Source organism: Trujillonella endophytica, assembly GCF_900110555.1.
GTDB classification, from domain to species: Bacteria; Actinomycetota; Actinomycetes; order Mycobacteriales; family Geodermatophilaceae; genus Trujillonella; species Trujillonella endophytica.
Window position 1 is genome coordinate 171210 of the sequence record NZ_FOEE01000007.1, and the last position, 104439, is coordinate 275648.

General features: G+C 75.9%; 97 protein-coding genes, 1 pseudogene and 1 riboswitch. Of the genes and pseudogenes, 28 read left to right on the forward strand and 70 right to left on the reverse strand.

Annotated elements, in window-relative coordinates; translation table 11 throughout:
* Positions 1 to 304: 304 nt before the first annotated feature.
* The 13 genes from lgt to BMY88_RS12880 form a co-directional block, all read right to left on the reverse strand.
* Positions 305 to 1258 carry a prolipoprotein diacylglyceryl transferase gene (lgt, locus tag BMY88_RS12820; protein WP_091943727.1) on the reverse strand — a complete coding sequence of 318 codons (954 nt, stop codon included), beginning with the start codon at positions 1256 to 1258 and terminating at the stop codon, positions 305 to 307.
* Positions 1251 to 2090, reverse strand: a complete 840-nt coding sequence (gene trpA / locus BMY88_RS12825; protein ID WP_091943729.1) for a tryptophan synthase subunit alpha — start codon at positions 2088 to 2090, stop codon at positions 1251 to 1253. The genes lgt and trpA overlap by 8 nt, the downstream gene beginning before the upstream one ends.
* Positions 2087 to 3436 carry a tryptophan synthase subunit beta gene (trpB, locus tag BMY88_RS12830; RefSeq protein ID WP_091943731.1) on the reverse strand — a complete coding sequence of 450 codons (1350 nt, stop codon included), beginning with the start codon at positions 3434 to 3436 and terminating at the stop codon, positions 2087 to 2089. The genes trpA and trpB overlap by 4 nt, the downstream gene beginning before the upstream one ends.
* A gap of 53 nt (positions 3437 to 3489) precedes the next feature.
* Positions 3490 to 4299, reverse strand: a complete 810-nt coding sequence (gene trpC / locus BMY88_RS12835; RefSeq protein ID WP_170861090.1) for an indole-3-glycerol phosphate synthase TrpC — start codon at positions 4297 to 4299, stop codon at positions 3490 to 3492.
* A 114-nt stretch (positions 4300 to 4413) separates the two neighbouring features.
* Positions 4414 to 5130 carry a Trp biosynthesis-associated membrane protein gene (locus tag BMY88_RS12840; protein WP_244524653.1) on the reverse strand — a complete coding sequence of 239 codons (717 nt, stop codon included), beginning with the start codon at positions 5128 to 5130 and terminating at the stop codon, positions 4414 to 4416.
* Between the two features lie 32 nt (positions 5131 to 5162).
* On the reverse strand, positions 5163 to 6686 hold the full coding sequence (locus BMY88_RS12845) for an anthranilate synthase component I (RefSeq protein WP_091943734.1): 1524 nt from the start codon (positions 6684 to 6686) through the stop codon (positions 5163 to 5165).
* Positions 6683 to 7057 carry a phosphoribosyl-AMP cyclohydrolase gene (hisI, locus tag BMY88_RS12850; RefSeq protein ID WP_139220468.1) on the reverse strand — a complete coding sequence of 125 codons (375 nt, stop codon included), beginning with the start codon at positions 7055 to 7057 and terminating at the stop codon, positions 6683 to 6685. The genes BMY88_RS12845 and hisI overlap by 4 nt, the downstream gene beginning before the upstream one ends.
* Before the next feature lie 48 nt (positions 7058 to 7105).
* Complete coding sequence (locus BMY88_RS12855; RefSeq protein WP_091943736.1) at positions 7106 to 7861, reverse strand: hypothetical protein; 756 nt, start codon at positions 7859 to 7861, stop codon at positions 7106 to 7108.
* Between the two features lie 35 nt (positions 7862 to 7896).
* Positions 7897 to 9549, reverse strand: coding sequence for an FAD-binding dehydrogenase (locus tag BMY88_RS12860; protein WP_091943738.1), 1653 nt, complete (start codon positions 9547 to 9549; stop codon positions 7897 to 7899).
* A 10-nt stretch (positions 9550 to 9559) separates the two neighbouring features.
* Positions 9560 to 10123 (reverse strand): hypothetical protein, encoded by a 564-nt coding sequence (locus BMY88_RS12865; protein ID WP_091943739.1) that lies wholly within the window; start codon positions 10121 to 10123, stop codon positions 9560 to 9562.
* A gap of 54 nt (positions 10124 to 10177) precedes the next feature.
* Positions 10178 to 10636 carry a hypothetical protein gene (locus tag BMY88_RS12870; RefSeq protein ID WP_139220469.1) on the reverse strand — a complete coding sequence of 153 codons (459 nt, stop codon included), beginning with the start codon at positions 10634 to 10636 and terminating at the stop codon, positions 10178 to 10180.
* A 99-nt stretch (positions 10637 to 10735) separates the two neighbouring features.
* On the reverse strand, positions 10736 to 12562 hold the full coding sequence (locus BMY88_RS12875; protein ID WP_244524654.1) for an ABC transporter ATP-binding protein: 1827 nt from the start codon (positions 12560 to 12562) through the stop codon (positions 10736 to 10738).
* Positions 12559 to 14334: an ABC transporter ATP-binding protein gene (locus tag BMY88_RS12880; RefSeq protein ID WP_091943743.1), complete on the reverse strand. Its 1776-nt coding sequence runs from the start codon at positions 14332 to 14334 to the stop codon at positions 12559 to 12561. The genes BMY88_RS12875 and BMY88_RS12880 overlap by 4 nt, the downstream gene beginning before the upstream one ends.
* Before the next feature lie 110 nt (positions 14335 to 14444).
* On the opposite strand from BMY88_RS12880, the gene BMY88_RS12885 reads away from it, so the two are divergent.
* The gene (locus tag BMY88_RS12885; protein ID WP_091943745.1) at positions 14445 to 15050 is read left to right on the forward strand and encodes a TIGR03085 family metal-binding protein; all 606 of its coding nucleotides are present in this window, start codon (positions 14445 to 14447) and stop codon (positions 15048 to 15050) included.
* A 42-nt stretch (positions 15051 to 15092) separates the two neighbouring features.
* Here BMY88_RS12885 and BMY88_RS12890 read toward each other — a convergent pair whose 3' ends face one another.
* The 4 genes from BMY88_RS12890 to priA all read right to left on the reverse strand — a co-directional run bounded on the left by BMY88_RS12890 (position 15093) and on the right by priA (position 18044).
* Entirely contained in the window at positions 15093 to 16067 is a 975-nt protein-coding gene (locus BMY88_RS12890; RefSeq protein WP_170861091.1) for a methyltransferase, read from the reverse strand.
* A gap of 65 nt (positions 16068 to 16132) precedes the next feature.
* Complete coding sequence (gene hisF, locus BMY88_RS12895) at positions 16133 to 16927, reverse strand: imidazole glycerol phosphate synthase subunit HisF (protein WP_091943748.1); 795 nt, start codon at positions 16925 to 16927, stop codon at positions 16133 to 16135.
* Positions 16924 to 17316, reverse strand: a complete 393-nt coding sequence (locus tag BMY88_RS12900; protein WP_091943750.1) for a RidA family protein — start codon at positions 17314 to 17316, stop codon at positions 16924 to 16926. Before BMY88_RS12900 ends, hisF begins: the two co-directional genes overlap by 4 nt.
* Complete coding sequence (gene priA, locus BMY88_RS12905; RefSeq protein WP_091943754.1) at positions 17313 to 18044, reverse strand: bifunctional 1-(5-phosphoribosyl)-5-((5-phosphoribosylamino)methylideneamino)imidazole-4-carboxamide isomerase/phosphoribosylanthranilate isomerase PriA; 732 nt, start codon at positions 18042 to 18044, stop codon at positions 17313 to 17315. Before priA ends, BMY88_RS12900 begins: the two co-directional genes overlap by 4 nt.
* 133 nt (positions 18045 to 18177) lie before the next feature.
* Here priA and BMY88_RS12910 point away from each other — a divergent pair, with 133 nt between their 5' ends.
* From BMY88_RS12910 to BMY88_RS12925, 4 genes are all read left to right on the forward strand, one after another.
* On the forward strand, positions 18178 to 18999 hold the full coding sequence (locus BMY88_RS12910) for a mycofactocin-coupled SDR family oxidoreductase (protein ID WP_091943756.1): 822 nt from the start codon (positions 18178 to 18180) through the stop codon (positions 18997 to 18999).
* 79 nt (positions 19000 to 19078) lie between these two features.
* The gene (locus BMY88_RS12915; RefSeq protein ID WP_091943759.1) at positions 19079 to 19678 is read left to right on the forward strand and encodes a nitroreductase family protein; all 600 of its coding nucleotides are present in this window, start codon (positions 19079 to 19081) and stop codon (positions 19676 to 19678) included.
* 56 nt (positions 19679 to 19734) lie between these two features.
* Entirely contained in the window at positions 19735 to 20943 is a 1209-nt protein-coding gene (locus BMY88_RS12920) for a phosphotransferase family protein (RefSeq protein ID WP_091943761.1), read from the forward strand.
* A 107-nt stretch (positions 20944 to 21050) separates the two neighbouring features.
* On the forward strand, positions 21051 to 21383 hold the full coding sequence (locus tag BMY88_RS12925) for a hypothetical protein (RefSeq protein ID WP_091943763.1): 333 nt from the start codon (positions 21051 to 21053) through the stop codon (positions 21381 to 21383).
* Between the two features lie 53 nt (positions 21384 to 21436).
* On the opposite strand, the gene BMY88_RS12930 is transcribed toward BMY88_RS12925, so the two are convergent.
* From BMY88_RS12930 to hisD, 8 genes are all read right to left on the reverse strand, one after another.
* Positions 21437 to 22096, reverse strand: coding sequence for a response regulator transcription factor (locus BMY88_RS12930; protein WP_091943765.1), 660 nt, complete (start codon positions 22094 to 22096; stop codon positions 21437 to 21439).
* The gene (locus tag BMY88_RS12935) at positions 22093 to 23628 is read right to left on the reverse strand and encodes a sensor histidine kinase (RefSeq protein ID WP_244524655.1); all 1536 of its coding nucleotides are present in this window, start codon (positions 23626 to 23628) and stop codon (positions 22093 to 22095) included. Before BMY88_RS12935 ends, BMY88_RS12930 begins: the two co-directional genes overlap by 4 nt.
* On the reverse strand, positions 23618 to 23935 hold the full coding sequence (locus tag BMY88_RS12940) for a hypothetical protein (RefSeq protein ID WP_091943769.1): 318 nt from the start codon (positions 23933 to 23935) through the stop codon (positions 23618 to 23620). Before BMY88_RS12940 ends, BMY88_RS12935 begins: the two co-directional genes overlap by 11 nt.
* A gap of 75 nt (positions 23936 to 24010) precedes the next feature.
* Positions 24011 to 24691 carry an imidazole glycerol phosphate synthase subunit HisH gene (gene hisH, locus BMY88_RS12945; protein ID WP_091943772.1) on the reverse strand — a complete coding sequence of 227 codons (681 nt, stop codon included), beginning with the start codon at positions 24689 to 24691 and terminating at the stop codon, positions 24011 to 24013.
* A gap of 70 nt (positions 24692 to 24761) precedes the next feature.
* Complete coding sequence (locus tag BMY88_RS23855) at positions 24762 to 24938, reverse strand: hypothetical protein (protein ID WP_170861092.1); 177 nt, start codon at positions 24936 to 24938, stop codon at positions 24762 to 24764.
* A gap of 6 nt (positions 24939 to 24944) precedes the next feature.
* Entirely contained in the window at positions 24945 to 25541 is a 597-nt protein-coding gene (gene hisB / locus BMY88_RS12950; protein WP_091943774.1) for an imidazoleglycerol-phosphate dehydratase HisB, read from the reverse strand.
* Between the two features lie 5 nt (positions 25542 to 25546).
* Positions 25547 to 26683, reverse strand: coding sequence for a histidinol-phosphate transaminase (locus BMY88_RS12955; RefSeq protein ID WP_244524656.1), 1137 nt, complete (start codon positions 26681 to 26683; stop codon positions 25547 to 25549).
* Positions 26680 to 27984, reverse strand: coding sequence for a histidinol dehydrogenase (gene hisD / locus BMY88_RS12960; RefSeq protein ID WP_091943777.1), 1305 nt, complete (start codon positions 27982 to 27984; stop codon positions 26680 to 26682). Before hisD ends, BMY88_RS12955 begins: the two co-directional genes overlap by 4 nt.
* A gap of 167 nt (positions 27985 to 28151) precedes the next feature.
* Here hisD and BMY88_RS12965 point away from each other — a divergent pair, with 167 nt between their 5' ends.
* Positions 28152 to 29000: an LON peptidase substrate-binding domain-containing protein gene (locus tag BMY88_RS12965; RefSeq protein ID WP_091943779.1), complete on the forward strand. Its 849-nt coding sequence runs from the start codon at positions 28152 to 28154 to the stop codon at positions 28998 to 29000.
* A gap of 231 nt (positions 29001 to 29231) precedes the next feature.
* Here the strand turns inward: BMY88_RS12965 and BMY88_RS12970 are convergent, their stop codons facing one another.
* The 6 genes from BMY88_RS12970 to lspA all read right to left on the reverse strand — a co-directional run bounded on the left by BMY88_RS12970 (position 29232) and on the right by lspA (position 36651).
* Positions 29232 to 29885: a DUF2567 domain-containing protein gene (locus BMY88_RS12970; protein WP_091943781.1), complete on the reverse strand. Its 654-nt coding sequence runs from the start codon at positions 29883 to 29885 to the stop codon at positions 29232 to 29234.
* Positions 29886 to 29979: 94 nt separating this feature from the next.
* Positions 29980 to 33540 (reverse strand): DNA polymerase III subunit alpha, encoded by a 3561-nt coding sequence (dnaE, locus tag BMY88_RS12975; protein ID WP_091943783.1) that lies wholly within the window; start codon positions 33538 to 33540, stop codon positions 29980 to 29982.
* A 204-nt stretch (positions 33541 to 33744) separates the two neighbouring features.
* Positions 33745 to 34254 carry a GNAT family N-acetyltransferase gene (locus BMY88_RS12980; RefSeq protein ID WP_091943785.1) on the reverse strand — a complete coding sequence of 170 codons (510 nt, stop codon included), beginning with the start codon at positions 34252 to 34254 and terminating at the stop codon, positions 33745 to 33747.
* Positions 34251 to 35027: a CPBP family glutamic-type intramembrane protease gene (locus BMY88_RS12985; RefSeq protein WP_091943787.1), complete on the reverse strand. Its 777-nt coding sequence runs from the start codon at positions 35025 to 35027 to the stop codon at positions 34251 to 34253. The genes BMY88_RS12980 and BMY88_RS12985 overlap by 4 nt, the downstream gene beginning before the upstream one ends.
* A gap of 7 nt (positions 35028 to 35034) precedes the next feature.
* Complete coding sequence (locus tag BMY88_RS12990) at positions 35035 to 35973, reverse strand: RluA family pseudouridine synthase (protein WP_091943991.1); 939 nt, start codon at positions 35971 to 35973, stop codon at positions 35035 to 35037.
* A 54-nt stretch (positions 35974 to 36027) separates the two neighbouring features.
* Positions 36028 to 36651 carry a signal peptidase II gene (gene lspA / locus BMY88_RS12995; RefSeq protein ID WP_244524657.1) on the reverse strand — a complete coding sequence of 208 codons (624 nt, stop codon included), beginning with the start codon at positions 36649 to 36651 and terminating at the stop codon, positions 36028 to 36030.
* Between the two features lie 228 nt (positions 36652 to 36879).
* Between lspA and mqo the strand changes: the two genes are divergently transcribed.
* Positions 36880 to 38373, forward strand: coding sequence for a malate dehydrogenase (quinone) (gene mqo / locus BMY88_RS13000; protein ID WP_244524658.1), 1494 nt, complete (start codon positions 36880 to 36882; stop codon positions 38371 to 38373).
* A 111-nt stretch (positions 38374 to 38484) separates the two neighbouring features.
* On the opposite strand, the gene BMY88_RS13005 is transcribed toward mqo, so the two are convergent.
* On the reverse strand, positions 38485 to 39372 hold the full coding sequence (locus tag BMY88_RS13005) for an endonuclease domain-containing protein (protein ID WP_091943792.1): 888 nt from the start codon (positions 39370 to 39372) through the stop codon (positions 38485 to 38487).
* Positions 39373 to 39588: 216 nt separating this feature from the next.
* Positions 39589 to 41100 (reverse strand): potassium/proton antiporter, encoded by a 1512-nt coding sequence (locus BMY88_RS13010; RefSeq protein WP_091943794.1) that lies wholly within the window; start codon positions 41098 to 41100, stop codon positions 39589 to 39591.
* Between the two features lie 101 nt (positions 41101 to 41201).
* Here BMY88_RS13010 and ileS point away from each other — a divergent pair, with 101 nt between their 5' ends.
* Positions 41202 to 44384, forward strand: a complete 3183-nt coding sequence (ileS, locus tag BMY88_RS13015) for an isoleucine--tRNA ligase (RefSeq protein WP_091943796.1) — start codon at positions 41202 to 41204, stop codon at positions 44382 to 44384.
* A 12-nt stretch (positions 44385 to 44396) separates the two neighbouring features.
* Here ileS and BMY88_RS13020 read toward each other — a convergent pair whose 3' ends face one another.
* The 18 genes from BMY88_RS13020 to mraZ form a co-directional block, all read right to left on the reverse strand.
* Positions 44397 to 45107, reverse strand: coding sequence for a hypothetical protein (locus BMY88_RS13020; protein ID WP_139220470.1), 711 nt, complete (start codon positions 45105 to 45107; stop codon positions 44397 to 44399).
* A gap of 118 nt (positions 45108 to 45225) precedes the next feature.
* Positions 45226 to 45954 carry a DivIVA-like cell division protein Wag31 gene (wag31, locus tag BMY88_RS13025; protein WP_091943801.1) on the reverse strand — a complete coding sequence of 243 codons (729 nt, stop codon included), beginning with the start codon at positions 45952 to 45954 and terminating at the stop codon, positions 45226 to 45228.
* A 111-nt stretch (positions 45955 to 46065) separates the two neighbouring features.
* On the reverse strand, positions 46066 to 46356 hold the full coding sequence (locus BMY88_RS13030) for a YggT family protein (RefSeq protein WP_091943803.1): 291 nt from the start codon (positions 46354 to 46356) through the stop codon (positions 46066 to 46068).
* Between the two features lie 66 nt (positions 46357 to 46422).
* Positions 46423 to 47118 (reverse strand): cell division protein SepF, encoded by a 696-nt coding sequence (locus tag BMY88_RS13035; protein ID WP_091943805.1) that lies wholly within the window; start codon positions 47116 to 47118, stop codon positions 46423 to 46425.
* A 13-nt stretch (positions 47119 to 47131) separates the two neighbouring features.
* Positions 47132 to 47890, reverse strand: a complete 759-nt coding sequence (locus BMY88_RS13040; protein ID WP_091943808.1) for a YggS family pyridoxal phosphate-dependent enzyme — start codon at positions 47888 to 47890, stop codon at positions 47132 to 47134.
* Between the two features lie 7 nt (positions 47891 to 47897).
* Positions 47898 to 48629, reverse strand: a complete 732-nt coding sequence (gene pgeF / locus BMY88_RS13045) for a peptidoglycan editing factor PgeF (protein ID WP_091943811.1) — start codon at positions 48627 to 48629, stop codon at positions 47898 to 47900.
* A gap of 23 nt (positions 48630 to 48652) precedes the next feature.
* Positions 48653 to 49930, reverse strand: a complete 1278-nt coding sequence (ftsZ, locus tag BMY88_RS13050) for a cell division protein FtsZ (RefSeq protein ID WP_091943812.1) — start codon at positions 49928 to 49930, stop codon at positions 48653 to 48655.
* A gap of 469 nt (positions 49931 to 50399) precedes the next feature.
* Positions 50400 to 51185 (reverse strand): cell division protein FtsQ/DivIB, encoded by a 786-nt coding sequence (locus BMY88_RS13055; RefSeq protein ID WP_244524659.1) that lies wholly within the window; start codon positions 51183 to 51185, stop codon positions 50400 to 50402.
* The gene (gene murC, locus BMY88_RS13060) at positions 51182 to 52645 is read right to left on the reverse strand and encodes a UDP-N-acetylmuramate--L-alanine ligase (RefSeq protein ID WP_091943814.1); all 1464 of its coding nucleotides are present in this window, start codon (positions 52643 to 52645) and stop codon (positions 51182 to 51184) included. Before murC ends, BMY88_RS13055 begins: the two co-directional genes overlap by 4 nt.
* Complete coding sequence (murG, locus tag BMY88_RS13065; RefSeq protein WP_091943816.1) at positions 52642 to 53802, reverse strand: undecaprenyldiphospho-muramoylpentapeptide beta-N-acetylglucosaminyltransferase; 1161 nt, start codon at positions 53800 to 53802, stop codon at positions 52642 to 52644. Before murG ends, murC begins: the two co-directional genes overlap by 4 nt.
* Positions 53799 to 55343 carry a putative lipid II flippase FtsW gene (gene ftsW / locus BMY88_RS13070; RefSeq protein WP_244524660.1) on the reverse strand — a complete coding sequence of 515 codons (1545 nt, stop codon included), beginning with the start codon at positions 55341 to 55343 and terminating at the stop codon, positions 53799 to 53801. The genes murG and ftsW overlap by 4 nt, the downstream gene beginning before the upstream one ends.
* A gap of 92 nt (positions 55344 to 55435) precedes the next feature.
* Positions 55436 to 56515: a phospho-N-acetylmuramoyl-pentapeptide-transferase gene (gene mraY, locus BMY88_RS13075; protein WP_091943818.1), complete on the reverse strand. Its 1080-nt coding sequence runs from the start codon at positions 56513 to 56515 to the stop codon at positions 55436 to 55438.
* Complete coding sequence (locus BMY88_RS13080; protein WP_091943820.1) at positions 56512 to 57909, reverse strand: UDP-N-acetylmuramoyl-tripeptide--D-alanyl-D-alanine ligase; 1398 nt, start codon at positions 57907 to 57909, stop codon at positions 56512 to 56514. Before BMY88_RS13080 ends, mraY begins: the two co-directional genes overlap by 4 nt.
* Positions 57906 to 59450 carry a UDP-N-acetylmuramoyl-L-alanyl-D-glutamate--2,6-diaminopimelate ligase gene (locus BMY88_RS13085; RefSeq protein ID WP_091943822.1) on the reverse strand — a complete coding sequence of 515 codons (1545 nt, stop codon included), beginning with the start codon at positions 59448 to 59450 and terminating at the stop codon, positions 57906 to 57908. Before BMY88_RS13085 ends, BMY88_RS13080 begins: the two co-directional genes overlap by 4 nt.
* A gap of 117 nt (positions 59451 to 59567) precedes the next feature.
* Positions 59568 to 61433, reverse strand: coding sequence for a peptidoglycan D,D-transpeptidase FtsI family protein (locus BMY88_RS13090; RefSeq protein WP_244524661.1), 1866 nt, complete (start codon positions 61431 to 61433; stop codon positions 59568 to 59570).
* A 2-nt stretch (positions 61434 to 61435) separates the two neighbouring features.
* Complete coding sequence (gene ftsL, locus BMY88_RS13095) at positions 61436 to 62179, reverse strand: cell division protein FtsL (RefSeq protein WP_091943824.1); 744 nt, start codon at positions 62177 to 62179, stop codon at positions 61436 to 61438.
* On the reverse strand, positions 62176 to 63138 hold the full coding sequence (gene rsmH / locus BMY88_RS13100; protein WP_091943826.1) for a 16S rRNA (cytosine(1402)-N(4))-methyltransferase RsmH: 963 nt from the start codon (positions 63136 to 63138) through the stop codon (positions 62176 to 62178). Before rsmH ends, ftsL begins: the two co-directional genes overlap by 4 nt.
* A gap of 369 nt (positions 63139 to 63507) precedes the next feature.
* Complete coding sequence (gene mraZ / locus BMY88_RS13105) at positions 63508 to 63942, reverse strand: division/cell wall cluster transcriptional repressor MraZ (RefSeq protein WP_091943828.1); 435 nt, start codon at positions 63940 to 63942, stop codon at positions 63508 to 63510.
* A 486-nt stretch (positions 63943 to 64428) separates the two neighbouring features.
* On the opposite strand from mraZ, the gene BMY88_RS13110 reads away from it, so the two are divergent.
* From BMY88_RS13110 to BMY88_RS13120, 3 genes are read left to right on the forward strand one after another with little or no spacing between them, the layout of a single operon-like run.
* Entirely contained in the window at positions 64429 to 65397 is a 969-nt protein-coding gene (locus BMY88_RS13110; protein WP_244524662.1) for an AAA family ATPase, read from the forward strand.
* 2 nt (positions 65398 to 65399) lie between these two features.
* Positions 65400 to 66737 (forward strand): DUF58 domain-containing protein, encoded by a 1338-nt coding sequence (locus BMY88_RS13115; protein WP_244524663.1) that lies wholly within the window; start codon positions 65400 to 65402, stop codon positions 66735 to 66737.
* On the forward strand, positions 66734 to 69157 hold the full coding sequence (locus BMY88_RS13120) for a transglutaminase TgpA family protein (protein ID WP_091944009.1): 2424 nt from the start codon (positions 66734 to 66736) through the stop codon (positions 69155 to 69157). The genes BMY88_RS13115 and BMY88_RS13120 overlap by 4 nt, the downstream gene beginning before the upstream one ends.
* Before the next feature lie 54 nt (positions 69158 to 69211).
* On the opposite strand, the gene BMY88_RS13125 is transcribed toward BMY88_RS13120, so the two are convergent.
* The gene (locus tag BMY88_RS13125; protein WP_091944012.1) at positions 69212 to 69613 is read right to left on the reverse strand and encodes a DUF3040 domain-containing protein; all 402 of its coding nucleotides are present in this window, start codon (positions 69611 to 69613) and stop codon (positions 69212 to 69214) included.
* A gap of 215 nt (positions 69614 to 69828) precedes the next feature.
* Positions 69829 to 71076, reverse strand: coding sequence for a DNA polymerase IV (dinB, locus tag BMY88_RS13130; RefSeq protein WP_244524664.1), 1248 nt, complete (start codon positions 71074 to 71076; stop codon positions 69829 to 69831).
* Positions 71077 to 71294: 218 nt separating this feature from the next.
* Between dinB and BMY88_RS13135 the strand changes: the two genes are divergently transcribed.
* The 3 genes from BMY88_RS13135 (at position 71295) to BMY88_RS13145 (ending at position 73958) form a co-directional block, all read left to right on the forward strand.
* Positions 71295 to 71624 carry a BatC protein gene (locus BMY88_RS13135; RefSeq protein ID WP_091943831.1) on the forward strand — a complete coding sequence of 110 codons (330 nt, stop codon included), beginning with the start codon at positions 71295 to 71297 and terminating at the stop codon, positions 71622 to 71624.
* A gap of 284 nt (positions 71625 to 71908) precedes the next feature.
* The gene (locus tag BMY88_RS13140; RefSeq protein WP_342008899.1) at positions 71909 to 72952 is read left to right on the forward strand and encodes a cupin domain-containing protein; all 1044 of its coding nucleotides are present in this window, start codon (positions 71909 to 71911) and stop codon (positions 72950 to 72952) included.
* Positions 72915 to 73958 carry a ferredoxin family protein gene (locus BMY88_RS13145; protein WP_091943836.1) on the forward strand — a complete coding sequence of 348 codons (1044 nt, stop codon included), beginning with the start codon at positions 72915 to 72917 and terminating at the stop codon, positions 73956 to 73958. The genes BMY88_RS13140 and BMY88_RS13145 overlap by 38 nt, the downstream gene beginning before the upstream one ends.
* Positions 73959 to 73977: 19 nt before the next feature.
* On the opposite strand, the gene BMY88_RS13150 is transcribed toward BMY88_RS13145, so the two are convergent.
* The 8 genes from BMY88_RS13150 to BMY88_RS13185 form a co-directional block, all read right to left on the reverse strand.
* Positions 73978 to 74442: a YdeI/OmpD-associated family protein gene (locus tag BMY88_RS13150; protein ID WP_091943837.1), complete on the reverse strand. Its 465-nt coding sequence runs from the start codon at positions 74440 to 74442 to the stop codon at positions 73978 to 73980.
* Positions 74439 to 75629, reverse strand: coding sequence for an alkaline phosphatase family protein (locus tag BMY88_RS13155; RefSeq protein WP_091943838.1), 1191 nt, complete (start codon positions 75627 to 75629; stop codon positions 74439 to 74441). The genes BMY88_RS13150 and BMY88_RS13155 overlap by 4 nt, the downstream gene beginning before the upstream one ends.
* On the reverse strand, positions 75626 to 76384 hold the full coding sequence (locus BMY88_RS13160; protein WP_091943840.1) for a class I SAM-dependent methyltransferase: 759 nt from the start codon (positions 76382 to 76384) through the stop codon (positions 75626 to 75628). Before BMY88_RS13160 ends, BMY88_RS13155 begins: the two co-directional genes overlap by 4 nt.
* A 56-nt stretch (positions 76385 to 76440) precedes the next feature.
* Positions 76441 to 76944 carry a VOC family protein gene (locus BMY88_RS13165; RefSeq protein WP_091943842.1) on the reverse strand — a complete coding sequence of 168 codons (504 nt, stop codon included), beginning with the start codon at positions 76942 to 76944 and terminating at the stop codon, positions 76441 to 76443.
* Positions 76945 to 77008: 64 nt separating this feature from the next.
* Complete coding sequence (locus tag BMY88_RS13170) at positions 77009 to 77626, reverse strand: GDSL-type esterase/lipase family protein (protein WP_091943843.1); 618 nt, start codon at positions 77624 to 77626, stop codon at positions 77009 to 77011.
* An 11-nt stretch (positions 77627 to 77637) separates the two neighbouring features.
* Entirely contained in the window at positions 77638 to 81432 is a 3795-nt protein-coding gene (locus BMY88_RS13175) for a DNA polymerase III subunit alpha (RefSeq protein ID WP_428978319.1), read from the reverse strand.
* A 44-nt stretch (positions 81433 to 81476) separates the two neighbouring features.
* The gene (locus BMY88_RS13180; protein WP_170861094.1) at positions 81477 to 81995 is read right to left on the reverse strand and encodes an SAV_6107 family HEPN domain-containing protein; all 519 of its coding nucleotides are present in this window, start codon (positions 81993 to 81995) and stop codon (positions 81477 to 81479) included.
* On the reverse strand, positions 81995 to 82315 hold the full coding sequence (locus tag BMY88_RS13185) for a DUF6504 family protein (protein ID WP_091943848.1): 321 nt from the start codon (positions 82313 to 82315) through the stop codon (positions 81995 to 81997). The genes BMY88_RS13180 and BMY88_RS13185 overlap by 1 nt, the downstream gene beginning before the upstream one ends.
* Before the next feature lie 241 nt (positions 82316 to 82556).
* Here BMY88_RS13185 and BMY88_RS13190 point away from each other — a divergent pair, with 241 nt between their 5' ends.
* Positions 82557 to 83195 (forward strand): maleylpyruvate isomerase family mycothiol-dependent enzyme, encoded by a 639-nt coding sequence (locus BMY88_RS13190; protein ID WP_170861095.1) that lies wholly within the window; start codon positions 82557 to 82559, stop codon positions 83193 to 83195.
* A gap of 12 nt (positions 83196 to 83207) precedes the next feature.
* Here the strand turns inward: BMY88_RS13190 and BMY88_RS13195 are convergent, their stop codons facing one another.
* A complete protein-coding gene (locus BMY88_RS13195; RefSeq protein ID WP_139220471.1) occupies positions 83208 to 84605 on the reverse strand; it encodes an HNH endonuclease signature motif containing protein in 1398 nt (465 codons plus the stop codon).
* Between the two features lie 230 nt (positions 84606 to 84835).
* On the opposite strand from BMY88_RS13195, the gene BMY88_RS13200 reads away from it, so the two are divergent.
* From BMY88_RS13200 to BMY88_RS13220, 5 genes are read left to right on the forward strand one after another with little or no spacing between them, the layout of a single operon-like run.
* A complete protein-coding gene (locus BMY88_RS13200) occupies positions 84836 to 85354 on the forward strand; it encodes a YbaK/EbsC family protein (RefSeq protein ID WP_091943856.1) in 519 nt (172 codons plus the stop codon).
* Positions 85351 to 85944, forward strand: coding sequence for a GNAT family N-acetyltransferase (locus BMY88_RS13205; protein WP_091943858.1), 594 nt, complete (start codon positions 85351 to 85353; stop codon positions 85942 to 85944). The genes BMY88_RS13200 and BMY88_RS13205 overlap by 4 nt, the downstream gene beginning before the upstream one ends.
* The gene (locus BMY88_RS13210) at positions 85941 to 87593 is read left to right on the forward strand and encodes a phytoene desaturase family protein (protein ID WP_211435625.1); all 1653 of its coding nucleotides are present in this window, start codon (positions 85941 to 85943) and stop codon (positions 87591 to 87593) included. The genes BMY88_RS13205 and BMY88_RS13210 overlap by 4 nt, the downstream gene beginning before the upstream one ends.
* An 11-nt stretch (positions 87594 to 87604) precedes the next feature.
* Positions 87605 to 88396, forward strand: coding sequence for a carotenoid biosynthesis protein (locus BMY88_RS13215; protein ID WP_244524666.1), 792 nt, complete (start codon positions 87605 to 87607; stop codon positions 88394 to 88396).
* The gene (locus tag BMY88_RS13220; RefSeq protein ID WP_091943863.1) at positions 88393 to 89496 is read left to right on the forward strand and encodes a glycosyltransferase family 2 protein; all 1104 of its coding nucleotides are present in this window, start codon (positions 88393 to 88395) and stop codon (positions 89494 to 89496) included. Before BMY88_RS13215 ends, BMY88_RS13220 begins: the two co-directional genes overlap by 4 nt.
* Here the strand turns inward: BMY88_RS13220 and BMY88_RS13225 are convergent.
* The gene (locus BMY88_RS13225; RefSeq protein ID WP_211435626.1) at positions 89471 to 89875 is read right to left on the reverse strand and encodes a VOC family protein; all 405 of its coding nucleotides are present in this window, start codon (positions 89873 to 89875) and stop codon (positions 89471 to 89473) included. The two genes, BMY88_RS13220 and BMY88_RS13225, sit on opposite strands and share 26 nt — an antisense overlap.
* Before the next feature lie 73 nt (positions 89876 to 89948).
* On the opposite strand from BMY88_RS13225, the gene BMY88_RS13230 reads away from it, so the two are divergent.
* Positions 89949 to 90605 carry a flavin reductase family protein gene (locus BMY88_RS13230; protein WP_244524667.1) on the forward strand — a complete coding sequence of 219 codons (657 nt, stop codon included), beginning with the start codon at positions 89949 to 89951 and terminating at the stop codon, positions 90603 to 90605.
* A gap of 101 nt (positions 90606 to 90706) precedes the next feature.
* On the opposite strand, the gene BMY88_RS13235 is transcribed toward BMY88_RS13230, so the two are convergent.
* The 3 genes from BMY88_RS13235 to BMY88_RS13245 form a co-directional block, all read right to left on the reverse strand.
* Positions 90707 to 91684: a carbohydrate kinase family protein gene (locus BMY88_RS13235; protein ID WP_091943868.1), complete on the reverse strand. Its 978-nt coding sequence runs from the start codon at positions 91682 to 91684 to the stop codon at positions 90707 to 90709.
* A 63-nt stretch (positions 91685 to 91747) separates the two neighbouring features.
* Complete coding sequence (locus BMY88_RS13240; protein ID WP_091943871.1) at positions 91748 to 92410, reverse strand: CDP-alcohol phosphatidyltransferase family protein; 663 nt, start codon at positions 92408 to 92410, stop codon at positions 91748 to 91750.
* 8 nt (positions 92411 to 92418) lie between these two features.
* Positions 92419 to 92886: a nuclear transport factor 2 family protein gene (locus BMY88_RS13245; protein ID WP_091943874.1), complete on the reverse strand. Its 468-nt coding sequence runs from the start codon at positions 92884 to 92886 to the stop codon at positions 92419 to 92421.
* A 62-nt stretch (positions 92887 to 92948) separates the two neighbouring features.
* On the opposite strand from BMY88_RS13245, the gene BMY88_RS13250 reads away from it, so the two are divergent.
* Positions 92949 to 93587: a hypothetical protein gene (locus BMY88_RS13250; RefSeq protein WP_091943877.1), complete on the forward strand. Its 639-nt coding sequence runs from the start codon at positions 92949 to 92951 to the stop codon at positions 93585 to 93587.
* On the opposite strand, the gene metF is transcribed toward BMY88_RS13250, so the two are convergent.
* On the reverse strand, positions 93580 to 94494 hold the full coding sequence (metF, locus tag BMY88_RS13255; protein ID WP_091943880.1) for a methylenetetrahydrofolate reductase [NAD(P)H]: 915 nt from the start codon (positions 94492 to 94494) through the stop codon (positions 93580 to 93582). The two genes, BMY88_RS13250 and metF, sit on opposite strands and share 8 nt — an antisense overlap.
* Before the next feature lie 109 nt (positions 94495 to 94603).
* Here metF and BMY88_RS13260 point away from each other — a divergent pair, with 109 nt between their 5' ends.
* The 3 genes from BMY88_RS13260 to BMY88_RS13270 are packed head-to-tail and all read left to right on the forward strand — an operon-like array spanning position 94604 to position 98275.
* Positions 94604 to 95815, forward strand: coding sequence for a polyprenyl synthetase family protein (locus tag BMY88_RS13260; RefSeq protein WP_091944022.1), 1212 nt, complete (start codon positions 94604 to 94606; stop codon positions 95813 to 95815).
* Positions 95816 to 95831: 16 nt separating this feature from the next.
* A complete protein-coding gene (crtI, locus tag BMY88_RS13265) occupies positions 95832 to 97325 on the forward strand; it encodes a phytoene desaturase family protein (RefSeq protein WP_091943883.1) in 1494 nt (497 codons plus the stop codon).
* On the forward strand, positions 97322 to 98275 hold the full coding sequence (locus tag BMY88_RS13270; protein WP_211435627.1) for a phytoene/squalene synthase family protein: 954 nt from the start codon (positions 97322 to 97324) through the stop codon (positions 98273 to 98275). The genes crtI and BMY88_RS13270 overlap by 4 nt, the downstream gene beginning before the upstream one ends.
* Here the strand turns inward: BMY88_RS13270 and BMY88_RS24440 are convergent.
* The 3 genes and pseudogenes from BMY88_RS24440 to BMY88_RS13285 all read right to left on the reverse strand — a co-directional run.
* Positions 98272 to 98517 (reverse strand): annotated as a pseudogene (locus BMY88_RS24440) (hypothetical protein); the annotation flags it as partial. The gene BMY88_RS13270 and the pseudogene BMY88_RS24440 sit on opposite strands and share 4 nt — an antisense overlap.
* 82 nt (positions 98518 to 98599) lie before the next feature.
* Positions 98600 to 98947, reverse strand: a complete 348-nt coding sequence (locus BMY88_RS13280; RefSeq protein WP_091943886.1) for a lycopene cyclase domain-containing protein — start codon at positions 98945 to 98947, stop codon at positions 98600 to 98602.
* A gap of 43 nt (positions 98948 to 98990) precedes the next feature.
* Positions 98991 to 99314: an Rv2175c family DNA-binding protein gene (locus BMY88_RS13285; RefSeq protein ID WP_091943888.1), complete on the reverse strand. Its 324-nt coding sequence runs from the start codon at positions 99312 to 99314 to the stop codon at positions 98991 to 98993.
* 114 nt (positions 99315 to 99428) lie between these two features.
* Positions 99429 to 99514: riboswitch (ZMP/ZTP riboswitch) on the forward strand.
* A 28-nt stretch (positions 99515 to 99542) separates the two neighbouring features.
* On the opposite strand from BMY88_RS13285, the gene BMY88_RS13290 reads away from it, so the two are divergent.
* The 3 genes from BMY88_RS13290 to BMY88_RS13300 all read left to right on the forward strand — a co-directional run bounded on the left by BMY88_RS13290 (position 99543) and on the right by BMY88_RS13300 (position 104121).
* Positions 99543 to 101030, forward strand: a complete 1488-nt coding sequence (locus tag BMY88_RS13290; protein WP_091943892.1) for a glycine hydroxymethyltransferase — start codon at positions 99543 to 99545, stop codon at positions 101028 to 101030.
* Positions 101031 to 101222: 192 nt separating this feature from the next.
* Positions 101223 to 103217 (forward strand): Stk1 family PASTA domain-containing Ser/Thr kinase, encoded by a 1995-nt coding sequence (pknB, locus tag BMY88_RS13295; RefSeq protein WP_091943895.1) that lies wholly within the window; start codon positions 101223 to 101225, stop codon positions 103215 to 103217.
* 1 nt (position 103218) lies between these two features.
* A complete protein-coding gene (locus BMY88_RS13300) occupies positions 103219 to 104121 on the forward strand; it encodes a deoxyribonuclease IV (protein WP_091943898.1) in 903 nt (300 codons plus the stop codon).
* Positions 104122 to 104439 lie beyond the last annotated feature (318 nt).

Sequence of the window (104439 nt, forward strand, 5' to 3'; positions counted from 1 at the left end):
CTCCCGTCGTCGGCTGGTCGCGCGCGCTCGCGGAGAGGCACGCAGCGGGGCTGGAGGCCCGGCCGGTGGTGGTCAGAGGGGGCGGTGTGCGTGTGCGCTGCGGTGGAGCCCGGCGGAGGGGACGTGCCCGGTCCGGTCAGGTCGCCAGTCCCACGGGTGGTGCCATGGGGCCGTCGTCCGCGGGGCGACGCTGGCCCGGTTCCGACACGTGCGGCCCACCGGGATCACCAGTGGGCCCGGAGGGAAGGGTACACAGCCGTAACAGGCTATTTCTCCGGGTTGACGGCCTGCCGAACACGTGCTGTCAGCGACGGTCGGACCCGCCGTGATCGTCGTCACCGGCGTCGTCGGCGGACGGCACATCGGCGCTGGTCGCGGGCACGGAGGCGGTTCCGGACGTCGCACCGGACGGGCCGGTGTCGGCATCGTCACCACGCCGGTCGAGGACCTCGCGGGGCCGCCCGCGCAGCGCCACCAGGTAGGCGACGGCGGCGAGCCCGACGACCAGGCAGGTGAACACGTTGAGCCGGACCCCGAAGAGCTCGTTGGCGGGGTCGGTGCGCAGCAGCTCGATCCACAGCCGCCCGGCGCAGTAGAGCGCGACGTACAGCGCGAACGCGCGCCCGTGGCCCAGCCGGAACCGGCGGTCGGCCCAGACGACGACCGCGGCGGCCGCCAGGTTCCACAGCAGCTCGTACAGGAACGTCGGGTGGAACGTCGCCACGTCCAGGTAGGCGTCCGGCCGGTTGACCGGGTCGATCTCCAGCCCCCACGGCAGGTCGGTCGGCCCGCCGAACAGCTCCTGGTTGAACCAGTTGCCCAGCCGGCCGACGGCCTGGGCCACCAGCAGCCCGGGGGCGATCGCGTCGGCGAAGACCGGCAGCGGGATGCCCATCCGGCGGCAGGCGATCCAGGCGCCGACCCCACCGAAGGCGATCGCGCCCCAGATGCCCAGGCCGCCCTCCCAGATGGCCAGGGCCTTCACCGGGTCGCCGCCCTCGCCGAAGTACGCCTGCGGGCTGGTGATCACGTGGTAGATGCGGCCGCCGACGATGCCGAACGGCACGGCCCACACGGCGATGTCGAGCACCTCGCCGGGCTTGCCGCCGCGGGCCACCCACCGCTTCTCGGTGAGCCAGCAGGCCAGCACGATGCCGGCGATGATGCTCAGCGCGTAGGCGCGGATCGGCAGCGGTCCGAGCTCCCACACCGCGTCGCCGGGGCTGGGGATGCTCGCCAGCGTCGTCGTCTCAGGCATGGCTCGGCCGCACCGCCGCCCGCTGCCGCACCCCGCGCGCCAGGTCCGCCGACAGGCGCCGGACACCGTCGGGGCCCTCGCCGTCCAGCAGGGTTCGGACGTAGGCCGAGCCGACGATGACGCCGTCGGCGAAGCCGGCCACCTGAGCCGCCTGGTTCCCGTCGGAGACGCCGAGGCCGACGCAGACCGGCAGGGCGGTGCCGACGTCGGCGATCGCCTCCCGGGTGCGGGCGACCAGCCGCTCGGCGGCGCCGCCGACGGTCGCCCGGGTGCCGGTCACGCCCATGGTGGAGGCGGCGTAGACGAATCCCCGGCAGGCCCGCACCGTCGACCGCAGCCGGGCGTCGGTGGACGACGGCGCGACGAGGAAGACCCGGTCCAGCCCGGCCGCCTCCGACGCCGCGAGCCACGCGCCGGCCTCGTCGGGGATCAGGTCGGGGGTGATCGCCCCCGCTCCCCCGGCGGCGGCCAGGTCGGCGGCGAACCGCTCGACGCCGTAGCGCTCGACCGGGTTCCAGTAGCTCATGACGACCGGCACGGCGCCGGCGGCGGCGACCGCCTCGACCGCCCGCAGCACGTCGCGCATGCCCACGCCGGCGCGGACGGCGACGTCCACCGCCTGCTGGATGACCGGGCCGTCCATGCCGGGGTCGCTGTAGGGGACGCCGATCTCGACGACGTCGGCCCCGCCGCCGTCCGCTCCGCCCTCGACGGCCGCCACCATCGCCGCGATCGACGCGTCGACGTCGGGGTAGCCGACGGGCAGGTAGGCGATGAGGGCCGCCCGCTCCTCGGCGCGCGCGGCGTCGATCCGCTGCTGCAGCAGGCTCACGCCTCCTCCCCCGCGTCCCGGCCGGCCACGGCCTCGTCGCCCGCGACCGCGCCCTCGGTGGGCTGCTGGTCGGTGTCCAGGCCCGGCCCGGGGTCGACCTCGGTGCGGTCGCCGAGGCCGAACCAGCGCGACGCCGTCTCGACGTCCTTGTCCCCGCGCCCCGACAGGTTCACCAGCAGCAGGGTGTCGGGCCCGAGCTCGCGGCCCAGCCGCATCGCTCCGGCCAGAGCGTGCGCGGACTCGATCGCCGGGATGATCCCCTCCGTCCGGCACAGCAGCGCGAACGCCTCCATGGCCTCGGCGTCGGTGACGGGGCGGTACTCGGCGCGGCCGATGTCGTGCAGGTGGGAGTGCTCCGGGCCGACGCCGGGGTAGTCGAGGCCGGCGCTGATCGAGTGCGACTCGATGGTCTGGCCGTTCTCGTCCTGCAGGAGGTAGGAGCGGGCGCCGTGCAGCACCCCGGGCGAGCCGCCGGTGATCGTGGCCGCGTGCCGGCCGGTCTCCACGCCGTCGCCGGCCGCCTCGAGGCCGACCAGCCGGACGCCCTCGTCGGGGACGAACGCGGTGAAGATCCCGATCGCGTTGGAGCCGCCGCCCACGCAGGCGAGGACCGCGTCCGGCAGCCGGCCCTCCCGGTCGAGCACCTGCTCGCGGGCCTCGTCCCCGATGACCCGCTGGAAGTCGCGGACCATCGCGGGGAACGGGTGCGGGCCGGCGACGGTGCCGAAGACGTAGTTGGTCGTCTCCACGTTGGTGACCCAGTCGCGGAACGCCTCGTTGATCGCGTCCTTGAGCGTCCGCGAGCCGGTGGTCACCGGGATGACCTCCGCGCCCAGCAGCCGCATGCGGGCGACGTTGAGCGCCTGCCGGCGGGTGTCCTCCTCGCCCATGTAGACGGTGCACGACAGGCCCATCAGCGCCGCCGCCGTCGCCGTCGCCACGCCGTGCTGGCCGGCGCCGGTCTCGGCGATCACGCGGGTCTTGCCGATCCGCTTGGTGAGCAGCGCCTGCCCCAGCACGTTGTTGATCTTGTGCGAGCCGGTGTGGTTGAGGTCTTCGCGCTTGAGCAGCACCCGGGCCCCGCCGCAGTGCTCGGCGAACCTCGGCACCTCGGTGATCACGCTGGGCCGGCCGATGTAGTCGCGCTGCAGCACGGCGAACTCGTCGAGGAACACCGGGTCGACCCGCATGGCCTCGTAGGCCTCGGTCAGCTCGTCGAGGGCGGCGATCAGCGCCTCGGGGACGAACCGCCCGCCGAAGACGCCGAAGTGACCCGTCGCGTCCGGCCAGGCCGGCGCCGCCGGGACGGCTCGCGGCTGCGGCGGGCGGACGGGACTGGTGGTCATGCCCCCAGTGTCCCGCGCGCGGGGCGCCGTGCCGGAGAGGGGTGCGCGAGTCGCTAGCGACTGGGGCGCGGGGTGGCCGGGTGGGATCCGGCGGTGACCAGGTCGGCGACGGCCTGGCGGGCGTCGCCGGCGGTCACCAGCCCCTCGCCGACGAGGACGGCGTCGGCGCCGGCCGCGGCGTAAGAGATGAGGTCGTGCGGGCCGCGGACCCCGGACTCGGCGACCTTGACGACGGTCGACGGCAGGCCCGGGGCGATCTTCTCGAAGGTGGAGCGGTCGACCTGCAGCGTCGTCAGGTCGCGGGCGTTGACGCCGATGACCGAGGCACCCGCGGCCAGGGCGCGGTCGGCCTCGGCCTCGGTGTGCACCTCGACCAGCGCCGTCATGCCGAGGGACTCGACGCGCTCCAGCAGGCCGAGCAGCACGTTCTGCTCCAGGGCCGCCACGATCAGCAGGACGACGTCGGCACCGTAGGCGCGGGCCTCGTGCACCTGGTAGCTGCTGACGACGAAGTCCTTGCACAGGACCGGCACGTCGACCGCGGCCCGGACGGCGGCGAGGTCGGCGTGGCTGCCGCCGAAGCGGCGGCTCTCGGTGAGCACGCTGATGACGCGGGCACCTCCGGCGGCGTACTGGCCGGCCAGGACGGCGGGGTCGGGGATGTCGGCCAGGGCGCCCTTCGACGGGCTGGACCGCTTGACCTCCGCGATGACGCCCACGCCCGGCGCGCGCAGTGCGGCCTGGGCGTCGAGGGCGGGGCGGGCGTCCCGCGCCGCGGCCATGACCTCGGCGAGCGGCGTCGCCGCCTCGCGCGCGGCGAGCTCCTCCCGCACGCCGGCGACGATCTCGTCGAGGACGTTCACAACCCCTCCTCCGTGCTGATCGTCGAGACGACGGGCGCTCCGCAGGCGACGCAGATCACGTGTGTACGCCCTGGTGCGGGGTACGTGCGCCCCTTCTGCCCGTCGCGCACCACTCTAGAGGCGGCGTCCGTCGTCCCCGGCCGGGGGTGGCGCCGTGTCCCTGCCGGCGGCCGTGTCCCCGCCGGCGGCCGGGTCCGCACCCGTGCCCGGGTCCGCACCGGTCGTCGGGTCCTCGCCCCGGTCCAGCGCGCGCCACGCATCGAGCGCGCGGTCCTCGCGGCTGCGCTCCGCCGCCGGCGCGGCAGCCCGCCCGGCGACGGCGGCGGGCGCGGCGGCCTCCGCCCGCTCGTACCGGCGGCCCATACCGCTCCAGCCCGGGCCCCGCAGGACCGTGAGCGCGCCCGCCGCGATCCCGAGCACGCCGGCGACCAGGGCCAGCGCGGGCCAGGCGGCCGACCGGCTCACCGCCAGCGCGGTGGCGCCCGCCGCGGCCCCGTCGGAGAGGTCCGCCAGGCCCGGGTCGGCGACCAGCGACCGCAGCCCCGACCACAGGAGCGTGCCGCCGCCGACACAGGCCAGCAGCCCCACCACCTGCCGTCCGCGGCCGCGGACGGCCACCACCGCGACCGCCGCCGCCAGCAGCAGGAGACCGCACGCCGGCACCAGCGGCGCCAGGGCGCTGCCGTCGAGCGCCTCGGTGACCGGCGGCAGCGGCGCGCGCCGGGTGACCGTGGCCGTGGCCCAGGTCTGCCCGCCGGCCGAGAGCGCGAGCCCACCGGCCATGGCGAGCCCGGCCACCGCGGCCGTCAGCTCACGCCGCTGTCCGCTCACGATGCCCCCGGTTCGCCGCCGCGGCGCTCCGCTCACGGGAACTCCCGCATCCCCTCGGCCGCCGCGATCGCCGTCAGCACCGCTCGCGCCTTGTGCCGGGTCTCGGCCTCCTCGGTGGCCGGGTCGCTGTCGGCCACGATCCCGGCACCGGCCTGCACGTACGCCCGTCCCTGGTGCAGCACCGCCGTCCGGATGGCGATCGCCATGTCGAGGTCGCCGCTGGCGTCGACGTAGCCGACGGTGCCCGCGTAGAGGGCCCGCCGGGTCGGCTCCAGCGACTCGATGATCTCCATGGCCCGCGGCTTGGGCGCGCCGGAGACCGTGCCCGCCGGGAAGGTCGCGTCGAAGACGTCGAGGGCGTCCCACTCCGGCGCCACCTCACCGGCGACCGTCGAGACCAGGTGCATCACGTGGCTGTAGTGCTCGATCCGCATGAAGTCGGGCACCTCGACGGTGCCGGGCACGCACACCCGCCCGAGGTCGTTGCGCGCCAGGTCCACGAGCATCACGTGCTCCGCCCGCTCCTTGGGGTCGGCCAGCAGGCCCTCGGCCAGCCGGGCGTCCTCCTCCGGCGTCGCCCCCCGCGGCCGGGTGCCGGCCGGCGGGTGCACCACCGCGGAGCGGCCGGTGACGGTGACCAGCGCCTCCGGGGAGGAGCCGACGACGTCGAACGGCGTCTCGCGGCCCGCGAAGCGCAGCAGGTACATGTACGGCGAGGGGTTGGTCGCCCGCAGCACCCGGTACAGGTCGAGGGCGTCGACCTTCGTGGCCACCTCGAAGCGCTGGGCCAGCACCACCTGGAAGGCGTCGCCGGCGCGGATGTGCTCCCGCACCCGCTCCACGCCCTCGGCGTAGACCCCCGGCGCCATGTTGCTCGTGACCGGGGGCGGGTCGGCGGGGGTGAACGCCGCGAGCCCACCCGGCGCGGACGTCGCCAGCGCCGACGCCATGGCGTCGATCCGGGCGACGGCGTCGTCCCAGGCCGCGCCGGGGTCGCCGTCGGCGCGCAGCACGTTGGCGATGAGCAGGACGCTGCCGTCGGTGTGGTCGACGACGGCCAGGTCGGTCACGAGCAGCAGCGCGAGCTCGGGCATGCCGAGGTCGTCGGTGGCCAGCTCGGGCAACCGCTCCAGCCTGCGGACGACGTCGTAGCCCAGGTACCCGACGAGCCCCCCGGTCAGCGGCGGCAGGCCGGGGGTCCGGGGCGTGCGCAGCCGGCGGGCCAGCGTGCGGACCGCGGCCAGCGGATCCGCCGGCAGGTCGTCGGTCAGCCCGGGCAGCGGATCGCCCAGCCACTCGCTGACGCCGTCGGTCTCGGTGAGCACCCCGGCGCTGCGGACGCCGACGAAGCTGTACCGCGCCCACTGCCGGCCCTGCTCGGCCGACTCCAGCAGCACGGTGCCGGGGCGGTCACCGGCCAGCGTGCGGTAGACCCCGACGGCGGTCAGCCCGTCGGCGAGCAGCCGCCGGACCACCGGCACCATGACCCCGCCCGCCCCCGGCCGATCGAGCGCCGCGAAGTCCGCGCGGCTCGGGTAGGTCTCCCCCAGCCTCATGAGGGGGACCCCGCGGTGGCCGGCAGCGTCCGGAAGAAGCAGCTGCGCTCGCCGGTGTGGCAGGCCGGGCCCTCCTGGTCGACGAGGACGAGGAGGGCGTCGCCGTCGCAGTCCAGCCGCACGTTCCGCACCCACTGGCGGTGACCCGAGGTCTCGCCCTTCACCCAGTACTCCCCGCGGCTGCGCGACCAGTAGGTGGCCCGGCCGGTGGTGAGGGTGCGGTGCAGCGCCTCGTCGTCCATCCACGCGACCATGAGCACCTGGCCGCTGTCGTGCTGCTGCACGACGGCGGCCACCAGACCGTCGGGGTCGCGGCGCAGGAGCGCGGCGACCTCCGGGTCGAGGGCGGGGGCGGGCGGGACGGCGGTCATGCCGCGATTCTCCCCGGCCGCGCACCGCTGCCCGACACCGGCGTCGGCTCAGCCCCTCGCCCGCCCGGGGTCGAACCACTCCCGACCCGCGCGGGAGACCAGAAGCCCCAGCCCCACGGCGGGGCTCGCGGCGAACACGACCGCGCCGAAGACGAACACCGGGACGGCGTCCTCGGACCCGCGGACGTCGCCGAGCAGGCCGACGATGCGGATCGCCCAGTAGAGGGCCAGCAGCACCTGCACGCCCAGCGCCCCCAGCAGGGCCAGCCAGGTGCCGCGGTCGCGCCGGGTCAGCGCGAGCACCCCGGCCGTCACCAGGGCCACGCAGGAGGCGAACTGCACCCAGGCCAGCACGCGCGCCTCGTCGGCGAGCGCGGCGGCCTCGGGGTCGATGGCGCCGTCGATGTCGAAGTCGATGCCCAGCACCGAGGCGAACAGCAGCAGGTAGGCCGAGGCGAAGGCCACGATCGCCGCCTGCACGATGGCCAGCACGGCGGCGGTCACGACCTGGCCGGGGCGGCGGGGCCCGAGCGGCCCGGGCGGCGGCCAGCCGTACCCCGGTGCGCCGTACGCCGGTGCCCCGTACCCCGGCGGCCCGTAGCCCGGTGCGCCGTAGGGGGCCACGGGCGGCGCCGGGTAGGGCGCCCCCGCGTAGGGCGCGGGGTAGGTGCCCGCGCCGTACGGGACCGGGTACCCGGCGGGCGTCGCCGCGGTCGGGGGCCAGGCGGGCGGGCCGCCGTAGGGGGCGCCCTCCTCGGTGGGGGTGTCGGGATCGGACCAGGGGTCGCGGGGCGGCCCGCCCAACGGGCCGAACGGTTCGTTCTCGCGGGGCGGCCCGCTCACAGGGCCGCCGCCAGGGCGCGGCCCGCCGTGCGCCCCGAGAACAGGCAGCCCCCGAGGAAGGTGCCCTCCAGCGAGCGGTAGCCGTGCATGCCGCCGCCGCCGAAGCCGGCGACCTCCCCGGCCGCGTACAGGCCGGGGAACGGCTCGCCGCCGGGTCGCAGCACCCGGCCGGACAGGTCGGTCTCCAGGCCGCCGAGGGTCTTGCGGGTCAGCAGGTTGAGCCGGACGGCGATCAGCGGGCCGGCCGCGGGGTCGAGCAGGCGGTGCGGCGGCGCGACCCGGATCAGCTTGTCGCCGAGGTAGCTGCGGGCGCCGCGGACCGCGGTGATCTGCAGGTCCTTGGTGAACGGGTGCGCGATCTCGCGGTCGCGGGCCACGACCTCCGCCTCGACCGTGGCGAGGGAGAGCTCCGGCTGCCCACCGGTGATCCGGTTCATGCCCGCCACGAGGTCGGGCAGCGTGCGGGCGACGACGAAGTCCTCCCCGCGGTCCAGGAACGCCTGCACGGACCCGGAGACGCCGGAGCGCACCCGGTCGAGCAGGAGCTTGACGTCCTTGCCGGTGAGGTCGGGGTTCTGCTCGGACCCCGAGAGCGCGAACTCCTTCTCGACGATCTTCTGCGTCGCCACGAACCAGGTGTGCTCGTGGCCGGTCTGCCCGATGTGGGCGAGCGTGCCGAGCGTGTCGAACCCGGGGAACAGCGGCACGGGCAGCCGCGCACCGGTGGCGTCCAGCCACAGCGAGGAGGGCCCGGGCAGGATGCGGATCCCGTGCTGCGCCCACACCGGCGAGTGGTTGGCGATGCCCTCGGTGTAGTGCCACATGCGGTCCCGGTTGATCAGGTGCGCCCCGGCCGCCTCGGTCGCCTCGAGCATGTGCCCGTCGACGTGCGCGGGGACGCCGGACAGCAGCCGCCGCGGCGCGGGCCCGAGCCGGGCCGGCCAGTTGCGGCGGACCAGCTCGTGGTTGCCGCCGATCCCGCCGGAGGTGACGACGACGGCCTGCGCGCCGATCTCGAACGGCTCGACCTCGACGCGGGAGCTGGCCTCGCCCCGGGCCACGCCGCTGGCCTCCAGCACCGCCCCCCGCACCCCGGTGACGGCCCCGTCGCCGATCACCAGCTCGGAGACCCGGTGCCGGAAGCGCAGCTCGACCTGGCCGCGGTCGACCGCCTCGCGGACCCGGCGGGCGAAGGGCGCCACGATGGCCGGGCCGGTGCCCCACACGATGTGGAAGCGGGGCACCGAGTTGCCGTGCCCGGTGGCGGTGTAGCCGCCGCGCTCGGCCCAGCCGACGACCGGGAAGAAGCCGATGCCCTGCGAGCGCAGCCAGGAGCGCTTCTCCCCCGCCGCGAACTGCAGGTAGGCCTCGGCCCACTGGCGCGGCCAGTGGTCCTCCGGCCGGTCGAACGCGGCGGTGCCCAACCAGTCCTGGCGGGCCAGCTCCAGCGAGTCGTGCACGCGCAGGCGGCGCTGCTCCGGGGAGTCGACCAGGAAGAGCCCGCCGAAGGACCACCACGCCTGGCCGCCGAACGAGGCCTCCGGCTCCTGCTCCAGCAGCACGACCCGCTTGCCGGCGTCGGCCAGCTCCGCGGTCGCCACCAGCCCGGCCAGACCGGCTCCCACCACGACGACGTCTGTCTCGCTCACGGGCAGGACGCTAGCGGGCGGCGGTGTCCCGGCGGCGGCCGAACGGGGCCGGGACGCCGCGCCGCGGACCCGGAACGCCCCGCCGCGGCGCGGTCCACTCCCGGATCGGCCGGCCCGCGGACAGGACGAGGCAGCCCACCGGGCCGACCAGCATCGCCAGCGCCCACCACACCTCCTCCGCCCCGCCCAGGGCGCCGAACAGCAGCGCCAGGCCGAGCAGGAACAGCAGCGGGACCGTGCTGGCCGCGGCCAGCACCAGCCAGGCCCGGGGCCGGCCCCGGTGGACGAGCACCGCCCCCGCGAGCGCCCAGACGGCGGCCGCGACCGCGAGCAGCACGAACCAGTGCAGCTCCCGGTCCGGAGCCCACACCAGCCACCCGAGGTAGAGCTCCTCGAGGGCGACCAGGACGGCGAAGGCGACGGCGAACGGGACGGTCAGCGGCCGCTGCGGGGCGGCCGGGCCGCGGACGCCGGCGCGGGCCAGCGGGTGCGGGGCCGCCGGGCGGGGACCGCTGCGACCGGCGACCGGCCGACCGCGCGCTGCCCGCGGGGACCGGCGGGGGGCGGGTGGCATGGCCGGAGCGTAGGAGGACCGGCAGGGACCGGCAGGGGCCGGCGGCGTCCGGCCTCAGGCCGGAGGGGGCACCCGGCCGGGCCGGCCGGCCAGCCAACGGCCCACCGGAGGCCGCAGGGCGATGGCGGCGGCCACCACCGGGCACAGCGCCAGCAGCAGCGGCCACGCCCCGACCGGCTCCCCCGCCGAGCTGCCGACCCCGATGATCGTCAGCCCCGCGCCGACCGCGGCCGCCGCCCCGACGACGAGCCAGACCCGGCTGCGCCCGGCCAGGAGCAGCAGCGACCCGACCAGCACCAGCAGCGGGGCGAGGAACAGCGGATAGATCCACGGGTCGCGCGCCGTGTCGGAGTCCAGGCCGCCGAGGGCGTAGATGACGAAGACGGTGAAGGCGAGCGGCACGACCCCGAACAGCCCGACACCCGCGGCCACGGCCGCCTGCCAGGGCATGCGGCCCGCTCCCCAGGGCCGGAAGAAGCCGGGACGGTCGGCCGCGGCACTGGAGGAGGGCACCGCCGCAGGCTAGTTGAAGGACCCCACCGCCCCCCACCACTCGCACGCTCGCGGCGGGCCCCTGCGGCGGGGCCGCGACGGGTCGTCGGGGCGCCCCGCTCAGCCGACCGGTTCGGTCTGCCCGCTCGACGACCGGCGCCACGAGGCGTGCAGCCGGGCGTAGGGGCCCTCGACGTCGACCAGGTCGGCGTGGCTGCCGCGCTGGACGACCCGGCCCTCGTCGACGACGAGCACCTCGTCGGCGCGCTCGGCGGTCGAGAGGCGGTGGGCGATGGTGAGCGTCGTCCGGCCGCTGGTGAGCCGGTCGAGCGCGGCGGTGAGCCGGCGCTCGGTGGCCGGATCGACGGCGCTCGTGGCCTCGTCCAGCACCAGCAGGTCGGGGTCGCCCACGTAGGCCCGGGCGATCGCCACCAGCTGCCGCTCGCCGGCCGAGAGCGACTCACCGCGCTGCCCGACGGGGGTGTCCACCCCGGCGGGCAGCCCGGCCAGCCAGTCGCCGAGGCCGAGGTCGGTGAAGGCCTCGGTCACCTCCGCGTCGGTGAGGCCGGGCCGGCCGTAGCGCACGTTGGCGGCGACGCTCGCGTCGAACAGGTAGCCGTCCTGGGGCACCATCACCACCCGCCGGCGCAGGGAGGCGAAGGCGACCTCGTCCAGCGGCACCCACCCGGCGGCCGGCGACCCGAGCAGCAGTCGCCCCTCGGTGGGGTCCATCAGCCGGGTGACCAGCTTGGCGAAGGTCGTCTTCCCCGAGCCCGTCTCCCCCACGATCGCCACCCGCCGGCGGGGCACGAGCTCCAGGTCGACGCCGCTGAGGGCGGGCCGGGCGTCGGGCGCGTAGCGGAAGCCGACGCCCTCGAAGCGGACGCCCAGCGGGCCGTCGGGCAGGTCCCGGGCGGCGGCGCCGTCCGCGGCGGGGTCGCGCACGTCGGGCTCGGTGTCGAGGACGTCGAGCACCCGACGGAAGCCGGCGACCGCGTTCTGGGCCTCGTTGAGCACCTCGCTGGCGGTCTGCACCGGCGCCACGAACAGCGAGACGAGGAAGAGGAAGGCGATGAGGGTGCCGGGCGTGATGTCGCCGGCGAGGCCGAGGAGGACGCCGACGACGATGACCGCGGCGTTGGCGAACGAGGCCACGAGCTCACCGCTGACGAAGACCGCCGCCGTCGTCTTCTGGGCCTCGACCTGGGCGCGGTAGTGCCGGTCGATGGCGGCGTCGAGGCGGGCGGCGGTGCGCTCGCGCACGCCGTAGGCGCGCACCGTGGAGGCGCCGACGACCGCCTCGGAGACGGCGGCCAGCACGTCGCCCACGCGCTCGCGGACCACGCCGTAGACGGTGGCGAGCTTCCGGGCGAAGAACCGCACGGCGAAGGCCAGGGGCACGAAGCAGGCCAGCACCAGCAGCGTCAGCTGCCACGAGTACACGAACATCACGACTGTCGCGACGATCAGCTGGCCGAGGCTCACCACCCCCAGCACGCCGCCCCACTGCATGAACGTGGACAGCTGGTCGACGTCGCTGGTCACCCGCGACACCAGCGAGCCGCGGCGCTGCCCCTGCTGGTGCAGCACCGACAGGTCGTGGACGTGGCGGAAGGCGCGGGTGCGGAGGCCCGCCAGGGCCGTCTCGGTGGTGCGGAACAGCCGCACGTTCATCCGGAACACCGCGAAACCGGTGATCACCACGACGACCGCGCACAGGGCCACCGTGGTGCGCACGAAGTCCATGTCGGGCCCACCGGGCGCGGCCAGGCCGCGGTCGATGACCTGCTGGACGGCGATCGGCACCACGACCCGGCCCGCGGTGGCGACCAGCGCGAGGCCGAACGTCGCGGGCAGCCCGCGGCGGAACTCCGGCATCATCCGCAGCCCGCGGCGCAGGGTGCGCAGGGCGCCCTCGGACCGCCCGGTGATCTCCGCGGTGGTCACGCGACCACCTCGTCGTGGGAGTAGGCGCGCACGAGCGCCGCGTAGCCGGGGACCTCGGCCAGCAGCTGGTCGTGGCTGCCGCGGGCCAGCACCCGGCCGCCCTCCAGCCACACCACCTCGTCGGCCAGCGCGATCGTCGCCTGCCGGTAGGCGACCACCACCACCGTCGCCGGCGGATCGGTGTCGCGCAGGGCGTCGAGGATCCGGGCCTCCACGGACGGGTCGACGGCGCTGGTCGCGTCGTCCATCACGAGCAGCCGGGGGCGGCGGACGACCGCCCGGGCCAGCGCGATCCGCTGCCGCTGCCCGCCGGACAGGCTCGCGCCGCGCTCGCCGACCCGGGTGTCCATGCCGTCGGGCAGGCGGGCGACGAAGTCGTCGGCGGCCGCCGTGCGCAGGGCGGCGAGCACCTCGGCGTCGGAGAAGTCGGCGCCGAGGGTGACGTTGCCGCGCACCGTGTCGTCGAACAGGAAGGTGCCCTGCGCGACGAACGCGGCCGCCCCGCTGAGCTCGCCCTCGCGCAGCCGGCGCAGGTCCAGCCCGTCCAGCAGCACGGTGCCGTCGGCCGGGTCGACCAGCCGGACGAGCAGGCCCGCCAGCGTGGACTTGCCCGACCCGGTCGGCCCGACGACGGCGACCGTCGTCCCGGCGGGGACGTCGAAGGTGACGTCGGAGAGCGTCGGGCGGGAGACGCCGTCGAAGGTGTAGCCGACGCCGTCCAGGGTCAGCACCGCGCCGCCCGCGGCCGCCACGGCGGACTCGGTGCCGTAGGGCGTCTCCCCGGTCGCGGCGAGCACCGGCGTCACCCGGTCGAAGCCGGCCAGCGCGCGCGGCAGGTCGGCGAGCACCCAGCCGATCGCGCGGATCGGCAGCGCGAGCAAGGTGAACAGGTAGGCGACCGAGACCAGGTCACCGGCGCCGGTCGCGCCGTCGGCCACCCGGCCGGCGCCGACCAGCAGGACGGCGAGGGTGCCGAGGTTGGGCAGCGCCTCCATCAGCGGGTCGAACAGCCCGCGCACCCGGCCGACGGCCACCAGGCCGTCCCGCAGCTCGGTGGCCTTGCCGGCGAAGCGCCGCGTCTCGACGTCCTCCCGGCCCAGGGTCTTGACCACCAGGGCCGCGTCGAAGCTCTCGTGGGCGATCTCGCTGACCTCGGCGCGCAACTGCTGGGCCCGCTGCATCCGCGGGCTCATCACCTGCGAGTAGACGACGTTGACCACGAACACCAGCGGGAAGACGACCAGTCCGATCACCGCCAGCAGCGGGTCGGTGACCACCAGGGCGCCGACGGTGATCGCGATCATCACCAGCGCGCCGACGGCGAAGGGCAGCGGCGAGACGAAGAACCAGGCCGCCTCGACGTCGGAGTTGGCGTTGGAGAGCAACTGGCCGGTGGGGTGGCGCTGGTGCCAGGCCAGCGGCAGGCGCAGGTACTGGCCGGTGACCCGGCGGCGGTAGTCGGCCTGCAGCCGGTAGCCCATGATCCCGGCGAACAGCCGCCGGCCCAGGATGCCGACGATCTTGAACAGCGCGACGCCGAGGATGGCGACCGCGGCCAGGGTGAGGGCCGCTGCGGTGGTGGCGCCCTCGTCGAAGGCCGGGAAGACGACGCGGTCGGTGATCTCCCCGATCACGTAGGCGCTGGCCACGGTCATCGCGCCGTACAGGCTGCTGGCGGCGACGGCCAGGGCGAACATGCCCGGCTGCTCGCGCACCGCGCGGCCGATGTGGCGGAAACCGCGCCGGACGACGGCGTCTCGGCGGCGGGACACGGCACTCCTCAGGTGATCGGGCGACGCTCGCGCGTCTCGTTAGGCACGCTAACCGCTCAACGCCCGGCCGGCCGCTGCATTCCGGCGTCGGGCCTGGTAGACCTCGCGCCGTGACGTCCTCCCCCGCCCCCCTGGCCATCCGCGAGCGCGCTGCCCTGGCCGACCTCCTCGACGCCGTCGGCCCGGACGCGCCGACCTGCTGCGAGGGCTGGACCAGCGCGCACCTCGCCGCCCACCTCGTCGTCCGCGACCGCAGGCCCGACGCCGGCCCCGGCTACGCCCTGGAGACGCTGCCGATCGGCAAGCGCCTGCACGCCCACTCGGCCCGGCTCGAGGAGGAGTACCGCACCCGGACGCCGTTCGCCCAGGTGGTGGCCGCCGTCCGGACCGGCCCGCCGAAGTGGACCCCCATGGGCATCCCCGCGCTGTCCAACCTCGTCAACGCCGGCGAGTACGCCATCCACCACGAGGACCTCCGCCGCGCCCAGCCGGGCTGGGAGCCCCGCGACCTCCCGCAGGCCGACCGCGACCAGCTGTGGCGCACCGCGACGCTGTTCGCCCGGCGCGTCCGCCGCGGACTGGTGCTGCGCCGCACCGACGTCCCGGGGGTGGAGAAGCGCATCGGCAAGGCCGGGACCACCCTGGCCGGCGACCCGATGGAGCTGCTGCTGTGGACCTCGGGCCGCACGGCCGTCGCCCGCGTCGAGCAGTCGTGAGCGGAGTCGCTCGGTGACGCTTTCCGTCACCGAGCGACTCCGTCACCGCGGGCGGGCCTCGAGCACGTGCACCCCGGCATCGGTCGCGACGTCGGCCGTGAGCCGCAGCCCCGCCGTGTGGAGCAGGGCGGCGTACTCCGCCGCGGTCCGCTCGCGACCGTGCAGCAGCACGAGCATGTGCAGGTCCATCCGCACCGCGGCGGGGTCGTCCACCGCCCGTTCCGGGAGCACCGCCTCGACGACCAGCAGCAGCGAGTCGGGCCGCATCGCCGCGCGGCACGTCCGCAGCACCTGCAGCGCCTCGGCGTCGTCCCAGTCGTGCAGCACGCGGGAGAGCAGGTAGGCGTCCGCCCCGCCGGGCACCTGCACGAAGAAGTCCCCGCCGACCGCGGTGAGGTCGCTGCCGTCGACGACCTCCGGCAGGTCGAACAGCATCAGCCGGGCGCGCGGCGCGCGGTCGCGCACCGCCCGCAGCAGGGTGCCCCGGCCGCCGCCGACGTCGACCACCGAGGCGAGGCCGGACACGTCGTAGGCGTCCACCACCGCCCTGGCCTCGCGGGCCGAACGGTCGGCCATCGACGCCTGGAAGGCGGCCCGCCGTTCCGGCTGCGCGGACAGGCTCGCGAAGAAGGCCTGCCCGTGCACGAGCTCGAACGGGGTGCCGCCGGTGCGGACCGCGTCGAGCAGGCCTGCCGCGGCGCCGTAGTAGACGTCGGCCCGGGCGGTCACCGCGCCGCGCATCGACGACGGGACGCCGGGCTGCAGCAGCCGGCCGGCGTCGGCGAGGGCGAACCGGCCGTCGGCGTGCTCGGCCAGCACCTCCTCCGCCGCCAGGCCGCGGAGCACCCGGCGCAGCGGGCCGGGGCGGGCGCCCAGCTCGGCGGCCAGGGCCTCGGCGTCCCGCGGTCCGGCGGCGAGCGCCTCGGGCACACCGAGGGCGACCGCGACGTGCAGCAACTGGGTGATCAGGTAGCCGTCGGCCAGCCGAGCCAGCCGATCGGGCGTCGAGCCGGGCACCGCGCCATGGTGGCAGCGCCGGGGACCGCGGCACGGGTCGCGGCGCATCGCCGGCCGCGCCGCTCCTAGGACCGCGGGTGGTCGGCCTCGCCGCGGACGGGGATGCCGGCGCCGGCCAGCGCGGCCTTGACCTCGCCGATCCGCATCTTCCCGAAGTGGAAGACGCTGGCGGCGAGCACCGCGTCGGCGCCGGCCTCCACCGCCGGGGCGAAGTGGTCCACCTCGCCCGCTCCTCCGCTGGCGATCACCGGCACGGTCACCTCGCGGCGCACCGCCCGGATCAGCTCCAGGTCGAAGCCCGCGAGCGTGCCGTCGGCGTCCATCGAGTTCAGCAGCACCTCGCCGACGCCCAGCGCGGCGGCCTGCACGACCCACTGCACGGCGTCGCGGCCGGTGCCGCGCCGCCCCCCGTGGGTGGTGATCTCGAAGCCGGAGTCGGTGACGGCGCCGTCGCGGCAGCGCCGGGCGTCGAGGGAGAGCACGAGCACCTGGTTGCCGAACCGGTCGGCGATCTCGCTGATCAGCTCCGGCCGGGCGACCGCGGCGGTGTTGACGGCGACCTTGTCGGCGCCGGCCCGCAGCAGCCGGTCGACGTCCTCGACGCCGCGCACCCCGCCGCCGACGGTGAGCGGGATGAAGACGCTCTCGGCGGTCCGGCGGACGACGTCGTAGGTGGTCTCCCGGTTGCCGGAGCTGGCGGTGATGTCGAGGAAGGTCAGCTCGTCGGCGCCCTCGGCGTCGTACACGCGCGCCATCTCCACCGGGTCACCGGCGTCGCGGAGGTCGACGAAGTTCACGCCCTTGACGACCCGGCCGGCGTCGACGTCCAGGCACGGGATCACCCGCACTGCCAGGCTCACGCTGCCGGCTCCCGCACCGCGTCGGCCTCGATCTCCACCAGCATCGCCGGGTCGATCAGCGCCGACACCTCGACCATCGTCGCCGCCGGCCGGATCACCCCGAAGACCTCCCCGTGGGCGCGGCCGACCTCCTCCCAGCGGCCGATGTCGGTGACGTACATCCGGGTGCGGACGACGTCGCCGAGGGTGAACCCGGCCCGCTCCAGCGACCGCGAGATGGTGGCCAGCACGTGCCGGGTCTGCGCCGCGGCGTCCCCGGGGTGGACGACGACGCCGTCCTCGGTCGCCGTCGTGCCGCTCACCCAGGCCGCGTCACCGCGGACGACGATCCGGCTGTAGCCGACGACCGGCTCCCACGGGTTGGCCGACCCCAGGTTCAGCACGGTCATGACGACTGCTCCGTCACCCGCAGCGCCTCCGGCAGCGTGAACGCGCCGGCGTACAGCGCCTTGCCCACGATCGCGCCCTCGACGCCGATCGCGGTCAGCCCGGCCAGCGCGCGGATGTCGTCGAGCGAGCTGACGCCGCCGGAGGCGATCACCGGCCGCGGGGTGGCGGCGCAGACCTCGCGGAGCAGGTCCAGGTTCGGCCCGCGCAGGGTGCCGTCCTTGGTGATGTCGGTGACCACGTAGCGGGCGCAGCCCTCGGCGTCCAGGCGGGCGAGGGTCTCGTAGAGCTCGCCGCCCTCGCGGGTCCAGCCGCGGGCGGCCAGCCGGGTGCCGCGCACGTCGAGGCCCACCGCGATCCGGTCACCGTGCTCGGCGATGGCGCGGGCGCACCAGTCGGGGGACTCCAGGGCCGCGGTGCCGAGGTTGACCCGGCGGCACCCGGTGGCCAGGGCCGCGGCCAGGGACTCGTCGTCGCGGATCCCGCCCGACAGCTCCACGTCGACGTCGAGCTCGCCGACCACGCGGGCCAGCAGCTCGCGGTTGCTGCCCCGGCCGAACGCGGCGTCCAGGTCGACCAGGTGCACCCACTCGGCGCCGTCGCGCTGCCAGGTCAGGGCCGCCTCGAGCGGGTCCCCGTAGGAGGTCTCGCTGCCGGCCTCCCCCTGCACCAGGCGCACGGCCTGGCCCTCGGCGACGTCGACGGCGGGGAGGAGCTGCAGCTTCGGCACGCAGCAAGGATATGGAGCGTTCCGCGGACCCCTTGCCGGCGGTCCGCGCGGCCCCGGTGGTACCGCCTCGCGGACCCGGGCATGGTGGGTCCCGGCCTCGCCGACGAGGCCGGTGCCTCGATGGGAGAACAGCATGACCGGACGGTTCACGGGCAAGGTCGCCTTCGTCACCGGTGCCGCGAGGGGGCAGGGCCGCGCGCACGCGGTCCGACTCGCCCGGGAGGGGGCCGACGTCCTCGCGCTCGACGTCGCCGGCCCGCTGCCGGCCGGGGTCCCCTACGACCCGGCCACCCCGGAGGACCTGGCGGAGACGGCGAAGCTCGTGGAGGCGCAGGACCGGCAGATCCTGACCCACCAGGGCGACGTGCGCGACCTCGAGGACATGACGGCGTTCGTCGAGCGGGGCGTCGCCGAGCTCGGCCGGCTCGACCTGGTCGTGGCCAACGCCGGCATCTGCATGCCCCAGACCTGGGACGAGATCACGCCGCAGAACTTCCGCGACACCATCGACATCAACGTCGTCGGGGTGTGGAACACCGTGATGGCCGCCGCGCCCCACGTCATCGCGGGCGGCAACGGCGGGGCGATGGTGCTGACCAGCTCCTACGCGGGCAAGAAGATGCAGCCGTTCATGATCCACTACACCACCAGCAAGCATGCCGTCACGGGGATGACCCGCGCCTTCGCCGCCGAACTGGGCAAGCACGGCATCCGGGTGAACTCGCTCCACCCCGGCGGCGTCGCCACTCCCATGGGCGGCGGCGACATGATGACCCAGATCGAGCGGACCAACGCGTCCAACCCGAAGCTCGCCGCCATGGGGACGACGTTCATCGAGCCGGCGTGGGCCGAGCCCGAGGAGATGGCCGACGCGGTCGCGTTCCTGCTCTCCGACGAGGCCCGGTTCATCACCGCCGAGCACCTGTCGGTGGACGGGGGCTCGCAGTACTTCTGACCGGTCGCGACACGCGGCCCGCGCGGGTCCCCCGAGGCCGCCGCGCGGGCCATACCGGCTGCAGTGCCAGGCTGGGGGCGTGGAGTTCGCCGAGGTCGTCCGCCGCCGCCGCATGGTCCGCGACTACGACCCGGACCGGCCGGTGCCCGCGGAGGTCCGCGACCGGCTGCTGGCGCACGCGATCCGCGCGCCCTCCGCCGGGTTCAGCCAGGGGTGGGCGTTCCTGGTCCTGGAGACCGACGCGGAGCGTGCCGCGTTCTGGGCGGCCACGACCGGGGAGGGCACCCCCGACCGCTGGCTGACCCGGATGCGCCGCGCCCCCCTCCTCGTCGTGCCCTTCTCCTGCAAGGACGCCTACCTGGACCGCTACGCCGAGCCCGACAAGGGCTGGACCGACCGCGACGAGGCCCGCTGGCCCGTGCCGTACTGGGACGTCGACACGGGCATGGCCGCCCTGCTGATGCTGCTGACCGCGGTCGACGAGGGCCTGGGCGCCTGCTTCTTCGGCGTTCCCGGGGAGCGGGTCGCGGCGCTGCGGGCGGCTTTCGGCGTGCCGGACACCCACCGGCCCGTCGGAGTCGTGGCCGTCGGCTACCCCGGCGACGGCGACCGGCGCTCCCCCTCGCTGCGTCGCGGCCGCCGCGGGGTGGACGAGGTCGTGCACCGCGGCCGATGGTGAGAGCGCCCTCATCCGGGTCTCACCGGGCCGTCACGGGCGCGGACCAGCCTGGCCCGGTGTCGACTGCCCTCACGGCCTCCTGGCCGCCGTCCCTGCAGGTCCTGCTCGGGCCGCCCGCCGCCGACGTGTGGGAGCCCGTGCTGGCCCCCCGGTCCGGTCGGCTCCTGGGCCTGCGCGCGAGCACGGTGTCGCTGCGCGCCGACGGGTCGGCGACCGTGCGGTACACCGCTGAGGTCGGCTGGGCCGACGGCCGCACCACCCGCGAGTCGCTGGCCGCCGTCACGGGCAGCCGGATCCCGCCCGGCGCCGCCGTCGTCGAGGGGCAGGTCGGGGAGGACGGCGCGACGGTGACGGTCGGCCTCTGGCGGTGGCCGGACGACCCGGCGCTGCCCGGCCTGTCCTGGGCGGCGTCGGCGGCGCGCACCGCGCAGCGGCTGGCGACCCTGGGCGTGGGGACCGGACCCGTCCGGCTGCGGCTGCGCGCCTACCGGCCGGGCCGCCGCGCCGTCGTCGAGGTGAGCGGGGCGACCGGCCGCTGGTTCCTCAAGGTCGTGCGGCCGGCGCACGCGGGCGCACTGGCCGCCCGGCACGCGGCGCTGTCCCCCGCCGTCCCCGTGCCGCCCGTGCTGGCCGCCACCGACGACGGCGTGCTCGTCCTACCGGCCCTGGAGGGCACCCCGATGCGGGCGGCGCTACGCGACGATCCCGCGGCGGTGCCCCGGCCGGCGGAGCTGGAGAGGCTGCTCGACGCGCTCCCCGTCGTCCGGGGGGACCGGCGCGCACCCGCCGATCCGGTGACGCGGGCCCGGTCGTACGCGACCGTGGTGGGGCTGACCCGGCCCGCGCTGGTGCCCCGGCTGGACCGGCTCGTCGCCGCGGTCGAGGAGGCGGTGCGGCCGCAGCCCGTCGTCGCTGTCCACGGCGACTTCTACGAGTCCCAGCTGCTGGTCGACGCCGGCCGCGTGGTGGGCTTGCTCGACGTCGACACCGCCGGGCCCGGGGCGCGGATCGACGACTGGGCCACCCTCCTGGGCCACCTCGCGCTGCTGGAGCAGCTCGGCGCGACCCCGGCGCCGGTGACCGCCTACCGGAGGCGGGTCGAGGCGCACCTGGCCGGGCGGTGGCCGGCCGGTGAGCTGCGGACGCGCGTCGCCGGCGTGCTGATCGGGCTGGCCACCGGCCCGTTCCGGGTGCAGCAGCCCGGCTGGGTCGAGGCGACGGAGGCCCGGGTGGGCCTGGCCGAGGAGTGGGCGGGCCCGGCCTGAGCGACTCCGCCGCCGATGAGAGCCCCCTCATCGGGCTCTCCCGCGGGCCTCATCGGCGGCGGCGAGGGTGGGGATGTCCGCGAGAACCGCACCTCAGGAGGAACCCCGTGACCCGACGCCCCGCGCCCTGGAAGATCGTCACCATCGGCACCGCCCTCACCGGGCTGGGCCTGGCCGGCGCCGGGGTCGCCGCCGCCGACGACGGCCCGGCGCCGGCCCCCGCGTCGATCGAGGTGGCCGCCGACGACACGGCGGACACCCCGGACGCGGCCGATGCGAGCCCGGACGCGCAGGCCGATGCTTCTCCGGAGACCGCCGACTCGCCCGCCGAGAGCGCCGTCGACAGCCCGGCCGACACCACCCCGGACGACGCCACCCCCGACGACGCCACCCCGGACGACGCCACCCCGGACGACACCGACACCCCCGGCGACGACTGAGCCGGCGACCGGGCCGCGGCCGGCGTCCCTCGGGGCGCCGGCCGCGGCCCGTCTCAGCCGACGAGCCGGTACCCCATCCCGCGCACGGTCTCGATCCGCTCCGGGCCGAGCTTGCGCCGCAGGTACCGCACGTAGACGTCGACGACGTTGGATCCCGGGTCGAAGTCGTAGCCCCACACCGAGCTGAGCAGCTGCTCCCGGGAGAGGACCTGCCCCGGGTGCCGCAGGAAGGTCTCGGCCAGGGCGAACTCGCGGGCGGAGAGGTCCACCGTGCGCGGGCCGACCGTGGCCCGCCGGGTGCGCAGGTCCAGGGCGAGGTCGCCGGCGGTGAGGACCGTGATCTCGGCCGAGCGGGCGCCGGCCAGCCGCAGCCGTACGCGCGCCAGGAGCTCCTCGAAGCGGAACGGCTTGGGCATGTAGTCGTCGGCGCCGCCCTCGAGGCCCGCGACGGTGTCCTGCACGCTGTCGCGGGCGGTCAGCACGACCACCGGGACGGCGTTGCGCTCGGCCCGCAGGGCGCGGAGCACGGCGAACCCGTCCAGCACGGGCAGTCCGATGTCCAGGACGACGAGGTCGAACTCCCCGCTGCGCGCCCGGTCCAGCGCGGACAGCCCGTCACCGACCACCGCCGTGGCGAACCCGTTGGCCCGCAGGCCCTTCTCGATGAACGAGGCGATGCGCGGCTCGTCCTCGGCGATCAGCACCGCGCTCATCGGGGGCCTCCCTCGGGGTCGGGGTCGGGGCAGTCGGGATCGTCCGGGCCCTCGGGAGCCAGGGCGTCGTCGTCCGGGCCCGGGTCGTCCGGTGGCGCGGGGCGGGCCGGCAGGACCAGCCTGAACGTCGCGCCCTCGCCCGGGCGGCTGAGCAGCTCCACCCGGCCGCCGTGGGCGGCCGCGATCGCCTGCACCACCGCCAGTCCCAGCCCCGCCCCGTCGGTGCGCCGGGCCCCGCCCTCCCCGCGGGCGAAGCGGTCGAACACGCGCGCCCGGTCGCCCTCGGCGACACCCGGGCCCGTGTCGGCGACCCACACCCGCAGGTCCCCCGCAGCGATCCGGCTCCCGACGGTGATCCGGTCGCCGGGGCGGGTGTAGTGCGCCGCGTTGTCGGCGAGCGCGACCACCGCCTGGGTCACCCGTTGCGGATCGAGCAGCAGGTCGGCGTGGGCGGTGTCACCGAGCCGCCAGTCCCGGTCGCCGAGCCGGCGCACCTTGCCCAGCACCTCGGTGGTGAGCGCGGCGACGTCGACGGGCTGGAGGCGGACGAACTGCGGCTGCTCGGCGCGGGCCAGCAGGAGCAGGTCGGAGACCATCCGGTTCATCCGGCCGAGCTCGTCGTCGACCAGGGCCACCGTCTCGTGGACGTCGTGGGGATCGCCGGGGTCGAGGACCTCCAGGTGCCCGCGGACGATCGTGATGGGCGTCCGCAACTCGTGGCCGGCGTCGTCGAGGAAGCGGCGCTGGGCCGCGACGCCGCGCTCCACCCGGTCGAGCATCGCGTTCACCGAGCGCGCCAGGTCGGCCAGCTCGTCGTCGGCGCCCTCGGGCACCGGGATGCGGCCGGAGAGGTCGGTCTCGGTGATGCCGGCCGCGGTGGCGGCCACCTGCCGCACGGGCCGCAGCACGCGCCCGGCGACCACCCAGGCCCCCGCGGCGGCGAGCACGAGGGTGACCGCCCCGACGCCGAGCATCAGCTGCGCCACGTCGTCGGCGGCCTGCCGCTCCTGGTCGGCGAAGTAGGCCACGACCACGACCCCGCGGGCCGGATCGCCGTCGAGGGTGAGGGGGACGGCGAGGTAGCGGACCTCGCCCGCGCCGCTCTCGTACCGCCCCGCGGCCGGTTCGGTCACGTCCCCGACGAGCCGGGTGAACGCGGCGTCGGCGCTGAGCAGGACGGGCGCCTCGACCCGGCTCTGGAAGCGGTAGACGCCGTCGACGTAGCCGAGGAACTTCTCGTTGGGCCGGGCCAGGTTGTAGGTGATCACGGTCCGCAGGACGTCGGCCACCGAGCCGAACGGCTCCCCGGTCTCCGGGTCGAGCCCGGTCCCGACGATCTGGGTGAACTCGACGACCTCGGCCTGCAGCGCGGAGTCCATCCGCTCGTCGATCTCGGACACCAGCAGCCGCCACGTCACGAAGGTGACCAGCCCCAGCGCGAGCAGGACCAGGAGCAGGACCCACCCGATGATCCGGGTCCGCGCCGCCCGCGGCGTCCACCGCCGGCTCCGGATCCGTTGCTCAGTCGTCACCGTCGGGCCCGCCGTCCCCGGTGGCGTCGTCGTCCCCGTCGTCGGTCGGGTCGTCGTCGGGTCCGTCCTCGTCGTCATCGTCGTCGTCGTCGACCGGCGGCGGCGGGACGACGTCGGTCGAGGGCGCGGGCCTCCCCGTCGCCGGCGGGACCGGCGCCGGGCCCGGGGCACGGTCGGGGACGACGATCGGTGCGGGCGCGCCGGGCGGGCCGGCGTCCGCCGGGCGCAGCGCCGCCCAGCCACCCCAGCCGAGCGCGATCAGCGCCGCGACGGCGAGCAGCGTCAGGACGACCGGCCGGGAGCGCACGGCCGACAGCCTGCCCGCAGCGGGTGGCCGGCCGGTGAGACGGGGATGAGAGCGCTCTCATCCCCGCCGGGCCGATCAGAGCGTGTTCAGCCAGTTGGTGAGCAGCCGCGCGCCGGCGTCGCCGCTCTTCTCCGGGTGGAACTGGGTGGCCGACAGGGCGCCGTTCTCCACGCCCGCGACGAACCGGTCGCCGTGCTCGGCCCACGTCACCCGCGGCGGCCGGAGCGCGGAGTCCGCGCCGTCCTGGCCGAGGGTGAACTCGCGGACGCCGTAGGAGTGCACGAAGTAGAACCGCTCGTCGGCCAGGCCGTCGAACAGCACCGACCCCTCGGGGGGCTGGACGGTGTTCCAGCCCATGTGCGGCAGGACCGGGGCCTGCAGCGGCTCGACGACGCCGGGCCACTCGCCGCAGCCCTCGGCGTCGTGACCGTGCTCGACGCCGCGCTCGAACAGGATCTGCATGCCCACGCAGACCCCGAGCACCGGGCGCCCTCCGGCCAGCCGGCGGCCGATGACCCGCGGCCCGTCGACGGCCCGCAGGCCGTCCATGCACGCGGCGAAGGCGCCGACGCCCGGGACGACCAGACCGTCGGCGTCGAGCGCGGCGGCGGAGTCGGCGGTGACCGTCACGTCGGCGCCCACCCGGGCGAGGGCGCGCTCGGCCGAGCGCAGGTTGCCCGACCCGTAGTCGAGGACGACGACCTTCTTCTTCACGCCTGCCACGGTACCGACGAGCACCGCGGTGCCGTCGCGCATTCCTCGGTCCTGGCTCTCCTGCAGGGGCCCGCCGCGAGCGTGCGAGCGGTGGGGGGCAGGAGGTCCTTGCTCACACCAGGCGGAGGATCCCCGAGGCCGTGGCGAGGACGGCGGCGATGAGCAGGATGCCCGCGAACCCGACCTGCGGGCCGCTGCGCCCCTGCGGGCCCGGGTCCGCCCGCCAGGTGCTCCAGGCGCCGCCGATCAGGAAGCCGCCCAGGACGAGCAGCAGGATGCCGGTGTTCACGCGGGACTACAGGGCGCCCTTGGTGGAGGGCACGCCGCTGGTCCGCGCGTCGAGGGCGACGGCGGTGCGCAGGGCCCGGGCGAGCGCCTTGAACTGGCCCTCGACGATGTGGTGGGCGTCGCGGCCGGCGTAGAGGACCCGCACGTGCAGGGTGATCCGCGCGTTGAACGCGAAGGTCTCCAGGACGTGCCGGGTGAGCGACGTCGGGTAGTCCGGCCCGATCATCGGGGTCATGTTCTCGGGCTCGGCGTGCACGAAGAAGGGGCGGCCGGAGAGGTCCACCGCCGCCTGCACCAGGACCTCGTCCATCGGGATCGTGGCGTCGCCGTAGCGGGTGATGCCCTTCTTGTCGCCGAGGGCCTGCGCGAAGGCCTGGCCGAGGGCGATCGCGACGTCCTCAACCGTGTGGTGCGCGTCGATGTGCAGGTCGCCGTCGGCCTGCACGGTGAGGTCGATGCCGCTGTGCCGGCTCAGCGCGGTGAGCATGTGGTCGTAGAACCCGACGCCGGTGCTGACCGAGCTCGTGCCGGTGCCGTCGAGGTCGACCTCGACGACCAGCTTGGTCTCGCTGGTGGCGCGCTCCACTCGTGCGGTGCGGTTCATGCCGTTCAGTCTCCCAGGCGGTGGGCGGGTGCCACCTCACCCAGGGCGGTGAGGAAGGCCTCGGTCTCGGCGGGGGTGCCGGCGGTGACCCGCAGCCAGCCGGGGATGCCGACGTCGCGGACGAGCACATCGTGGTCCAGCAGCGCCTGCCAGGCGGCGCGCGCGTCGGCGAAACGCCCGAAGAGCACGAAGTTGGCGTCGCTGGGCACGCTGGTCAGCCCCAGCCGGGGCAGCTCGGCGACGATCCGGTCGCGCTCGGCCTTGACGGCGTCGACGGTGGCCAGCAGCGCGTCGGTGTGCGCCAGCGCGGCCCGGGCGGCCGCCTGGGTGAGCGCGGACAGGTGGTAGGGCAGGCGGACGAGCTGCAGCGCGTCCACCACGGCGGGGTCGGCGGCCAGGTAGCCCAGCCGCAACCCGGCCATTCCGAAGGCCTTGCTCATCGTGCGGCTGACGACCAGCCGCGGCCGGTCGGGCAGCAGGGCCAGGGCCGACGGCGTCCCGAGCCGGGCGAACTCGGCGTAGGCCTCGTCGACGACGACCATGCCCTGGGTAGCGGCGTAGAGCGCCTCGACGGTGGCCGGCTCGACCGCCGTGCCGGTCGGGTTGTTCGGACTGGTCACGAAGACGACGTCGGGCCGCAGCTCGCGCACCTGGGCGACCGCGGCGTCGGCGTCGATGGTGAAGTCGGCGCGGCGGTGCCCGTCGATCCAGGCGGTCCCGGTGCCGGCGGCGATGATCGGGTGCATCGAGTAGGACGGCGTGAAGCCCAGCGCGGTCCGGCCGGCGCCGCCGAAGGCCTGCAGGAGCTGCTGCAGCACCTCGTTGGACCCGTTCGCCGCCCACACCTGCTCCGGCCCGACGCGGTCCCCCGCGGTCCGGGTCAGGTAGGCCGCGAGGTCGGTCCGCAGTGCGACGGCGTCCCGGTCGGGGTAGCGGTTGAGCTCCACCGACGCCTCCGCCAGCGCCGTCGCCAGGTCGGCGAGCAGCTCCGGGGGCAGCGGATAGGGGTTCTCGTTGGTGTTCAGCCGGTGCGCGACCTTCAGCTGCGGGGCGCCGTAGGGGGTCTTCCCGCGCAGCTCCGGCCGCAGCGGGAGCGCGTCGACGGACGTCAGCTCGGCCGGGCCGTCCTGCGTCGCCGTCATGCGCGCTGCCGCGCCCGCACCGCCGCCGCGTGGGCCGGCAGGTCCTCGGCGCCGGCGAGGGCGTCGATGTGGCCGGCGACCTCGGCCAGCGCCCGCTCGTCGTAGTCGACGACGTGGATGCCGCGCAGGAACGACTGCACGGACAGGCCGCTGGAGTGCCGCGCGCAGCCGCCGGTGGGCAGCACGTGGTTGGAACCGGCGCAGTAGTCGCCCAGGGAGACCGGCGAGTAGGCGCCGACGAAGACGGCCCCGGCGTTGCGCACCCGCGCGGCGACCGCGCGCGCGTCGCGGGTCTGGATCTCCAGGTGCTCAGCGGCGTAGGCGTCGACCACGCGCAGGCCGGCCTCGACGTCGTCGACCAGGACGATGCCGGACTGGCTGCCCTCGAGCGCCGTGGTGATCCGGTCGGAGTGCTTGGTCGCCGCGACCTGGCCGGGGACCAGGGCCAGGACGGCGTCGGCCAGCTCCTCGCTGTCGGTGACCAGCACGGCGCCGGCGAGCGGGTCGTGCTCGGCCTGGCTGATCAGGTCGGCGGCCACGTGCACCGGGTCGGCCGTGTCGTCGGCCAGGATGGCCACCTCGGTGGGGCCGGCCTCGGAGTCGATGCCGATGAGCCCGCGCAGCAGGCGCTTGGCCGCCGTCACGTAGACGTTGCCGGGGCCGGTGACCAGGTCGACCGGCTCGCAGGAGCCGGCGCCGTAGCCGAAGACGGCGATCGCCTGGGCGCCGCCGACCGCGTAGACCTCGCCCACGCCGAGCAGCGCGCAGGCCGCGAGCACGCCCGGGTCGGGCAGCCCGCCGTTGTCGCGCTGCGGCGGGGAGGCGACGGCGATCGACTCGACGCCGGCGATCTGCGCCGGGACGACGTTCATGACCACGCTGGACAGCAGCGGCGCGAGCCCGCCGGGCACGTAGAGGCCGACGCGGCGCACCGGCACCCACCGCTCGGTCACGGTGCCGCCGGGCACGACCTGGGTGGTGACGTCGGTACGGGCCTGGTCGGCGTGCACCCGCCGGACCCGGGCGATGGCCTCCTCCAGCGCGGCGCGCACCGCCGGGTCGATCGTGGCCAGGGCCTCGTCGATGGCGGACTGCGGCACCGCGAAGTCCTCGCTGTCCACGCCGTCCAGCCGCGCGGTGATCTCCCGGACGGCCTGGGCGCCGCGCACCCGCACGTCCTCGCACAGCGGGCGGACGGTGGTCAGCACCGAGTCGATGTCGGTGGCGGCGCGCGGCAGGAGATCGGAGAGCTCGCGCACCCCGGGCAGCGCGGATCCGCGCAGGTCGATGCGGCTGAGCACGGGGATGCCTCCGGGCAGGGGCGAGGGGACGGCGACCTCCCAGGGTAGTCGCCGCCCGCCGTGGCTCCCACGGTCCCCGTGCACCGCCCGTGTCCCCGCGCGTTCCCCCGGTGGGCCGTGCGTCGCCCACCGCGGGGCGCCGGAGCGGAGGGCCCTAGGCTCGCCGCGTGGGTCAGGTCATCCCGCTCTTCCCCCTGGGCACGCCCCTGTTCCCGGGCGTCGTCCTGCCCCTGCGCATCTTCGAGCCCCGCTACCGCCGGCTCATGCGCGACCTGCTCGTGCAGCGGGCCGAGGAGCGCACCCCCGGCTTCTTCGGCGTCGTCGCGATCCGGCAGGGCTGGGAGGTCGAGCAGGTGGCGCCGGCCGAGGCGCTCTACGACATCGGCTGCACCGCCCGGCTGCAGTCGGTGCGGCCGCTGTCGGACGGCGGGTTCTCCGTCGTCACCGTCGGCGGTGACCGGTTCCGGCTGCTCGACGTGCTGGTCACCGAGGACCCGCCGTACCTGCAGGCCGAGGTGGAGTGGCTCGCCGACGAGGAGGCGGCCGAGGAGGCCGCCGGTGACGCCGACGGCCTGGTCGGGCTGCCCGGCCAGGGTCCGCTGGGCCCGCCCGACGAGGCGGCCGCGGCCGGTCTCGACGAGCTGGTCAGCTCCGTGGCCCGGGGCTCGATGGACGTGCTGGTGCACGGCGTGGGCGACCTGTTCGCCCGCTACGTCGCCGCGGTCGCCGCGCTGCGCGGCGGCGACGGCGAGGACGTCGACCAGGCCCCCACCGACGAGGAGAGCGCCGCGCTGATGGAGGCGGTGGGCGACGACCCGCGGGCGCTGTCCTACCTCGTGGCCTCGGCCGCGCTGCTGACCACCGAGGACCGGCAGGCGCTGCTCGCGGAGTCGGCGACCCGGCGCCGGCTGGCGACCGAGTCCCGGCTGCTGCGCCGCGAGCTGACGCTGCTGGAGACGATCGGCGCGGTGCCGGCGCCGTTGCAGCGCTTCGCCGGCCCGCGCAGCGTCAACTGAGCCCCGCGGGCGCCCCCGCGGCGCTCGACGTCACCGACTCGCGCCGACCGTCCGCCGTCCGCCGTGCGCGCGCCACCGTCCGCGCGCCACCGTCCGCGCGCCATTGCGGGTCTTGTGCAGCCGTTGCGGGTCCTGCAGCACCCTCAACGGCGGTACGACGCCCGCAATGCCACCGGGCTCGACTCCTGCCGCACCCGCCGCATCGCCGGCCGCCACGGGCCGGCGGTCGGGTCAGCTCCGGCGCGGGTCGTCCGCGGCAGCGCGACCGAGGTCGTCGCGCGAGGCCAGCAGGGTGGCGACCACGTAGACCAGGACGGCGACGAACGGCGCCACCGTCAGCGCCGGCGTCGACGCCAGCTCCAGGCGGGTGGTCACGGTGGCACCGACGTCGTCGAGCTCCGCGGCGTCCGGTCCGGGACCGAGCAGCTCGCCGAGCTGCCACGCCAGCAGGCCCGCCATCCCGGTGCCGACCGCCAGGCCGGCCAGCAGGGCGACGCCGCGTCGCCGGCGCAGCAGCCACCCGGCGATCCCGGCGAGCAGGCCGAGCCCGGCCATGATCAGCACGAAGACGGCATCGTCGGCGGCGAACAGCTCGGCGGAGGTGTCGCCGAGCGGCTGGACGCCGTCGGCGACCACGCGGTAGTCCTCCCGGGGCGCCAGCAGCCACCACATCAGACCGGCCGGGATCCCGGTCAGCGCGAGGACGGCGGTCAGCCGTGCGGCCGGCAGCAGGTCGGCGCGGAGCTCGGCGCGGCCGCCCGGGCGGCCGGCCGCGATCCAGGACCGGCGGGCCGGACGGTCGTCCCGGGCCGCGCCGGTGCCTGCCGCGGCGCCCGGCTCGGCGGCCGACTCGGTGGCCGGGGCCGGGCCGGCGGTGTCGTTCACGCCCCCAGTGAACCTCCCCGGCTCGGTCACGGTGCCGCCGCACCCGCCCGGCCGGTCACCGGGGGTGGGGCCGGAGCCAGGGCAGGGGCGCACATCAGAGGAGGGCGACGCTGGTCGGCCCGAGCAGCGCCTTGATGTCGCCCATCAGCGCGGTGCTCGGCCGCACGCGCAGCCCCTGGTCCAGCCGCAGCACGGTCTCGCGGCCGCCGTTGATGAGCTTCAGCTGGACCTCCGTGGTGCCGGGGTGGCTGCCGAGCACCTCGCGGAGCCGCTCCACCACCGGCGGGGTGCAGCGCGCCGCGGGCATCGAGACCAGGACGGGCCCGCGCGGCCCCTCGGTCAGCTCGGGGACCGTCACCTCCGAGCCGAAGATCGACGGCTGGTCGTCGCGCCGGCTGACCCGGCCCTTGACCACGACGATCTGGTCGCGGACGACGCGCTCGGACACCTCGGCCCAGGTCTTGGGGAAGAACAGCACCTCGATGCCCGACTCGAGGTCCTCCAGCGTGGCGATCGCCCACGGCGCGCCCTGCTTGTTGGTCCGCGGCCCGACCGCGGTGAGGATGCCGGCGACCGTGACGTTCGCGCCGTCCTCCACCCCGCCGGCGTTGATCTCGGCGATCGGGGTGTCGGCGTGCGAGGTCAGCACGTGCTCCACCCCGTGCAGCGGGTGGTCGGACACGTAGAGGCCGAGCATGTCGCGCTCGAACATCAGCCGCTCGTTCTTCGACCAGTCCGCCGTCGGCACGGTGATGTCGAGGGCACCGGCGAACGGGTCCTCTGCCTCGCCGTCGGCGCCGAAGCTGCCGAAGAGGTCGAACTGGCCCTCGGCCTCCTTGCGCTTGAGGCCCATGGCCGAGTCGACCGCCTGCGCGTGGACGGCGACGATCCCCTGCCGCGAGTGGCCCAGCGAGTCGAACGCACCCGCCTTGGCGAGGGACTCGATGACCTTCTTGTTGCATGCCACCGTGTCGATCTTGCGCATGAAGTCGGCGAAGTCCTTGAACGCGCCCTTCTCCTCGCGGGCCCGGACGATCGAGTCGACGACGTTGTGGCCGACGTTGCGCACCGACGCCAGGCCGAAGCGGATGTCGGTGCCGACGGCGGTGAAGTCCCACGACGACTCGTTGACGTCGGGCGGGAGGACCTTGATGCCCATCCGCCGGCACTCGGCCAGGTAGACCGGCCGCCGGTCCTTGTCGTCCTGGACGCTGGTCAGCAGCCCCGCCATGTACTCGGCCGGGTAGTTGGCCTTGAGGAACGCCGTCCAGTACGAGATCAGCCCGTACGCGGCCGAGTGCGCCTTGTTGAAGGCGTAGTCGGCGAAGGGGACGAGGATGTCCCAGAGGGTCTTGACCGCGGCGGCGGAGAAGCCGTTGGCCTTCATCCCGGCCTCGAAGCCGACGTACTCCGCGTCCAGGACCGACTTCTTCTTCTTGCCCATGGCGCGGCGCAGCAGGTCGGCCTTGCCGAGGGAGTACCCGGCGACCTTCTGCGCGATCGCCATGACCTGCTCCTGGTAGACGATCAGGCCGTAGGTCTGCCCCAGGATCTCGTCCAGCGGCTCGGCGAGCTCCGGGTGGATCGGGGTGATCTCCTGCTGGCCGTTCTTGCGCAGCGCGTAGTTCGTGTGCGAGTTCGCACCCATGGGCCCGGGCCGGTACAGCGCGCCGACGGCCGAGATGTCCTCGAAGTTGTCCGGGCGCATGAGCCGCAGCAGCGACCGCATCGGCCCGCCGTCGAACTGGAAGACCCCCAGCGTGTCGCCGCGGCCGAGCAGCTCGTAGGTGGCCTTGTCGGTGAGGTCCTTGCTGATCTCGTCGAGGTCGATCGGTGCCTTGCCGTTCAGGACGATGTTGCGCAGCGCGTCGTCCAGGACCGTCAGGTTGCGCAGGCCCAGGAAGTCCATCTTCAGCAGCCCGAGCGTCTCGCACGTCGGGTAGTCGAACTGCGTGATGATCGCGCCGTCGGCCTCGCGGCGCATGATCGGGATGCTGTCGACCAGCGGGTAGCGGCCGATGATGACGCCGGCGGCGTGCACGCCCCACTGGCGCTTCAGCCCCTCGAGCTTGCGGGCCTGGTCGACGACCTCGGCGGCGCCCGGGTCGGACTCGTAGCGGGCGCGGAACTCCGCGGCCTCCTTATAGCGCTCGTGCTTGGGGTCGAAGACCCCCGACAGCGGGATGCCCTTGCCCATCACGTCCGGCGGCATGAGCTTGGTCAGCTCGTCGCCCACCGAGAACGGCCGGTCGAGCACGCGGGCGGCGTCCTTGATCGCGGCCTTCGCCTTGATCGTGCCGTAGGTGACGATCTGGCTGACCCGCTCCTCGCCGTACTTCTGCGAGACGTACTGGATGACCTCGCCGCGGCGGCGGTCGTCGAAGTCGATGTCGACGTCGGGCATCGACACGCGCTCGGGGTTGAGGAACCGCTCGAAGATCAGGCCGTGGGCCAGGGGGTCGAGGTCGGTGATCCCCATCGCGTAGGCGGCCAGCGACCCGGCGGCCGAGCCACGCCCCGGACCGACGCGGATGCCGTTGTCCTTGGCCCAGTTGATGAAGTCGGCGACCACGAGGAAGTACCCCGGGAAGCCCATCTGGCAGATGATCCCGGTCTCGTAGTCGGCCTGCTTGCGCACGTGGTCGGGGATGCCGCTCGGGTACCGCTTGTGCAGGCCGCGCTCGACCTCCTTGATGAACCAGGAGGTCTCGTCCTCGCCCTCGGGGAGCGGGAAGCGGGGCATGAGGTCCGCGCCCTCGGTGAACTGCACCTCGCACTGCTCGGCGACGAGCAGCGTGTTGTCGCAGGCCACGCGGAGGTCGCCGTCGAACAGCGCGCGCATCTCGGCGGAGCTCTTGAGGTAGTAGCCGTCGCCGTTGAACCGGAAGCGGTTGGTGTCGGCCAGCCGCGATCCGGTCTGGATGCACAGCAGCGCGTCGTGCGCCTGCGAGTCCTCCTTGTGCGTGTAGTGCAGGTCGTTGGTGGCCAGCAGCGGGATGCCGAGGTCCTTCGCGATCGCCATGAGCGCCGGGCGGGTCTTCTTCTCGATCGACAGCCCGTGGTCCATCAGCTCGGCGTAGAAGTTCTCCCGCCCGAAGATGTCCTGGAAGTCGGCCGCGGCCTGGCGGGCGCGGTCCTCCTTGCCGGCGCGCAGCCACATGTTGACCTCGCCCGAGGGGCAGCCGGTCGTGGCGATGAGGCCCTTGCCGTAGCGCTCCAGCAGGTCGCGGTCGAAGCGCGGCTTGCGGTACTGCCCCTCGAGGCTGGCGAGCGAGGAGATGCGGAAGAGGTTGTGCATCCCCTCGGTGGTGCGGGCCAGCAGCGTCATGTGCGTGTACGCGGCCTTGCCGCGGTTGTTCCCGCCGTCGCCCTCCTCGTCGAGGAGCTTGTCGCCGAAGTCGAACGGCGCCCGGTCGAACCGCGACCCGGGGGTGTAGTAGCCCTCCATGCCGATGATCGGCTTCACGCCGGCTGCGTTGGCCTGCTTGTAGAAGTCGTAGGCACCGAAGACGTTGCCGTGGTCGGTCATCGCCAGCGCCGGCATTCCCTGCTCGGCGGCGGCCCTGGTGACCTCCGGCAGCTTCGCCGCGCCGTCCAGCATCGAGTACTCGGTGTGGACGTGCAGGTGGACGAAGGAGTCGGACTGGCTGCTCACGGGCGGTCGTGCTCCTCGGTGGTCGTGCGTGCCCGGCCGTCGGCGTGCCGGCGGGCGACCGGTGGGGAAGACCGGCGTGCGGGGGATCTCGGCCGGCTCACCCCAGCGGGGGCCCCGGGGGGCCGACCCCGATCCTCGCACTGAGAGGTGTCTACGCCGAGGGTCTGACGGAACGTGTCCCGGGCCCGCGAGGGGTCCGGTCCGTCACACCGGCGCGGCCGGCGACGCCGTGCCCCCGTCGTCGTCGTCGTCGTCGCCGTCGCCGTCGCCGTCGCCGTCGCCGTCGTCCAGGCTCCGGCGCATGGGAACGTGCCGGATGCCGGCCTCCTCGAACTCCTCGCCCACCGTCGCGTAGCCGGCCCGCTCGTAGAACCCGCGCGCGGTCACCTGGGCGTGCAGCTCGACCTCGGCGAGGCCCAGCCGCCGGGCCTGCCGGTGCAGCTCGGCGAGGACGGCGGCCCCGTGGCCGGTGCCGCGCGCCGCGGCGTCGACCGCCATCCGGCCGATGACCCCGCGCCCGTTCCGCTCGAACAGCCGCCCGGTGGCGACGACGCGTCCCTCGGCGTCCCGGCTGACCGCGTGCACGGCCACGGCGTCGGTGGCGTCCTGCTCGTGCTCGGCCGCGACGCCCTGCTCCTCCACGAACACCCGGGTGCGCACCGCCGTCAGGGCCGCCCGGTCGGCGGGCCCGGCCGGCTCCGCCCGCGGCCTCACCGCACGCCCGCCGGGGGCAGGGCGCGCGTGGGCACGGCCAGGAACCGCAGGTCGATCAGCGCGTGCAGCAGCACCGGCAGCAGCAGCGACCCGCTGTCGAGGTAGATCGCGGCCATCACCGCGCCGAGCAGGCCGGTGACCAGCACGCCGCCCGCGCCCTGGTAGGCGTGCGCCACCCCGAAGGCCACCGCGGCGACGGCGATCAGCACCGCCGTCGGCGGCCCGCCCGCGACCGCGGAGACGACGGCCAGGAAGAAGCCGCGGTACAGCCACTCCTCGCAGATGCCCGCCGTCAGCCCGACCGCGGTGAACAGCCGCCGCTCCCCCGGGGTCCGCGGCAGCAGCGCCAGCGTCGAGTGCATCGAGGGCTCCGCGTGCCGGCCCGCGCCCTCGGCCGGCGCCGGAAGGTGCGTCAGCGCGCCGCCGCGCAGTGCACGCGTCGAGGCGACGACGAACGCCACCACCAGCAGCGCCAGCGCCGTCGCCAGCGGGCCGGGCCAGCCGTCCGGCCAGCGCAACCCGACCGCCGCGGCGTCCACCTCCGGCGCGGACAGCCAGATCACCAGCGCGAGCAGCGCCAGGCCCCACTCCAGGACCAGCAGCCGGGCGTAGAAGGACCGCCGCGCGCCGGCGTCGGTGCGCAGCCGCCCCTCGAAGCGGCGGTGCAGCACCGCACCCACGACCGGCTCCCCCACCACCAGGTAGCCCGCGACGACGACGGCCGACAGCGCCGCCGGACCGTAGTCGGCGAGCGACGTCGGCAGCGCGTCCACGCCTCGCCTACGCCTCGGCCCGCAGGATCGCCAGCGCCCCCGCCAGGTCTGCCGGGTATCCGCTGGTGAACTCGACCCAACGGCCGTCGGCCGGGTGCGCGAAACCGAGGCGGACCGCGTGCAGCCACTGCCGCTCGACCCCGAGCCGGGCCGCCAGCGTGGGGTCGGCGCCGTACGTCGGGTCGCCCACGCACGGATGGCGCATCGCGGCGAAGTGGACCCGGATCTGGTGGGTGCGCCCGGTCTCGAGGTGGACGTCGACCAGGCTCGCGGCCGCGAAGGCCTCGAGAACCTCGTAGTGGGTCACCGAGGGCCGGCCCCCGGTGACGACGGCGAACTTCCAGTCGTGCCGGGGGTGCCGGTCGATGGGAGCGTCGATCGTGCCGCGGCTGGGGTCGGGGTGACCCTGCACGAGGGCGTGGTAGCCCTTGTCCACCGTGCGCTCCTTGAACGCGGCCTTGAGCGCGGTGTAGGCGCGCTCGCTCTTGGCCACGACCATGAGGCCGGTGGTGGCGGCGTCCAGGCGGTGGACCACCCCCTGGCGCTCGGCGGCGCCCGAGGTGGAGATCCGGTAGCCGGCCGCGGCGAGGCCGCCGATGACGGTCGGCCCCTCCCAGCCCGGGCTCGGGTGCGCCGCGACGCCGACGGGCTTGTCGACGACGACGAGGTCGTCGTCGTCGTGCACGATCGTCATGCCGGTGACCGGCCTGGGCGCCGCGGGCTCCCCCGGAGGCGGCGGCAGCTCGACCTCGAGCCAGCTCCCGCCGCTCAGCCGGTCGCCCTTGCCGCGCACCCGCCCGTCGACGACCACGCCGCCGGCATCGGCCAGGTCGGCCGCGGCGGTCCGGGTCAGCCCGAAGAGGCGGGAGAGCGCCTGGTCGACGCGCTGGCCCTCCAGCCCGTCGGGCACCGGCAGCGCGCGGTAGGCACCCGGGGAGCTGGTCACGGCTCCATTGTGACCGGCCGTGCCGACGACCGGACGCAGCGGCGCCGGCACGCCTCAGGCGCGCGCGTCACCGGGCTCGCCGTCGTCCCCGCCCGGCGCGGGGTCGTCGGCGCGCGAGCCGTCGAACTCGATGCCGCGCAGGGCCAGCACTGCGCCGAGGATGCCGCCGCAGGTGATCGCCGAGTCGGCGACGTTGAAGATCGGGAAGAACTCCCCACCCGGCGCGAACACCGAGATGAAGTCGACGACGCCGCCGCGCAGGAAGCCCGGGTCGCGGAACACCCGGTCCAGGAGGTTGCCGACGGCGCCGCCGAGCACCAGGCCGAGGGCGACGGCCCAGCCCAGCGAGAACAGCCGGCGGGCCGCGCGCACGATCACGACGGCCACGGCCACGGCGATCAGGGTGAAGAAGACCGTGAAGCCCTCGGCGAAGGAGAACGCGGCCCCGGTGTTGCGGGCGTGCGTCAGGTGCAGCGCCCCGCCCAGCAGCCGGACGTCCTCGCCGCGGTCGAGGGTGGCGACCACGAGCAGCTTGGTGGCGAGATCCAGGAGCAGCACGCCGACGGCGATCGCCAGGAGCAGCCGGGTGCGGGGGCGGCGTCCCGGCGCGGGGCTCGCACCGGTACCGGCGCCCCCCGGCGCGCCGTCGCGGGCGTCCTCGGGCTCAGCGGACAGCACGCGCTCCTGGGGATCTGAGGGGACCGGCACGACCGGACGACCCGTCGACGATAGCCTCGGGCCGCAAGGCTCCCCGGGGCTCCGGCGCACCGGACCGCGGCCACCACGCCGCTCCGCGTGATCCATCTCATGCCGGGTACGACGCATCTCACACCGATGAGGGGGCGTGCCCGGGCCGAGGAAGGCCGATGGTCGTGTCGGACCTCGTACCCGGCCAGGAAGGCAATCGTGTCCACCGAGCTCGCCCCCGCCACCGACCCCGACGTCGTGCTCGTCGGCGGCGGAATCATGAGCGCGACCCTCGCGTCGCTGCTCGGCATCGTCTCCCCCGAGTGGAGCATCGCCGTCTTCGAGTCGGGTCCGGCCGTCGCCGGGGAGAGCTCGGACGCGTGGAACAACGCGGGCACCGGCCACGCCGCCCTGTGCGAGCTGAACTACACACCCGCGGGCCCCGACGGCCGGGTCGACCCCACCAAGGCGATCACGATCAACGAGCAGTTCCAGCTGTCGCGCCAGTTCTGGTCGCACCTGGTCCGCGAGGGCATGACGGGCTCGCCCAAGGAGTTCATCACCCCGGTCCCGCACATCAGCTTCGTGACCGGCGCCGAGGGGCGCGGCTACATGCGCAACCGCTTCACGGCCCTCACGTCGCACGCCCTGTTCGAGGGCATGGAGTACACCGACGACCCGGCGACCTTCGCCGAGTGGGTGCCGTTGATGATGGCCGGGCGCGACCAGGGCGAGGTCGTGGCCGCCACCCGCGCCGTCGCCGGCACCGACGTCAACTTCGGCGCCCTCACCCGGCTGCAGTTCGACGCCGCCGAGCCCCGGGGCGTGCACGTGCACGTCGACCAGCGGGTCACCGACCTCGAGCGCATGGACGACGGCCGCTGGAAGGTCACGGTCAAGGACTCCGTCAGCGGCGAGCGGCGCACCGTGCGCGCCCGGTTCGTCTTCGTCGGCGCCGGCGGGGGCGCGCTGCCGCTGCTGCAGAAGGCCGCCATCCCGGAGATCCGCGGATTCGGTGGCTTCCCGGTCAGCGGCGAGTTCCTGCGCACCCGCTCCCCCGAGCTGGTCTCCCAGCACCAGGCCAAGGTCTACGGCCAGGCCGCCGTCGGCGCCCCGCCGATGTCGGTGCCGCACCTGGACCTGCGCCTGGTCGACGGCGAGTACTCGCTGCTGTTCGGCCCCTACGCGGGCTGGTCGCCGAAGTTCCTCAAGTCCGGGTCGATGCTCGACCTGCCGCTGTCGGTCAAGCCGAACAACCTCGGTTCCATGCTCGGCGTCGCCCGCACCGAGCTGGCCCTGACCAAGTACCTCATCGGCGAGCTCCTGCAGTCCCGCAGCGCGCGGCTCCGCACGCTCCAGGGATTCGTGCCGCAGGCCGAGCAGGGCGACTGGGACATCATCACCGCCGGCCAGCGCGTGCAGGTCATCAAGCGGGACCCGGGCAGCGGCAAGGGGGTCCTGCAGTTCGGCACCGAGCTCATCACCGGCGCCGACGGCACGATCGCCGGCCTGCTGGGCGCCTCCCCCGGAGCCTCGACCGCGGTGTCGGCGATGCTCACGCTGATGGAGCGCTGCTTCCCGCAGCACATCGACGCGTGGCGGCCGGCCCTGCAGGACGCGATCCCCTCCTACGGGCGCGACCTCCGCAACGACCTGCAGCTGCTCACCGAGATCCGCACCGAGACGTCGAAGACGCTCGAGCTCGTCGGCTAACCCCGCCCCCGGGGCAACTCCGCACTTCCGCCCCGGGGCAACTCCGCGCTTCCGCCCCGGGGCAACTCCGCACTTCCGCCCCGGGGCAACTCCGCACTTCTGCTCGGGATGTCAGGGCGCCTTGAACCCGGCCTCCGCGAGGGCGGCCCGGATCCGCGCGACGAGGGCGTCCATCGACCGGAGGTCGTGCGCCGCCAAGCGGATCACCCGCCAGCCCGCGGCGGCGATCCGCGACAACCGGACGTCGTCCCTGGCGATCTGCAGCTCGTCGAAGTGGTACTCCCCCTCGTACTCCACGATGAGGCGGGCTTCCGGCCATGCCAGGTCGACGGTGCCCAGCCACGCGCCGTCCTCGACGACGTCGAACTGGAGCACCGGGGCGGGCAGGCCGGCGAGCGCACAGGCCACTCTCACCCAGGACTCCGGCGGCGAGGCGCTGCGCCGGTCCACCAGCTCGAACGCGCGGCGCGCTCGCCGTGACCAGCGGGTACCGGCCCGCTCGCGGAGGATGGCGCCGAGGTCCCCCTCGTGCAGCAGGTCGGTCCGGAGCATGGCGTCGAGCACGCCGACCGCCGTCGCCGTCGTCTCGAGGGCGCCCACCTCCCATGCGGTGCGCCGCGCCGTCGTCCAGCGCATCCCGTAGCCGTCGTCGGCGACGTCCGAGGGTGGGAGAGCGGTCTGGTGGACCCGGACACCGGCCGGTCCCCGCCATGCGGTCGGCCCCGGGACGACGACGGTCACGGGATCGCCGTAGCCGGGGCTCGGCGCGCCCAGGACCGCCGCGGCCGACCGGCCTCCGAGCGCCGCGCCGTCGGGCATCAGCAGCGCCGCGGCACGGCACCGCAGCAGGTGGTCCCGCGGCTGGGACACATCGGCGTACACGCCCTGCAGCACTCGGAGGAAGGGGCCGTCGGCGAGCTGACGCCGGGTCAGCACACCGTCGGCGATGGCGTGTGCTCCGACGAAGACGCCGGTCACCCCTTGGGTCTTCAGCAGCATGCGTCCGATGGTGGCGACATCCCGGTTCGGGGGCCGCTCCGTCGTCCACAGGCGGGCCTTTCTGCACACCCAGGCCGTGCCCCTTGCGCACGACGGCCTCGCCACCGCCCCGCGCGCGAAATTGCCCCCGGGCGGAAGCGCGACATTGCACCGCGCAGAAGCGCGGAATTGCCCCGGGGCAGAAGAGCAGAATTGCCCAAAGGCGGGGGGCGGGGGTCAGTCGGTCCCGGTGGGGCTGCCCGACTCCCCGCGCCAGCTCGCCAGCCGGCCGGCGCGGCTGACCGCCCGCAGCCGGCGCTCGGCCTCGGCCCGCGACCGGCGGGCCGAGACCAGCAGCACCTGGTCCCCGCGACGCAGCTGGGTGCCGGCGTCGGGCACGAACGAGCGGCCCTCGCGCACGATGAGCACCACGGCGGCGTCGTCGGGCAGGCGCAGCTCGGGCAGGTAGACGCCGTGCAGCCGCGAGCCCGCGGGCACCGTGAGCTGCATGAGCTCGGCGTCCAGCTCCTCCAGCGGGGCGGCCTCCACGTCGACGTCACGCGGCGTGACCGGGGCGGCGATCCGCAGCCGCCGGGCCACCCACGGCAGCGAGCCGCCCTGGATGACCGTGAAGACGACGACCAGCACGAAGACGATGTCGAAGATCCGGGTCGCGCCGGGCACGTCGGCGGCGATCGGGAAGGTCGCCAGGACGATGGGGACGGCGCCGCGCAGGCCCGCCCAGCTGATGAAGGCCTGCTGCGCCCACGGCATCCGGAACCAGACGAGGCTCGCCGCGACCGACAGCGGCCGCGCCACCAGCAGCAGCGCGCTGCCGACGCCCAGCGCCGGCAGCAGCGCCTCTCCCAGCCGGCTCGGCGAGGCCAGCAGCCCGAGGAGCACGAACAGCCCGATCTGGGCCAGCGACGCCATGCCCTCGGCGAACCCGATGCTGGCGGTGCGGTGCGGCAGCATGGCGTTGCCGAGCACGACGCCGGCGAGGTAGACCGCGACGAATCCGGAGGTGTGCGCGAGGGTCGCCCCGGCGAAGGCGAGCACGCAGATCGCCAGGGTCGCCAGGGGGTAGAAGCCGGCCAGCGGCAGCGCCACCCGCCGCAGCAGCGCCGCGCCGCCGAAGGCGATCAGCAGCCCGACGGCGGCGCCCCCCGCCAGCTCGAGCACGATCTCGACGCCGACCAGCCACCAGGAGCCGTGGCCGTCGCCGGTCAGGTAGGCCGCGAACGCCGTCACCAGGAGGATCGCCGGGGCGTCGTTCAGCCCGCTCTCGGCCTCGATGGACGCCGCCAGGCGCCGCGGCAGCGGCAGCCGTCGCAGGGCCGCGAAGACCGCGGCGGCGTCCGTGGAGCCGATGACCGCGCCGAGCAGGAGGGCGAAGCCCCAGCTCTCGCCCAGCAGCAGGACCGTGAACGCGCCGGTGACGGCGACGCTGACCGCGACGCCGACCGTCGCCAGCGTCAGTCCCGGCCCGATCGCCCGCCGGACGTCGGACCACCGGGTGGTGAGCCCGCCCTCGGCGAGGATGACGACGAGCGCGGCGACCCCCAGGGTCTGGGTCAGCTCGACGTCCTCGAACTGCACCCCGAGGCCGCTCTCGCCGAGCGCGACGCCGAGCGCCAGGTAGATCAGCAGGCTGGGCAGGCCGAGCCGATCGGCCAGCCGCAGCGCGACGGCGGCGACCAGGACGACGAGCGACCCGAGGGCGAGGGCGGCGGCGACCGTCGTGCTCACTGCCGCTCCCGGTCCACGCGCGCAGTCTCCCGTACGCGTGTTCCGAGCCCGTTCCGCGACGCTGCCGCCGGCGCGCTGCACGGTTCGGGGACAATGGGCACGTGAGCTCCTCCGGCCCGTTCCGCGCGCTGCCCCCGCAGGTCGACCTGCCCGCCCTCGAGCACGACGTGCTGCGCCGCTGGGAGGACGCCGAGGTGTTCGCCCGCACGCTGCAGGCGTCGGCGGGCCGGCCGCAGTGGAACTTCTACGAGGGCCCGCCCACGGCCAACGGCCGGCCGGGCACGCACCACATCGAGGCCCGCGCGTTCAAGGACGTCTTCCCCCGCTTCAAGACCATGCAGGGCTGGCACGTCCCCCGCCGGGCCGGCTGGGACTGCCACGGCCTGCCCGTGGAGATCGCCGTCGAGCAGGAGCTGGGCTTCGCCGGGAAGCCCGACATCGAGCGCTACGGCATCGCCGAGTTCAACGCGCGGTGCCGCGAGTCGGTGCTGCGGCACGTCGACTCGTTCTCCGAGCTCACCCGCCGGATGGGCTACTGGGTCGACATGTCCACCGCCTACTGGACGATGGACCCGCACTACGTCGAGAGCGTCTGGTGGTCGCTCAAGCAGGTGTTCGAGAAGGGCCTGCTCGTCGAGGACCACCGGGTGGCCCCGTACTGCCCGCGCTGCGGCACCGGCCTGTCCGACCACGAGGTCGCCCAGGGGTACGAGTCGATCACCGATCCCTCGGTGTACGTGAGCCTGCCGGTCACCAGCGGCGAGTGGGCCGGCAAAGCCGACCTGCTCGTCTGGACGACGACGCCGTGGACGCTGCCGTCCAACACCGCGGTCGCCGTCCACCCCGAGGTCACCTACGTCGTCGTCCGCACGACGCACCAGGGCAGCGAGCGCACCGTCGTCCTCGCCGAGCCGCTGGTCGACGCCGTCCTCGGCGCCGACACCCCCCGCGAGGTCCTGGCCCGCACGACCGGCCGCGACTGGGAGCGGGTGCACTACCAGCGGCCGTTCGAGCTGGTCGCGTTCCCCGAGGCTCCCGACGGCGGCCCGGTCGACGCGCACTTCGTCGTCCTCGCCGACTACGTCACCACCGACGACGGCACCGGCCTGGTGCACCAGTCCCCCGCCTTCGGCGCGGACGACCTCGCCGTCTGCCGCGGCTACGGCCTGCCCGTGGTGAACCCGATCGACTCCACCGGGCACTTCCTCGCCGACGTCGGGCTCGTCGGCGGGCACTTCTTCAAGGCCGCCGACGACCTGCTCGTGGTCGACCTGCAGCAGCGCGGGGTGCTGTGGCGCGAGCAGCGCTACGAGCACAGCTATCCGCACTGCTGGCGCTGCCACACGCCGCTCATGTACTACGCGCAGCCGTCCTGGTACATCCGGACCAGCGCGGTCAAGGACCAGCTGCTGGCCGAGAACGAGAAGACCCGCTGGTACCCCGAGACGATCCAGTGGGGGCGCTACGGCGACTGGCTGCACAACAACGTCGACTGGGCGCTGTCGCGCGACCGGTACTGGGGCACGCCGCTGCCGATCTGGCGCAACGACGCGGACCCGACGCGCGTGGTGGCCGTCGGATCACTCGCCGAGCTCTCCGAGCTCTGCGGCCGGGACGTGTCGGACATCGACCCGCACCGGCCGTTCATCGACGACGTCACCTTCACCCTGCCCGGCGAGGAGGGCACCTTCCGCCGGGTGCCCCAGGTGATCGACGCCTGGTACGACTCCGGTTCCATGCCCTTCGCCCAGTGGGGCGCGCCGCACCGCAACAACGAGCAGTTCGAGGCCGCCTACCCGGCGCAGTTCATCTGCGAGGCGATCGACCAGACCCGCGGCTGGTTCTACTCGCTGATGGCCGTCGGCACGCTGGTGTTCGGCGAGAACTCCTACGAGAACGTGCTCTGCCTGGGCCACATCCTCGCCGAGGACGGCCGCAAGATGAGCAAGCACCTGGGCAACATCCTCGAGCCGATCCCGCTCATGGACCGGCACGGCGCCGACGCCGTCCGCTGGTTCATGCTGGCCGGCGGCTCGCCGTGGTCGGCCCGCCGGGTGGGCCACGAGACGCTGTCCGAGGTCGTCCGCAAGGTGTTGCTCACCTACTGGAACACCGCCAGCTTCTTCACCCTCTACGCGGAGACCAACGGCTGGGACCCGGCCGCGAGCCCGGCTCCCCCCCGGGCGCAGTGCCCGCTGCTGGACCGCTGGGCGCTGGCCACCCTCGCCCAGGTCACCGAAGAGGTCACCGCCGCGCTCGAGGACTTCGACACCCAGGGCGCCGGCCGGCTGCTCGCGCAGTTCGTCGACGACCTGTCCAACTGGTACGTGCGCCGCTCCCGCCGCCGCTTCTGGGACGGCGACCCGGCCGCGCTGGGCACCCTCCACGAGGTGCTGGACGGGCTGACCCGGCTGATGGCGCCGTTCACCCCGTTCCTGACCGACGAGGTCTGGACACGGGCCGTCGTCCCCGGTCGGGCCGCCGCGGAGGGGCAGGTCGACTCCGTGCACCTGGCCTCCTGGCCGCAGCCCGACGCCGAGGCCCGCGACCCGCAGCTGGTCGAGCAGGTCGCGCTGGTCCGCCGGCTGGTGGAGCTCGGCCGCTCGGCCCGCACGTCGTCGAAGGTGCGCACCCGCCAGCCGCTGGCCCGCGCCCTGGTCGCCGCGCCGGGGTGGGCGCAGCTGCCGCGGGACCTGGTCGCCGAGGTGGCCGACGAGCTCAACGTGCTCGAGCTCACCGAGCTGTCCGCCGTCGAGGGCGAGCTCGTCGACGTCAGCGTGAAGATCGACTTCCGCGCGGTCGGCCGGAGGCTGGGCAAGCAGGTGCAGGCGGTGGCGAAGGCCGTGGCCGCGGCCGACGCCCCGGCGCTGGTGACCGCGTACCGGGCCGGCGGCGCGTCGGTCGTGGTCGACGGGCAGCCGGTGGCGCTGGAGGACGGCGACCTGATCGTCACCGAGACCCCGCGCGAGGGCTGGACCGTGGCCAGCGGCGGCGGCCTCGCCGTGGCGCTGGACCTCACGCTGACCCCCGAGCTCGAGCGCGCCGGCCTGGTCCGCGAGGCCGTCCGCCTGGTGCAGGAGGCCCGCAAGGCCGCGGGGCTCGCGGTCAGCGACCGGATCGAGCTGCGCTGGACGGCGGACGGCGCCCTGGCCCGGGCGCTGACCGAGCACGCCGACAGCGTCGCGGCCGAGGTGCTCGCGTCGTCGGTGCTCCCGGCGACCGCCGGCGACGGGCCCGGCGTCGAGGGTCCCGACGGGTCGCGCTTCTGGGTGGCCCGCGCCTGAGGGGTCGGGCGACTACCGGCGGGCCGCCTTGCGGGCGCGGGCCAGGTCGGCGAGGTGCCGGTCGGGCGAGCAGACCGCGCAGGGGCTGAAGCCGTCACCGCGGGCCTCGGCCACCGGCAGCGGGATGGTGGCGCGGCCGCGGAGCCAGGAGCAGTCGGCCAGGTGGTAGCGCGGGTGCTCGTCGACCACGAGCACCTGGTCGCGCAGGTCCACCACCAGGAGGAGATCGGTCACCTCGACGTCCTCCTCGGGCGGGTCGTCGCCGTCGTCGGGTCCGGTGGTGGCGGGCGGCGTTACCGCGCCGGCCGGCTCGGCGTCCGTCGCGGCCGTGGCTGCCGGCTCTGCCGGCGGGGTCACCGCCTCCCCGGCCGGGCGTGCGGTCGCGTCGGCGTCGGAGACGTCGGCCGGACCCGAGTGCCGGCCCGCGCGCTCCGCGGTCACCGCGAGCGGACCGTCGGCCGCCCGGTCGGTCGACCGTGCCGGGCTGCGGTCCGACGACCGGGTCGGGGCGCGGTCGGCACCGATGGAGCCGGCCCCGCGGGTCGCCGTCCCGCCGTCCGCGACGGCGCGTGATCCCGGGCGCAGCCGCACCGCGATCAACAGCACGGCGGCCGCCGCGCAGCACGCGACGCAACTCCAGTAGTAGCCCGTCGTCCCGGTCGCCAGCCCGCCCACGAACAGGCCCAGCCCGGCGAGCACCAACAGTCCGGCCGCCAAGATCACGGCCCGACTGTAGCCGCGGACGGACGCCGATCGCCCCTCGACGCACACCCCCCGGCAGACGCAGGAGGGCCCCCGGACCATGTCGGTCCGGGGGCCCTCCTGGAGGCCGTGCTGCCGCTTACGCGGAGGCGTGCTGGTTCTGCCGGCCGGCGGGGGCGGGCTCGGCCGAGCCGCGACCGTCCAGGTCACGCAGGTGGGACTCGAGGTAGGACCGCAGGCGGGTGCGGTACTCACGCTCGTAGGTCCGCAGTTCCTCGATCTTGCGCTCGAGGCTGCTCCGCTTCTGCTCGAGGCCGCTGACGACCTCCGTGTGCCGGCGCTCCGCGTCCTGCTCGAGGGCGGCGGCCTTGGCGCGGGCCTCGCGCTCCATGGTGTCCACCCGCGTGCGGGCGTCGCTGATCATGGTGTCGGCCCGCATCTTGGCCTCGCTGACCATCTGCTCGCTCTTGGCGCGGGCGTCGGTGAGCATGCGGTCGCTGGAGGTCTTGGCGCCGGACACCATCTCGTCGGCCTGGGCCTTGGCCTCGTTGACGTACCGGTCGGCCGTCTCGGTGGCCAGGGCCAGCATCCGGGAGGCGCGGGCGCTGTCGTCCTCGCGCGGCGCGGCGGCCGGCGGCGGGGGCGCCTGCACGGGGGCGGGTGCCGGCGCGGGGGCGGCCTTCTCCACGGCGACGGCGGGCGTGCGGCCGGTGTTCGCGCGGAGCTCGTTGTTCTCCTCGATGAGCCGCGCGAGCTCCGCCTCGACCACGTCGAGGAAGGCGTCCACCTCGTCCTCGTCGTAGCCGCGCTTGCCGATCGGTGGCTTCTTGAAGACGACGTTGTGGACGTCGGCAGGCGTGAGTGGCAACTAGCTCACCTCGGGTCGGACAGCGGGATCAGGGACGTTCTGGACGAGCGGCGGCGAGTGCCACCCGACGCGCGGTGACGCCACGGACTGTGCAGATCACATCCACGTGACCTACACGGCTTGCCGGAGCGTGATGTCGCGCAGGATGAACACGGCGATCAGGAGCACCATAAACCCGAGGTCCAGCCGGATGGCGCCCAGGTTCAGCGGTGGGATGACCTTCCGGACCGCCTTCAGCGGCGGGTCCGTGGCGGCGTAGACGACCTCGAGGCCCGCCGCGACCAGGCCCGAGGGGCGCCAGCTGCGGGCCAGCACCATCACCCAGTCGACCACGAAGCGCGCGAAGAGCAGCACGAGGAAGACGAGCAGGACCGATGACACGATCGTCCAGAAGAGAGCCACGGTCCTCGATCGTCCAGGGGCACCGGTGTGCCGCGTCCACCGCCGGTCACGGGCGACCGGCGGCGCCTAGGACTGGTTGAAGAAGCCGCCCTCGCGGATCTTCGCCTTGTCCTCGGCGGTCACGTCGACGTCCCGCGGACTGAGCAGGAAGACCTTCGCCGTGACGCGCTCGATACTACCGCGCAGCCCGAACGACAGACCCGCAGCGAAGTCGACGAGCCGCTTCGCGTCGGCGTCGTCCATCTCCGTCAGGTTCATGATCACGGGCATGCCGTCGCGGAAGCTCTCGCCGATCTGACGGGCCTCGTTGTACGTGCGGGGGTGCAGCGTGGTGATCCGGTAGGGCTGCGGCGCGGGAGCCGGCTGGGGGGTCACCACGACCGCGGGCTCGCGGACCTGCGCGGCGGCACCGCCGGAACCGCCGGCCGAGGCACCCGAGGGCGAGGACAGCCGGGTCGCCGGCGTGATGCCCGGCGCGGGGGCGAGACCGAGGTTGCGGGTGGACCCGCTGCGGCGCAGCGCCACCGGCTCGGGGGTCACCTGCGGCTCGGGAGCCGGCAGCTCTTCCTCGTAGTAGTCGTAGCGCGGGTCGTCGGCGCCCACGAGATGGGCGTCGTCGTAGCCGTCCTCCGGAAAGCGCCCGTACCGGCGATCGTCGTAGCGGTCGTCGGACTGACGGGCGTCGTACCGGCCGTAGGCGCGGGCGTCGTCGTCCTCGACGAGCCCGAGGTAGATGCCCATCTTCCGCATGGCTCCGGCCATCGGACCTCCCCCTCTACTCGGACCCTCGGGGTCCGCGTGACTGGTGTGACTCGCGTGGCTGGTGAGTCGCATCTGACGGGGAGGCTAGGGGTCGATCGCCGAAGATCGCGGTACCGACACGCACGAGCGTGCTGCCGGCTTGCACCGCGGCCTCGAGGTCACCGCTCATGCCCGCCGACAGACCCGCCGCCTCCGGGTGGGCGGCCCGCAGCCGCCGGGAGAGCTCCGCCAGCCGTCCGAACGCCGCGGCCGGGTCCTCGCCGCGGGGGGCCACCGCCATCAGCCCCAGCAGGCGCACGCCGGGCTGGGCGGCCACGGCGTCGGCGAGCGCGGGGACCTCGTCCGGCCGGGCACCGCCGCGGGCGGCGAGCTCACCCTCCGGGCCGCCGAGGTCGACCTGCAGGTACACCTCGACCGGCCGGCCGCTCTCCTCCCCCAACCGGCCCAGGACGCCGACGAGCGACGCCCGGTCCACCGAGTGCACGACCGCGCCCAGCCGGGCGACGGCGGCGGCCTTGTTGCGCTGCAACTGGCCCACGAAGTGCCAGCGGAGGTCGACGCCGGCCAGCTCCGCGGCCTTGGTCGCCAGCTCCTGCGCCCGGTTCTCGCCGAAGTCGTGCTGCCCGAGCGCGGCCAGGGCGCGGACGTCCGCGGCCGGCCACGTCTTGCTGACGGCGAGCAGGCCCACCGACGCGGGGTCCCGGCCGGCGGCCCGGGCGGCGGCGTCGATCCTGGCGCGGACCGCCCGCAGGTTCTCGGCGAGCGCGGTCACGGGGGTGCTACCCGAGCCAGACGACGCCGGCCTGGCGTCCGGTGACCCCGTCGCGGCGGTGGGAGAACAGGGTGCGGTCCTCGACCGTGCACCGCGGGTCGTGCACGACCTCGGGGATGCCGGCCCGGCGCAGCACCTCGTCGACCCCGGCGCGCAGGTCGAGCCCGGTCGTGCCCGTCCGGGTGCGGACGGCGGCGGCGGGCGCCACCCGGGCGACGTCGGCCTGCATCTGCTCGGGCACCTCGTAGCAGGCCCCGCACACGGCCGGGCCGAGCAGCGCCGTGACGTTGCGCGCGCGGGCGCCCAGGCTCGCCATCGCCGACAGCGCCGCGGGGACGACGCCCTGGCGCAGCCCCTCGCGCCCAGCGTGGACGGCGGCGACGATGCCGCGGTCGGCGTCGGCGAGCAGCAGCGGCACGCAGTCGGCCACCAGCACGCAGAGCACGAGGCCGGGGGTCGCCGTGACGACGGCGTCCGTCGCGGGCAGCGGCCCCGGCACCGGGCCGTCGACCACGGTGACGCCGGTGCCGTGCACCTGGTCCATCCACACCAGCCGGTCGGCGGCGACGCCGAGTTCGCGAGCGAGCCGGTCGCGGTTGGCCGCGACGTCGTCCGGCGCGTCACCGACGTGCGCGCCGAGGTTGAACGAGTCGTAGGGCGACGCGGACCGGCCGCCCCGCCGATCGGAGACGACCCTGCGGGGTCGTACCGACGACGGAGCGGCCGGAACGGAGGTCATGGGCCCGACGCTACCGGGACCCCTTACTGGCGCAGGAACTCCGGGATGTCGAGCTCCTCCTCGAAGTCCTCGCTCGACAGCGGCCGCCGTCCGGCGGCGTTCCCGGCCGGCGAGCCGGAGATCGGCGGCAGGGGCGGAACGGTGATCCCGCCCGCGACCGGCGTGCCCGGCCGGGCCGGAGCGGGCGCCGGGGCGACCGGCGGAACCTGCCCGACCAGCCGCTCCCCCGTGGCCGCCGGAGCGACCGGACGGACCGCCTGGGGGGCCGGAGCGGGCCGCGGCGTGACCGCCGGCGGGGCCGCGGGGGCACCGGTGGCGACCGTTGTCGCGGCGCTGTCCTTGCGGACGCTGGGCCGGCCGCTGTCGAAGCCGGCCGCGATCACGGTGACCCGCACCTCGTCACCGAGCGCGTCGTCGATGACCGCGCCGAAGATGATGTTGGCGTCTGCGTGCGCCGCGTCGGAGACGAGCGAGGCCGCCTCGTTGATCTCGAACAGGCCCAGGTCCGACCCGCCGGAGATCGACAGGAGCACGCCGTGGGCGCCCTCCATCGAGGCCTCCAGCAGCGGACTGGCGATCGCCTGCTCGGCGGCCAGCAGGGCCCGGTTGTCCCCGCGGGCGCTGCCGATGCCCATCAGCGCCGAGCCCGCACCGGACATGACCGACTTGACGTCGGCGAAGTCCAGGTTGATCAGGCCGGGCGTGGTGATGAGGTCGGTGATGCCCTGCACGCCGGACAGCAGCACCTGGTCGGCGGTGCGGAAGGCGTCCATCACGCTGACGTTCCGGTCGCCGAGCTGGAGCAGCCGGTCGTTGGGGATGACGATGAGCGTGTCGCACTCGTTGCGCAGCTCCTCGATCCCCGACTCGGCCTGCACGGCCCGCCGCTTCCCCTCGAAGGAGAACGGCCGGGTGACGACGCCGATGGTGAGCGCGCCGAGCTTCCGGGCGATCGAGGCCACGACGGGGGCGCCACCGGTGCCGGTGCCGCCGCCCTCGCCCGCCGTCACGAAGACCATGTCGGCGCCCTTGAGCACCTCTTCGATCTCCTCGCGGTGGTCCTCGGCGGCCTGCCGGCCGACGTCGGGCTGCGCGCCGGCGCCCAGCCCACGGGTGAGCTCGCGGCCGACGTCCAGCTTGACGTCGGCGTCGCTCATCAGCAGGGCCTGGGCGTCGGTGTTGATGGCGATGAACTCGACCCCCTTGAGGCCGACCTCGATCATCCGATTGACCGCGTTCACCCCGCCGCCGCCGATGCCGACGACCTTGATGACCGCGAGGTAGTTGTGCGGAGGTGTCATGTTGGGGCTCCCGACCTCGACCCTCATCCTCAAGTAAAGCCTTATAGTTATGTCAACTGGGTCGACGCGGACGAAGTTAGGTGGGTCGCGAGGGGCGCTACAAGCACCGCCCCCGGCCCGGCGTGTCGCATCGGCGCGATCTCATCGATCCCCTACGACCCGTTGGTCACATCAGCACCACTGATCGTGACGACCCGCGGTTGATCCGTCTCAGGTCCGGCTTGACCTGCCCGACCCGCCGAAGCGCCGGCCCGCGCAGATCCTTTTCCGGTCCGGGCGTGTCGGGAGTCGCCTGCGTGTCGCCGTGACCGCCCCTCGGAACGGGTCGGAGGCGCCGCGCGACGGGCTGTGACCGGAACCGTGCAGAAGCGCGGAATTGCGCGGTGCAGAAGCGCGAAGTTGCCCCGGGCAGAAGCGCGGAATTGCCCGGATCGGGGCGGGGCCGGCGGGGCGGTCGGGACGGCGCGCGTCAGCGGAGGACGACGGCGTCGGGCGTGCTGACGTCGATCGTCGCGGCCGGGTCCAGGGCCCCGGCGGCGACCTGGTCGAGCAGGGCGACCAGCACGTCGGCCTTCTCGGCGGAGTCCGCCGCGGTTCCCCACAGCACGGTCGTCCCATCGGTGAGCACCAGCGTCACGTCGTTGCCCGAGCGCGCCGCGACGGCGCCGACCCGGGCGCGCACGTCGCGGGGCAGCTCCACCAGCGCGGCCAGCCCGGCGCGCGTCGCCGCGTCCTCGGGTCCCGGGGTGGCGACCTCCAGCGGCACCACGCCGTCCGGGGCCTCGCCGGTGACGGTGTCGAACAACACACCCCCGGCGTCCACCAGCGAGCGGGTGCCCGCCTGCTCCACCACGGCGACCGGCACGCGCTCCTCGACGGTGATCACCACCGTCTGCGGCCAGCCGCGGGTCACCTGCACCGAGGCCACCTGGGGCAGCCGGGCGACGCGGGCGGCAGCGGCGTCGACGTCGACCCGCAGCAGCGGCGTCCCCTCGGCCACACCGGCGGCGGCGCGGACCTGGTCCGCGGTCAGCGAGCCGGCGCCGTCCACCCGAACGGTCGACACGGCCAGCAACGGGCTCCCCCACACCACCCACACCGCGACGGCGACGGCGGTGACGGCGAGCCCGATGCGGATCACCAGCCGGCGGCGCGGGTCGGCCGGGCGGGAGGGGCGCGGCGTCCGCGCGGGGCGACGGGCGGCCTCGGGCGGCGTCCCGCGCAGCCGGTCGCGGGTGGTGGCGGCGCGGCTCACCGGTCCGCGGCCGGGTCGTCGGGACCCGGGGCCTGCTCCGCCTCCCGCGCGGCCAGCGCCGCGAGTACCTCGGGGCCGACCATCGAGACGTTGCCGGCGCCCATGGTGATCACGAGGTCACCGGGCCGGGCGCGCCCGGCCAGGGCCGGCGCGGTGGCCGACCACGAGGGCTCGAAGTGCACCCGGCCCGCCGGCAGCGGCACCGCGGAGGCGACCATCGCCCCGGTCACGCCGGGCACCGGGTCCTCGCGGGCGCCGTAGACGTCCATGACCACGACCTCGTCGGCCAGCCCCAGCGCCTCGCCGAACCCGGCCGCGAACTCCCGGGTGCGGCTGTAGAGGTGCGGCTGGAAGGCGACGACGACGCGCCCCTCCCCCGCCACCGCCCGGGCGGCATGCAGCTGGGCGCGCACCTCCGTGGGGTGGTGGGCGTAGTCGTCGTAGACGCGGACCCCGCCGGCGACGCCCTTGAGCTCGAACCGGCGGTGCACGCCGCCGAACCGGCCCAGCCCGCCGATCAGCTCCGCCGCGGGCAGCCCGAGCTCCAGGCCGGCGAGCAGCGCGGCCGCGCTGTTGCGGGCCATGTGCTCCCCCGGCAGCCGGATGCTGACGCGTCCCAGCGGCTCGCCGTCCAGGACCGCCGTCCAGCTGGTCGTCTCGCTGCCGACCTCGATGTCGACCAGGCGCAGGTCCGCGTCCGCGGCGGTGCCGTAGGTCCGCACCCGGGCCGTCACGGGCACCCCGCGCAGCCGCGCGGACCCGGGGTCGTCGGCGCACAGGACCACGAAGCCGTCGGGGTCGACCGTGCCGAGGAACCGGTCGAAGGCCTCCTCCACGGCGGCCAGGTCGCCGTAGTTGTCCAGGTGGTCGGCCTCCACGTTGGTCACGATCGCGCCGTGCGGGGCCAGCAGCAGGAACGAGCGGTCGCTCTCGTCGGCCTCGGCCACGAAGACGTCGCCCTCGCCCGCATGGGCGTTGCTGCCCGACTCGTTGAGGTCGCCGCCGATCGCGAAGGACGGGTCCACGCCGCAGGCCTGCACGGCGACGGTGAGCATCGACGTGGTCGAGGTCTTGCCGTGCGTGCCGGCGACCGCGACGCTGCGCCGGCCGGCCATGACGGCGGCCAGCGCCACCGCCCGGGGCAGCACGCGCAGCCCGCGCTCGCGGGCGGCGGCGAGCTCCGGGTTGTCCTCCCGGATCGCGGTGGAGACGACGACGGTGTCGGCGTCGCCGAGGTTCTCCCCGGCGTGCCCCAGCGCCACCCGCGCGCCCAGCGCCCGCAGCGCCAGCAGCGTCGGGGTGTCCCGCCGGTCGCTGCCCGAGACCCGGACGCCGCGGGCCAGCATGATGCGGGCGATGCCGCTCATGCCGGCGCCGCCGATGCCGACGAAGTGCACCGCGCCCAGGTCGGCCAGCGCGGGAATGGGGTCCTTCCAGGCGGCCACCGCCGCGGCGCTCACGGCGCGCCCCCGGGGCCCGCGGCGCCGGCCACCTCGAGCACGATGTCGGCCAGCCGCTCGTCGGCGTCGGGCACGCCGACCGCGGCCGCGTGCGCGGCGTAGGCGGCCAGGGCCGACGGCTCGGTGAGCAGCGGGACGAGGTGCTCGGCGATCCAGCCCGAGGAGAGCTCGGCGTCCTCCACCAGCACCCCTCCCCCGGCGTCGACCACGGGCAGCGCGTTGCGGCGCTGCTCGCCGTTGCCGATGGGCAGCGGCACGAACGCCGCGGGCAGGCCGACGGCCGACAGCTCGGCGACGGTCACCGCCCCCGCCCGGCAGAGTGCCAGGTCCGCGGCGGCGTAGGCGAGGTCCATGCGCTCCAGGTAGTCGACGACGACGTACGGCGCCTGACCCGCCGCGCGGGCCGGCACCGTCACGTCGGTGTTCTTGGGGCCGCGGGCGTGCAGGACCTGGATCCCGGCGGCGGTGAGCGCGTCGGCGACCCCGGCCGCGGCGCGGTTGAGCGACGCGGCGCCCTGGGAGCCGCCGAACACCAGCAGCGTCGGCCGGTCGGCGTCCAGTCCGAAGGCGGCCCGGGCCTCTGCCCGCCGCGCCGGGCGGTCCAGCGAGCTGATCGCCGTCCGCAGGGGCATGCCCACGTGCTCGGCCCGGCGCAGCGGCGTGCCGGGGACGGTGACGGCCACCCGCGCCGCGATGCGCGCCCCGATGCGGTTGGCGAGGCCCGGCAGGGCGTTCTGCTCGTGCACGACGACCGGGGTCCCGGACCGCTCCGACCGCCCCCGCCGCCCCCGGGCGGCCAGGTAGGCCGGCAGCGCGACGTACCCGCCGAACCCGACGACGACGTCGGCGCCGAGGTCGTCCAGGAGCCCGCGCGTCTCCCGGACCGCCCCGATCAGCCGCCCAGGCACGCGGAGCAGGTCGAGGGTGGGCCTGCGCGGCAGCGGGACCGGCGGGATCAGCCGCAGGTCGTAGCCGCGGGCCGGCACCAGCCGGGTCTCCATCCCCCGCGCGGTGCCCAGGCAGGTGATCCGGATCCCGCCGGGCACCGCGCCCGCGCGGCGCAGCAGGGCGTCGGCGAGGGCGAGCATCGGCTCGATGTGCCCGCCGGTGCCGCCGCCGGCCAGGACGACGCCGACCGGTCCGCCGGCCGCGCTCACCGGGGCCGCCGGGGGGCGTCGGGCGCCGCGGCGCGGGCCCGCGGCGGTGGCTGCCGGCGGGCCTCGCCGGCGCGGGACCGGTCGGCCGGACCGCGCCGCTCGCGGGGCACCGGGCCCCGGTCGCGGGGCGGGCGGGTGCCGGCGTCCGCGGGCGCGGGGACGCGCACGACCGTCCGCCCGGCGGAGCCCCGGTCGGGGCCGGCGGGGCGGGCCTCGGGGGCCGGGCGGCGCCGGCTGCGCGAGCGGACCGGGTCGACGGCGTGCGCCGGCACCGGCAGCAGCAGCCGCGCCAGCCGGCCGGCCCGGCGCTGCCGCTGGTACTCGATCGCGTCGGGCTCGGAGCGCGCGAAGCGGATGAGCAGGCCGACGATGAACAGCGTGAGCACCAGCGACGTGCCGCCGGCGGACACCAGCGGCAGCGTCACCCCGGTGACCGGACCCAGACCCACCACGTACCCCATGTTCATCGCCGCCTGGCCGACCAGCCACACGGTGATGGCGACGCAGGCCAGTTGCACGAACCGGTCCGCCGAGCGCCGGGCGATGCGGAACCCCGCGTAGGCCAGCACCCCGTACAGGGTGATCACGACCAGGCAGCCGAGGAAGCCCATCTCCTCGCCGATGATCGCGAAGATGTAGTCCGACTCCGCCTCGGGCAGCAGGTTCCACTTCATGGCGCTGTTGCCCAGACCCACGCCCCAGAAGCCGCCGGTGGCGAGGGCGTAGAAGCCGCGGATGGCCTGGAACCCGGAGTCGGTGGGGTCGGCCTCGGGGTTCAGGAACGAGGTCCAGCGCTCCAGCCGGTAGGCCGAGGTGGTGACGAGCAGGAGCACCCCGGCGACGCCGATCGCGCCCAGGCCGGCCCAGACCCGCCAGGGCGCGCCGGCGGCGAGCAGCAGGCCGGCGAGGACCAGGCCCATCGTCACCGTCGCGCCGAAGTCCGGCTCGAGCATGAGCAGCCCGCAGATGACCACGAACACCGGCAGCAGCGGCACGAGCAGGCTCGGGACGGTGAGGTAGCTCGCCCGCAGCGCGAGGACGTGCGCCCCCCACAGCGCGAAGACGAGCTTGCCCGCCTCCGACGGCTGGAAGTTGGTGAAGCCCAGGTCGAACCAGGCCCGCGAGCCGTTGAGCTCGGTGCCGATCCCGGGGACGGCGACCAGCAGCAGCAGCGCCAGCACGGCGAGCAGCGCGATCGGCGCCCAGCGCCGCAGCACCGCGGTCGGCAGCCGCACCGCGACCAGGAGGGCGACCAGGCCGATCAGGGCGAACACCACCTGCTCGACGCCCGGCCGCCAGGCGGGCTGGTCGGCGAGCGCGGCCTCGATGGCCGAGGCGGAGAACACCATGACCAGGCCGATGGCCAGCAGCATCCCGGCCGCGCCGATGACCAGGTGGCAGCTGGTCATCGGTCCGTCGAGCCACGGCGGCAGCGCGAGGGTGCGCCCGCGGCCGGCGGCCCGGCCGCCGCGCGCGGGGGGCTCGGTGGCGGACGCCGCGCGGGCGCGGCCGGTCGCGGCCCGACCTGCGGTGGGGTCCATCCCGCCATCGTGGCCGCTGCGGGACGCCGCGGCGGGGAGCATGCGGGCGTGTCGCGTGGGTGGCGAGTGACCTGCGGGACCCCGGACAGTCCTCACAGGCCGGTGAACGACAGCCAGTCGGCGTAGAACAGGCCCAGCCCGAAGGCCACGGCCATGCCGGTGACGAGCCAGAACCGCACGATGACGGTGTTCTCCTGCCAGCCGGCCAGCTCGAAGTGGTGGTGCAGCGGGGCCATCCGGAACACCCGCCGGCGGGTCGCCCGGAAGAAGGCCACCTGGATCACCACCGACAGCGTCACCGCCACGAAGAGCCCGCCGAGGACGACCAGCAGGAGCTCGGTGCGGGTGACGATCGCCAGCCCCGACAGCAACCCGCCCAGGGCCAGGGAGCCGGTGTCGCCCATGAAGATCTTGGCCGGGCTGGTGTTCCACCAGAGGAAGCCCAGGCACGCGCCCATGGCCGCGACCGCGACCAGGGTGACGTCCAGCGGGTCGCGCACCTCGTAGCAGCCCTCGACCGCCGCGGTGGAGCAGTCGTGGGTGAACTGCCAGAACGAGATGACGACGTAGGAGCCGAACACCATCGCCGAGGCGCCGGCGGCCAGCCCGTCGAGGCCGTCGGTGAGGTTCACCGCGTTGGAGAACCCGGCGATGAACAGGTAGGCCAGGACCACGAACAGGATCGGCCCGAGGGCCAGCGGCGCGATGTCGCGGACGTAGGACACGAACGTCGAGGCCGGGGTGACGTCGCCGTCGTCCGGGAAGTTCATCGCCAGGATCGCGAAGGTGAGCCCGACGACGAGCTGGCCGACCAGCTTGGCGGTCTTGTTCAGCCCGAGGCTGCGCCGGTACCGGATCTTGAGGTAGTCGTCGAGGAAACCGACGGTGCCCAGCCCCACCATGAGGAACAGCAGCAGCAGCCCGGTCGCGGTGACGCCGCGGCCGGGTTGGCCGAGCAGGAACAGGTGCGCGACCAGGTAGCCGCCGACGGTCGCGCCGACGATGACGGTGCCGCCCATCGTGGGCGTGCCCTTCTTCGCCAGGTGCGTCTCGGGCCCGTCGTCGCGGATCTCCTGGCCGAAGCCCTTGCGGCGGAACAGGTGCACCGCCATCGGCGTGGCCAGGATGGAGAACACCAGGCCGAAGGCGCCGGCGATGAGGACGGACTTCACGCGGCCGTCCCCGCGGAGAGCAGATCGGCGGCGAGCAGTTCCAGCCCGTAGGCACGGCTGGCCTTGACCAGCACCACGTCGCCGGGCACGAGCACCTCCGTCAGAAGCGCGCGGGCGGCAGCCCGGTCCGGCACGTGCACCGACCCCTCTCGGTCCCGGGCACCCGCGGCGCGGGCCCCGGTCGCTATCCCTACCGCATCGGGGCCCACGGCAACGATCACATCGACGCCCGCGGCGACCGCGTCGCGGCCGAGCCGCTCGTGCTCCGCGGCCGCGGCCGGTCCCAGCTCCCCCATCGCGCCCAGGACGGCGACGCGGCGGGTGCCCGCCATCCCGGCCAGCGCGGCGAGCGCGGCCCGCATCGACTCCGGGTTGGCGTTGTAGGCGTCGTTGACCACCACGACGCCGTCCGGCCGGCGGGTGACCTCCATCCGCCAGCGGCTGCGCGCCCCGGCGGCCGAGAGCGCGCGCGCCACCGCGGCCGGGGCCATGCCCGCGGCCAGGGCGGCCCCGGCGGCGGACAGGGCGTTGGCGACCTGGTGCTCGCCGACGACCTGCAGCGCCACGGGGTGCCGCTCGCCGGCTGCGGCGAGGGTGAAGGAGGCCCGGCCCTCGCCGTCGAGCCGCACGTCGGTGGCGCGCACCTCGGCGTCGTCCGCCCGGCCGGTGGTGAGCACCCGCGCGCGGGTGCGCGGGGCCATGCCGAGCACGCGCGGGTCGTCGGCGTTCAGGACGGCGGTGCCGTCGGCCGGCAGCGCCTCCACGAGTTCGCCCTTGGCGCGGGCGGTGCCCTCCGGCGAGCCGAACTCGCCCAGGTGCGCGGACCCGACGTTGAGGACGACGCCGATCCGTGGCCGGGCCACCGCGCACAGCCGGGCGATGTGGCCGGGCCCGCGCGCGCCCATCTCCAGCACCAGGTAGCGGGTCGAGGCGTCGGCCGACAGCACCGTGAGCGGCAGGCCGATGTCGTTGTTGAACGAACCCGGCGGGCTGACCGTGGGCCCGGCCTCGGCCAGCACCTGGCCGAGGAGGTCCTTGGTGGAGGTCTTGCCGGAGGACCCGGTGATGCCCAGCGTCACCAGGCCGTGGCCGACGAGCCGGCCGTGCACCGCGGCGGCGAGGCGGCCCAGGGCGGCCACGGCGTCGTCGACGACCACGCACGGCAGCGCGTCGTCGGGTCGGGTGGTCAGCGCCCCCGCGGCGCCGGCCGCCGCCGCGGCGACGAGGAAGTCGTGCCCGTCCACCCGCTCGCCGGGCAGCGCCACGAACAGGTCGCCGGCGGCCACGGTGCGCGAGTCGATGGTCACCGCGCCGGCCACCGGGGCGTCGGGCGCGCCGCCGGTCAGCCGGCCGCCGACCGCCTCGGCGACCTCCCGCAGCGTCAGGGCGATCACGGGGCGCCCACCCGGGTCAGGACCTCGCGCAGCACCACGCGGTCGTCGAAGGGCGTCACCACACCGGCGACCTCCTGGCCCGTCTCGTGCCCCTTGCCCGCGACCAGCACCGTGTCCCCGGGCCGGGCCCGCGCGACGGCCTCGGCGATGGCCGCCCGCCGGTCGCCGACCTCCAGGACCGCCGCCCGCCGGCCTGCGGGCACGCCGGCGATCATCGCGGCCCGGATCGCCGCGGGTTCCTCGGAGCGGGGGTTGTCGTCGGTGACCACGAGCAGGTCGCTGCCCTCGGCGGCGGCGGCACCCATCGCCGGCCGCTTGCCGGGATCGCGGTCACCGCCGCAGCCCAGCACGGTGATCACCCGGCCGGCGGTGGCGCCACGCAGGGCGTGCAGCGCGGTGGCCACCGCATCGGGGGTGTGGGCGTAGTCGACGACGGCGACGAACGGCTGGCCGGCGTCCACCGGCTCCATCCGGCCGGGCACCACGGTGTCGGCGATGCCGCGCAGCGCGGTCTCGACCGGCACGCCGACGGCGTCGAGCAGGGCGACGGCGAGCACCGCGTTGGCCACGTTGAACCGCCCGGGCAGCCGCACGCGGGCGGGCCAGGTGCGGCCGCCGGGACCGCGCAGGGTGAAGGCGGAGCCTCCGTCGGGAGCGACGGTGACGTCCGACGCGGTCCAGTCCGCGGGGTGCTCGCCGGAGCTCGCCACGGTCACGGGGCGCCGTCCCTCGAGCATGCCCGTCAGCCGGCGGCCGTGGGCGTCGTCGACGTCGACCACCTCGACGCCGGCGCGGCCGTCGAACAGCAGCGCCTTGGCGAGGAAGTAGTCCTCGAGGTCGCGGTGGAAGTCCAGGTGGTCCTGGCTGAGGTTGGTGAAGCCGGCCGCGGTGAAGGGCACGCCGCCGACGCGGCCGAGCACGAGCGCGTGGCTGGACACCTCCATGACGACGACCTCGACGCCGGACGCGGCCATGCCGGCCAGCAGGGCGTGCAGGACCGGCGCCTCGGGGGTGGTCCGGGCGCTGGGGAGGGCGGTCGGCTCGGCGCCGGGGAGGCGGGTCCGGGTCTGCACCGTGCCGATCAGCCCGGTGCCGCGGCCGGCGGCGGCCAGCCCGGCCTCGACCAGGTAGGCCGTCGTCGTCTTGCCGTTGGTGCCGGTGATGCCGACGACCTGCATCCGGCGGGCCGGCTCGCCGTACACCCGGGCGGCCACCGCGCCGAGCACGGCGCGGGGGTCGTCGACGACCAGGACCGGCAGCGCGGGATCGGTCACCGCCGCGTGGCCGGCGGGGTCGGTGAGCACCGCGACGGCCCCGGCGGCCAGGGCGTCGGCCAGGTAGGCCGCCCCGTGGGTGCGGGCACCCGGCAGCGCGGCGTAGAGGTCACCGGCGTGCACGTCGGTGGAGGCGAGCGTGACGCCGGTGACCGTCGTCGCCGGATCGCCCTGCACGGGGGCGCCGACGAGGTCGGCCAGCTCGGCGAGGGACAGCGGCGCGGTGCCCGCGGGCCGGGGCGCCGCCCCGGGCGCGGTCGGGGTCACGGGGCTCCAATCTACCGGCGATCACGACGAGACCCGCGCACGGCACGGAAGGCTCGAGCGGCTCCCGTGCAGCGCCCCGCGCCGCGCGGAGCGTGGCGTGGGGGGCACGGGGGTCCTTCACCCGGTGAGGTCGAACTCGGGACGACCGGTGCCCGAGGGGACGACGCCGGCCGCGGTGAGCACGTACCGCATCACGTCGGCGAACACGGGCGCGGCGACCTGGCCGCCCTCGGCCGAGCTGGTCGGGCGCTCGAGGTCGACCGCGACGACGTACTGCGGGTCGTCGGCGGGAGCGAAGCCGACGAACGTGGTCACGTAGCCGCCGCCGGTGTAGCAGCCGCACTCGGGGTTGGCCCGCTGGGCGGTGCCGGTCTTGCCGGCGACGCGGAAGCCGTCGACCTCGCCGAGGGGCGCCGTGCCGCCGGGGCCGACGACCGCCTCGAGCATGTAGGCGAGGTCGGCCGCGGTCTCCTCGCCGATCACCCGGGTGGGCTGCGGGCGCTCGGCCGGGGTCACGGTGCCGTCGGCCGCGGTGACCGAGGAGACCAGGCGGGGGTCGATGCGGACGCCGCCGTTGGCGATCGCCTGGTAGACCGAGGCCATCTGCAGGGTGGTGACCGAGACGCCCTGCCCGATGGGAACGTTCGCCGCGCGGCTCGCCGTCCAGTCCTCGGCGGGCTCGAGGATGCCGGCGCTCTCGCCGGGCAGCTCGATGCCGGTCCTCCCGCCGATCCCGAACGCCCGCAGGTACTCCTCGAGGCGCTCGTCGCCCAGCTGGCGGGCCAGCATGATCGTGCCGACGTTGCTGGACTTGGCGAGGATGCCGGTCACCGTCCAGTCGACCGGCTCGTGGTCGTGGGCGTCGGTGACGACGACGTCGCCGGCCTGGATGTGTCCCGGGACGGTCAGCACCGTCTCGGGAGTGGCCAGCCCCTCCTCGATCGCCCCGGCCAGCGTGACGGCCTTCATGACCGAGCCGGGCTCGAACACCTGGGAGACCACGGGGTTGCCGAGGAGGTCGGGGTCGGTGCTGCGGGCCGCTCCGGGGTCGTAGCCGGGGCAGCTGCCCATCGCGACGACCTCACCGGTGTGCACGTCGAGGACGACGGCGGAGGCGCGCGTGGTCGCGCCGTCGGAGCAGGCCTGCGCCAGCCGCTGCTCCATGACGAACTGGACGTCGGCGTCGAGGGTCAGCCGGACCGTGCCGCCGTCGACGGCCGGCGTCGACTCGTCGATGCCCGAGGGGATGGGATTGCCGCCGCTGCCGACCTCCACGCGCCGCTCGCCGTCGGTGCCGGCCAGCTGCTCGTCGAAGCGCTGCTCGATCCCGGCCAGCCCGGCGCCGTCCCGGCCGACGAAGCCGACCACCTGGCCCCCGACGGATCCGGCCGGGTACAGGCGCACCGGCTCGTCCTCGAAGCGGATGCCGGGCAGCTCGAGCTCCTCGATGGCGCCGACGGTCTCGGTGCTGACCTGGTGGGCCAGCTGCACGTACCGGCCGTCGCGCGAGAGCAGCTCGGTGAGGTCGGACACGGGGACGTCGAGCAGGGTCGTCAGTGCCAGCGCCGTCCGCTGCGGATCGCTGACGAGCAGCGGATCGGCGACGACGAGCGAGGCGGCCACGGTGTAGGCGAGGGGATCGCCGTCGCGGTCGAGGACCTGCCCGCGCAGCGCGGCGATGTCGTCGGTGCGCAGCCGGGCCTGGGACGCGGCCTCGGCGTACTCCCCGCCGTCGACCCCTTGGAGCAGCACCAGCTTGCCGGTGACCAGCAGGAGCGCGGCGGCGATGAAGGCCATGCCGACCCGCAGGCCGCGCGCGGGCAGCACGGGGAGCGTGGCGCGGCGGCGGCGGCCGGCGGCGCGGCGGGGCACGAAGGCGCCGGTCGCCCGCGGGGACTCGGGCGCGCCGGTGCGCGGGGCGCGCCGCGGAGCGGGGCGGTCGCCGGCCCGCCGGCCGGGGGGCGGGCGGTGCGGGGAGGACACGCTCAGCCCCCGGCGCCGGGCGGCGGGACCGGCGGCGGCGGGGCCTCGGCGGGCACCGGGACGCCGCGCAGCGTCCCGGTCCCGTCCGGGGCGAGGACGAGGTGACCGGCGGTCCCGGCGGGGACGAGCCCCGCCGCCGCCGCGGCCTCCGCCAGCGCGGCCGGCGTGCCCGCGGCGATCACCTGCTGCTCCAGCCGCTCGAGCCGCTGGACGCGCTCGACGTTCTCCGCGCGCTGCTCGGTGGCGTTCAGCGAGTTCACCGCGATCGCCGTGTTGAGGAACAGCAGGGCCAGCGTCGTGCCCAGCAGCAGGCCCACGATCAGGAGCACGAACGGGGCGCGGCGCCCGGTGCCCGCGCCCACCACCGACCGGCGGCGCGGCTCGGCCACGACGGGTGCCGGCGCCTCGCGCGGGACCGGGCGCGAGGGGCGGGTGCGCAGCGCACCGGCCCGCACGGGGGCGGTGTGCGCGCGCCCCCGGACCGGGGCCACCGCCGGCCGCGGGCCGGTGGCCGGCCGCGGCGCGGGGGTGGCGGGGGTGGCGGCCTCGGGGGTGGGCCGGGGCGCCGCGGGGCGGGCGGCGGCCGCGCGGGGCGTACCGCTGCGGGGCGTGCCGGAGCGGGGCGTGCCCGAGCGGGGCGTGCCGGTGCGGGGCGTGCCGGTGCGCGGTGCCGGGCGCGCCGCCCGCGGGCTGCCGGAACGGGCGCCGTCGTCCTCGGGCCGGGGCGCCCGTGCCGCCGCGCTCATGCCGCCCGCCGGACCCGCTCGGCCGCGCGGACGCGCGCCGAGGCCGACCGCGGGTTGGCCGCCACCTCGGCGTCCGACGGCGCCTCGCCGCCGCGCGTGACCAGCCGCAGGACGGGGGCCAGCTCGGGCACGGGCACCGGGAACTCGGGCGGGGTCCGGTCGGCGGCGCCGGCGGCCAGCACCTGCTTGACGATCCGGTCCTCGAGGGAGTGGAACGTGATGACGACGACGCGACCGCCCACGGCCAGCGCGTCCAGGGCGGCCGGGAGCGCGCGCTCGAGCACGCCGAGCTCGTCGTTGACCTCGATGCGCAGCGCCTGGAAGGTCCGCTTGGCGGGGTGGCCCCCGGTGCGCCGCGTGGCCGCCGGGATGGCGGAGCGCACGAGCTCGGCCAGCCGGGCGGTCCGCGTGAAGGGCTCGCGGCGGCGCTCCCGCTCGATGGCCGAGGCGATCCGGCCGGCGAAGCGCTCCTCGCCGTAGACCCGCAGCACGCGGGCGAGCTCGCCGGCGCTGTAGGTGTTCACCACGTCGGCGGCGGTGCGGCCGACGGTGGGGTCCATGCGCATGTCGAGGGGGGCGTCGGCGGAGTAGCTGAACCCGCGGTCGGGGCGGTCCAGCTGCAGGGAGGAGACGCCGAGGTCGAACAGGATGCCCTGGACCTCGTCGATCCCGAGGGAGTCGAGCACCTGCGGCAGCTCGTCGAAGACGGCCGGCACGAGGGTGGCGCGGTCGGCGTGACCGGCGGCGGCGATCCGGCGGGCGGCCTCCGCGCGGGCGTCGGGGTCGCGGTCCAGGCCGATCAGGCGGAGCCCCGGATGGGCGTCGAGCATCGCGAGGGAGTGACCGGCGAGCCCGAGCGTGGCGTCGACGAGCACGGCCCCGGGGGCGGCGCAGGCGGGAGCGAGCAGCTCGGTCACGCGCTCGAGGAGCACGGGGACGTGCACCGCGCTGCTGCTCATCGTCGACTGCTCCTCGAACGGGTCGTGTGCGGGCTCGTCCCATGGTGGCGCGGAGCGCGGCGTCGGCGGGGTCAGCGGCCGGGCGGGTCGCGGATCGGCTGGTGCCGGTGGGGCCTGAGGTGCAGGGGGCGGTCTCGGGCGCCCCGCGGAGCGTTCGCCTGGCGCCGGGGAAGTGCGTCAGGAGGGGCTCCGCGGGGGCGCCGGAGTCCGCCGGGGTCCGGCCGGGGCCGGATCGCGACGTGCCGAGGGAAGTCGGCGGGCTCCGCGGGAGGACCGAGTCGCGGGGAAGGCGACTCGGGCCGGGCCGGTCGAGCCGCAGGGAAGACGGCTCGGTCGGGGGGTGCGGAGGAAGTCGCTGGGCGGTGCGGCTCAGGACAGGGTCGGCATCCCCTCGCTCTCCATCGCGGCGTAGGCGGCTTCCTGCTCGGCCACGTAGGAGTCCCACATGGCGGCGTCCCAGATCTCGAACCGGGTGTCGACGCCGACGACGACGACGTCCCGGTCCAGGCCGGCGTACTCGCGCAGGCTCGCCGGGATGGTGATGCGGCCGGTCTTGTCGGGCTCGACCTCGACCATCGAGCCGAAGCTCATGCGGGCCCGCATGCGGGCCTCGGCGGTGTCGGACGGCGCCATGGCGGCGGCGGTGCGGCTCTGCTCGGCGACCCGGGCCATGGTGAGGCCGTAGACGCAGCGCTCCTGGCCCTTCTTGATCACCATGCCGTCGCCCACGAGGTCGCGGAAGCGGACGGGGAGCGCGAGCCGGCCCTTCTCGTCGAGGCGCAACGGGTAGCTGCCGACGAACACCGGACCACCTCCCCCATGTCGTCCTCCCTGACTTCCCGCGGGGACCCGGGACGGGCCCTACCTCCCCACCGGGCCACACAGTAACCCACTGGCCCCCACTGGACACCACCTGACGCCATGTCGTGACCGCTTTCCCCCACCGGTCCCCGTGCAGGTCACCGGCCCGGCGCACGGTGCTGGCCGCCCGGACCCGGGGACGCCGCCGCGGCCGCCCGGGCCCCCTCTGCCGGGCCCCCGATCCGGCCGGATCGGGCCCGGTGGAGCCCCGGAGGGCCGCCGCGGGGGCGGGGTGGGGGCGGGTGGGGGCGACCGTGGGGCGCGGTGGGGCCGGAGGTGGGGCGCGGTGGGGCCGGGGCGCGATTCCCGGGCGGAGGCGCTCCCCTACCGCGACCCTCCGCCGGCGTGCGGGCAGCACCGAGGATGCGGGGCCCGGGCCGCCGCGTCCGGGACCGGCCGCAGGTGGCCTCCGCCACGTACCGTGAGCCGGTGACCGACGTGTACCGGCCCGTCCCCGCGGTCGACGTCGCCGCCACCGGCGCCCGGATCGCCGCCGCCATGGAGCGCGTCGTGCGCGGCAAGAGCGACCTCGTCCGGCTGTCCCTGGTGGTGCTGCTGGCCGAGGGCCACCTACTGGTGGAGGACGTCCCCGGCGTCGGCAAGACGACGCTGGCCAAGGCGCTGGCCGGATCGATCGACGCCAGCGTGCGCCGCATCCAGTTCACCCCCGACCTGCTGCCGAGCGACGTGACCGGCGTGGCGGTGTACGACCAGGAGTCCCGCGAGTTCGAGTTCAAGCCGGGGGCGGTGTTCGCCAACGTCGTCGTCGCCGACGAGATCAACCGCGCCTCGCCCAAGACCCAGTCGGCGCTGCTGGAGTGCATGGAGGAGCGGCAGGTCACCGTCGACGGCGTCAGCTACGAGCTGGCGCGGCCGTTCATGGTCGTGGCCACCCAGAACCCGATCGAGATGGAGGGCACCTATCCCCTCCCCGAGGCCCAGCGCGACCGCTTCACCGCGCGGGTGTCGATGGGCTACCCCGACCGGGACGCCGAGCTGGCCATGCTGGACGACCAGACCGGCATCGACCCGCTGAGCACGCTGCGGCCGGTCGCCGACGCGGCCGCCATCCGCGACCTGGTCGCCGCGGTCGGCGAGCTGCACGTGTCCGAGGCGGTCCGCCGCTACGTCGTCGCCCTCGTCGAGGCGACCCGGCGCGCACCGGAGCTGCGACTGGGCGCCTCACCGCGCGCGGGCCTGCAGCTGCTGCGCACCGCCCGGGCCGCCGCGGCGCTGGCCGGCCGCGACCACGTGCTGCCCGACGACGTCCAGGCGATGGCCGTGCCGGTGCTCGCCCACCGGCTGCTGCTGTCCGCGGACTCGGCGGCCGCCCGGCGCACCGGCGAGCAGGTGGTCACCGGTCTGCTGCGCACCACCCCCGTGCCCCGCGGGCGCTGACCGTGGCGCGCGGGCCGGTCGGTGCGGCGCTGGCCTCGCTGACCGTCCGCGGGCGATGCATGGTCGCCGTCGGGCTGACCCTGCTGGGGCTGGGCGCGCTGCTCGGTGAGCTGCCGCTGCTCCAGGTCGCCGTCTTCGTCCTGGCCCTGCCGCTGCTGTCCGCGCTGGGGGTGGCCCGGCGGCGGTTCCGGCTGTCCACCCGCCGCACGGTGACGCCGACCCGGGTGCCGCGCGGCGGCACGGCCGACGTCCTCCTCGAGGTCACCAACGCCGACCGGCGGGCGGGCGGGCTGTGGCTGCTGACGGAGCCGCTGCCGGTCGAGCTCGGCCCCGAGCCGACGTACGTGCTGGAGCGGCTGGCCGCCGGCACCACCGCGGCGCTGCACTACCGGGCCTCGGGCTCCCGGCGGGGCCGCTACCGGCTCGGGCCGCTGCGGCTGCGGCTGGTCGACCCCTTCGGGCTGGTGACGCGTTCGGTGACCGGCACCGACGCCGCGGAGCTGCTCGTGGTGCCGCGCGTGCGGCCACTGGCGGCGGCCGGGCCGGCGGCCGGGGTCGGCGGCAACGGCGAGGGGGCCCGGCGCTCGATCGCCGTCCACGGCGAGGACGACGTCAGCACCCGCGCCTACCGGCACGGCGACGACCTGCGGAAGGTGCACTGGCGGGCGACGGCGCGCACCGGCGAGCTGATGGTCCGGCTGGAGGAGCGCCCGTGGCGCTCCTCGGCCACCCTGCTGCTGGACACCCGCGCCCGGGCCCACCTGATCGCCCCCTCCGGCACGCCGGCGGCCGCCGCCGGGGAGGGGCCGGGCGACAGCCTGGAGTGGCTGGTCGAGGCCGCGGCCTGCATCGGCACCGCCCTCACCGCCCGGGGCGCGGCGCTGCGGGTGCTCACCGACGCCGGCGAGCTCCCCGCCACCGATCCCCGCCGCGGGCTGGCCGCCGACGAGCTCCTCGACCGCCTCGCCGTCCTCCAGCCCTCGCGGCGCGCCGACCTGTCCGGCCTGGCCGAGCTCACCGCCCGGGCCGGCGGCGACGGCCCCGTGGTGGCCCTGCTCGGTGCCGTCGGCGCCGCGGACGTCGCCCCGCTCACCCGGGCCCGTACCGGCCCGGGGGCCGGCCTGGCCGTGCTCGTGGACGTCGGCGGGTACGCCGCCACGACCGGCGGCGCGCGGGCCCGCCGCTCCTCCTCCGAGGCCGCCCGCTCGGCTCTCGCCCAGCAGCGGGAGGAGGCCGTCGTCCTCCTGCGCGACGCCGGCTGGCGGGTGGTCGTCGCCCGGGCCGGGGCGCCCGTGGAGGAGGCGTGGGCGGCGCTCACGTCGACCGGGGTCCCGGCGTGAGCGCGCCGTCGCCGGCCGCCGCGACGGTCCGGCAGGACGCCGGGACGACGCTGGCCGCCGCAGGGGCCACCGCGCTCGGGGCGGGCGCGCTGGCGCCGGTGTTCACCGACGACCGCTGGCTGCCCGGGGTCCTGGCCGCGGTGGCGGCGGTGTCCCTGGCCGGGCTGGCCCTCCGGCTGGCCGGGCCGGCGCTGTGGGGCTGGGCCTCGGGCGGCCGGCCGCCGTCGTCCCGGTGGGCCGCGCTGGGCGTGCCGATCGTGCCGATCGGTCAGCTCCTCGCGCTCGCCTGCGTCCTCACGGGCCTGTTCGCCCCGGAGCGCGCCGTGGCCCGGTGGGTGCCCACCCCGGAGAGCGTGGCCGACCTGGGCGCGGTCCTCGTCGACGGCAGCGCCCAGATCCGGGAGCAGTTCACCCCCGTCGTGGCGGTGTCCGGGCTGTGCGCGCTCACCGCGCTGATGATGGGCATCCTGGCGGTGGTCGTGGACCTCGTGGCGGTCGGCGGCCGGCAGCCGGCGCTGGCCGCCCTCGCCCTCCTCGTCGTGTTCTGCGTGCCGGTGAGCACCATCGACGGCGGCATCGGCCTGTGGCCCGTCGCGCTGCCGATGGCCGGACTGGTCCTGCTGCTCTGGGCCGACCAGCACCAGCGGCTGGCCTGGGCGCCCCGGCGGGCCGGGGGACCGCGCCGGGTGACCGGGGCCCTGACCGCCGTCCGCACCGGGCTGCTGGCCCTGGCCGCCGCGATGGTCCTGGGATCGCTGGTGCCCCGGCTCGGCGAGGGCGACTTCGCCGCGGCGTGGCCGTCGGGCTCGGACGGCCCGGGCGGCTCCTCGACGGGGACGTCGCTGGACCCCGCGGCCGCCCTGCAGGGCGAGCTCACCCGCGAGGACCCCATCGACCTGCTGCGGGTCCGGGCCTCGGCGCCCGATCCGGGGTACCTGCGGGCGGTCGCGCTGGACGTCTACGACCCGGAGCTGGGCTGGACCCTGGGCGGGCTCGACGGCGGGCGCTCCCTGGCGCGGGCCGAGGTGCTGGCGCCGCTGCCCGACGGTGCCCCCGGCCGGGAGGTCGAGGCCACGGTCACGGTGCTCGGGCACGACGACCAGTTCCTGCCCGTGCTCGCCTCCCCCCTCGCCGTCAGCCTCGACGGCGCCGAGGACTGGCGGTTCGACTCCTTCTCGGCGACGGTCTTCGCGCCGGACGTCACCACCGAGGACGACCTCACCTACCTCACCACCGGGGTGGAACCGCGGCCCACGCCCGAGCAGCTGGCCGGGGCGGGGCCGGTGTCCCCCGGCCGGCCGGAGGCCGCCCTCGGCGCCCCACCGCCGCTCGACCGCTCCGTGACCGATCTCGTGGCGGCGCTGACGGCGGACGCCGGCACCCCGGCCGAGGTGGTGCAGGCCGTCTACGGCTTCATGACCGACCCGGCGAACGGCTGGGAGTACAGCCTCGCCACCGAGCCGGGGACCACCGGCGACGACCTGGCCGACTTCCTGATCAACCGCCGCGGGTACTGCGAGCAGTACGCGGGCGCGATGGCGGCGCTGGTCCGCGCGGCCGGGATACCCGCCCGGCTCGTCCTCGGCTACACGCCCGGCATCCCGCAGGCCGACGGCAGCCGGGTGGTCACCAGCAACGACGCGCACGCCTGGGTCGAGGTCTTCTTCGACGGCCTCGGCTGGCTGCCCTACGACCCGACGCCGATCGACGCCGACCGAGCGGTCACCCTGCCCTGGGCGCCGCGCCCGCCGGACCTGGAGATGGACCCGCGGACCGACCTGCCGTCCGTGCCGCTCCCCGCGCCCGCTCCGGTGGTGCCCCCGGTCGACGCGGGGATCGGCGACGACGCCGCCGCCGCGGACGGGACGGGGACGCCGGATCGGCTGGCCACCACCCTGCGCGTGGCCGGCGGGGTGCTGCTCGCCGCCGCGCTGGTCGCGGCCCCGGCCGCCGTCCGGGTGCTGCAGCGGCGCCGGCGGCTGGCGGCCGGCAGCCCGGCCGCGGCGTGGGACGAGCTCGCCGCCACCGCCCGGGACCTGGGGCTGCCGTGGGATCCGTGGTGGACCCCCCGCCAGGTCGCCGCCCGCCTGGGCGAGACGCTGCCCCGCACGCCGGCGGTCGGCCGGGGCCTGCACCGCTCCGGCGGGGGGCGCGACGCCGACGCGCGCGCGGCGGTGGCCCGGCTGGCGGGCGCGGAGGAGTCGGCCAGCTACGCCCGGCCCGGGAGTGCCCCGGAGCCCGCGGACCTGGCGCAGGCGCTGCGCACGGCGCGCCGGGGGCTGCTGGCCGCCGCCGAGCCCCGGGTCCGGTTGCGGGCGCTGCTGTGGCCGGCGTCGGTGCCGGAGACGCTGCTGACCGGCCGCGGTGTGCAGCGGCTGCGCCGGATCGGGGCCGGGCGCCGTCCCCGGACCGCGGCCTGAGACGACGGCAGCCGCCGTCCCCGCGGGGACGACGGCTGCCGGGAGCCGGGCGGGCTACTGGTCGTAACGGCGGCGGAAGCGCTCTTCGAGCCGGTTCTTCAGCGGCGGACGGCGGGGCTTGCTGCCGCGACCGCCGCCGGCGGCCCCGCGGCCGCCGGGTGCAGCACCGGAGGTCTGCTCGGGGGCGCCGGTGGCCGATCGGTAGTTGAGGACGACGAGCGCCGCGCCGGCGAACATCACCACGAAGCCCAGGAACCCGAGGACGACCAGCTTGGCCACCCCGCCGATCAGCAGGGCCAGCCCGACGAGCACCAGGAGCGCGCCGAGTTGCAGCTTGCGCCGGGCCTTGAGCCGACGGTCGCCGGTCCGTACGGAGGAGGCGAACTTGGGATCGTCGTCGACGAGGGCGCGCTCGATCTGCTCCAGCAGTCGCTGCTCGTGCTCGGAGAGCGGCACCGGGACCTCCATGTGGGCGGAGCCATGGCCGTCGGAGGCTCCCGCCGACGGTGACACCGAGGATACGAGCCGATTGCGGGGCGCGAAAGGCGAGTCGTCCCCGACCCGCCGCCGAATCCCGCGAGATCACTCCCAGGGGTGCCCCGGGAGCCCGTCGGAGTCTCCACGACGGGTGCGGACACTGCGACGGTGGGCCTCCGGGAGGGCTCGTGGCCTCAGGGGGTCCGACGAACGGGGAGCGTCCGGGGTTCCCGTCGGCCGGGCGTGTCCCGGTCCCCGGCGTGCCGCAGGAGCGTGGCCGGGCGGACCGCTCCGGCGCCGAAGCGGCGGGCCGCGCGGTCGGCGGCGAGCTCGGCGTCGCGGCGGCCGTGCTCGCGCTCCCCCAGCTCGAGCTGCCGCGGCGTGGCACCGGCCTGGACCAGGCGCTCGGCGCGCACCCCGACCAGCCGGATCCGCGCCCGGTCCAGCCCGAGCGCGTCGAACAGGGCGCGGGCGGTCTCGTAGACCTCCTGCCCCACGTCGGTGGGGACGTCGAGGGTGCGGCTGCGGGTGATCGTGGTGAAGTCGGCGAAGCGAACCTTGATGCTCACCGTGCGGGCCAGCCAGCCCCCCGCCCGCAACCGGCCGGCGGTGCGCTCGGCCAGCCGCAGCAGCTCCCGGTGGATGACGGCGGGGTCGTCGACGTCGGTGCCGAAGGTCTCCTCGTGCCCGGCCGACTTCTCCGGCTCGTCGGGCACCACCCGGCGCGGGTCGCGCCCCCAGGCCAGCTCGTGCAGCGCGCCGCCGGCCGCCGCGCCGACCGCACGCTGCAGCGTGCGGGCGGGCACGTGCGCCAGGTCGCCGACGGTGCGCAGCCCCAGCCGCAGCAGCACCTCCTCCGTCTTGGCGCCCACCCCCCACAGCGCCCCGACCGGCAGCGGGTGCAGGAAGTCCATGACCTCGGCGGGGCGGACCACCAGCAGCCCGTCGGGCTTGGCGCGCGTGGAGGCCAGCTTGGCGACGAACTTGGTGCCGGCCACGCCCACCGAGCAGGTGATGCCCTGCTCGTCGAAGACCCGCGCCCGCAGGTACTCCCCGATCTGGGCCGCGTCGCCCAGCCGGCGGCCGGCGCCGGAGACGTCGAGGAAGGCCTCGTCCAGCGACAGCGGCTCGACCAGGGGCGTGACCGACCGGAACAGCGCCATGACCGAGCGGGAGACCTCGGCGTAGAGCGCCAGGTCCCCCGGCAGCACCGTGGCGGTCGGGCACAGCCGCAGCGCGCGGGCGGTGGGCATGGCGGCGTGCACCCCGTACCGGCGGGCCTCGTAGGTGGCCGAGGTGACCACGCCCCGGTTGCCCTGCCCGCCGACGATCACCGGCGTACCGGCCAGCTCCGGGTGCCGGCGGACCTCCACGCTGGCGAAGAAGGCGTCCATGTCCACGTGCAGCAGGGAGCACCCCTCCGCCCGGCTCGCCCCGCCCACACGCCCTCCTTCGAACTGGTGTTCGACCAGATGGGGAGGACAGTACGGCGCTCCGGGCGCCGCGTGCACGCCGGCCGCGTGTCGTGACCGAGCCGTTGCCGACGCGGAGGCGGGAACCGGATCTCCGCTGGTCGGGGCCGGTGTGTGAGAGCAGGATGATCGAGGTAAGGCACGTCCTGCGGGCCGCCGTCCGGTGGCCCACGAACGATGGGAGCAGCATGGCGCTCGACGACGACGACATGACCAGCGTGGCCGACGGTGGAGCCGATGGCGGCGCGGACGGCGGTGCGGACGGCGCGGCGGGTCACGGCCCGTCCGACGGCGGCGCGGCCGGTGGCGGCAGCGACGGCGGCGCGGACGGTGGCGCGGACAGCGGCGCCGGTGACGGTGGCGCCGACGGCGGTGCCGACAGCGGCGCCGGTGCCGGTGACGCCGGTGCCGACGGTGGCGCGGACAGCGGCGCCGGCGACGGCAGCGCGGGTGACGGTGGCGCCGACGGCGGTGCCGACGGCAGCGCCGGTGACGGCGGCGCGGACGGTTCGGCCTGAGCTCCTCCCCCGCCGGACAGGGCCGGCCGGTCGATGACCGGCCGGCCCTGCGCCGGTGCACCTCCCTCGACCCGCGGGTCTTCGCCGAGCAGTACTGGGCCCGCCGGCCGCTGCTGACCCCCGCCGCCGAGAGCGGCGCCGACTTCTCCGACCTGCTCGACCTCGCCGCCGTCGACGAGCTGCTCTCCCGGCGCGGGCTGCGCACCCCGTTCCTGCGGATCGCCCGGGACGGCGCCGTCGTCGACACCGCACGCTTCACCTCCTCCGGCGGCGCGGGCGCCGAGGTGGCCGACCAGGTCTCCCCCGACGCGGTCCTCCGGCTGTTCGCCGAGGGCAGCACCGTCGTCCTGCAGGGGCTGCACCGGCTCTGGCCGCCGCTGATCGAGTTCGCCGACGCCCTCGCGGCCGACCTCGGGCACCCGACGCAGGTCAACGCCTACGTGACCCCGCCGTCCTCGCGCGGGTTCTCCGCCCACTACGACGTGCACGACGTCTTCGTGCTGCAGATCGCCGGCGAGAAGCACTGGCGCATCCACGCCCCGGTGCACCCCGACCCGCTGCGCAGCCAGCCGTGGACCGACCACCGCGACGCGGTCGCCGCCGCTGCCGAGGGCGAGCCGGTGATCGACGCGGTGCTGCGCCCGGGCGACGTCCTCTACCTGCCCCGCGGGTACCTGCACTCCGCCACCGCGCTGGGCGAGGTCAGCGCGCACCTGACCGTCGGCATCCATCCGGTGACCCGGTGGGCCGCGGCCGAGGCCGCGCTGGACCTCGTCCGGGAGCTGGCCGCCGGCGACCCGGAGCTGCGCCGGTCGCTGCCGCTGGGGGTCGACCTGGCCGATCCCGCGGCCGGGGCCGACGACGTGTCCGCCGCCCTCGCGGGGCTGCGCGACTGGCTGGACCGGGTGGACCCGGCCGAGGTCGCCGACCGGGTGCGCAGCCGCACGTGGGCCCAGGTGCGCCCCGAGCCCGTCCCGCCGCTGGCCCAGGCGAGCGCCGCGGCCGCGCTGACGCCGGACACCGTGCTCACCCTCCGCCGCCGGCTGCGCTGCCAGCTGCGCGAACCCGCCGACGGCCGGGTGGTGCTGATCGGCGGCCGCCGCCGGCACGAGTTCCCGGCGAGCGCCGGCCCCGCGCTGGCCGCACTCGTCGCGACCGGTGAGCTCAAGGTCGCCGACCTGCCCGGCCTGGCACCGGCGGACCAGCTGACGCTGGCCCGCCGCCTCGTGACCGAGTCCGTGGTGGTCGTGGCCGATGCCGTGCTGCCCGGCGGGAACCGGTCAGGGCACGATGGGTCCCGTGACGGCGCTCTCGGGACAGGACGATGACCCGGGCGTTCCCGCCGACGTGACCGGCGCGGAGGCAGCCGGGGGCGCGGCGCGGTCCGCCCGCCCGGCGGGGAAGCTCGACGAGACGCGCTGCTCCGTGCGCGCGGCGAACCGGGGCGACTCCCCCGCCGCGACGGCCGCGCCCGCCCTCCGCTGGATCCTCATCGAGCAGCCCGGGCCGTGGGGGCGTGACGCGCTGACCCAGTCACGCCTGGACCCGGTGGCGGCCGGTCGCCTGGCGCAGCGCTCGCGCGCCGAGGGCGTGCGGGTGCTCCTCATCCGTCGGCCGGACGCGCGGGCCGGCCAGTCGGGGCGGCGCTGGGCCTACGTCGACGGCCGGGAGGGCCGGCGGGGCGCCTGGTGGTCGGTCCGGGAGTCCGACCTCGAGGTCGCCGACGCGCCGTGGGACGGCAGCGTGGGCGAGCCGCGCGAGGACCTCACCTACCTGGTGTGCAGCCACGGCGGGCACGACGCCTGCTGCGCGCTGCGCGGCCGGCCCGTGGCCCGCGGCCTGCTCTCCGCCGGCGCGGACGTGTGGGAGTGCAGCCACCTGGGCGGGGACCGGTTCGCCGCCAACGTCGTCGTCCTGCCGCTGGGGATCTACTACGGGCGGGTGCCCGACGACGGCGCGGACCTGCTCGCCGCGCACGAGAAGGAGCAGGTGGCGCTGCCCTGGCTGCGCGGGCGCGCCGGGCTCCCGCCGGCCGTGCAGGCCGCCCAGCACCACGCGCGCGCGGAACTGGGTCTGCTGGGCGTCGACGACCTCCCGGCCCGGCGGGCCACCCGGCTCACCCCGGCCGGCAACCCCGTGGAGCGCTGGGAGGTCGCGCTGGCCGGGGAGGACGGCGACGTCGTCGTCGAGCTGGAGTGCCGGCCCACCGAGACGGCGTTCCGGCTGACCTGCTCCGCGACGCACGACGCGCACGCCCGGGTGTGGGACGTGCTCTCCACCGCGGTCACCTCGGCCGGCCGGACCGTGACGACCACGGGGCGCCGCCGCCTCTGAGCCGCCGGCGCCGCCGCGCTCAGCGCTGCCTGCCCTCCCGGAACAGGGCGAGGGCCTTGTCGATACGCCGCTGCCGGGTCTCCGGGCTCTTGGCGCCCGCGACCGTGTCGCAGTGGTAGCGCTGCAGGCTGGTGGAGAGGGTGGCGAAGAAGGCCCCGGCGATCGCGTCGGCGGCCAGCGCGGCCGCGAGGTCCGCCGGGATCTCGACCTCGCGCGGGGTGTCGGCGACGGTGAGCGTGACCCGCACCGGATCCCCGCCGGCCAGCCCGGTCGCCTTCCGGACGGCGGCGCTCACGCTCACCATGCTGGTCCCGCCCATGACCCCGACCGTGGTCCGGTACCGGTGCCCGTTCAGGTCGACGAGCACCGGCGGCCGCCTGCCGGCGCCCAGCCGCTCGATCAGCTCGTCGGGCACGGCGATCCCGGTGTTGTTGCCGGTCGCGGTCAGCGTGGTCTCGAAGGTGACGCCGTCCGGTGCGGTCATCGGATCATCTCCTGGTCGAGGGCGCGGCCGTGGGCCACGAGCACGGGGATCGCGAGCTCGACTCCGGTGAGGGAGCCGTGATAGGCCGCCAGGCGGCTGGGGCCGGGTTCCTGGCGGGTGGCGGTGAGCGCCCAGGTGCCCCGCGCCAGCGCGACGACGTCGCCGACCCGCTCGGCCAGGGCGTCGTCGACCGGGCCGAACACGCCGCTGGCGAAGGCCTCGTCGCGGGAGACCACCCACGCGCGGGCGCCGAGGACCTCGCGCCAGCGCTGCACCACGTCGTCGGCCGCGCCCGGGATCGTGTGCGCGTAGCGGGCGCGGGGCTCGCCGGCGAGCAGCCGCACCCCGTCGAGCAGGCCGGGGGTCTCGTCGAGGTCGAGCCGGGTCCCGGCGGGGACGTCGATCATCCCGTGGTCGGCGGTCACGATCAGCGCCGCGTCGTCGGGCAGCCCGGCGACGACCTGCTCGACGAGCCGGTCGACCAGCGCGAGCTGCGCCCGCCAGGCCGGGGAGTCCACGCCGCGGACGTGGCCGGTCAGGTCCAGCTCGGGCGTGTAGCCGTAGGCGAGGGTGCGCGGGCCGGCGGCGACGGCCTGCAGCAGCCCGGCCGCGAGGTCGCCGCCGCTGACGGTGCCGGCGTAGGCCGCGCCCCGGTAGGCCGCGTCGGACAGGCCCGATCCGCGGTAGAGGTAGGGGGCGACGGTCGTGACGGTGACGCCGGCGCCGGCGGCCTGCTCGAAGACGGTGCGCTGCGACTGCCACGCCCGGGGGTCGGGGTCGTCGGTCCACTGGGTGTGGTTGAGGGTGCGGTCCTCCCCGGGCACCGCCGTGACGAAGCCGAGGACTCCGTGGCTGCCCGGCGGCAGGCCGGTGCCGAGCGTGGTCAGGCTGACCGGCGTGGTGCTCGGGCAGGGCGCGGAGACGTCGCCGACGGGGCTGGCCAGGGCGGCCAGCGTGGGCGCGATGGCGGCGTGCTGCCGGACGAGGTCGGCCCCCAGGCCGTCCACCAGCAGGACGGCGACGCGGCGGGCCCCGCCGAGCGCGGCGCCCAGCCCGAGCGGGTCGGCGGGCACGTTCCCGCGGTGCACCCGCACGCCGAGGGCCGCGGCCACTCCGGGGAGGACGTCGCCGAGCGTGGCGCGGCCGTACCCGGGGACGGCGAGGTCCGACGGGAGGGAACTGCTCACGGCCGGGTGGCGAGGACGTGCAGACCGGCGGCGGCGTCCCGGTACGGGGAGAGCTCCGCCAGCCGGAGCTCGAGGCGGCGCACCGCGTCGGGGTCCGCGCCGGAGGAGGCGTCGAGCAGGTCGGCCACGACGGAGACACCGCGCCACTCCCCCGGCTGCAGTCCGGCGTCGCGGACGAGCGCCAGCAGGTCCTCGGGACCGAACCGCCGGGCGGCCGGCCGGGTGCGGCCGGGCGCCGGGTCGCGGCCGTCGAGCAGGGCGAGGGCCTCGACGGGGTGGCCGCCGAGGGCGCGGGCGAGGACGGCGCCGGCGCGGTTGGCGGTCGCCACGCTCACCGTGCCGCCGGGTCGCACGGCGCGGGCGACCTCGCCGAGGGTGACCGCGGGGTCGTCGACGACCTCGAGCACGGCGTGGCACAGCGCCAGGTCGTAGTCGCCGTCGGCGCCGGGGGTCGCGGTGAGCGGCAGTTCGTGCAGGCGGTCGCCGTCGCCCTGCACGGCGCGCACCGAGCCGCCGACGCCGGCGGTGTCGGCGCGGCGGCGGAGGGTGGCGAGCGCGTCGGCGCTGGGGTCGACGACGGTGACCGAGTGGCCGAGCAGTGCCAGCGGGACGGCGAGGGTGCCGCTGCCGCCGCCCACGTCGAGGACCCGCAGCGGAGTGCCGGCCGCGACGAGCGGGTCGAGCGCGGCCCAGACGGCGGCGGTGCGGGCGGGCAGCTTCTCCGCGGCGGACGAGGCGGAGGCGGGGGGCGGCACCCGGCCGAGCCTAGTGGCGCCCCGCCCTCCGGCCCCGTCCAGAGGCTCGCGCCGAGCTAGCGAGGCGGGAGGGGGGCGGGGTCCTTCGTGGCGTCGGCGGCGCGTTCGAGGTCGGCGATCACGAGCTTGCGCATCGTGAACATCGCCTGGACGGCGCGCTGCCGCCGCTCCGGGTCCGGGTCGGCCTGCAGCTCCATCAGGCGGGTCGGCGTGACCTGCCAGGAGACCCCGTAGCGGTCCTTGAGCCAGCCGCACTCGCTCTCCTCGCCGCCCTCGGTGAGCCGGTCCCAGTAGTGGTCGACCTCGGCCTGGTCGGCGCACATGATCATGAAGGAGACGGCCTCGCTGAAGGCCCAGTCCGCCTTGCCGCCGTTGAGGGCCATGTACTCGGTGTCCCCGAGACGGAAGTTCACGGTCAGGACCTGCCCCTCCCGCTGCGGGTCCTCGGCGCCGAACCTGAGGGTGTCGAGCAGCTCGGCATCGGGCCAGATCGAGGTGTAGAAGCGGGCGGCCTCCTCCGCCTCGGTGTCGAACCACAGGCTGATCACGGTCTTCGGCATGGCGGTCGCTCCCCTCTCGGCGGCGTGCTGGTCGTCATGGGAGGACGGTCCGGGCACCCGGAACTCATCGCTGCGGAGTGCGACCCGCCAGCCACGCCGTCCAGTGCGGGCGGACGAGGTCGGCCAGCGCGGCGTACCCGGCGGCTCCCGGGTGGGCGCCGTCGCCCGCGGCGACCTCGCGCATCCAGGTCGGGTTCCCGGCCAGGTGCCCGACGACGGGCACGTGGGGCACCGCGTGCTCGGCGCAGACCTGCGCGAAGCGGTCGTCGAGGGCCGCGGTGCGTTCGGTGTGCGCGTCGTCGGCGACGGGCGGTGGGCCGACCACGAGCACCGGCCAGCCGGCCGCCGCCGCTCGATCGAGCATGCCGGTGAGGGCGGCCACCGACCGGTCGGGCGCCAGCCGGGGCACGCCGTCCTCGTGCGCCGTGTCGTTGACGCCGACGGAGAGCACGACCCGCGGCTCCCACGCCCCGCCCGCCAGGCGCGGCGTGCACTCGGCCGCCCACCGCGCGGCGACCTCGGCGCTGGTCTGCCGGCGCACACCGAGGACGTAGCGGGTCAGCGGCAGGCCGGCGCGCTCGCTGTCGGCGGCCAGCCTGCCGGTCCAGCCGAGGTGCTCGGGGTCGCCGACCCCGGCCACGAAGGAGTCGCCGACGAAGCAGATGCGCAGATCCCGGATCACGCACCCATCCTTCAGTGGCCGGAGCTGCCGGGGCTGGAGTGCCACAGCTTCCGCGGCGGGGCGGCGCCCCGCCCACTCGCCGCCCGGCGGGCCGCCGTGGCCGCGTCGTCGCCGGCCGGCTTGATGTCGGCGTAGGGCGACATCCGGAAGCCGGTCGGGTGGACCAGCACCGGCTTGACCACCACCGGCCGCGCCCCGTGGGAGGCCGCGGCCCCGGCGATCGCCTGGTCGGTGTACGCCCCCGGGGCCGCCATCTGCTCGGCGACCGCCGCCAGGCCGCCGGTCTCCCAGCTCTCGTGGAGGGCCGGCAGCTCCCACGCCCCGGTGGCCCGGATCGACACCCCGCGCGGCCCGGTGCGCCGCAGCACGCCGCGGATGACCAGCAGCCACGAGTGGAACACCGTCGCGGCGTAGGGACCCTGCACGTCCTCGAAGAAGGTGGAGTCGGTGCAGCCGGTGCCGTCGTCCAGGGTCACGAACACCACCCGCCGCCCGGAGCGGATCGGCGGGGTCTGGGTGGCCACCTTCACCCCGGCGACGAGCACCTCCGACCCGCTGCGGCAGGTCAGCAGCTCCCCCGCCGGCACCGCGCCGATCGCCGACAGGAAGCGGCGGTAGAAGTCGACGACGTGCCGGCTGGCGTCCAGCCCGAGCACCTCCAGCTCCGCGCGGACCAGTTCGGCGTCGGTGAACTCGGGCAGCCCGCTGCCGGCGGCCCAGCCCAGCGCCGTCTCCTCCGGCTCCTCCTCCCCGCCGCCGTCCTCCTCCGGCAGGTCCAGACCGAGCAGGTCCAGGCTCAGCTGGCCGACCGCGCCGGCCCGGGCGCCGCTGCGGCTCCACCGGTCCAGCTCGCTGATCTGCAGCAGCAGGTCGCGCCGGGTGACCGCCGACCGGCTGCGGGTGGGGCGCCCGGCCTCCCGGTCGCGGACCCCGAAGCCGTAGAGCGCATCGAACCCCCCGGCCAGCACCAGCCGCTCGACGACCGGCCGGGACGCCGACGCCCGCTGCCAGAAGTCGTTGAGCGAGCGGTAGGGCTGGCCGGCGACGACGCGGGCGACCTCGTCGTCGGAGATGCCCTTGACGTCGGCGAGGGAGAGCCGGATGCCGTAGCGGGAGGGGTCGGGCAGCGCGGGCGGCATCCACTCCGGCCGCCGCCACGCCTCGGGGGCGTCGCCGCCGCTCTCCTCCGGGTCCGGCTCCTCCGTGTCGAGCCGCTCCACCCGGTAGGTGGCCCCGGAGGCGTTGACGTCCAGGCCCAGCACCCGCACGCCGAAGTTGCGGGCGTCGTCGAGGATCAGCCGCTTCGGGTACATGCCCGGGTCGTGGGTGAGCACCCCGGCGAGGAAGGCCGCGGTGTGGTGGGTCTTCAGCCAGGCCGACTGGTAGGTGGGCAGCGCGAACGCCGCGGCGTGTGCCTTGCAGAAGCCGAACGAGCCGAAGGCCACCAGCACCTGCCAGACCTGCTCGACGACCCCGACCGGATAGCGCCGCAGGGCCTCCGGCATGAACCAGGTGCGCACCTCCTCGTGCTGGTCGCGGTCGCCCAGCGCCCGGCGCGCCTCGTCGGCCTGGGCGAGGTCGCAGCCGGTCATCTGCGCCACGATCTGCAGCACCTGCTCGTGGAAGACGACCACCCCGGCGGTCTGCTCCAGGTACGGGGCCAGGTCGGGGTGCGGGTAGACCGGCTCCCGCCAGCCGTTCCGGGCCATCAGGAACGGCGTCACCATGTCGCTCTTCACCGGCCCGGGCCGGAACAGCGAGATGTCGATGACGATGTCCTCGAAGGTCTGCGGCCCGAACTTGCCGACCAGCTCGCGCTGGCCCGGGGACTCGATCTGGAACATGCCCAGCGTGCGGGTGCTGCGGATCAGCTCGAACGTCGTCGGGTCGTCGCGCGGGATGGCGTCGATGTCGACCTGCTCGTGGTCCACCCGTTGCACTTCGGAGATCGCGTGCGCGATCGCCGACTGCATGCGGATGCCGAGCAGGTCGAGCTTGAGCAGCCCGAGCTCCTCGACGTCGTCCTTGTCGAACTGGCTCATCGGATAGCCGAGGTAGCTGTTCTCCACCGGGGTGCGGTCCAGCAGCGTGGCGTCGGACAGCAGCACCCCGCACGGGTGCAGGGCGATGTGCCGGGGCAGCCCGTCGAGCCGGGCGACGAGGTCGAACAGCAGGTCCAGATCGCCGCTGCCGCCGGAGCGCTTCGAGCCCATCCGGCTGGCGCGCAGCTCCGGGAGATCTTTGAGCGCGGCGTGCACCTGGTTGGCCCGGATGTGCGGAAAGGCCTTCGCCACGGCGTCGACCTCGGCCGGCGGCAGGCCGAGGGCGGCGCCGACGTCCCTGATGGCGTGCCGCACCCGGTAGGTGTCCATCATCGAGATGCAGCTGACCCGCTCGGCGCCGAAGCGGTCGAGGACCGCGTCGTAGACCTCCATCCGGCGGGCGGACTCCACGTCGATGTCGATGTCGGGCAGCTGGTGGCGCAGCGGGGAGAGGAACCGCTCCATCAGCAGGCCGTAGCGGATCGGGTCGACGTCGGAGATGCCGAGCAGGTAGGTGACCAGGCTGCCCGCGCCCGACCCCCGCGCCGCGGCCCGGACCCTCAATCTCGTGATGAGGTCGACCACGTCGGCGACGGTGAGGAAGTAGGACGGGTAGCCCAGCTGCTCGATGACGGCGAGCTCGTCGTCCAGCCGCCGCCGCACCTGCCCGGTCGGGGCCATGCCGCGGCGGCCCAGCCCGGCCTCGCAGCGGGCGCGCAGCACCTGCGCCGGCTCCAGCCCGGCCTCGGCGGGGGTGGTGACGACGTCGAGCTCGGGATAGCGCACGGTGCCGATGCCCAGGTCCTCCCGGACGTCGACCACGCACTGCTCGGCCAGCCGGGCGGTGCGCTCGAGCAGCCGCAGCGCCGCGTCCCGGTCGGGGCCCACGAGGTCCTCGGCGACCTCGGCCATCTCCTTGCCCGACTTCAGGTAGCCCTCCGCGGTGCGCCGGTCGACGTGCCGCTGGTCGAGGGCGACCAGCCGGCGGGAGGCGTCGAGCACGTCGGCGGTGGGCGCGTCGAGGGCGTCGACGTACCGGACGGCGTTGGTCAGCACCACCGGCACCCCGGTGTCCGCGGCGAACCGCAGCATCGCCTGGGCCCGGGACCGGTCGCCCCGGCCGCGGTGGTGCACGACCTCCAGCGCCAGCTGACCGGGCCCGAACACCGACCGCCAGGCCGACAGCCGGGCGGCGGCGACGTCGGCCCGGCCGGCGGCCAGCGCCCGCCCCACCGGGGAGTCCGGCCCCAGCAGCGCGACGAGCCCGAGCGGGTGCTCGGCGGCCAGTGCCAGCGAGCCGACCGGCTCACCGCGGGTGCCGCGCAGGTGGACGGCGCTGGTCAGCCGGCACAGCGACCGCCAGCCGGCGCCGTTCCGGGCCAGGAAGGTGACCCGGGGTAGGCGGGCGTCGACGGCGGCCCCGCCGCGCACCGGGGACCGGCGGCCACCCCTGCCGGAACCCTCACCCTCGACCGGATCGTCACGGTCGGGGGCCGGCGGGCGGCGGGCCCGGTGGCGCGCGCCCGCCACCCCGGTCGGCCCCGCACCGAGGGGGTGCGCCAGCGCCGGGGGGACGGAGCTGTCCACCGCCGGGGTCACCGCGAGGTCCACCCCGAACAGCGGCCGGATGTCGGCCGCCCGGCAGGCCAGCGCGAACTTCACCGCGCCGTAGAGGCCGTCGCGGTCGGTCAGCGCCAGCGCCCGCATGCCGTGCTCGGCGGCGCGAGCGACCAGGTCGGCGGGGTGGTTGGCCCCGTAGCGCATGGAGTAGCCCGAGGCGACGTGCAGGTGGACGAAGGGGTCGTCGCTCACCGCCGGGGTCGCGTGCCACCGCGGGAGGCGGTGCCCCCGCGGTGGGCAGTGCCGCCGACCACCCGGGGCCGGGGAGCCGGCTCGGGGAACTGCGTCAGGGTCGTCTCGACCACGGCGAGGAAGGCCTCGGCGTCGCGGACCAGGTCGTCGGCCTCGCGCTCGGTGACCGCGCGCGACAGCCCGGCCTCCGCGGCGGCCCGCTTGGCGGCACCGGCGGCGAAGAAGGTGGCCCACTCCCCCAGCTCCGGGCAGACCTCGCCGAGCAGGGCCCAGGCACTGCGCGGACGACGGCGGCCGCCCTCGGGGCGGGTGCGGGCGGCCAGCACCGCCGCGGCGACGCGCAGCGCGGCCAGGTGCGCGGTGGCGTAGCGCTCCCGGGGATCGGTGGCGGCGGCGGCCTCGACCAGCCCGCGGCGGGCCTGCTGGAGCAGCCCGGCAGCGGCGGCCGGCACCGGCGGGGGCAGGGGCAACTGATCGGCGGACCGGTCGTAGGGCATGGCTCGCAGCGCGCCCATCAGTCGTGCACCCGCACGAGGGACCAGCGGTTCTCCGCCGCGTCCCACGACAGGTCGTAGACCCCGGCGAAGCTCATCCGCGACCGGCCGGCCCGCACCGCCTCCAGCCGCCAGACCTCCCGCGTGGCGACGAGGTCGCCCGAGGCCCCGCCGGTGGCCGCACCCCGCCACCAGGCCGGGGTCTCCACCCACGAGTCGAGCAGTTCGCCGACGACGTAGCGCGACTCGCCCCGCCAGAACTGCACCGGGCCCAGCGGCCCCCGCTCGACCCGGACCTCCTCGCCGACCCGACCGCCGATCCCCTCCAGCACCCGGCTCATGTCTGACTCCCCATCGCTCGGCGACCCGTCGCGTCGGCCCGGGCCGCGCCTGCGGGTGGGGAAGGACCCGGCAGCTGCGGTGGGTGACGCCGTTCGAACGCGTGTTCGAACACGTCGAGTACACCCGACCGGGCACCCCGCCGTCAAGCCGGACGCGCCCGCCGTCGCCCCCCTGCCGCGTCCTCCCCGTCGTCCTCCCCGTCGTCTCCCGCCGGCCCCCCCTTCCTGCCACGATCCCCGCGTGGACGACGCGAGCGCCTGGGCGACCATCGCGACCGAGCGGCGCGCCCTCGCCGACCTGCTGGAGTCGCTGACCGTCGAGCAGTGGGCCACCCCGAGCCTCTGCCGCGACTGGACCGTCCGGCACGTGGCCGCCCACCTCATGGTCGGACCCACCGGCTCGACGGCCGGCTTCCTCCGCGCGATGGTGCGCGCCCGGGGCTCCTTCGCCCGCGCCAACCACGCCCTGGCCGACGACCGCGCGCGACTGCCGACCGCCACCCTCGTCGCCGACCTGCGGGAGCGCGCCGGCAGCCGGTTCACCCCACCCGGGATGGACTGGCACGCCCCGCTGACCGACCTGCTCGTGCACCGGCTGGACATCACGGTCCCGCTCGGCCTCGACCACGGACGAACGCTCGACCCGTGGGCCGACGCCCTGGACCTCCTGGTCGGCAGGCGGGCCGTTCCGGGCTTCCTGCCCCGCGGCCTGCCCGGACTGACCTACGCGGCCACCGACGTCGAGTGGATGCGCGGCTCCGGCCCGCGGGTCGAGGCCCCCGTCGAGGCGCTGGCCCTGGCGATCACGCGCCGTCCCGCCCGGCTCTCCGAACTGGCCGGCCCGGGCGCCGCGGCGCTGCGGACCTGGGCCCGCGGCTGACCCGGGACACCCTCAGGTCCCGTGCGGGTCGGGCGGTGCGGTCTCGTCGAGTTCGGGTGGGTCGGGTGGCGGGTCGTGGTGCCAGCCGGGTGGGGAGGTGGTGCGGGTGACGCCGGCCGGGGTGCGGACGACGAGCCGGCCGTCGGGGAGCAGGGTGAAGGTCCAGTCGCGGGCGAAGGTCTTGATGCGGTGGTGACGTCGGCAGAGGCAGCAGAGGTTGGCGCAGGCGGTAGGGCCGCCGTCGGCGTGCGGGGTGACGTGGTCGATGTCGCAGCGGCCGGGGCGGCGGGTGCAGCCGGGCATGCGGCAGCGCCGGTCGCGGGTGGTCACGAGGCGGCGTTGGGCGGCGGTCGGCCTGTAGCCACGAGTCGGCGGGGGCGGCCCGAGACCGGGGCCGTCGGTGGAAGGCGCGGCGCCGGCGGGTGGGCGGCTTCGGCGGCGGCCGATGCCGGCGGCGCGGCGGAGTTCGGCGCGGGTGGCCACGGCGACGGTCCGGCCGGTGGCCGGGTCGTCGAGGGCGACGTGCACGGAGCCACCGGGCGGGGGCGGGCCGAGGCCGAGCAGGTCCAGCTCGGCGAGGACCTGGCGGCACTGGGCGGCGGAGATCCAGGTGCCGTCCACCTCCGCAGGCGGGGCCTCGGCGGGGGCATCGGGGCGCAGCGCGGGGATCGCGGCGTGGATGGTCAGCTGGGCGGTGACCGGTGGGCGGGAGGTGTCCCAGGGGCGCAGCAGCAGGTCCAGCGCGACGGTGGCGCGCAGCAGCCCGATCGGTTCCGTGTAGCCGTCGTTGCGGGCGAACAGGGCGTAGGTGCCGATCGCGTCGCGGGCAGCGACCACCAGCGGGAACGGGCCCTCGATGACCAGCCGGCCCAGCCCCTCGGCGGTCCGCTCGACGTGCACGTCGGCGCGCCGCTCGGCCTGCCGGCGGCGGCGTTCCCGCGCAGCGGCGTCGTGCCGGTACAGGTGGTAGCGGGTGCGGTCACCGAGCCGGCCCGGTGGGCAGTCGGCGGCGCCGGGCAGCACCGTGCTCTGTACCGCGGCGGCAACGTCGTCGGTGGTGTCGCCGAGCAGGTCGAGCAGGATGCGGGCCTTGCGGATCGTCAGCCGGCCCTCGTACAACGCGCCCCAGGTCGGGGTCAGCTTGGTGGTGAGCAGCAGCGCCTCGACCGCCAGCCGGGAGGCCTCGGACTCTCCGCAGCCGCGGATCACCGCCAACTCGGAGACGAAGTCGTCGGACACGTCGGCCAGCGCCGCCGGCCGGGCCGCGACCGCGTCCGGTCCGGGGCCGCCGCGCTCCCCGAAGGCGGCGTCACGCTCCCGTCGCCGGCGGCGGGCCAGCTCGGCGATCACCGCCGCCTGGTGGGCGTACTCCCGCGCGATGTGTGCGTCGGTGGACCAGATATCGGCCACCAGATCCAGCTCGGAATCCGCGCTCGACACCACCTCCGCCGGCGCGACCGGCACCTGCTCACCGACATACTCCGGCGGGGGAGGCCGTCGATCCCACATACCCGCACCGTATGCACGGGGTACGACAGTTCCCGCAGGTCGGCCGAACGCCGTTCCCGCGGCCGCCGGGGAGGACGCAGCGGCGCCGCCCGAGCGGCCGGGTCCCCGGAACGGGTGGGAGGATCGCCCGCATGCCGCCCGCCGACTCCCCCCGGGTCGCCGAGGTCGTCCGGCGGCTCCGCGAGGCCGGCGCGACCGGCGAGGTGCGCGAGCTGACCGACAGCGCCCGGACGGCCGCCCAGGCCGCGGCGCAGCTCGGCGTACCGGTCGGGGCCATCGCCAACAGCCTGGTGTTCGACGTCGGTGGCAGCCCGCTCCTGGTGCTCACCAGCGGCGCCCACCGCGTCGACACGGGCCTGGTCGCGGCCCTGCTCGGCGTCCCCGAGGTCCGGGTCGCCCGCCCGGACTTCGTGCGCGAGCACACCGGTCAGGCCATCGGCGGCGTCGCCCCGGTCGGCCACCCGGCCCCGATCGGCACGCTGGTCGACGTCGAACTCGCCCGCTTCGCACAGGTGTGGGCCGCCGCCGGGCACCCGCACACCGTCTTCCCGACCACCTACGACGAACTCCTCCGACTCACCGAGGGCACCCCCGCCGAGGTGGGCCCCGGACCGACGGAGCCGGCCCTCCCCGAGGCGGTACAGGCATGACCGGCACGACCCCCGCGACGCGGGTCACCCAGCTGCCCACCGGGTGGATCCGGGACAACATGCAGGAGGCGCTGACCATCTACGGCGCCGCGATGGGCTACTCGTCCTCCGTGGTCGCCGGCCGCTACGGCTACGCCATCCAGCACACCGAGCGGCCGGGCTTCCGCGCCGTCGGGGCGTTCGTCTCCGATCCCGACGGCGAGCGGATGGCCGGCTTCGGCTACGGCTACGAGATCGCCCCCGGGCAGTGGTGGCACGACCAGGTCCGCGCCGCCCTGGACCGGCGGACGGCGAAGCGGTGGCTGCCCGGCGCCTTCGAGGTCTGCGAGCTGCACGTGCACCCCGACGCGCAGAGCCGCGGCCTGGGCCGCCAGCTGCTGCACGCGCTGGTCGCGGATCTGCCCAACCCGGTGGCGCTGCTGTCCACCCCGGACGCCGACACCAAGGCCTTCCGGCTGTACCACGCCGACGGCTTCGTCGACCTCGCCCGCGGTCACCACTTCCCCGGCGACGCCCGCCCCTTCGCCATCCTCGGCGCCCGCCTCCCCCTGCATCCGCGCGGTCCCGGTCTGCCGAACGACCAGGTGTGACCGCCGCCGACCCGCAGCCCCCCACCCGCACCCTGGACGCCGTCGTCGTCGGCTCGGGACACAACGGCCTGGTCGCCGCCTGCTACCTGGCCCGCGCCGGGCTGGCGGTCGAGGTGCTGGAGCGCGACGAGGTCCTCGGCGGGGCCGTCTCCACGGTCGAGCGCTGGCCCGGCGTGCGGGTGGACCGCGGCTCGAGCGCGCACGTGATCGTGCGGCACAGCGGCATCGTCGAGGAGCTGGACCTGGCCGCGCACGGGCTGCGCTACCTCGACTGCGACCCGTGGGGGTTCGCCCCCGCCCCGGTCCCCGGCGATCCCGGCCCGGACGGGCGGCCGCTCGTCCTCTCCGTCGACCTCGACGCCACCTGCGCCTCGATCGAGGCCGCCTGCGGGGCGGCCGACGCCGACGCCTACCGCCGCTTCGTCGCCGAGTGGGCGCCGCGCAGCCGCGCCGTCGTCGCCTCGTTCGCCGGCCCGCCCACCCCGGGCAGGCTGGTCCGGGCCTTCTGGCCGCTGGGCGCTCCCCGCGACGGCCGGCCGCGCACCCCGGGCGGCGACCTCGCGGTGGACTTCCTGGGCTCGGGCGACGCGCTGCTGGACCGCTGGTTCACCAGCGAGCGGCTCAAGGCCGCGCTGGCCTGGTTCGGCGCGCAGTCCGGGCCACCGATGAGCGAGCCGGGCACGGCGGCGATGGTCGGCTGGGTCGCGCTGCTGCACGACGTGCCGCCGGGCCACCCCGTGGGCGGCTCGGGCGGGCTGACGGCCGCGCTGCGCCGGCGGCTGGAGGCCGACGGCGGGCGGGTGGCCCTCGGCGACGCCGCGCAGCGCCTGCTGGTCGAGGACGGCCGCGTCGCCGGCGTGCGGACGACGTCCGGGCGGGAGCTGCGGGCGCCCGTCGTCGTCTCCGCCGCCCACGTCCTGGCCACCCGCGACCTCGCCGGCGACGACGCGCCCCCGGCCCTGGCCGCCGCGGCGCCACCGCTGGGCAACGGCTTCGGCCTCGTGCTGCGGGCGCTGACCGACGCCCCGCCGTCCTATCCCGGGGTGCCGGCCGAGCTGGCGCTGGGCGGGCTGCAGTTGCTGTGCACCGACCGCGCCACCCTGGCCGCCGCGCACGGCGACTTCGCCGCCGGCCGCCTCCCGCGCGAGCCGGTGCCCCTGGCGATGTGCTTCTCGGCGACCGACGAGACCCTCGCCCCGCCCGGGCAGCACGTGGTCACCGTCTGGGGGCAGTGGTACCCGTACGAGCTCGCGTCCGGCGCCGACTGGGAGACGCTCGCGGCGCCGGCGGCGCGGGAGCTGCTCGCGGCGGTCGACCGGTACGCCCCCGGCTTCGCCGACTCGGTACGCGAGCTGTACGTGCAGACGCCCGTGGCGCTGGAGCGCGAGCTGTCGCTGCTCCGTGGCAACGTCATGCACGTGGAGATGGGCCTGGCGAGCATGTTCTCGCTGCGGCCGACGCCGGCCCTGGCCGGTCAGCGCGTGCCCGGCCTGCCGGGCCTCTACCTGGCCGGCGCGTCGACGCACCCCGGCGGCGGGGTGTCGGGCAACTCGGGCCGGACGGCGGCGCGGCTGGTCCTCGCCGACCGCGGCCGGTACGCGCGCGGGCGCAGGGTGCTGGCCGGGCTCGCGGGCCGGCTGCGCCGGTGAGCGCGCCGTCGGTGGCAGCACCCCCGGGCGTCCGGAGCGCGGTCCCGTGGGCGCTCACCGCCGTCCTGGTCGCGACCGCGATCGCCTACCCGCTCACCGACGGCGGCGCGCGCACCGCGGTCAGCTGGGCCGTCGTGCTGCTCGGTGCGGCGCTGTCGGTCGCGCACGCGGCGGGGAGCCGGGGCGCGCGCACGGGGCTCGGCGTGCTCGGCCTGGTCGCGGGCGCCGCCGTCGTCCTCGAGTCGATCGGTTTGGCGACCGGCTTCCCGTACGGCTCCTACGACTACGGCGACGACCTCGGTCCGACCCTGCTCGGCGTGCCGTTCCTGGTGCCGCTGGCCTGGCTGATGATGGCCTGGCCCAGCTGGCTGCTGGGGTCGCGGCTGACCCGCGGGGTGCGGGCAGGCCGCCGGCGTCCGGCCCGCGTGGCCGCGGCCGCGGCGGTGTTCGCGGCGTGGGACGTCGTCCTGGATCCGCAGATGGTGCAGGCCGGCTACTGGACGTGGACGCACCCCTCCCCCGGCCTGCCCGGCATCGACACCGTGCCGCTGACCAACCTGGCCGGCTGGCTGCTCGCCGGGCTGCTGCTCATGGCGCTCCTCGACCGGCTGGTCGAGCGGACGGCGACCGGGCCCCGCACCGGGGACGGCGCGCCGCTGGCCGCGCTCGGGTGGATGACCCTCGGTGGGGCGCTGGCGCACGCCGGCTGGCTGGACCTGCCCGGTTCGGCGGCCTGGGGAGCGACCCTCGCCGTGCCGGTGCTCGCCGCGCTCGCGGTCCAGGCCGCGCGGGCCCGCCGGTGAGCGGTCGGGTCGTCCGGGGGCTGTCGGCCGCGGCCGTCGTCCTCGCGGCGCACGCGGCGGTGAACGTGCGGCTGCTGCGCCGCCCGCCGGAGCGGCACCCGGCGGTCCTGCGCCCGGTCAGCGTGGTCGTGCCGGTGCGCGACGAGGAGCGGCACGTCGGCGAGTGCGTCGCCGCCCTGCTCGCCCAGCGGGGCGTGCCCGACCTGACGGTCGTCGTGGTGGACGACGGCTCCACCGACGGCACCGCCGACGTGCTGCGCACCGTCGACGACCCGCGGGTGCAGGTGGTGACCGCCCCGCCGCCGCCTCCGGGCTGGCTCGGCAAGCCGCACGCCTGCGCCACCGGGGTGGAGAAGGTGCCGGCCGACCCCGACGGGGTACTGGTGTTCGTCGACGCCGACGTCCGGCTGTTCCCCGACGCCATCGCCCGCGCCGTCGCGATCCTGGACGGCGCCGGGCTCGACCTGGTCTCGCCGTGGCCCCGGCCGCTCACGGGCACCCTCGCCGAGCGGCTGGTCCAGCCGCTCGCCCCCTGGCTGTGGGCGACGACGCTGCCGCTGCGGCTGGCCGAGCGCTCCCCGCGACCGTCGCTGACCGCGGCGAACGGCCAGTTCCTGGTGCTGACCGTGCCGGCGTACCTGGCGTCGGGCGGGCACGCGGCGGTGCGCGGCGAGGTGCTCGAGGACGTCGCGCTGGCCCGGGCCGTCAAGCGTGCCGGAGGCCGGGCGGTTCCCGTGGCCGGCGCGGAACTGGCCGCCTGCCGGATGTACGACGGGTGGACGGCGCTGTCGGCGGGCTACGCCAAGTCGCTGTGGGCCGCGGTCGGCGGCTCGCCCGCGGCCGGTGTGGCCGCGGCCGCGGTGCTCAGCGCGATCGGTGTCGTCCCGGCGGTGGCCGCGCTGCGCGGCTCCCGGGCGGGGCTGGTGGGCTACGCCGCGGGAGTGGCCGGGCGGGCGGTGAGCGCGGCCGCGACCGGCACCCGCGTGTGGCCCGACGCGCTGGCCCACCCGGTGTCGCTGCTGGCGTTCGACCTCCTGCTGGCCCGGTCGGTCGCCGGGCACCGCCGGGGCACGCTCACCTGGCGTGGTCGCCGGCTCTGAGCCGCTCGGTGGGGTCAGGCTGCTCCTCCAGGTAGACCAGGCCGTTCCCGTCGGGATCGGCGAACGAGAACATCGGCGGCGCACCCTCGAGGTGCAGCACCTCGTCGTTGTGCAGTGCCACCCCGGCCTCCCGGATGCACTCGTGGGCCGCCGCCACGTCCGTCGTCCCCAGCCGGATCGCGACCGGGATCTCGCCGTCCGGTGGCAGGAGCAGGATCCCCACGGTCGAGCCGGGCGGCACCACCTCGATCAGGCGTGCCCCGGGCCAGACCTCGGCGTCCATCCGCACCTCGCAGCCGAGCACGCCGGTGTAGAACGCGAGCGCCTCGTCCTGGTCCCGGACCGGCACGGACACGCTGATCACCCTCGTCGTCGTCATGCCGTTGAGACGGCGGCAGCCCGCCGAACTCATCGGATCAGCCGGGCCGGGTCGCGTGACAGAGGATGGCGGGGTGACCCCGCACCCGCCCGCCGACCGCACCACCTTCGATCCCGCCGAGATGGCGACCCGTGCGTTCTACCGGGTGCTGAACTCGGTGGTGGTGCCCCGGCCGATCGCCTGGGTGTGCAGCCGCTCCGCCGAGGGGGTGCACAACTTGGCGCCGCACTCGTTCTACACGGTGGCGTGCGTGGACCCGCCGGTCGTGCAGTTCACCTCCGTCGGCCGCAAGGACTCGCTGAACAACGTCGAGGCCACCGGCGACTTCACCGTGAACCTCACGCCGGAGGCCCTGTTCGAACAGGTCAACGCCACGGGCACCGACTTCCCGCCGGACCAGAGCGAGGCCGAGCACGCCGGGCTGCACCTCGAGCCGAGCCTCCGGGTGGCCGCGATGCGGGTCGCCGAGTCGCCGGTCTCGGTCGAGTGCACGCTGCACTCCACCGTGCGACTGGGCGACAGCACCGTGGTGTTCGGGCGCGTGCAGCTCATCAGCGCGTGGAGCAGCGCCGTCCGCGAGGGCCGGCCGCGGATCGAGGAGCTGCGGCCGCTGGCACGCCTGGGCGGCAACGAGTGGTCGACCATCGGCGAGGTGCTGGAGATCCCGCGGATCCCCTACCGCGACTGGGCCGGCGACCCGTCGATCGGCGAGCGCGTCCGCGACCGCTGACGCCTGACATCATGATCGCGACCGCCGCGGTGTGGTCGCGACACCCGCGCCACAGCGCGGCGCCGGCGACCACACCGCGTGACTCGCGATCATGGTCGAGCTCAGGCCGGCAGGTGCGCGGCGACCTCGGCGGCGGCCTCCTCGCCGAAGGCCTCGGCGAACCGGGCCAGGAACGGCACCCGCACCAGCTCGTACTCCTGGGTGCCGATCACCTCGACCGCCTCGGTCGCGACCGCCGACCCCAGCTGGGTGCAGCGCTCCACCGACAGGCCCCAGGAGCGGCCGGCGATGAAGCCCGCGCGCAGGGCGTCGCCGCCGCCGGTGGGCTCGACCGGCTTGGTCTCGGGCACGGCCTTGACCTCGATCGGGTCGGCACCGACCGAGCGCACCAGGACGCCGTCGGCAGCCCGGGTGGTCACCCACAGGCCCACGCGGGCGAGCACCTCGGCGTCGGTCCAGCCGGTCTTCTGCAGCAGCAGGTGCGACTCGTACTCGTTGGTGAACAGCAGGTCCGCGCCGTCGACCAGCTGGCGGATCATCGCGCCGTCGGCCCAGGCCAGCTGCTGGCTGGGGTCGGCGGCGAAGGCGAAGCCGCGCTGCCGGCACTCCTGCGTGTGCCGGACCATCGCCGTCGGGTCGTTGGGGCCGACGACGACGAGGTCCAGCGAGCCCACCCGCTTGGCCACCGGCGCGAGCTCGATCTGGCTGGCCTCGGCCATGGCGCCCGAGTAGAAGGACGCGATCTGGTTGTTGACCTGGTCGGTGGTGCACACGAACCGCGCGGTGTGCTTGAACTCCGACCAGTGCACGCTCGAGGTGTCGACGCCGTGGCGGTTCAGCCAGGCCTCGTAGTCGGCGAAGTCGCTGCCGACCGCGCCGACGAGGACCGGGCCGACCCCGAGCAGGCCGAGGCCGTAGGCCATGTTCGCGCCGGCCCCACCGCGGTGCTGCACCAGGTCGTCGACGAGGAACGACAGCGAGACGTTCTCCATCTGCCCCTCGACGAACTGCTCGGTGAACTTCCCCGGGAAGGTCATGAGGTGGTCGGTGGCGATGGAGCCGGTGACGGCGACGGGCACGAGCGCTCCTCGGCTGGACTGCGGCGCCGGCGGCGCGGGATGGCCCGACAAGAGTAGGAGTACTCAGTCCGCCAGTGCCCGGCGGATGGCGCGGCCCAGCTGCGCGACGGCGACGACGCCCAGCAGGGCTCCGACCGCCGTCCCCGTCGTGACGACGACGGCGGGCACGTCGGACCCCGCCCCGGCGACGACGCCGGCCCCCACCAGCGTCATCCCGGTCATGGCCACGCGGGTCGGCCGCTCCCACACCGAGATGTCCCCCGTCTCGGCGACGCCGGCCTGCCCGGCGCGCGCCCGCAGGTAGTCGGGCAGCCAGCACAGCGCACCGAAGACGACGGCCAGCCACCCCGGGGCGCCCGCCGCCCAGAGCGCCGCCGCGTACGCCGCCTCGGTGAGCCGGTCGACGGCGGAGTCGAGCACGTACCCGCGGCGCGACGCGCGGCCGGTGGCGATCGCCAGCGCCCCGTCGAGGGAGTCCAGCAGCCCGGACAGGCCGACGAGCACCCCGGCGGCGAGCAGCCAGTACCCGCCGGCCAGCGCCGGGCCGACCGACGCGACGGCGACCAGCAGCCCCACGGCCGTCGCGACCACCGGCGGCAGGCCCGCCACCGGCCGGGCCAGCGTGTAGGCGGCGGTCAGCCAGCCGCGGACGAGCCGGCTGGCCGCCGGGTCCGTGCCACCGTGCCAGCGCGCCCACGCGGCGAGGTACTCGTCCCGGCTCAGCACAGCGCGGGTCAGCGGGCCGGGGGCGGGGACGCCATGACCGAGCCCGGCGCCACCCAGTCGGTGGACACCAGCCGGTGCGCGATCAGCCACGCGTCGTCCACCGGCACCAGGGTGTCCCGGTAGCGGCCCGCGTGGTCGAGGCCGACCTCGGTGACGACGGTGAAGTAGGACGACACCGAGGCCTCCCGCGGGGACAGCGCCGTGAACCGGGTGTTGGTCAGCAGGTGGCGCACCAGCTTCGGCCCGGCGGGAGCGGGCCCCGCCGGAGCGGGCCCCGCCTCCCGCGCGGCCACCCCGCCGATGAAGTCCCGGATCTCCCCCCGGCCGCGCAGGGTGGGGCCCGACCGCAGCTGCAGGACGCCGTCCGGTGCGAACGCCGCCGCCAGCTCGTCCGCCCGCCCCGCGTCGCCGCTCCAGTTGTAGCGCGCCAACGTGTCCCGGATCCGCTCCCGCGCGACCAGCTCCCACAGCTCCACGCGCGAGTTCGTACCACCGCCGTCCCGCATGACCGGCCACCGGGCGTGGGTAGTGAGGCGCCATGGCCCCGCCGAACAGTGATGCCGCCGTCGTCGACGTGCTCCGCCGGGTCGACCGGCTGACCGCCCCGCTGGTGCGCCGGATGGGCCGGCCCCCGGCGATGCCGCAGGCCCAGCGCGACCAGTGGTGGGCCCACCAGGTCTCCCGGGTCGCCGCGGGGGTCGCCGCCGCGCCGCGCTTCGCCGGCAAGCTGGCCGACCTGCTGCCGCTGCAGAACACCGTGGGCGCGGCCGCCCAGGCGGTCGTCGTCCTCGGCGTCGCCGGGGAGCACGGCATCGACGACCCGGCCGAGCGGGTGTCCCTGCTCGCCCGCGTGCTCCTGGACCGCGACCTGCCGGCCGACCGCGTCCGCCCGCTGCTGGAACGCACCCGCGGCACCTACACCGAGGCCGCGCTCGGCGCCCGCGAGGACCGGACCGGCTTCCGCGGCCGCGCCCGCACGCTGTGGCGCGTCGCCCGGCTGCTCGGCCGGATCGACGAGGCCCTCGACGCCCGCCCCAAGGGCCGGCTCGGCGCCCGGGCGCTGTCCAACCTGCCCGTCGTCGGCGTGGTCGGCGGGTACGCCGCGGAGCGGGAGGGGCTGCGCCGGGCCGCCGGCAAGGCGGCGGCCGTGGCCGACGCGCGCGCCGCCGTCAGCTGAGGGAGGCCTCAGGGGCGGCCGCGGGCTGCAGGTTGGCGAAGACCTCGCGGGTCGCCGTCGACCGGTTCATGGTGATGAAGTGGATGCCGGGCACCCCCTCGTCCAGCAGCGTCCGGCACATCTCCGTCGCCACCTCGACGCCGAAGGCGCGCACCGCCGCCTTGTCCTCGGGCCGGTCGCCGTCGAGCTCGGCGAAGCGCGCCGCGAGCTCCGCGGGGAACGCCTGCCCCGACAGCTGCACGATCCGGGTGATCTGCCGGGCGTTGGTCACCGGCATCACCCCCGCGATGATCGGCACGTCGCAGCCCCGGGCCACGACCCGGTCGCGCAGCCGCAGGTAGTCCTCGGTGCGGAAGAACATCTGCGTGATCGCGTAGTCGGCACCGGCGCGGCACTTGGCCACGAACATCTCGACGTCGGTCTCGAAGTCCGGCGACCGCGGGTGCCGCTCGGGGAAGGCGGCGACACCCACCGAGAAGTCGCCCATCGACCGGATCAGCTCGACGAGCTCGGCCGCGTAGGACAGCCCCTCGGGATGGGCCACCCAGTCGGCCTGCGGATCGGCGCCGGGCGGGTCGCCGCGCAGCGCCAGCAGGTTGCGCACGCCGGCCGCGGCCAGCCGGCTGACCACGTGCCGCAGCTCGGTCACGCTGTGGTCGACGGCGGTCAGGTGGGCCAGCGGAGTCATCGTCGTCTCGGTGGCGATCCGCTCGGTGACCGACACCGTGCCCTCGCGGGTGCTGCCGCCCGCGCCGTAGGTCACCGACACGAACGACGGCTGCAGCCGCTCGAGCTCGCGCAGCGCCGTCCACAGCTGCTGCTCGCCCTCGGGGGTCTTCGGCGGGAAGAACTCGAACGACCACGTCGGCCCGCCCCGGGCCAGCAGCTCACCGACGGTCCTGGTCATGGCTGGTCAGGATACGGACGTCGCCCGCGAACCCGGTCCGGCACCGGTGCATCCGGCGCGGCGGGTCGACCGGAAGAGGGAGGAGCACCGGCACGAGGAGGCCCCCGGCATGACCCTGCACCCGCTCCCCCGCCCGAACCGGCGGTCCACCGCCTCCTGGGCGGATACTGAGTCCGTGATCACCGGGGCGGAGCGCCGCCAGCCCGCGCCGCGGCCACCGGCGCAGCTGAGCAGCGCGCCGCTGGCCGGCGCCGACCTCCCACGCATCCGCAGCGCGGTCGCGGCCGCCCTCTCCGGGTTCCTCGAGGAGCAGCGAGCCGTCCTCACCGGCATGGACCCCTCCCTCACCCCGGTCGTCGACGAGGTCACCGCCGTCGCCGACGGCGGCAAGCGGCTGCGCCCGGCCTTCGCCTACTGGGGCTGGCGCGGCGCGGTCGAGGCCGTCTCGGGCCCGGCGGAGGACGACGCCGCCGTGCTGCGCGCCGTCGCGGCGCTGGAGTTCGTCCACGCCAGCGCGCTCGTGCACGACGACGTCATGGACGGCGCCCTCACCCGGCGCGGCCGGCCGGCCACGCACATCGGCTTCGCCTCCCGGCACGCCGACCTGACCCTCTCCGGCGACGCCGCGGCCTTCGGGGTCGGCGCGGCGATCCTCGTCGGCGACCTCGCGCTCGTGTGGTCCGACGAGCTGCTGCGCCGGTCGGGGATCTCCGCGGCCGCCCTGGCCCGCGCCCGCTCCGTCTGGGACACGATGCGCACCGAGGTCACCGCCGGCCAGTACCTCGACCTGCTGCGCGCCGCCGGCGGCCTGCCCGGCGCCGAGGGCGCGCTGGCCGTGGCCCGCTACAAGAGCGCCGGGTACACGGTGCAGCGCCCGCTCCAGCTGGGCGCGGCCCTCGCCGGCGCCGGCCCTCGCGCGGCCGAGGTGTACACGGCGATCGGTCTGCCGCTGGGCGAGGCGTTCCAGCTGCGCGACGACGTCCTCGGCGTCTTCGGCGACCCGGACGTCATGGGCAAGTCGGCCGACGACGACCTGCGCGAGGGCAAGCAGACCCTGCTCGTCGCCCTCGCCGCGGAGGAGGCCGACGACGCGGGCCGGCGCCTGCTCGCCGAGTGCCTGGGCAACCCCGACTGCGGTTCCGACGACCTCGACGCGCTACGCGGGCTCATCGAGAGCACCGGCGCCCGGGCGCGGGTCGAGCAGCGGATCGCCGAGCAGACCGCCCGGGCCCGGGACGCGATCGCGGAGGCGCCGATCGCCGAGGAGGCCCGGGCCGCCCTCGACGCGCTCGCGGTCGCCGCGACCTCCCGCACCGCCTGAACGGCTGACGAGCACCGTGCGATTCGTTCCAGGGCGCACCGACCGCGTCGTCGTCGTCGGCGCGGGCCTGGCCGGGCTGTCGGCCGCGCTCCGCCTGCGCGGCGCGGGCCGCGAGGTCACCGTCGTGGAGCGCGGCCCAGGTCCCGGCGGTCGCGCCGGCGTGGTCACCGACGGCGGCTACACCCTCGACACCGGCCCGTCGGTGTTCACCGCGCCCGAGGTGGTCGCCGACGCCCTCGCCGCCGTCGGCGAGCGGCTGGAGGACCGCCTCGAGCTGGTGCCGTTGACCACCTCCTACCGCGCGCAGTTCGCCGACGGCTCGCACCTGGACGTGCACGCCGACCCCGACGCCTTCGCCGCCGAGGTCGAGGCGCTGTGCGGCCCGGCGGAGGCGGCCGCGCTGCGGCGCTACCTCACCGACCTCGCCGACCTGTACCGGCTCCAGGTGGCGACCTTCATCGACCGCAACCTGGACTCCCCGCTGGACCTGCTCGGACCGCAGCTGTGGCAGCTGGCCCGCCGGGGCGGCTTCGGCCGGCTGTCCCGGCACGTCGAGCGGCGCTTCGCCGACGACCGGCTGCGCCGGCTGTTCAGCTTCCAGGCGCTCTACGCCGGCGTGTCCCCGTACCGGGCGATCGCCGCCTACGCCGTGATCGCCCAGCTCGACATCGGCGCCGGCGTCGTCCACCCGGTGGGCGGCATCGGCGCCGTCCCCCGGGCGATGGCCGGCGCCGCCGCGGACGCGGGCGTGGACTTCCGGTACGGAACCGCGGTCGACCGGCTGGACATGGCCGGCCGCCGGGTCACCGGGGTGGTGCTGGACGACGGCGAGCGGCTGCCGGCCGATGCCGTCGTCGTCACCACCGACGCCCCGCACACCCTCGTCCCCGGCCTGCGCGGGCCGCGGCGCCCCACCTACTCCCCCAGCTGCGTAGCCCTGCACCTCGGCGTGCGCGCCGAGCTCCCCGGTTCGGCGCACCACACGATCAGCTTCGGCGCCGCCTGGCGGCAGGTGTTCGACGAGCTCACCCGCGACGGGCGGCCGATGTCGGACCCCAGCCTGCTGATCAGCATGCCGTCGGTCACCGACCGCTCGCTGGCGCCCGACGGCGGGCAGGTGCTCAGCGTCGTCGCCCCCACGCCCAACCTCGACCCGCGCAGCGGCGGCAACCCCGACCTGGACTGGCAGGCCCTCGCCCCGCGCTACCGCGAGGAACTGCTGGCCACCCTGGAGTCCCGCGGCTTTCGCGGCGTCTCGGGCGCGATCGAGGTGGAGCACCTGGACACCCCGCTGACCTGGGCCCGGCAGGGCATGGCCGCGGGCACCCCCTTCGCGCTGGCGCACACCTTCGGCCAGACCGGGCCGTTCCGCCCGCCCACGCTGCCGCGGCGGGGACCGGAGAACGTCGTCCTCGCCGGCTCCTCGGTGCAGCCGGGCGTCGGCGTCCCCATGGTCGTCATGAGCGGCCGCCTGGCCGCGGAACGGATCACCGGAGCCGTGCCCGCATGACCCTCGTCGAGCCCCCGCCGACCCGCGACCAGCAGCAGGCGCAGCTGGCCGCCGCCTACCGGCACTGCGCCGCCATCGCCGCCGAGCACGGCAAGAGCTACCACCTCGCCACCCGGCTGCTCACCGCCGACCGGCGTCCGGCCGTGCACGCCCTGTACGCCGCCGCCCGCACCGCCGACGACCTCGTCGACCACCCGGGCGCCGATCCCGAGGCCGAGCTCGGCGACTGGTCGCGCGCCGTGCTCGCCGAGCTCGAGGCCGGCTGGTCGGCCGACCCGGTGCGCCTGGCCCTGGTGCACACCTACCGCCGCTACGGCATCGAGGTCGAGCACCTCGTCGACTTCCTCGCCGCGATGACCAGCGACCTCACCGTCACCGGCTACGCCGACCTGGCCGCCCTCGACCGCTACATGTGGGGCTCGGCGTCGGTGATCGGGCTGCAGGTCCTGCCGGTGCTGGGCACCGCGCCGGGCGTCGCGCGGGAGGAGGCCGCCCCGCACGCCATCGCCCTGGGCGAGGCGTTCCAGCTGACGAACTTCCTGCGCGATGTCGCCGAGGACGTCGACCGCGGGCGCGTCTACCTGCCGGCGGACCTGATGGCAGCGCACGGCGTGACGCGCGAGCAGCTCTCGGCCCGGCGGCACGACGCCCGCTTCGCCGCGCTCATGCGGGAGATGGTCGAGATCGTGCGTCGCCGCTACGACGACGCTGCCCCCGGCACCCGGCTGCTCGCGCCGGAGTCGCGCGACTGCGTGCGCGCCGCGACCGCCCTCTACGGCGGGATCCTCGACGAGATCGAGAAGGCCGACTACCGGGTGCTCGACCGCCGGGTGCGCGTCTCGCGGCCGCGCCGGGCGGCCGTGTTCGCCCGCCGGTTGACCGCCGCCCAGCTGGCCAGGGTGAGGGTGACCATGGCGAAGCCGAAGAGCAGGTCCTCCACCGGCGCGTAGGCGATCCGCGGACCCCAGATCTCCGCCTCGTCGTAGACGACCACCTCCAGGCCGGTGAGCACGCCGTTCATCAGCAGCTGGAAGGTGACGACGATCGCGTAGGCGGCCCAGAACACCCGCCGGGTCACCAGCCGGGTGCGGTAGACGGCCAGGTCGACGACGAGGACGGCGACGACCGCGACCACCGCGAGGACGGAGTAGCTCACGGGCGCTCCCCGGCCGCGGCCGGCGGCCCCGCCCATTGCGGGTGTTCCTCGTGGGTCGCTGGTCCTGCAGGACCCGCGACGGGCGAGGAACACCGCCAATGGTCCGCGTGCGACCTCCTCATGTGCGGTCCGCCTCCTCCGCCGGGTAACCGGCGTCCCAGCCGGTCACCCGGCGCACCGCCTCCAGCGCCAGTACCGAGCACAGGGGGACGACGAGGAAGAACAGGACCTCCTCGATGGGGATGCCGCCGGGCAGCCGGACGTCGAGGGTGAGCTCGGCGGAGTAGTCCCAGTGGCCCTGCGCGATCGCGTAGAGGACCCAGACCACGAAGACGACGAACTCCGGGAGCACCGCGAGCAGCAGCCGCCGCCAGCGGGCGTAGACCCGGACGCGCAGCACCAGCTCCAGCGGCGCGGTGACCACCAGGCAGCCCACCAGCAGCGCCAGGTACGTCAGGGGGCCCACGCGACCAGCTTCCGCCCCCCGCCGCGGCCCGGATGCAGCAGGCTCAGAACGCGAGGGCCTGCGCGCGGCGGGTGACCTCGGTGTGCCGGTCGTCCCGCAGGGCCTGCACCGGCGTCCCGGGCAGGGTGTCGTCGGGCCGGAACAGCCAGTCGAAGGCCTCCTCCGCGCGGAAGCCGCCGTCCTTCAGGACCGTGAGGAGACCGGGCAGGTGCTTGAGCACCTCGCCGTCCTGGAGGAAGTCCGCCGGGATCCGGCTGTTGCCGCTGCCGGGGACGGCCATCAGCTTGTCCTCGCGCAGCAGCTGCCGGACCCGGTTCGGCGAGACCCCCAGGACCTGGGCGACCTCCGCGGCGGTGAGCGTCTCCATGGTCGCCGAGCCTATGGCGCGTCCCTGCCGGTCCAGCACCCGGAGCCGTGCGCGCCGCCCGGGACGCCTTCGGGGCACCGTGGTCGGCGCGGGCTCCCGGCCCCGGTAGCATCGACGGCGGGCCGTGACTGGCGCATCGAGGTGGGCACGACCACCGGGGAGCGGCCTGCAATCCCCCGCCGGGCGCCTGGGCACACACTCCGACGAGACGCCGCGCAGGAGCCCGCCATGACCCACGCCCCGAACGACTCCGCCCCCACCGCGCCCCTGGCCACCCCCTTCGACGCAACGGCCGCGAGCACCGCCTACCGCGCCGCCCTCGAGGTCATCGCCTCGGTCGAGCCGCGGGTCGCGAACGCGATCAGCAGCGAACTGGCCGACCAGCGCGCCTCGCTCAAGCTCATCGCCAGCGAGAACTACGCCAGCCCCGCGGTGCTGCTGACCATGGGCAACTGGTTCAGCGACAAGTACGCCGAGGGCACGGTCGGCCACCGCTTCTACGCCGGCTGCCAGAACGTCGACACCGTGGAGGCGCTGGCCGCCGAGCACGCCCGCGAGCTGTTCGGCGCCCCGTACGCCTACGTCCAGCCGCACTCGGGCATCGACGCCAACCTCGTCGCCTTCTGGGCGGTGCTCGCCACGCGGGTCGAGTCCCCCGCGCTGGAGCGGGCCGGCGTCCGGCACGTCAACGACCTGACCGACGCCGACTGGACGACGCTGCGCCGCGCGCTGGGCGACCAGCGGATGCTCGGCATGAGCCTGGACGCCGGTGGGCACCTCACCCACGGCTTCCGGCCGAACATCAGCGGCAAGATGTTCGCCCAGTCCTCCTACGGCACCGACCCGGGCACCGGGCTGCTGGACTACGACGCCGTCCGCGCCCGCGCCCGCGAGTTCAGGCCGCTGATCCTCATGGCCGGCTACTCCGCGTACCCGCGCCGGGTGGACTTCGCGAAGATGCGCGAGATCGCCGACGAGGTGGGCGCGACCCTCGTCGTCGACATGGCGCACTTCGCCGGCCTGGTCGCCGGGAAGCTGTTCACCGGCGACTTCGACCCGGTGCCGCACGCCCACGTCGTCACCAGCACCAGCCACAAGTCGCTGCGCGGCCCGCGCGGTGGCTTCGTCCTCGCGCAGCCCGAGTACGCCGACGCGGTCGACCGCGGCTGCCCGATGGTGCTCGGCGGCCCCCTGCCCCACGTGATGGCCGCCAAGGCCGTCGCCTTCGCCGAGGCCCGCCGTCCGGAGTTCGCCGGGTACGCGCGGGCGGTCGCGGACAACGCGAAGACACTGGCCGAGGGGCTGTCCCGGCGCGGGGCGACGCTGGTCACCGGCGGCACCGACAACCACCTGGTGCTCATCGACGTCACCTCGTTCGGCCTGACCGGCCGGCAGGCGGAGTCCGCGCTGCTGGACGCCGGCATCGTGACCAACCGCAACGCCGTCCCGGCCGACCCCAACGGCGCCTGGTACACCTCCGGCGTCCGGATCGGCACGCCGGCGCTGACCAGCCGCGGCTTCGGCGCGGACGACTTCGACCGGGTCGGCGAGCTGATCACCGACGTGCTGTCGGCCACCACGCCCACGGCGACCCGCGACGGCAGCGCCTCCAAGGCCAAGTACGTCATCGACGAGGGCCTGGCCGACAAGACCCGCGCCGCGGCCGCCGAGCTGCTGTCGGCCCACCCGCTGTACCCCGGCCTCGACCTCTCCTGATCGCGGCCACGATCAGCTGACCTGATCATGGCGCGTCCTCCCTCACCGCAGACCGTGAGGGAGGACGCGCTGCGGTGAGGGAGGACCCTCCCGCGGCGGCCACGGCGTGGCCACTGGGACTGCTGCTCCCGCCGGGACCGGCTCCGGCGCGTGGCGGGCCGTCGCAGCGCTCCTCGCTCCTACACTCGGCCCGTGGAGACCGCCGTGACCGACCCCGTGGTCGGACTGGTCCTCGAGGGGCGCTACCGCCTCGAGGAGCGGCTGGCCCGTGGCGGGATGTCCACCGTCTACGCCGCCACCGACCTGCGCCTGGACCGCACGGTCGCGGTCAAGGTCATGGCCGAGCACCTCAAGCACGACCCGTCGTTCGTCGAGCGGTTCACCCGCGAGGCCCGCGCCGCGGCGATGCTCAGCCACCCCAACGTGGTCAGCGTCAGCGACCAGGGCAGCGACCAGGGCCTGGTGTTCCTGGTCATGGAGCTGGTCCGCGGCCGCACGCTGCGCGACCTGTTGCAGGCCCGCGGCCGGCTGACCGTCGCGGAGGCCTTCGCCGTCCTGGAGCCGGTCCTGTCCGGGCTGGCCGCCGCCCACCGGGCCGGCATCGTGCACCGCGACATCAAGCCCGAGAACGTGCTGATCGGCACCGACGGCGTCGTGAAGGTCGCCGACTTCGGGCTGGCCCGCGCGGTGGAGGGCACCGGGCAGACCAGCCACACCGGCGGCGTGCTCATCGGCACGGTCGCCTATCTCTCCCCCGAGCAGCTCGAGCGCGGGAAGGCCGACGCCCGCAGCGACGTCTACGCGGCCGGCATCGTGCTGTACGAGCTGCTCACCGGGCACCCGCCGTTCGGCGGCGACACCCCGCTGGCCGTGGCCTACCAGCACGTGCACCACGACGTCCCGCCGCCGTCGGAGGACGTCCCGGGTCTGGCCTGGCAGGTCGACGAGCTCGTCGCCCGCACGACCCGCCGCGACCCCGTCGTCCGTCCGCTGGACGCCGGCGCCTTCCTCGCCGACCTGGAGGACGTCCGCTCCGACGTCGGCATCCCCCGCGTGCCCGTGCCCACCGGGCGCAGCTCCGCGGGGCCGGACACCCTGCGCCCGACGAACCGGCCGACCCGGCCGCGCCCGTCGGGCCCGCTGGGCCACCCCAGCGATCCCGGCACCGAGGTGCTCGGCGGCACCCGGTCCCGCGGATCGCGGACCAGCATGCTGCCGGGGATGGGCGCCGGCCCGACGACCGATGTGGCCGGTGCGCGCCCCACCCCGCCGCGGCCCCGGCCCGGCGTGCCCGACCACATCCGCCGGCGGCGCACCCGCCTCGCCCTCGCCGTGGTCCTGCTGCTGGCGATCACCGTGGGCGCCGTCGGCTGGTGGCTGGGCTCCGGCCGCTGGACGACGGTGCCCCAGCTGGTCGGGCTGGACCGCGACGCCGCGATCGGCGAGCTGCAGGAGGCCGGGCTGGACCCGGACTGCTGCGAGGAGGTCTTCAGCGAGACCGTCCCCGCCGGCCAGGTGATCTCCGCCGACCCCGCCGAGGGCGACGCCATCCGCGGCACCGACGTCTCCCTGGTGGTCTCCAAGGGCCCGGAGCGCTTCTCGATCGACGCCGGCTGGGTCGGGCAGCCCATCGACGACGTCCGCGCCGCCTGGGAGGAGGCGCAGCTGCCGCTGGCCTTCTCCGAGGTCCAGGACTACGACCAGGACATCCCGGTCGGGCACGTCACCGGCTTCGACCCCGGCCCCGGCACCGAGCTGCCGCGAGACAGCGCGGTCACCGTCTACGTCAGCCGCGGGCCCGCCCCGGTCGCGGTGCCCGACGTTCTCGGGCAGACCGCAGAGGCAGCGCGGGGCACCCTCGAGCAGCTCGGCTTCACCGTCGAGGAGACGACCGGGCGCAGCCCCGACGTCGACACCGGTGAGGTCATGGCGGTCTCACCCGCCGCCGGTGTGGCGGCGCCGTACGCGAGCACGGTGACCATCCAGGTGTCCGAGGGCCTGCCGCGGGTGGAGGTCCCCGACGTGCGCGGGGATGACGCCGACGACGCCCGCGCGACGCTGGAGGCGCTCGGCCTGCGGGTCGAGGTGCAGACCTTCATCGCGGGCTCGACCGTCCGCTTCCAGAACCCCGGCGCCGGCGAGACCGTCGACTGGGGGACGACGGTCCGCCTGCTGGTCGTCGCCTGACGTGGCTGCTCCGCGCATCGCCCCGCCGGTCGGGGCGCACATCCAGGTCCGGGGCGGCCTCGCCAAGGGCGGGCTGCCCTACACCGACGCGACCGGCGCCCGCGCCGTCCAGGTGTTCGTGGGCAACCCCCGCGGCTGGAAGCTGACCCCCGGGACCCCCGCCCAGGATGCCGCGTTCACCGCCGGCTGCGCCGAGCGCGGCGTGCCGTCGTTCATCCACACGCCGTTCCTGGTCAACGTCGGCTCCCCCACCGAGGCGACGGTCGAGGCCTCGATCGCGAGCATCGCCCACAACCTGGCCCGCGGAGCCCAGCTGGGCTGCGCCGGCGTGGTGGTGCATGCCGGGTCCGCGGTCGGCGAGGACCGCTACGCGGCCGCCCTGCGCCAGCTGCACGAGCGGCTGCTGCCGGTGCTGGACGCCGCACCGGCCGGCGGGCCGCGGCTGCTGATCGAGCCCACCGCGGGCGGCGGCAGGTCGCTGGCCGCCACGGTCGAGGACCTCGGCCCGTACCTCGCCGCCCTCGACATGCACCCGCTGGTCGGCGTCTGCTTCGACACCTGCCACGCCTGGGCGGCCGGGCACGACCTGGCCACCCCCGGCGGCATGACCGCGACCCTCGACGCCCTCGAGGCCGCCGTCGGCCCGGGCCGGCTGGGCCTCGTGCACGCCAACGACTCCCTCGACGGCTGCGGCTCCGAGCGCGACCGGCACGCCACCATCGGGACCGGAACGATCGGCGCGGCCCCGTTCGCCGAGCTGCTGACCCACCCGTCGACGTCCGGCGTCCCCGTCGTCGTCGAGACCCCCAGCGAGGCCGACGGCACCCCCTGGGGCGGGCACGCGCGCGACATCGCGCTGCTGTGCGCGCTGCGCGACGGCACCGCCGCCCTCACCGCCGCCTGACAGTGAGGATGGAGAGGACGGGGTCACCCCTGGTGGTCTGACTCTCCGCCTGACCGACGCCTTGCTGTCCTGCTGTGGGATGTGTCGGCCGTGTGGGGGTGGCCCCGTCCCTGCACGTCACCGGGCGGGACGTCCGTGACCTCATAGGAGCCTGTGCAAGAGGCGCCCATCACTGTCCTGTCCGCCTCGTCCGGCTCGGTGCGTGCCGTCTCATCGGTACGAGCGACAAGGACGGCGATGACCATCATGGCGAGTACGGGGCTGGATGTCTTCGGCGGCGTGGACACCCACGGCCGGACCCACCACGCGGCTGCGATC

What these genes read in the sequence shown, in the direction of transcription:
- BMY88_RS13165 (WP_091943842.1), bottom strand. Translation starts at nt 76,944, where the DNA reads ATGCCGAAGACCGTGATCAGCCTGTGGTTCGACACCGAGGCGGAGGAG.
- metF (WP_091943880.1), bottom strand. Translation starts at nt 94,494, where the DNA reads ATGACCAGGACCGTCGGTGAGCTGCTGGCCCGGGGCGGGCCGACGTGG.
- BMY88_RS13285 (WP_091943888.1), bottom strand. Translation starts at nt 99,314, where the DNA reads ATGGAGACGCTCACCGCCGCGGAGGTCGCCCAGGTCCTGGGGGTCTCG.
- ftsZ (WP_091943812.1), bottom strand. Translation starts at nt 49,930, where the DNA reads ATGACACCTCCGCACAACTACCTCGCGGTCATCAAGGTCGTCGGCATC.
- BMY88_RS13260 (WP_091944022.1), top strand. Translation starts at nt 94,604, where the DNA reads ATGACCCTGCACCCGCTCCCCCGCCCGAACCGGCGGTCCACCGCCTCC.
- BMY88_RS12900 (WP_091943750.1), bottom strand. Translation starts at nt 17,316, where the DNA reads ATGACCGTGCTGAACCTGGGGTCGGCCAACCCGTGGGAGCCGGTCGTC.
- BMY88_RS13180 (WP_170861094.1), bottom strand. Translation starts at nt 81,995, where the DNA reads ATGGGCGCGCTGCGAGCCATGCCCTACGACCGGTCCGCCGATCAGTTG.
- BMY88_RS13225 (WP_211435626.1), bottom strand. Translation starts at nt 89,875, where the DNA reads ATGACGACGACGAGGGTGATCAGCGTGTCCGTGCCGGTCCGGGACCAG.
- BMY88_RS12955 (WP_244524656.1), bottom strand. Translation starts at nt 26,683, where the DNA reads ATGACGGCGACGCAGGACGGCCCGGCCGAGCTGACGTCCGTCGACGCG.
- BMY88_RS13135 (WP_091943831.1), top strand. Translation starts at nt 71,295, where the DNA reads ATGGCGCTCGACGACGACGACATGACCAGCGTGGCCGACGGTGGAGCC.
- BMY88_RS13145 (WP_091943836.1), top strand. Translation starts at nt 72,915, where the DNA reads ATGGGTCCCGTGACGGCGCTCTCGGGACAGGACGATGACCCGGGCGTT.
- BMY88_RS13185 (WP_091943848.1), bottom strand. Translation starts at nt 82,315, where the DNA reads ATGAGCCGGGTGCTGGAGGGGATCGGCGGTCGGGTCGGCGAGGAGGTC.
- BMY88_RS13290 (WP_091943892.1), top strand. Translation starts at nt 99,543, where the DNA reads ATGACCCACGCCCCGAACGACTCCGCCCCCACCGCGCCCCTGGCCACC.
- BMY88_RS12865 (WP_091943739.1), bottom strand. Translation starts at nt 10,123, where the DNA reads ATGCCACCCGCCCCCCGCCGGTCCCCGCGGGCAGCGCGCGGTCGGCCG.
- BMY88_RS13205 (WP_091943858.1), top strand. Translation starts at nt 85,351, where the DNA reads ATGACCGGCACGACCCCCGCGACGCGGGTCACCCAGCTGCCCACCGGG.
- BMY88_RS13005 (WP_091943792.1), bottom strand. Translation starts at nt 39,372, where the DNA reads ATGCTGCTGAAGACCCAAGGGGTGACCGGCGTCTTCGTCGGAGCACAC.
- BMY88_RS13270 (WP_211435627.1), top strand. Translation starts at nt 97,322, where the DNA reads ATGACCCTCGTCGAGCCCCCGCCGACCCGCGACCAGCAGCAGGCGCAG.
- BMY88_RS13150 (WP_091943837.1), bottom strand. Translation starts at nt 74,442, where the DNA reads ATGACCGCACCGGACGGCGTCACCTTCGAGACCACGCTGACCGCGACC.
- hisH (WP_091943772.1), bottom strand. Translation starts at nt 24,691, where the DNA reads ATGCGCGACGGCACCGCGGTGCTCGTCGGTACCGTGGCAGGCGTGAAG.
- hisB (WP_091943774.1), bottom strand. Translation starts at nt 25,541, where the DNA reads ATGAACCGCACCGCACGAGTGGAGCGCGCCACCAGCGAGACCAAGCTG.
- ftsL (WP_091943824.1), bottom strand. Translation starts at nt 62,179, where the DNA reads ATGAGCGCGGCGGCACGGGCGCCCCGGCCCGAGGACGACGGCGCCCGT.
- hisI (WP_139220468.1), bottom strand. Translation starts at nt 7,057, where the DNA reads ATGACCGCCGTCCCGCCCGCCCCCGCCCTCGACCCGGAGGTCGCCGCG.
- BMY88_RS13175 (WP_428978319.1), bottom strand. Translation starts at nt 81,432, where the DNA reads ATGCGCTACGGGGCCAACCACCCCGCCGACCTGGTCGCTCGCGCCGCC.
- BMY88_RS12910 (WP_091943756.1), top strand. Translation starts at nt 18,178, where the DNA reads ATGACCGGACGGTTCACGGGCAAGGTCGCCTTCGTCACCGGTGCCGCG.
- BMY88_RS13200 (WP_091943856.1), top strand. Translation starts at nt 84,836, where the DNA reads ATGCCGCCCGCCGACTCCCCCCGGGTCGCCGAGGTCGTCCGGCGGCTC.
- ftsW (WP_244524660.1), bottom strand. Translation starts at nt 55,343, where the DNA reads ATGGACCCCACCGCAGGTCGGGCCGCGACCGGCCGCGCCCGCGCGGCG.
- BMY88_RS13035 (WP_091943805.1), bottom strand. Translation starts at nt 47,118, where the DNA reads ATGGCCGGAGCCATGCGGAAGATGGGCATCTACCTCGGGCTCGTCGAG.
- lgt (WP_091943727.1), bottom strand. Translation starts at nt 1,258, where the DNA reads ATGCCTGAGACGACGACGCTGGCGAGCATCCCCAGCCCCGGCGACGCG.
- pgeF (WP_091943811.1), bottom strand. Translation starts at nt 48,629, where the DNA reads ATGACCTCCGTTCCGGCCGCTCCGTCGTCGGTACGACCCCGCAGGGTC.
- trpB (WP_091943731.1), bottom strand. Translation starts at nt 3,436, where the DNA reads ATGACCACCAGTCCCGTCCGCCCGCCGCAGCCGCGAGCCGTCCCGGCG.
- rsmH (WP_091943826.1), bottom strand. Translation starts at nt 63,138, where the DNA reads ATGAGCAGCAGCGCGGTGCACGTCCCCGTGCTCCTCGAGCGCGTGACC.
- BMY88_RS13250 (WP_091943877.1), top strand. Translation starts at nt 92,949, where the DNA reads ATGGCCCCGCCGAACAGTGATGCCGCCGTCGTCGACGTGCTCCGCCGG.
- BMY88_RS12930 (WP_091943765.1), bottom strand. Translation starts at nt 22,096, where the DNA reads ATGAGCGCGGTGCTGATCGCCGAGGACGAGCCGCGCATCGCCTCGTTC.
- BMY88_RS12845 (WP_091943734.1), bottom strand. Translation starts at nt 6,686, where the DNA reads ATGAGGCTGGGGGAGACCTACCCGAGCCGCGCGGACTTCGCGGCGCTC.